The 115,343-nt window shown below is 62.0% G+C and carries 95 protein-coding genes and 1 tRNA gene (1 of these 96 cut by a window edge); 41 read left to right on the top strand and 55 right to left on the bottom strand.

Annotation, left to right across the window (positions count from 1 at the left end; translation table 11 throughout):
* From pcaR to pcaC, 9 genes are all read left to right on the top strand, one after another.
* Positions 1-551, top strand: partial view of a pca regulon transcriptional regulator PcaR gene (pcaR, locus tag IFU31_RS17745; protein WP_185794003.1) — the 3' portion only. Its footprint begins 319 nt before the window's first position; the window shows 551 of its 870 coding nt (coding positions 320-870); the start codon falls outside the window, past its left edge; it ends in the stop codon at positions 549-551.
* A 165-nt stretch (positions 552-716) separates the two neighbouring features.
* Entirely contained in the window at positions 717-2,063 is a 1,347-nt protein-coding gene (locus IFU31_RS17740) for an MFS transporter (RefSeq protein ID WP_192103992.1), read from the top strand.
* A 133-nt stretch (positions 2,064-2,196) separates the two neighbouring features.
* On the top strand, positions 2,197-3,057 hold the full coding sequence (locus IFU31_RS17735; protein ID WP_192103990.1) for a CoA transferase subunit A: 861 nt from the start codon (positions 2,197-2,199) through the stop codon (positions 3,055-3,057).
* A complete protein-coding gene (locus tag IFU31_RS17730; protein WP_192057640.1) occupies positions 3,054-3,833 on the top strand; it encodes a CoA-transferase subunit beta in 780 nt (259 codons plus the stop codon). Before IFU31_RS17735 ends, IFU31_RS17730 begins: the two co-directional genes overlap by 4 nt.
* Entirely contained in the window at positions 3,830-5,035 is a 1,206-nt protein-coding gene (gene pcaF, locus IFU31_RS17725; RefSeq protein WP_192103988.1) for a 3-oxoadipyl-CoA thiolase, read from the top strand. The genes IFU31_RS17730 and pcaF overlap by 4 nt, the downstream gene beginning before the upstream one ends.
* Before the next feature lie 236 nt (positions 5,036-5,271).
* Positions 5,272-6,561 (top strand): MFS family transporter, encoded by a 1,290-nt coding sequence (locus tag IFU31_RS17720; protein WP_122479412.1) that lies wholly within the window; start codon positions 5,272-5,274, stop codon positions 6,559-6,561.
* A 45-nt stretch (positions 6,562-6,606) separates the two neighbouring features.
* Entirely contained in the window at positions 6,607-7,971 is a 1,365-nt protein-coding gene (locus IFU31_RS17715) for a 3-carboxy-cis,cis-muconate cycloisomerase (protein ID WP_192103986.1), read from the top strand.
* Between the two features lie 10 nt (positions 7,972-7,981).
* On the top strand, positions 7,982-8,770 hold the full coding sequence (pcaD, locus tag IFU31_RS17710; protein ID WP_192103984.1) for a 3-oxoadipate enol-lactonase: 789 nt from the start codon (positions 7,982-7,984) through the stop codon (positions 8,768-8,770).
* Between the two features lie 12 nt (positions 8,771-8,782).
* Positions 8,783-9,175, top strand: a complete 393-nt coding sequence (gene pcaC / locus IFU31_RS17705; protein WP_185793997.1) for a 4-carboxymuconolactone decarboxylase — start codon at positions 8,783-8,785, stop codon at positions 9,173-9,175.
* A 48-nt stretch (positions 9,176-9,223) separates the two neighbouring features.
* On the opposite strand, the gene IFU31_RS17700 is transcribed toward pcaC, so the two are convergent.
* The 4 genes from IFU31_RS17700 to IFU31_RS17685 all read right to left on the bottom strand — a co-directional run bounded on the left by IFU31_RS17700 (position 9,224) and on the right by IFU31_RS17685 (position 16,596).
* Positions 9,224-10,489, bottom strand: coding sequence for an OprD family porin (locus tag IFU31_RS17700; protein ID WP_192103982.1), 1,266 nt, complete (start codon positions 10,487-10,489; stop codon positions 9,224-9,226).
* A 327-nt stretch (positions 10,490-10,816) separates the two neighbouring features.
* Entirely contained in the window at positions 10,817-12,271 is a 1,455-nt protein-coding gene (locus IFU31_RS17695) for an AdeC/AdeK/OprM family multidrug efflux complex outer membrane factor (protein WP_122479408.1), read from the bottom strand.
* Positions 12,268-15,444: an efflux RND transporter permease subunit gene (locus IFU31_RS17690; RefSeq protein WP_192057636.1), complete on the bottom strand. Its 3,177-nt coding sequence runs from the start codon at positions 15,442-15,444 to the stop codon at positions 12,268-12,270. Before IFU31_RS17690 ends, IFU31_RS17695 begins: the two co-directional genes overlap by 4 nt.
* A 3-nt stretch (positions 15,445-15,447) precedes the next feature.
* Positions 15,448-16,596, bottom strand: coding sequence for an efflux RND transporter periplasmic adaptor subunit (locus IFU31_RS17685; protein ID WP_122479406.1), 1,149 nt, complete (start codon positions 16,594-16,596; stop codon positions 15,448-15,450).
* Positions 16,597-16,854: 258 nt separating this feature from the next.
* Between IFU31_RS17685 and IFU31_RS17680 the strand changes: the two genes are divergently transcribed.
* A complete protein-coding gene (locus IFU31_RS17680) occupies positions 16,855-17,487 on the top strand; it encodes a TetR family transcriptional regulator (protein ID WP_122479405.1) in 633 nt (210 codons plus the stop codon).
* A gap of 137 nt (positions 17,488-17,624) precedes the next feature.
* Positions 17,625-18,521: a DMT family transporter gene (locus IFU31_RS17675; protein WP_122479404.1), complete on the top strand. Its 897-nt coding sequence runs from the start codon at positions 17,625-17,627 to the stop codon at positions 18,519-18,521.
* A gap of 210 nt (positions 18,522-18,731) precedes the next feature.
* Here IFU31_RS17675 and IFU31_RS17670 read toward each other — a convergent pair whose 3' ends face one another.
* Positions 18,732-20,240 carry an MDR family MFS transporter gene (locus tag IFU31_RS17670; protein WP_342345292.1) on the bottom strand — a complete coding sequence of 503 codons (1,509 nt, stop codon included), beginning with the start codon at positions 20,238-20,240 and terminating at the stop codon, positions 18,732-18,734.
* A gap of 124 nt (positions 20,241-20,364) precedes the next feature.
* Positions 20,365-21,294 carry an AraC family transcriptional regulator gene (locus tag IFU31_RS17665; RefSeq protein WP_122479402.1) on the bottom strand — a complete coding sequence of 310 codons (930 nt, stop codon included), beginning with the start codon at positions 21,292-21,294 and terminating at the stop codon, positions 20,365-20,367.
* Between the two features lie 311 nt (positions 21,295-21,605).
* Between IFU31_RS17665 and IFU31_RS17660 the strand changes: the two genes are divergently transcribed.
* Positions 21,606-21,929, top strand: a complete 324-nt coding sequence (locus IFU31_RS17660) for a putative quinol monooxygenase (protein ID WP_192053660.1) — start codon at positions 21,606-21,608, stop codon at positions 21,927-21,929.
* 42 nt (positions 21,930-21,971) lie between these two features.
* The gene (locus IFU31_RS17655; protein ID WP_192103980.1) at positions 21,972-22,211 is read left to right on the top strand and encodes a hypothetical protein; all 240 of its coding nucleotides are present in this window, start codon (positions 21,972-21,974) and stop codon (positions 22,209-22,211) included.
* Here the strand turns inward: IFU31_RS17655 and IFU31_RS17650 are convergent.
* From IFU31_RS17650 to bglX, 5 genes are all read right to left on the bottom strand, one after another.
* Entirely contained in the window at positions 22,204-22,830 is a 627-nt protein-coding gene (locus IFU31_RS17650) for a flavin reductase family protein (RefSeq protein WP_122479399.1), read from the bottom strand. The genes IFU31_RS17655 and IFU31_RS17650 overlap by 8 nt on opposite strands.
* Positions 22,831-22,926: 96 nt before the next feature.
* Positions 22,927-24,246, bottom strand: a complete 1,320-nt coding sequence (locus IFU31_RS17645; RefSeq protein ID WP_185793992.1) for an MFS transporter — start codon at positions 24,244-24,246, stop codon at positions 22,927-22,929.
* Positions 24,247-24,406: 160 nt separating this feature from the next.
* Entirely contained in the window at positions 24,407-25,735 is a 1,329-nt protein-coding gene (locus IFU31_RS17640) for a sigma-54-dependent transcriptional regulator (RefSeq protein WP_122479397.1), read from the bottom strand.
* Positions 25,732-27,486, bottom strand: a complete 1,755-nt coding sequence (locus IFU31_RS17635; RefSeq protein WP_342345291.1) for a sensor histidine kinase — start codon at positions 27,484-27,486, stop codon at positions 25,732-25,734. Before IFU31_RS17635 ends, IFU31_RS17640 begins: the two co-directional genes overlap by 4 nt.
* A gap of 24 nt (positions 27,487-27,510) precedes the next feature.
* On the bottom strand, positions 27,511-29,802 hold the full coding sequence (gene bglX / locus IFU31_RS17630; protein ID WP_192103978.1) for a beta-glucosidase BglX: 2,292 nt from the start codon (positions 29,800-29,802) through the stop codon (positions 27,511-27,513).
* A 223-nt stretch (positions 29,803-30,025) separates the two neighbouring features.
* Between bglX and IFU31_RS17625 the strand changes: the two genes are divergently transcribed.
* On the top strand, positions 30,026-31,231 hold the full coding sequence (locus IFU31_RS17625; RefSeq protein WP_192103976.1) for a class I SAM-dependent methyltransferase: 1,206 nt from the start codon (positions 30,026-30,028) through the stop codon (positions 31,229-31,231).
* An 86-nt stretch (positions 31,232-31,317) separates the two neighbouring features.
* Complete coding sequence (locus IFU31_RS21755; protein WP_277305613.1) at positions 31,318-31,530, top strand: response regulator transcription factor; 213 nt, start codon at positions 31,318-31,320, stop codon at positions 31,528-31,530.
* Between the two features lie 22 nt (positions 31,531-31,552).
* Here the strand turns inward: IFU31_RS21755 and IFU31_RS17615 are convergent, their stop codons facing one another.
* Complete coding sequence (locus IFU31_RS17615; protein WP_192103974.1) at positions 31,553-32,572, bottom strand: DUF4917 family protein; 1,020 nt, start codon at positions 32,570-32,572, stop codon at positions 31,553-31,555.
* 140 nt (positions 32,573-32,712) lie between these two features.
* Between IFU31_RS17615 and IFU31_RS17610 the strand changes: the two genes are divergently transcribed.
* Entirely contained in the window at positions 32,713-33,783 is a 1,071-nt protein-coding gene (locus IFU31_RS17610) for a glycerophosphodiester phosphodiesterase (RefSeq protein WP_192103973.1), read from the top strand.
* Positions 33,784-33,881: 98 nt separating this feature from the next.
* Here IFU31_RS17610 and IFU31_RS17605 read toward each other — a convergent pair whose 3' ends face one another.
* Both IFU31_RS17605 and IFU31_RS17600 read right to left on the bottom strand, forming a co-directional pair.
* Positions 33,882-34,196 carry a hypothetical protein gene (locus tag IFU31_RS17605; protein ID WP_122479390.1) on the bottom strand — a complete coding sequence of 105 codons (315 nt, stop codon included), beginning with the start codon at positions 34,194-34,196 and terminating at the stop codon, positions 33,882-33,884.
* 100 nt (positions 34,197-34,296) lie between these two features.
* On the bottom strand, positions 34,297-34,878 hold the full coding sequence (locus IFU31_RS17600; protein WP_192103972.1) for a hypothetical protein: 582 nt from the start codon (positions 34,876-34,878) through the stop codon (positions 34,297-34,299).
* Positions 34,879-35,246: 368 nt separating this feature from the next.
* Between IFU31_RS17600 and IFU31_RS17595 the strand changes: the two genes are divergently transcribed.
* Positions 35,247-35,687, top strand: a complete 441-nt coding sequence (locus IFU31_RS17595; protein ID WP_185793983.1) for a YqaA family protein — start codon at positions 35,247-35,249, stop codon at positions 35,685-35,687.
* A gap of 77 nt (positions 35,688-35,764) precedes the next feature.
* Here the strand turns inward: IFU31_RS17595 and IFU31_RS17590 are convergent, their stop codons facing one another.
* From IFU31_RS17590 to IFU31_RS17560, 7 genes are all read right to left on the bottom strand, one after another.
* Positions 35,765-35,986: a PLDc N-terminal domain-containing protein gene (locus tag IFU31_RS17590; protein ID WP_122479387.1), complete on the bottom strand. Its 222-nt coding sequence runs from the start codon at positions 35,984-35,986 to the stop codon at positions 35,765-35,767.
* Positions 35,987-36,361: 375 nt separating this feature from the next.
* Positions 36,362-36,532, bottom strand: coding sequence for a hypothetical protein (locus IFU31_RS17585; RefSeq protein ID WP_240998811.1), 171 nt, complete (start codon positions 36,530-36,532; stop codon positions 36,362-36,364).
* A 147-nt stretch (positions 36,533-36,679) separates the two neighbouring features.
* Positions 36,680-37,639: an alpha/beta hydrolase gene (locus IFU31_RS17580; RefSeq protein ID WP_192103971.1), complete on the bottom strand. Its 960-nt coding sequence runs from the start codon at positions 37,637-37,639 to the stop codon at positions 36,680-36,682.
* Between the two features lie 49 nt (positions 37,640-37,688).
* Entirely contained in the window at positions 37,689-38,711 is a 1,023-nt protein-coding gene (locus IFU31_RS17575; RefSeq protein WP_192103970.1) for a transketolase family protein, read from the bottom strand.
* Positions 38,708-39,556 carry a transketolase gene (locus IFU31_RS17570; RefSeq protein ID WP_122479385.1) on the bottom strand — a complete coding sequence of 283 codons (849 nt, stop codon included), beginning with the start codon at positions 39,554-39,556 and terminating at the stop codon, positions 38,708-38,710. Before IFU31_RS17570 ends, IFU31_RS17575 begins: the two co-directional genes overlap by 4 nt.
* 18 nt (positions 39,557-39,574) lie before the next feature.
* A complete protein-coding gene (locus IFU31_RS17565; protein ID WP_192103968.1) occupies positions 39,575-40,876 on the bottom strand; it encodes an MFS transporter in 1,302 nt (433 codons plus the stop codon).
* A 100-nt stretch (positions 40,877-40,976) separates the two neighbouring features.
* Positions 40,977-41,726 carry an SDR family NAD(P)-dependent oxidoreductase gene (locus IFU31_RS17560; RefSeq protein ID WP_122479384.1) on the bottom strand — a complete coding sequence of 250 codons (750 nt, stop codon included), beginning with the start codon at positions 41,724-41,726 and terminating at the stop codon, positions 40,977-40,979.
* Between the two features lie 189 nt (positions 41,727-41,915).
* Between IFU31_RS17560 and IFU31_RS17555 the strand changes: the two genes are divergently transcribed.
* The gene (locus IFU31_RS17555) at positions 41,916-42,833 is read left to right on the top strand and encodes a LysR substrate-binding domain-containing protein (RefSeq protein WP_122479383.1); all 918 of its coding nucleotides are present in this window, start codon (positions 41,916-41,918) and stop codon (positions 42,831-42,833) included.
* Between the two features lie 132 nt (positions 42,834-42,965).
* On the opposite strand, the gene IFU31_RS17550 is transcribed toward IFU31_RS17555, so the two are convergent.
* Both IFU31_RS17550 and IFU31_RS17545 read right to left on the bottom strand, forming a co-directional pair.
* Entirely contained in the window at positions 42,966-43,511 is a 546-nt protein-coding gene (locus tag IFU31_RS17550; RefSeq protein WP_192103966.1) for a cysteine hydrolase family protein, read from the bottom strand.
* An 81-nt stretch (positions 43,512-43,592) separates the two neighbouring features.
* Positions 43,593-44,483, bottom strand: a complete 891-nt coding sequence (locus IFU31_RS17545) for an MBL fold metallo-hydrolase (protein WP_122479381.1) — start codon at positions 44,481-44,483, stop codon at positions 43,593-43,595.
* A 145-nt stretch (positions 44,484-44,628) separates the two neighbouring features.
* Between IFU31_RS17545 and IFU31_RS17540 the strand changes: the two genes are divergently transcribed.
* Entirely contained in the window at positions 44,629-45,609 is a 981-nt protein-coding gene (locus IFU31_RS17540) for a GlxA family transcriptional regulator (protein ID WP_192103964.1), read from the top strand.
* Between the two features lie 104 nt (positions 45,610-45,713).
* On the opposite strand, the gene IFU31_RS17535 is transcribed toward IFU31_RS17540, so the two are convergent.
* From IFU31_RS17535 to IFU31_RS17505, 7 genes are all read right to left on the bottom strand, one after another.
* Positions 45,714-47,795, bottom strand: a complete 2,082-nt coding sequence (locus IFU31_RS17535; protein WP_192103962.1) for a TonB-dependent receptor — start codon at positions 47,793-47,795, stop codon at positions 45,714-45,716.
* A 109-nt stretch (positions 47,796-47,904) separates the two neighbouring features.
* Positions 47,905-48,300 (bottom strand): DUF2946 domain-containing protein, encoded by a 396-nt coding sequence (locus IFU31_RS17530; RefSeq protein ID WP_122479725.1) that lies wholly within the window; start codon positions 48,298-48,300, stop codon positions 47,905-47,907.
* Positions 48,301-48,492: 192 nt separating this feature from the next.
* Positions 48,493-49,098, bottom strand: coding sequence for a hypothetical protein (locus IFU31_RS17525; RefSeq protein WP_122479378.1), 606 nt, complete (start codon positions 49,096-49,098; stop codon positions 48,493-48,495).
* Positions 49,098-49,271: a hypothetical protein gene (locus tag IFU31_RS17520; protein WP_163007609.1), complete on the bottom strand. Its 174-nt coding sequence runs from the start codon at positions 49,269-49,271 to the stop codon at positions 49,098-49,100. The genes IFU31_RS17525 and IFU31_RS17520 overlap by 1 nt, the downstream gene beginning before the upstream one ends.
* Before the next feature lie 340 nt (positions 49,272-49,611).
* Positions 49,612-49,685: transfer RNA gene (locus IFU31_RS17515), tRNA-Gly, on the bottom strand.
* Between the two features lie 165 nt (positions 49,686-49,850).
* Positions 49,851-50,543 (bottom strand): pseudouridine synthase, encoded by a 693-nt coding sequence (locus IFU31_RS17510; RefSeq protein WP_192103959.1) that lies wholly within the window; start codon positions 50,541-50,543, stop codon positions 49,851-49,853.
* A gap of 7 nt (positions 50,544-50,550) precedes the next feature.
* Complete coding sequence (locus IFU31_RS17505; protein WP_185794202.1) at positions 50,551-50,760, bottom strand: cysteine-rich CWC family protein; 210 nt, start codon at positions 50,758-50,760, stop codon at positions 50,551-50,553.
* A 221-nt stretch (positions 50,761-50,981) separates the two neighbouring features.
* Between IFU31_RS17505 and IFU31_RS17500 the strand changes: the two genes are divergently transcribed.
* On the top strand, positions 50,982-51,377 hold the full coding sequence (locus IFU31_RS17500) for a hypothetical protein (RefSeq protein ID WP_192050790.1): 396 nt from the start codon (positions 50,982-50,984) through the stop codon (positions 51,375-51,377).
* 48 nt (positions 51,378-51,425) lie between these two features.
* On the opposite strand, the gene IFU31_RS17495 is transcribed toward IFU31_RS17500, so the two are convergent.
* Positions 51,426-52,538, bottom strand: coding sequence for an enoyl-CoA hydratase/isomerase family protein (locus IFU31_RS17495; protein ID WP_192103957.1), 1,113 nt, complete (start codon positions 52,536-52,538; stop codon positions 51,426-51,428).
* Between the two features lie 171 nt (positions 52,539-52,709).
* Here IFU31_RS17495 and ung point away from each other — a divergent pair, with 171 nt between their 5' ends.
* Positions 52,710-53,396 carry a uracil-DNA glycosylase gene (gene ung, locus IFU31_RS17490; RefSeq protein ID WP_192103955.1) on the top strand — a complete coding sequence of 229 codons (687 nt, stop codon included), beginning with the start codon at positions 52,710-52,712 and terminating at the stop codon, positions 53,394-53,396.
* Here ung and IFU31_RS17485 read toward each other — a convergent pair.
* The 4 genes from IFU31_RS17485 to IFU31_RS17470 form a co-directional block, all read right to left on the bottom strand.
* A complete protein-coding gene (locus tag IFU31_RS17485) occupies positions 53,393-54,430 on the bottom strand; it encodes an AbrB family transcriptional regulator (RefSeq protein WP_122479724.1) in 1,038 nt (345 codons plus the stop codon). The genes ung and IFU31_RS17485 overlap by 4 nt on opposite strands.
* Positions 54,423-55,937 carry a tripartite tricarboxylate transporter permease gene (locus IFU31_RS17480; protein ID WP_122479373.1) on the bottom strand — a complete coding sequence of 505 codons (1,515 nt, stop codon included), beginning with the start codon at positions 55,935-55,937 and terminating at the stop codon, positions 54,423-54,425. The genes IFU31_RS17485 and IFU31_RS17480 overlap by 8 nt, the downstream gene beginning before the upstream one ends.
* Position 55,938: 1 nt before the next feature.
* On the bottom strand, positions 55,939-56,397 hold the full coding sequence (locus IFU31_RS17475; protein ID WP_192104050.1) for a tripartite tricarboxylate transporter TctB family protein: 459 nt from the start codon (positions 56,395-56,397) through the stop codon (positions 55,939-55,941).
* A 153-nt stretch (positions 56,398-56,550) separates the two neighbouring features.
* Complete coding sequence (locus IFU31_RS17470) at positions 56,551-57,534, bottom strand: Bug family tripartite tricarboxylate transporter substrate binding protein (protein ID WP_122713340.1); 984 nt, start codon at positions 57,532-57,534, stop codon at positions 56,551-56,553.
* A gap of 281 nt (positions 57,535-57,815) precedes the next feature.
* On the opposite strand from IFU31_RS17470, the gene IFU31_RS17465 reads away from it, so the two are divergent.
* Together IFU31_RS17465 and IFU31_RS17460 are read left to right on the top strand one after the other, a co-directional pair.
* On the top strand, positions 57,816-58,487 hold the full coding sequence (locus IFU31_RS17465; RefSeq protein ID WP_049860714.1) for a response regulator: 672 nt from the start codon (positions 57,816-57,818) through the stop codon (positions 58,485-58,487).
* On the top strand, positions 58,480-59,862 hold the full coding sequence (locus tag IFU31_RS17460; RefSeq protein WP_192103953.1) for a sensor histidine kinase: 1,383 nt from the start codon (positions 58,480-58,482) through the stop codon (positions 59,860-59,862). The genes IFU31_RS17465 and IFU31_RS17460 overlap by 8 nt, the downstream gene beginning before the upstream one ends.
* Here the strand turns inward: IFU31_RS17460 and IFU31_RS17455 are convergent.
* A complete protein-coding gene (locus tag IFU31_RS17455) occupies positions 59,859-60,671 on the bottom strand; it encodes an HDOD domain-containing protein (RefSeq protein ID WP_122479370.1) in 813 nt (270 codons plus the stop codon). The genes IFU31_RS17460 and IFU31_RS17455 overlap by 4 nt on opposite strands.
* Before the next feature lie 53 nt (positions 60,672-60,724).
* Complete coding sequence (gene ygfZ / locus IFU31_RS17450; protein ID WP_192103951.1) at positions 60,725-61,666, bottom strand: CAF17-like 4Fe-4S cluster assembly/insertion protein YgfZ; 942 nt, start codon at positions 61,664-61,666, stop codon at positions 60,725-60,727.
* 126 nt (positions 61,667-61,792) lie between these two features.
* Between ygfZ and IFU31_RS17445 the strand changes: the two genes are divergently transcribed.
* Together IFU31_RS17445 and IFU31_RS17440 are read left to right on the top strand one after the other, a co-directional pair.
* A complete protein-coding gene (locus tag IFU31_RS17445) occupies positions 61,793-62,047 on the top strand; it encodes an FAD assembly factor SdhE (RefSeq protein ID WP_122479368.1) in 255 nt (84 codons plus the stop codon).
* Positions 62,031-62,483, top strand: coding sequence for a protein YgfX (locus tag IFU31_RS17440; protein ID WP_192057616.1), 453 nt, complete (start codon positions 62,031-62,033; stop codon positions 62,481-62,483). The genes IFU31_RS17445 and IFU31_RS17440 overlap by 17 nt, the downstream gene beginning before the upstream one ends.
* Here the strand turns inward: IFU31_RS17440 and nadB are convergent.
* Positions 62,452-64,068 carry an L-aspartate oxidase gene (gene nadB / locus IFU31_RS17435; protein WP_192103949.1) on the bottom strand — a complete coding sequence of 539 codons (1,617 nt, stop codon included), beginning with the start codon at positions 64,066-64,068 and terminating at the stop codon, positions 62,452-62,454. The two genes, IFU31_RS17440 and nadB, sit on opposite strands and share 32 nt — an antisense overlap.
* 579 nt (positions 64,069-64,647) lie before the next feature.
* Between nadB and rpoE the strand changes: the two genes are divergently transcribed.
* The 11 genes from rpoE (at position 64,648) to pdxJ (ending at position 74,992) form a co-directional block, all read left to right on the top strand.
* On the top strand, positions 64,648-65,229 hold the full coding sequence (gene rpoE / locus IFU31_RS17430; RefSeq protein WP_011535354.1) for an RNA polymerase sigma factor RpoE: 582 nt from the start codon (positions 64,648-64,650) through the stop codon (positions 65,227-65,229).
* Between the two features lie 30 nt (positions 65,230-65,259).
* A complete protein-coding gene (locus tag IFU31_RS17425; protein ID WP_192103947.1) occupies positions 65,260-65,853 on the top strand; it encodes a sigma-E factor negative regulatory protein in 594 nt (197 codons plus the stop codon).
* An 8-nt stretch (positions 65,854-65,861) separates the two neighbouring features.
* Entirely contained in the window at positions 65,862-66,812 is a 951-nt protein-coding gene (locus IFU31_RS17420; protein WP_192053688.1) for a MucB/RseB C-terminal domain-containing protein, read from the top strand.
* A gap of 321 nt (positions 66,813-67,133) precedes the next feature.
* Complete coding sequence (locus tag IFU31_RS17415) at positions 67,134-68,519, top strand: DegQ family serine endoprotease (protein ID WP_244647901.1); 1,386 nt, start codon at positions 67,134-67,136, stop codon at positions 68,517-68,519.
* A gap of 204 nt (positions 68,520-68,723) precedes the next feature.
* The gene (gene lepA / locus IFU31_RS17410) at positions 68,724-70,520 is read left to right on the top strand and encodes a translation elongation factor 4 (RefSeq protein WP_122479362.1); all 1,797 of its coding nucleotides are present in this window, start codon (positions 68,724-68,726) and stop codon (positions 70,518-70,520) included.
* A gap of 9 nt (positions 70,521-70,529) precedes the next feature.
* Complete coding sequence (gene lepB / locus IFU31_RS17405; protein WP_192103945.1) at positions 70,530-71,384, top strand: signal peptidase I; 855 nt, start codon at positions 70,530-70,532, stop codon at positions 71,382-71,384.
* 52 nt (positions 71,385-71,436) lie between these two features.
* Positions 71,437-71,814: a DUF4845 domain-containing protein gene (locus IFU31_RS17400; protein WP_122479722.1), complete on the top strand. Its 378-nt coding sequence runs from the start codon at positions 71,437-71,439 to the stop codon at positions 71,812-71,814.
* Positions 71,811-72,500 (top strand): ribonuclease III, encoded by a 690-nt coding sequence (gene rnc / locus IFU31_RS17395; RefSeq protein WP_122479360.1) that lies wholly within the window; start codon positions 71,811-71,813, stop codon positions 72,498-72,500. Before IFU31_RS17400 ends, rnc begins: the two co-directional genes overlap by 4 nt.
* The gene (era, locus tag IFU31_RS17390) at positions 72,493-73,395 is read left to right on the top strand and encodes a GTPase Era (RefSeq protein WP_122797209.1); all 903 of its coding nucleotides are present in this window, start codon (positions 72,493-72,495) and stop codon (positions 73,393-73,395) included. Before rnc ends, era begins: the two co-directional genes overlap by 8 nt.
* Positions 73,396-73,520: 125 nt before the next feature.
* Positions 73,521-74,207, top strand: a complete 687-nt coding sequence (recO, locus tag IFU31_RS17385; protein ID WP_192057612.1) for a DNA repair protein RecO — start codon at positions 73,521-73,523, stop codon at positions 74,205-74,207.
* A gap of 41 nt (positions 74,208-74,248) precedes the next feature.
* Positions 74,249-74,992: a pyridoxine 5'-phosphate synthase gene (pdxJ, locus tag IFU31_RS17380; RefSeq protein WP_192103943.1), complete on the top strand. Its 744-nt coding sequence runs from the start codon at positions 74,249-74,251 to the stop codon at positions 74,990-74,992.
* Here pdxJ and IFU31_RS17375 read toward each other — a convergent pair.
* The 11 genes from IFU31_RS17375 to IFU31_RS17325 all read right to left on the bottom strand — a co-directional run bounded on the left by IFU31_RS17375 (position 74,989) and on the right by IFU31_RS17325 (position 102,519).
* Positions 74,989-76,176 carry a M20 aminoacylase family protein gene (locus IFU31_RS17375; RefSeq protein ID WP_192103941.1) on the bottom strand — a complete coding sequence of 396 codons (1,188 nt, stop codon included), beginning with the start codon at positions 76,174-76,176 and terminating at the stop codon, positions 74,989-74,991. The two genes, pdxJ and IFU31_RS17375, sit on opposite strands and share 4 nt — an antisense overlap.
* Before the next feature lie 35 nt (positions 76,177-76,211).
* Positions 76,212-77,513: an MFS transporter gene (locus IFU31_RS17370; RefSeq protein ID WP_192103939.1), complete on the bottom strand. Its 1,302-nt coding sequence runs from the start codon at positions 77,511-77,513 to the stop codon at positions 76,212-76,214.
* 381 nt (positions 77,514-77,894) lie between these two features.
* The gene (locus tag IFU31_RS17365; RefSeq protein WP_122479354.1) at positions 77,895-78,797 is read right to left on the bottom strand and encodes a LysR family transcriptional regulator; all 903 of its coding nucleotides are present in this window, start codon (positions 78,795-78,797) and stop codon (positions 77,895-77,897) included.
* A gap of 54 nt (positions 78,798-78,851) precedes the next feature.
* Positions 78,852-79,679 (bottom strand): ammonia-dependent NAD(+) synthetase, encoded by an 828-nt coding sequence (nadE, locus tag IFU31_RS17360; RefSeq protein WP_192103936.1) that lies wholly within the window; start codon positions 79,677-79,679, stop codon positions 78,852-78,854.
* 50 nt (positions 79,680-79,729) lie between these two features.
* Positions 79,730-80,071, bottom strand: a complete 342-nt coding sequence (copM, locus tag IFU31_RS17355; RefSeq protein WP_122479352.1) for a CopM family metallochaperone — start codon at positions 80,069-80,071, stop codon at positions 79,730-79,732.
* A 161-nt stretch (positions 80,072-80,232) separates the two neighbouring features.
* A complete protein-coding gene (locus IFU31_RS17350; protein WP_122479351.1) occupies positions 80,233-83,118 on the bottom strand; it encodes a ribonucleoside-diphosphate reductase subunit alpha in 2,886 nt (961 codons plus the stop codon).
* 531 nt (positions 83,119-83,649) lie between these two features.
* Positions 83,650-88,086 (bottom strand): SpvB/TcaC N-terminal domain-containing protein, encoded by a 4,437-nt coding sequence (locus IFU31_RS17345; RefSeq protein ID WP_192103934.1) that lies wholly within the window; start codon positions 88,084-88,086, stop codon positions 83,650-83,652.
* 108 nt (positions 88,087-88,194) lie between these two features.
* Positions 88,195-92,958 (bottom strand): Tc toxin subunit A-related protein, encoded by a 4,764-nt coding sequence (locus IFU31_RS17340; RefSeq protein WP_192103932.1) that lies wholly within the window; start codon positions 92,956-92,958, stop codon positions 88,195-88,197.
* A 100-nt stretch (positions 92,959-93,058) separates the two neighbouring features.
* Entirely contained in the window at positions 93,059-96,559 is a 3,501-nt protein-coding gene (locus IFU31_RS17335) for a Tc toxin subunit A (RefSeq protein ID WP_192103930.1), read from the bottom strand.
* 688 nt (positions 96,560-97,247) lie between these two features.
* Positions 97,248-100,808 (bottom strand): Tc toxin subunit A, encoded by a 3,561-nt coding sequence (locus IFU31_RS17330; protein ID WP_192103928.1) that lies wholly within the window; start codon positions 100,806-100,808, stop codon positions 97,248-97,250.
* Between the two features lie 187 nt (positions 100,809-100,995).
* Positions 100,996-102,519, bottom strand: a complete 1,524-nt coding sequence (locus IFU31_RS17325; RefSeq protein ID WP_192103926.1) for a fumarate hydratase — start codon at positions 102,517-102,519, stop codon at positions 100,996-100,998.
* A gap of 329 nt (positions 102,520-102,848) precedes the next feature.
* Here IFU31_RS17325 and IFU31_RS17320 point away from each other — a divergent pair, with 329 nt between their 5' ends.
* Together IFU31_RS17320 and IFU31_RS17315 are read left to right on the top strand one after the other, a co-directional pair.
* The gene (locus IFU31_RS17320; RefSeq protein ID WP_122479346.1) at positions 102,849-103,955 is read left to right on the top strand and encodes a GGDEF domain-containing protein; all 1,107 of its coding nucleotides are present in this window, start codon (positions 102,849-102,851) and stop codon (positions 103,953-103,955) included.
* On the top strand, positions 103,948-104,877 hold the full coding sequence (locus tag IFU31_RS17315; protein ID WP_192103924.1) for an iron-sulfur-binding ferredoxin reductase: 930 nt from the start codon (positions 103,948-103,950) through the stop codon (positions 104,875-104,877). The genes IFU31_RS17320 and IFU31_RS17315 overlap by 8 nt, the downstream gene beginning before the upstream one ends.
* A 99-nt stretch (positions 104,878-104,976) precedes the next feature.
* On the opposite strand, the gene pyk is transcribed toward IFU31_RS17315, so the two are convergent.
* Positions 104,977-106,431 (bottom strand): pyruvate kinase, encoded by a 1,455-nt coding sequence (pyk, locus tag IFU31_RS17310; RefSeq protein ID WP_192103922.1) that lies wholly within the window; start codon positions 106,429-106,431, stop codon positions 104,977-104,979.
* A 190-nt stretch (positions 106,432-106,621) separates the two neighbouring features.
* Between pyk and IFU31_RS17305 the strand changes: the two genes are divergently transcribed.
* Positions 106,622-106,996: a tetratricopeptide repeat protein gene (locus IFU31_RS17305; RefSeq protein WP_056843377.1), complete on the top strand. Its 375-nt coding sequence runs from the start codon at positions 106,622-106,624 to the stop codon at positions 106,994-106,996.
* Between the two features lie 122 nt (positions 106,997-107,118).
* A complete protein-coding gene (locus IFU31_RS17300; protein WP_122479721.1) occupies positions 107,119-107,481 on the top strand; it encodes a PilZ domain-containing protein in 363 nt (120 codons plus the stop codon).
* A gap of 15 nt (positions 107,482-107,496) precedes the next feature.
* Here IFU31_RS17300 and IFU31_RS17295 read toward each other — a convergent pair whose 3' ends face one another.
* The 3 genes from IFU31_RS17295 to IFU31_RS17285 are packed head-to-tail and all read right to left on the bottom strand — an operon-like array spanning position 107,497 to position 110,635.
* The gene (locus IFU31_RS17295) at positions 107,497-109,344 is read right to left on the bottom strand and encodes a DUF4350 domain-containing protein (protein ID WP_192103920.1); all 1,848 of its coding nucleotides are present in this window, start codon (positions 109,342-109,344) and stop codon (positions 107,497-107,499) included.
* A 47-nt stretch (positions 109,345-109,391) separates the two neighbouring features.
* Positions 109,392-110,099 carry a 4'-phosphopantetheinyl transferase family protein gene (locus IFU31_RS17290; protein WP_185793959.1) on the bottom strand — a complete coding sequence of 236 codons (708 nt, stop codon included), beginning with the start codon at positions 110,097-110,099 and terminating at the stop codon, positions 109,392-109,394.
* Positions 110,100-110,140: 41 nt separating this feature from the next.
* Positions 110,141-110,635 carry a SprT family zinc-dependent metalloprotease gene (locus IFU31_RS17285; RefSeq protein WP_122479342.1) on the bottom strand — a complete coding sequence of 165 codons (495 nt, stop codon included), beginning with the start codon at positions 110,633-110,635 and terminating at the stop codon, positions 110,141-110,143.
* A 164-nt stretch (positions 110,636-110,799) separates the two neighbouring features.
* On the opposite strand from IFU31_RS17285, the gene ttcA reads away from it, so the two are divergent.
* Positions 110,800-111,624 carry a tRNA 2-thiocytidine(32) synthetase TtcA gene (ttcA, locus tag IFU31_RS17280; protein WP_185793958.1) on the top strand — a complete coding sequence of 275 codons (825 nt, stop codon included), beginning with the start codon at positions 110,800-110,802 and terminating at the stop codon, positions 111,622-111,624.
* 128 nt (positions 111,625-111,752) lie between these two features.
* Here ttcA and IFU31_RS17275 read toward each other — a convergent pair whose 3' ends face one another.
* Positions 111,753-113,891, bottom strand: a complete 2,139-nt coding sequence (locus IFU31_RS17275; RefSeq protein ID WP_192103918.1) for a mechanosensitive ion channel family protein — start codon at positions 113,889-113,891, stop codon at positions 111,753-111,755.
* Positions 113,892-114,008: 117 nt separating this feature from the next.
* On the bottom strand, positions 114,009-115,298 hold the full coding sequence (locus IFU31_RS17270; RefSeq protein ID WP_122479339.1) for a M18 family aminopeptidase: 1,290 nt from the start codon (positions 115,296-115,298) through the stop codon (positions 114,009-114,011).
* Positions 115,299-115,343 lie beyond the last annotated feature (45 nt).

Genomic DNA, 115,343 nt, shown 5'->3' with positions numbered 1-115,343 from the left:
CCCTTGGCCATGCCTACCTGTCGTCGACACCCCTGGCGGTGTCGGCACAGCCGTATCTGGATCGCATGAGCGAGCAGCTGCACGAAGCCTGCAACATGGCCACGCTCGAAGGCGACGACATTCTCTATATCGCGCGCTCGGCCACGACCCAGCGGCTGATCTCCGTGGATCTGTCGGTGGGCGGCCGGCTGCCGGCGTATTGCACCTCCATGGGCCGCATATTGCTCGCCGCGCTCGACGACGCCTCGTTGCACGAATACCTGCAGCACACCGACCTTGCGCCCAAGACCAGCCGTACCTTGACCAGCAAGGTGACATTGCTCGAATGCCTGGAGCGGGTTCGCCAGCAGGGCTGGTGCATCGTCGATCAGGAGCTGGAGCAGGGCCTGCGTTCGATTGCCGTGCCGGTGTACGACGCGTCGGGGCAGGTGCTGGCGGCGCTCAACGTCAGCACCCACGCCGGTCGAGTGACGCGGGCGGAACTGGAGCAACGCTTCCTGCCGATCATGCTGGCTGCCAGCCGCGACTTGAGTGCGCAACTGTTCGCTTGAACCATCGTGGCCAGCGTGGGCGTTGCAGTGTGCGGTGACCGCACACATCTGCAGGTGCGCGATTGACCGGGCCGGGGCGGGCTGACTAATGTCCATCGCATCGACTGCTCAGGCATGTGTCGATGTGCCCGTCTTTCCCGAATAACTACAATGACAAGAACAATAATGAACAGACCTGCCAACGCTGCAGGGGTGTGCCTGGATGTGCAGACCCTGATCAACGACCGACCGCTGTCGCGCTACCAATGGCGCGTGGTCATCCTGTGTTTCCTGATCGTCTTTCTCGATGGCCTGGACACCGCCGCCATGGGCTTCATCGCGCCCGCGTTGTCGCAGGAGTGGGGCATCGACCGGGCCAGCCTGGGGCCGGTGATGAGCGCCGCGCTGATTGGCATGGTGTTCGGCGCGCTGGGCTCCGGGCCGTTGGCCGACCGCTTCGGGCGCAAGCTGGTGCTGGTCGGGGCGGTGCTGGTGTTTGGCGGGTTCAGCCTGGCATCGGCCTACAGCAGCAACGTCGATCAACTGCTGATTCTGCGCTTTCTCACCGGCTTGGGGCTGGGCGCGGGTATGCCCAACGCCACCACGCTGTTGTCCGAATACACCCCCGAACGCTTTCGTTCGCTGTTGGTGACCAGCATGTTCTGCGGTTTCAACCTGGGCATGGCCGGTGGTGGGTTCATGTCCGCCAAGCTGATTCCTGCCTTCGGCTGGCACAGCCTGCTGTTGCTCGGCGGTGTGCTGCCGCTGCTGCTGGCGGTGGTGCTGATGGTCTGGCTGCCCGAGTCGGCGCGGTACCTGGTGGTACGCAACAAAAGCGTGGAAAAAATCCGTCGCACCCTTGCCCCGATCGACCCTGAGCAAGTGGCGCGGGCCGAGCGTTTCAGCGTTCCCGAACAGAAAACCGTCAAAGCGAGCAACGTCCTCGCCGTGATCTTTTCGGGCACCTACCGTGCCGGCACCTTGCTGCTGTGGCTGACCTACTTCATGGGTCTGGTGATCGTCTACCTGTTGACCAGCTGGCTGCCGACGCTGATGCGCGACAGCGGCGCGAGCCTCGAGCAGGCCGCCTTCATCGGCGCGCTGTTCCAGTTCGGCGGTGTACTGAGTGCCGTAGGCGTGGGTTGGGCGATGGACCGCTTCAACCCGCACAAGGTCATTGCCACGTTCTACCTGCTGGCTGGCGTATTCGCCTACGCGGTAGGGCAAAGCCTGGGCAACATCACAGTTCTGGCGACGCTGGTGCTGATCGCCGGGATGTGCGTCAACGGCGCGCAGTCGGCGATGCCGTCGCTGGCCGCGCGGTTCTACCCGACACAGGGGCGCGCTACCGGTGTGTCGTGGATGCTGGGCATCGGCCGTTTCGGTGCAATCCTGGGTGCCTGGATGGGCGCGACACTACTCGGCCTGGGCTGGGATTTCGAACAGGTGCTGACTGCGCTGGTCGTCCCCGCCGTGCTGGCTACCGTGGCCTTGTTGATCAAGGGGCGCGTCAGCCACGCCGACGCTACCTGAAGCGCGCCGCTGTACTGTTCGATAATCGAACAGATAGTCGATAATCGGATTGTTCGTGTGAGGCTGGCGCCCTAACCTGTATGCCAGCTTCATTCAAACAAGATGGCTCACAGTACCGAGGAGTCCTGCCCACATGGCTGCAATTCTGTCGCTCACCGACGCGGTGAAGCAATTCGTCAACGATGGCGACACCATCGCGCTCGAAGGCTTCACCCACCTGATTCCAACCGCCGCAGGTCACGAGATCATTCGTCAAGGCAAGAAAGACCTGACGCTGGTGCGCATGACCCCCGACCTGATCTACGATCAGTTGATCGGCTCCGGTTGCGCTCGCAAGTTGATCTTCTCGTGGGGCGGCAACCCCGGTGTCGGTTCGCTGCATCGACTGCGCGACGCCGTCGAGAAGCAGTGGCCGCAAGCGCTGGAGATCGAAGAACACAGCCATGCCGACCTGGCCAATGCCTATGTGGCCGGCGCCTCGGGCCTGCCGTTCGCGGTGTTGCGGGCCTACGCCGGTTCCGATCTGCCCAAGGTCAACCCGCTGATCAAGACGGTGACCTGCCCCTTCACCGGCGAAGTGCTGGCAGCGGTGCCGTCGGTGCGCCCCGATGTCACCGTGATCCATGCGCAGAAAGCCGACCGCAAGGGCAACGTACTGCTGTGGGGCATCCTCGGCGTGCAGAAGGAGGCCGCCTTGGCCGCCAAGCGCTGTATCGTCACGGTGGAAGAAATCGTCGACGACCTGCAGGCCCCCATGAACGCCTGCGTATTGCCGACCTGGGCACTGACTGCGGTCTGCCACGTACCGGGTGGGGCACATCCGTCCTACGCCCACGGCTACACCCAGCGCGACAACGTGTTTTACCAAGCCTGGGATTCTGTTGCGCGAGACCGGCAGACCTTTACCGCCTGGATCGACACCTACATCCATGGCACCCAGAACTTCAGCGAATACCAGGCGAAACTGGCCAGCGCAGCGCAGGTGACCCCATGACTTACTCCACCAACGAGATGATGACCGTCGCGGCTGCGCGGCGCCTGCGCAACGGCGCGGTGTGCTTCGTCGGCATCGGCCTGCCGTCCAAGGCTGCCAACCTGGCGCGCCTGACGTCTTCGCCCGACGTGGTGCTGATCTACGAGTCCGGTCCGATCGGCGCCAAGCCCAGCGTCTTGCCGCTGTCCATCGGCGACGGCGAACTGGCGGAAACCGCCGACACGGTGGTGCCGACGGGTGAGATCTTCCGCTACTGGCTGCAGGGTGGACGTATCGACGTCGGCTTCCTCGGCGCCGCCCAGGTCGACCGTTTCGGCAACATCAACACCACCGTGGTGGGCGACTATCATCAGCCCAAGGTACGCCTGCCGGGCGCTGGCGGAGCGCCTGAAATCGCCGGTTCAGCCAAGAGCGTGTTGATCATCCTCAAGCAGTCGCACCGCAGCTTCGTCGAGAAGCTCGATTTCCTCACGTCGGTGGGCCACGGTGACGGCGGCGACTCGCGCAAGCGCCTGGGCCTGCCGGGGCAAGGCCCGGTGGGGATCATCACCGACCTGTGCATCATGGAACCGGAAGCCGGCACCAACGAGTTCGTGGTCACCTCCATCCACCCCGGTGTGACCCGCGAGCAGATCAGTGCTGCCACCGGCTGGAAGGTCCGCTTCGCCGACGACGTGCAGACCACGGCCGAGCCCGACACCACCGAACTGGAGGCGTTGCGCGCCCTGGAAGCACGCACCGCGGCCGCCCATGGCCAAGCGCCGGGAGAAGCATGATGCGTGACGTATTCATTTGCGATGCGGTACGTACGCCCATCGGTCGCTTTGGCGGCAGCCTGGCCAACGTGCGTGCCGACGACCTGGCCGCCGTGCCGATCAAGGCGTTGCTCGAGCGTAACCCGGCGGTGGATTGGGCGCAGGTCGACGAAGTGTTCATGGGCTGCGCCAATCAGGCGGGCGAAGACAACCGCAACGTCGCACGCATGGCGCTGCTGCTGGCCGGCCTGCCCGAAGGCGTGCCGGGCGTGACCCTCAACCGCTTGTGTGCTTCGGGCATGGATGCGGTGGGCACGGCGTTCCGCGCCATTGCCAGTGGCGAGATGGAGCTGGCGATTGCCGGTGGTGTTGAATCGATGTCGCGCGCACCCTTCGTCATGGGCAAGGCCGACGCCGGTTTTTCCCGCAACATGAAGCTGGAAGACACCACCATCGGTTGGCGCTTCATCAACCCGCTGATGAAGGCCCGATACGGCGTTGATGCGATGCCGCAGACCGCCGACAACGTGGCCGACGATTATCGGGTCTCCCGTGAGGACCAGGACGCCTTCGCCGTGCGCAGCCAGCAACGCACCGCTGCCGCCCAGGCGGCGGGGTTCTTCGCCGAGGAAATCGTACCGGTGCGCATTCCCGGCAAGAAGGGCGACACCGTGGTCGAGCAGGACGAGCATCCACGTGCCGATACCACCCTGGAAACCCTGGCCCGGCTCAAGCCGGTCAACGGCGCCGACAAGAGCGTGACCGCAGGCAATGCTTCGGGTGTCAACGACGGCGCCGCCGCCATGATTCTCGCCAGTGCCGAGGCAGTGCAGAAGCATGGCCTGACGGCCCGTGGCCGGGTGCTGGGCATGGCCAGTGCCGGGGTGGCGCCACGGGTGATGGGCGTCGGTCCGGTACCGGCAGTGCGCAAGCTGCTGGAACGCCTGAACCTGACGGTCGAAGACTTCGACGTGATCGAGCTTAACGAAGCGTTCGCCAGCCAGGGCCTGGCCGTGCTGCGCGAGCTGGGGCTGGCGGACGACGCGGCGCAGGTCAATCCCAACGGCGGGGCGATTGCCTTGGGGCACCCATTGGGCATGAGCGGGGCGCGGCTGGTGTTGACCGCGCTGCATCAGTTGGAAAAAAGTGGCGGCAAGCGCGGGCTGGCGACGATGTGCGTGGGGGTAGGGCAGGGTCTGGCGTTGGCGATCGAGCGGGTTTGAGGGGGCTTCACTGGCCTCTTCGCGGGCAGAGGGCTCGCCGCCCGCCCCGCTCCCACAGAAAAGCCCTCTCCCACATAGATCAAATGTTCTTGTGGGAGCAGGCTCCTGTGGGGGCGGGCTCTGCCCGCGAAGAGGCCCTAAAGCCAACCCTCAACCTCCCAGACCGCCAATCACCTTGTGCCTGAGGTTGTAACAGGTTATGTCTAGCCTTTACCGACCTCAATGAGAACTAAAACATGACAACAGTTCATTACACCGGTGAGGAGCGCAAGAAGCGCATATTCGCGATCGTCGGCGCTTCATCGGGCAACCTGGTGGAGTGGTTCGACTTCTATGTCTACGCCTTCTGCGCCATTTATTTCGCCCCAGCCTTCTTTCCTTCCGACGATCCAACCGTGCAACTGGTCAACACCGCCGGAGTGTTCGCCGCAGGCTTTCTGATGCGGCCGATCGGTGGCTGGCTGTTCGGCCGCGTGGCCGACAAGCATGGCCGCAAGAACTCCATGATGATCTCGGTGCTGATGATGTGCGCTGGCTCGCTGGTGATCGCCTGCCTGCCGACCTACGCCACCATCGGTGTCTGGGCACCGATCATCCTGTTGCTGGCCCGGCTGTTCCAGGGTCTGTCGGTGGGCGGTGAATACGGCACCACGGCGACCTACATGTCCGAAGTCGCCCTGCGTGGCCAGCGTGGTTTCTTCGCGTCGTTCCAGTACGTAACGTTGATCGGCGGGCAACTGCTGGCCGTGCTGACCGTGGTCATCCTCCAGCAGTTTCTCGATGAGCAGGAACTGCGGGCCTGGGGCTGGCGCATTCCGTTTTTCGTCGGTGCCGTCGCCGCGATCATCTCGCTGTTGTTGCGCCGTACGCTGAAGGAAACCAGCACCGCCGAAACGCGCAACGACAAGGACGCCGGCAGCATCGCCGGGCTGTTCAAGAATCACAGCGCAGCCTTCATCACCGTATTGGGCTACACCGCCGGCGGCTCGCTGATTTTCTACACCTTCACCACCTACATGCAGAAGTACCTGGTCAATACCGCAGGCATGCATGCCAAGACCGCCAGCCTGATCATGACCGGCGCGCTGTTCCTGTACATGTGCATGCAGCCGCTGTTCGGCATGCTCGCCGACCGCATCGGCCGACGCACCTCCATGCTCTGGTTCGCCGGGCTCGGTACCTTGTGCACCTTGCCGATCCTCATGGCATTGAAGACCGTCACCAGCCCGTTCCTGGCGTTCGTGCTGATCACCCTGGCCCTGGCCATCGTCAGCTTCTACACCTCGATCAGTGGCCTGGTCAAAGCCGAGATGTTTCCGCCGCAGGTGCGCGCCCTGGGCGTCGGCCTGGCCTACGCGGTAGCCAACGCGGTGTTCGGCGGTTCAGCGGAGTTCGTCGCCTTGAACCTGAAGAACATGGGCAACGAAAACGCGTTCTACTGGTACGTCACGGTGATGATGGCCATCGCCTTCCTGTTCAGCCTGCGGCTGCCCAAGCAGCCCAAGTACCTGCATACCGACCATTAAACCCAGGGGCGCGCCATCGCTGGCGCGCCCTTGCAGGGGAGCTCCATGAACCAACCGCCGAACAATCAGTTGTTCGATGTCTACTTCACCGCCCCGGCCATGCGCCAGATCTTCTGCGACCATGGCCGGGTGCAGGGCATGCTCGATTTCGAAGCCGCGCTGGCTCGCGCCCAGGCGCGGGTCGGTGTGATCCCCAGCGCGGCAGTCGCTCCCATAGAGGCCGCGTGCAAGGCCCAGCTATACGACTTCCAGGCCTTGGCGCAGGCCATTGCCAGTGCTGGCAACTCAGCCATTCCCTTGGTCAAGATGCTCGGCAAGGTCATTTCCGCCACCGACGCCGAGGCCGAGCGCTACGTGCATCTGGGGGCGACCAGCCAGGATGTCATGGACACCGGGCTGGTCCTGCAGCTGCTGGCGGCAGTTGAGCTGATCGAATCCGACCTGCGCCTGCTGACCGACGCCCTGAGCCTGCAGGCTCGCCGCCATGCGGCCACGGTGATGCCCGGACGAACCTGGCTGCAACACGCCACACCCGTCACCCTGGGCATGAAGATCGCTGGCTGGCTCGGCGCCCTGACCCGCAGCCGGCAGCGCCTGCGCGAGCTCAGGCCGCGGCTGGCCTGCCTGCAGTTCGGCGGTGCCTCGGGCACCCTGGCCGCCCTCGGCGATCGAGCCATGCCGGTGGCCCAGGCCCTGGCCGAGGAACTGCACCTGAATCTGCCCGAGCAGCCTTGGCATACCCAACGCGACCGACTGGTCGAGCTGGCCTCGGTGCTGGGCCTGTTGGCCGGCAGTCTGGGCAAGCTGGGGCGTGATATCAGCCTGCTGATGCAGACCGAGGCCGCGGAAGTCTTCGAACCTTCGGCACCAGGCAAGGGCGGTTCCTCGACCATGCCGCACAAGCGCAACCCGGTCGGTGCGGCGGTGCTGATCGGCGCCGCCACCCGAGTGCCGGGCCTGCTGGCCACGCTGTTTAGCGCCATGCCGCAGGAACACGAGCGCAGCCTGGGGCTGTGGCACGCCGAATGGGAAACGCTGCCGGAGATCTGCTGCCTGGTGTCCGGCGCGCTGCAGCAGGCGCTGGCCATCGCCGACGGTATGCAGGTAGACGATGGGCGCATGCTGGCGAACCTGGAACTGACTCACGGCCTGGTGCTGGCCGAAGCTGTGAGCATCGTGCTGGCCCAGCGGATCGGTCGCGACCGCGCCCATCATGTGCTGGAGCAGTGCTGCAAACAGGCCGTCGCCCAGGGCCGGCATCTGCGCGCAGTGCTCGGCGACGAGCCGCAGGTCACCGAGCACTTGGACGCCAATGAACTGGACCGTCTGCTGGACCCTTCGCACTACCTGGGCCAGGCCCAGGTCTGGGTCGAACGGGCGGTGGCCGAACACGATCTTTTGAATGCGTGAGGAGATGAGCGTGGCACAGGTACAACTCGCCGACGGCGAACTCGATTACAGTCTGCAAGGCCCCGAAGACAAGCCGGTACTGGTGCTGTCCAACTCGCTGGGCACCGACCGGCACATGTGGGACAGCCAGATGGCCGCCTTCACCGAGCATTTTCAGGTGCTGCGCTACGACACCCGCGGCCATGGCCGATCCCTGGTGACCCCGGGCACCTATACCATCGAGCAGCTGGGTGGCGACGTGCTCGCGCTGCTCGATGCCCTGCGACTGGACAAGGTGCACTTCTGCGGCCTGTCCATGGGCGGCTTGATCGGCCAATGGCTGGGGATCAACGCCGGCGAGCGCCTGCACAAGCTGGTGATCTGCAACACGGCGGCAAAAATTGGCACCCAGGACGTCTGGAACCCCCGGATCGAAATGGTCCTTGGGCAGGGCGAGGCGGCCATGCAGTCGCTGCGCGACGCCTCCATCGCGCGCTGGTTCACCCCGGCGTTCGCCGAAGCCAACCCGGGCGAAACCCGGCGCATCACCGACATGCTCGCGGCCACTTCGCCCCAAGGCTACGCCGCCAACTGCGCGGCCGTGCGCGACGCCGATTTCCGCGAGCAGTTGGGTGCCATCCAGGTACCGCTGCTGGTGATCGCAGGCACCGAGGACGCTGTGACCACGCCCGCCGACGCGCAATTCATCGTCGAGCAGGTGGCCGGTGCGCAGTACGCCGAGTTTGCCGCGGCGCATTTGTCCAACGTTGAAGTCGGTGCGCCTTTCAGTGCCCGCGTCGTCGAATTTCTGTTGCGCTGAAGGAGCACGTCCATGGACGAAAAAGAACGCTACGAAGAAGGCCTGAAAGTCAGGCGAGCGGTGTTGGGCGATGCCCATGTGGAACGCAGCCTGAACAACCTGACCGAGTTCAATACCGAGTTCCAGGAGATGATCACCCGCCATGCGTGGGGTGATATCTGGACCCGTCCGGGCCTGCCGCGGCACACCCGCAGCCTGGTCACCATCGCCATGCTGATCGGCATGAATCGCAACGACGAGCTCAAGCTGCACTTGCGTGCGGCGGCAAGCAACGGTGTCACCCGTGAAGAGATCAAGGAAGTCTTGATGCAGAGCGCCATCTATTGTGGCATTCCAGCGGCCAACGCGACGTTTCACCTGGCCGAATCGGTATGGGATGAGCTGGGCGTCGAATCCCGCCAGTGACGCCCGAGCGGGCCGGTGCGGGCGGCGTGCCCGTCACCGGCGCGAGGGTTACAGAATGCTCAGCGGGTAGCTGACGATCACCCGGTTTTCGTCAAACTCGCTGGTGCTGTAGTCGCGGCGCATGGTCGAGTTGCGCCAGCGCATGTTCAGGCTCTTGAAGGTGCCCGACTGCACGGTGTAGGCCAGTTCGGTTTCGCGGCCCCATTCCTTGCCGTCGGTGACGGTGGTGGTGTGCACATTGTCGCCGCTGATGTAGCGGTTCATCAGGGTCAGCCCCGGTACGCCCACGCCGGCGAAGTTGAAGTCATGGCGCAACTGCCAGGATTTCTCCTTGGCGTTCTCGTAGCTGGAGTTGTAGCTGTCGTTGGCCAGGGTGCCGCCACTGGTGCCGTTGACGCGCATCCAGCCATTGTCGCCGGTGACTTTCTGCAGACCGACATAGAAGGTGTTGCTGCCGTACTTGGCCGACAGCAGCGCCGACCAGGTCTTGTTGTCCAGGTCACCGGCCCGTGCGCTGCCGTCCTCCTTGCCATGGAAGAAGCCCAGGTTGGCACCCAGGGTCCAGTCGCCCAAGGGCTGGCTGTGGAGAATCTGCAGGTACTGCTGCTGGTAGATGTCCTTGAGCTCGGCATTCCACAGGCCGACCAGGGTGTTCTTGCCGTTGAAGGTGTACTCGCCACCGACGAAATTGAAGCGGTCGGAAGTGATGCCGGCGCGGCCCTGCAGGAACATGTCCTCCATGCTGGCGTCGTTGCGCGGGCTGTTCTTGCGGAACTGGCCGCCGTATAGCGTCAGGCCGTCGATTTCCTGGGAGGTGACCTGTCCGCCCTGGAAAGTCTGCGGCAGCGAGCGCCCGTCATCCGAGCGCAGGATAGGCAGCACCGGCATCCATTCACCGACCTTGAGCACGGTCTTGGATATCTTGGCCTTGGCGGCCACACCCAGCCGACCGAAATCGTCGGCCGGGTCATTGCCGTCATGCACAGGCAACAACTGCGTGCCATAGGTACCACGGCCGCCGTCGAGCTTGACCGAGTACATGCCCAGCACGTCCACACCGAAGCCGACCATGCCTTGGGTGTAGCCGGACTTGGCATCGAGAATGAAGCTTTGGGTCCATTCCTCGGACTTGCTCTGCGGGAAGGCCGGGTTGGTGTGATTGCGGTTGAAGTAGAAGTTGCGCAGGTTCAGCCCTACCTTGGCGTCCTCCAAGAAGCCGGACTCGGCCGCAAAGGAGGGCAGGGCGGCCGTGGCAACGGTCAGCGCAATCAGGTTGGGCAACAGACGGGGTGAACGACGGAAGTGCTGGCGCATGGGGTAAACCTATTGTTATTGATTTTATGATTGACGCACGCTTGTACGAGCAGGTCATGCATGTTTCTAAGTGTTGCGCGGATGGTGCGTTGGGGTGACGCCCGATTCAACCGACCGCACGGGAATACGTGCGATAACCGAACACTAACTAACTGGTTAATAACAAGTCAGTTATCTGGTCATCAGACCACTATTGCTCAAGATTGAACTTTCGGCCAGTCCCGTGTGACATTTTCTTCAGGGGCTACCCTGTTCGTGCCGACGTCGCCGCCTGACCTGCATAAAAAAACCACCGCAGGCGGTGGTTTTTTCTTGCAACGTTGCGCTTCAGCTTTTCGGCGCCTGCGCTGGCTGTGCCAACTGGGCCTGGCCCGTACGCTCGTACCAGCCGCCACCCAGGGCCTTGTACAGATTGACCTCGCTGGTCAGCTGCGATAGCCGGTCAGTGATCAGCGATTGCTGGGCACTGAACAGCGAGCGCTGGGCATCGAGGAAGGTCAGGTTGCTGTCGATACCGATCCGATAGCGACGCTCTGCCAGGCGGTAGTAATCCTGGTTGGCCTGTACCGAGTCACGCTGGGCCTGCAACTGCTCGTTGTAGGTCTTACGTGCAGCGAGGCCGTCGGACACTTCCTGGAAGGCTGTTTGAATGACCTTCTCGTAGTTGGCGATGTTGATGTCCTTCTGGATCTTCGAGTAGTCCAGGCTTGCACGCAGCGCACCGGCGTTGAAGATCGGCAGGCTGATGCTGGGCGAGAACAACCAGCTGCCGGAACCGGCGTCGAACAGGCCGGACAACTGGCGGCTCGAGGTGCCGGCGTTGGCGGTCAGGCTGATGCTGGGGAAAAACGCTGCGCGAGCCGCGCCGATGTTGGCGTTGGCGGCCAGCAAGGCGTGCTCGGCTTCGAGGATGTCCGGGCGCCGGGTCAGCAGCTGCGACGGCATGCCTGCGGGTACTTCGCTGAGCAGGTCGGCATCCAGGCCACGGGCTTCAGGCAGGTCCACCGGAATGCGCGTGCCCAGCAGCATGGTCAGGCTGTTGCGGTCCTGGGCCACCTGGCGGTGGTAGCGGGCCAGGCTGACGCGGGCGGTTTCCACCGCGGTGCGCGCCTGGCTCAGGTCCAGGGCCGAGGACACGCCCACTTCGGTGCTGCGGCTGGTCAGCTTGAGGCTCTGCTCGAACGCGCCCAGGGTGTCCTGGGTCAGCTTCAGCAGCGCCTGGTCGGCCTGCCAGGTCAGGTAGGCATTGGCCACGTTGGCCACCAGGCTGATCTGGGTGGAACGACGTGCCTCCTCGCTGGACAGGTAGGTTTGCAGCGCCTGTTCGTTGAGGCTGCGGATGCGGCCCCACAGGTCCAGTTCATAGGCGCTGACGCCCAGGGTGACCCCGTACTGGCTGGAGATGCCCGACTCGCCAAGCTGTGACAGGTCGGCCGGTGTGCGCTGACGCGTACCGGTACCGTCGGCGTTGATCGCCGGGAACAGATCGGCGCGCTGGATGCGGTACTGCGCCCGGTAGGCCTCGATGTTCAGGGCCGCCACGCGCAGGTCGCGGTTGTTCTCCAGCGCCACCTGCACCAGGCGCTCGAGCGCCGGGTCGGTGAAGAACTGCCGCCAGCCTTGCTCGGCCGCAGCCACTTCGGCCGCATCGGCGGGCGCGTAGGCCTCGCCTTGCGGAAACTGCTCGGCCACTGGCAGGGCAGGCTGCTGGTACTCGGGGATCATCGAGCAGCCGCCGAGCACGAAAGCGGCGACAGCGATGGATATCAGTGACTTGCTCATTGGCCAGCCTCTTCATGTGTAATGGCTTTGTCGTTGCCCTTGTCCTGCTCGTGTTCCTTGTCGTATTTGCTCTTGAACATCGACGACACGGCCACGTAGAACATCGGCACCCAGAAGATTGCCAGGACGGTGGCGGTGATCATACCGCCGATCACCCCGGTACCGATGGCATGTTGGCTGCCCGAACCTGCGCCGCTGGAAATCGCCAGAGGGACAACGCCGAGGATGAAAGCCAGGGACGTCATGATGATCGGCCGCAGACGCATGCGGCACGCCTCGGCTGCTGCATCGACCAGGCTCTTGCCCTGTTCGTGCAGTTCCTTGGCGAACTCGACGATCAGAATGGCGTTCTTCGCCGCCAATCCCACCGTGACCAACAGGCCCACCTGGAAGAACACGTCGTTGGACAAGCCGCGCATGCTGGTGGCGATCAGCGCACCGATCACACCCAGCGGTACCACCAGGAGCACCGCGATCGGGATCGACCAGCTTTCGTACAGGGCTGCCAGACAGAGGAACACGAACAGCAGCGAGATCGCATAGAGCGCCGGGGCTTGCGAGCCGGACAGACGTTCTTCGTACGACAGACCGGTGAACGAATAGCCGATGCCATCAGGCAGTTTCTTCGCCAGCGCCTCGACCTCGGCCATGGCGTCACCCGAGCTGTAGCCCGGTGCCGGAGTACCCAGGATCTCCATCGCCGCCACGCCGTTGTAGCGCGACAGTTTGGGCGAACCGTAGATCCACTCACCGGTGGCGATGGCCGACAGCGGCACCATGGTCCCGGAGTCGTTGCGCACGTACCACTTGTTCAGGTCTTCGGGGGTCATCCGCGCTGCCGCTTCGCCCTGCACATAGACCTTCTTCACCCGACCGCGGTCGATGAAGTCGTTGACGTAGCTACCGCCCAAAGCGATGGACAGGGTCTGGTTGATGGTCGACAAGGTGATGCCCAGGGCACTGGCCTTCTCGTCATCCACGGTGAGCTGGTACTGCGGCTCGTCGTTCAGACCGTTGGGACGCACGCCCGCCAGGATCTTGCTCTGGGCGGCCATGCCGAGGAACTGGTTACGTGCCTCCAGCAGTTTTTCGTGGCCAACCCCGCCCTGATCCTGCAGGTAGAAGTCGAAGCCCGATGCGTTACCCAGTTCCAATACCGAAGGCGGGACCACGGCGAAGACCATGGCATCGCGGAAGCTGGCGAAATGCTTCTGCGCCCGCTCGGCGATCTTGAACACAGTCGTCTCGGCGTCGCGCTCACCCCAGGGTTTGAGCATGACGAACGCCAGGCCCGAACTCTGGCCACGACCGGCGAAGTTGAAGCCGTTGACACTGAACACCGACTTCACACCGGCGCCTTCGCCGTTTTCCCCATCGAGCAGGAAGGTGCGCATCTCGTCGATGACCTTCTGCGTCCGCTCGGCCGAGGAGCCTGCAGGCGTCTGCACCTGGGCGAAAATCACGCCCTGGTCTTCTTCAGGCAGGAACGCCGAGGGGATGCGGGTGAACAGGAAGATCATGCCAGCGAAAATGATCAGATAAACGATGAACGCCGGCAGCTTGTGCGTGACCATGCGCTTCACGCCGTTCTCGTAGCTGACCACGCTGCGGTCGAAGGTTCGGTTGAACCAGCCGAAGAACCCACGCTTGGGTTGGCCGTGTTTTTCCGGATCGATCGGCTTGAGCATGGTGGCGCACAATGCCGGGGTGAAGATCAGCGCGACCAGTACCGACAGCGCCATGGCCGAAACGATGGTGATCGAGAACTGTTTGTAGATCACACCGGTGGAGCCGCCGAAGAAGGCCATCGGCAGCAGTACCGCCGAGAGCACCATGGCGATACCGACAAGCGCGCCCTGGATCTGCTCCATGGACTTCTTGGTCGCCTCCTTGGGCGACAGGTGCTCCTCCGCCATGACCCGCTCGACGTTCTCCACCACCACGATCGCATCGTCCACCAATAGTCCGATGGCCAGGATCATGCCGAACATGGTCAGGGTATTGATGGTGAAACCGAACGCGGCGAGTATGCCGAAGGTGCCGAGCAATACCACCGGTACCGTCATGGTCGTGATGACCGTGGCGCGGAAGTTCTGCAGGAACAGGTACATCACCAGGAACACCAGCACGATCGCTTCGATCAGCGTGTGCACGACGCCGGAAATCGACTCGGTCACGGTCGGCGTGGTGTCGTACGGGTAAACCACTTTCATGCCTGGCGGAAAGAACGGCTCCAGGTTGGCCACGGTGGCACGGATCGCCTTGGCGGTGTCCAGTGCGTTGGCGCCCGAGGCCAGCTTGATCGCCATGCCCGAGGCCGGCTTGCCGTTGAACTGGGCGTCGATGCTGTAGCTCTGGCCGCCCAGGGCGATGCGTGCAACGTCCTTGAGACGTACCTGCGAACCGTCAGCGTCGACCTTGAGCAGAATGTTGCCGAACTGCTCGGCGGTCTGCAGGCGGGTCTTGCCGATGATGGTGGCGTTGAGCTGGGTGCCAGGCACGGCCGGCAGGCCGCCGAGCTGACCGGTAGCGATCTGCACGTTCTGCGCGCTGATCGCGGCGCTGATTTCCACCGGTGTCAGTTGATACTTGTTCAACTTGGCCGGGTCCAGCCAGATGCGCATGGCGTACTGCGAACCGAACACCTGGAAGTCGCCCACACCCGAGGTCCGCGAGATCGGGTCCTGGATGTTGGAGACGATGTAGTTGGACAAGTCTTCACGGGTCAGCGTGTCGTCTTCGGCCACCAGGCCGATCACCAACAGGAAGTTCTTCACCGACTTGGTCACGCGCAGGCCCTGTTGCTGCACTTCCTGCGGCAACAGTGGGGTGGCCAGGTTGAGCTTGTTCTGCACCTGCACCTGGGCGATGTCGGGGTTGGTACCCTGGTTGAAGGTCACGCTGATGGTCATGCTGCCGTCGGAGTTGCTCTCCGAGGAAACGTAACGCAGGTTGTCGATACCGTTGAGCTGCTGCTCGATGATCTGTACCACGGTGTCCTGCACGGTCTGTGCGGACGCACCTGGGTAGGTGACCTGGATGTCGATGGCGGTCGGCGCGATGGCCGGGTATTGGTTGATGGGCAGCTTGAGAATGGCCAGCCCACCCACCAGCATGATCACCAGGGCAAGTACCCAGGCGAAAATGGGTCGGTCGATAAAGAATTTAGACATCGATCACTCACCTTTGCCGTTGGCGGCAGGGGCGGACTGTTCAGGAGTCAGGTTGCCAGCATCCTTGACGGTCACATCGGCACCCGGCTTGACGTATTGCAGACCTTCGGTGATCAAGCGATCGCCGGCGTTAAGGCCCTTTTCGATCACCCAATAGGCGCCATCGGTGCGATTGGCCACCAGCTGACGCTGCTCGACCTTGTTGTCCTTGTTGACGATCAAGGCGGTCGGGGTGCCCTTCAGGTCACGCGTCACGCCTTGCTGGGGCGCCAGGATGGCTTCGCTGCGCACACCGGCCTGCAGCTTGGCGTGCACGAACATGCCGGGCAGCAGCACGTGTTCCGGGTTGGGGAACACGGCGCGCAGGGTCACCGAGCCTGTGGCTTGATCGACCGACACTTCGGAGAACTCCAGCTTGCCGGCCTGGGCGTACTCGCTGCCGTCTTCCAGGGTCAGCTTGACCGAAGCGGCGTTGTCGCCAGCCTTCTGCAGCTTGCCGCTGTCAAGGTCGCGTCGCAGCCGCAGCATTTCGGCGGACGACTGCGTCACGTCGACGTAGATCGGGTCCAGCTGCTGGATGGTCGCCAGGGCGTTGGTCTGGCCATTGGTCACCAGTGCGCCTTCGGTCACGTCGGAACGGCCGATGCGGCCCGAGATCGGCGCCATCACCTTGGTGTAGCGCAGGTCGATCTGCGCGCTCTTCACCGAGGCCTCTGCCTGCAGCTGCTGCGAGCGTGCGTTGTCGTATTCCTGGCGGCTGACGGCTTGCTCGTCGATCAGCTGCTTGTAGCGCCCGGCCAGCGACTTGGCCGACTCAAGCGTCGCCTGGGAGCTGCCCAGCGTCGCCTCGTACACCGACGGGTCGATCTGGTAGAGCTGCTGCCCGGCCTTGACCTCGGTGCCTTCCTTGAACAGACGCTTGAGGATGATCCCGTTGACCTGCGGCCGTACTTCGGCCACGCGGTACGCGGTGGTCCGGCCCGGCAGTTCGCTGGTCAATGTGTAGGGTTGGGTTTTCAGGGTAACCACGCCGACCTGAGGAGCTTGCTGAGCCTGTTGCGGGGCTGCTTCTTCCTTTTTGTCACAGCCGCTGAGCAAGGTTGCCAGGGCGACGGCGGATACCAGAGCGGTAACAACTGGCTTGAATTGCATGAAGATCCTCGGGTCGTGAGCGCGGGGGAGGGCTCAAGAATAGTGGAAAGGTAAAAAAATGTTACGACTGGATTAATAGCTTACTAACGAATATACTTACATTCGTGGTTGTTTGTAAACAACTTGATGGCCTGATGCCCGCGACGTTGCGGCGCACCCATCGATATTCCGGACAAGCCCCGCACAAAAGGGATTCCCGGCCTGAGCAGGCGCTGCGTTACGCATCGCGCGTGCATTGAAGATTGAGGTTCGACTGCCATGGTTCGCCGTACCAAAGAGGAAGCCCAGGAAACCCGCAGCCAGATTCTCGAGGCGGCCGAGCAGGCCTTCTACGAGCGCGGCGTGGCGCGCACGACCCTGGCCGACATCGCGACCCTGGCAGGGGTGACGCGCGGCGCCATCTATTGGCACTTCAGCAACAAGGCGGATCTGGTCCAGGCCATGCTCGACAGCTTGCAGGAGCCGCTCGAGGAGCTGGCCCAGGCCAGCGAGAGCGAGGATGAGCCCGACCCACTGGGTTGCATGCGTCAGTTGCTGATCCGCCTTTTCCAGCAGATCGCCGTAGACCCCAAGACCCGCCGCCTCAACGAAATTCTGCATCATAAGTGCGAGTTCACCGATGAAATGTGTGACATGCGCCGCCAGCGCCAGTCGGTCAGCATCGACTGCAATGTGCGCATCGAACGGTCGTTGCGCAACGCCGTGAACCGCGAGCAGTTGCCGCACGATCTGGACACCGTCAGGGCGGCCATCGCCTTGCACGCCTATATAGATGGCATGATCGGCCAATGGTTGCTCGTCCCCGACAGTTTCGATCTGTACCAGGAAGCGGAGCGTTGGGTGGACCTGAGCCTGCAGACGCTGAGCCTGACACCGGCGTTGCGCAAATAAAGTTCTGAATCAAGTTGTAACAGCGCCCCCGCTCGCGCCATCATCGACCCGACACCATCCAGCCGCTGCCCGAGTACCTGCGTGCGGCGGACAGGTCACGACCGGTACCCTTTCATCATCCTGTTGCGAGCGTGTGAATGAGCGTGCAAAACCCGTTGCTCACCGGGGTCAACCAGCCGCTGCGCGGTATCGCGCTGATCTGTCTGGCAACGTTGCTGTTCGCCAGCCACGACGCCTTGTCCAAGTACCTCTCCGGGCTGTTCCCCATCGTTGTGGTGGTGTGGGCGCGCTACGTGGTGCACACCTTGCTGATGCTGGTCATATTCGTGCCGCAGACCGGGCTGTCCACGGTGATCCGCACCAAGCGGCCGGGGCTGCAGCTGTTGCGCGCGCTGTGCCTGATCGCCACCAGCCTGTTCTTCACCACCAGCCTGCGCTACATACCGCTGGCCGAAGCCACGGCGGTCAACTTCCTGGCGCCGCTGTTGGTGACGGCGTTGTCGGTGCCGCTGCTCAAGGAAGTGGTGACCCGCGCGCAATGGGCGGCGGTGATCACCGGCTTCATCGGTGTGCTTATCGTGATCCGCCCTGGCGGTGCCCTGTTCACACCAGCCATTCTGCTGCCGTTGATATCGGCGTTCTTCTTCGGCCTGTACCAATTGCTGACGCGCAAGCTCAGCAGCATTGATAGCCCGACCACCAGCAATTTTCTCGCGGGTATCTTCAATACGCTGATCATGAGCGCCGCGCTGCCGTTCTTCTGGCAGGCGCCGGGGTGGATCGATGCATTGTTCATGGTCGGGCTGGGCACCTGCGGCATGCTCGGGCATCTGTTGCTGACCCAGGCCTTTCGCCATGCCGCGCCGGCGCTGCTGGCACCGTTCAGTTACGGGCAGATCCTGTTCGCCGGGATGTATGGCTACCTGATCTTCGACCACACCCCCGATATCTTCGGGGTGGTGGGCATCAGCGTGATCTGCCTCAGCGGCCTGGCCGTAGCCTGGGCCCAGCGCAAGAAGCGACCGGTTGCCTGAGCGGGCCCCTTCGCGGGTAGAACCCGCTCCCACAGTTCCCGCGAAGGGGCCAGGCCTGGCCTGCACACAAGCTACTTCTCCCGCTCCCCTGTGGGAGCAAGCTCTACCCGCGAAGAGGCCAGACCTGCCCGGCACACAAGCCATTTCCCCCTAGAACCCTGTGGGAGCGGGTTCTACCCGCGAAGAGGCCAGGCCTGCCTTGCGCCCAAGCTACTTCTCGCCATGCCCGCGGCCGCGCAATTCCAGATTGGGCAGCGCCAGTGCCACGGCCACTCCCAGCAGGGAAATGCCGGCACTGGCCCACAGCAAGTGCTGGAAGGTCTGCGCCAGTTCCATGCGCAAGGCATCGCGAGCAGGGCCGGCCGCAGCGTTGAGCCCGGTCAGCAGCACGTTGTCGGTCATTACCTCGAGCCCATGACCGCTCAAGGCACCATACGCCAACTGCACACCGTGCAGCATGGCCAACAGCAAAGCCGACAGACAAGCCACGCCAACAGCGCCGCCCAGCGAGCGAAACAACGCCAGGGTACTGGTGGCCACGCCGATGTCCCTGGCCTGCACCGAATTCTGCGCGCCGACCAGCGAGGTGGGAAACTGCAACCCGCAGGCAAACCCCGTCAACAGCATGAAGGTCACGCTGAGCAGCAGGTTGTCCGGCGCACTGAACGCCATGCCCAGAATCCCCAGCGGAGCGAGTAACGCCCCGGTCAGAATGATGGGTTTGTAGCGCCCGGTCTGCGATGTGCGACGCCCGCCCAGAAAAGCCCCGATGGGCAACCCCAATGCGAGTGGCAGCAGGTACAGAGCCGCCTGGTCCGCCCCGGCACCGGTGACGGTCTGGAAGCGCAGGGGCATCATCACGCTCAGCCCGATGGCCTGGAAGCTGGTGAAAAACACCGTGCACCAGCACAGCACCGCTGCGCGATTGGCAAACAGATGCATCGGCAGCAGCGGTTCGCGAAAACGTCGTTCATGCCAGACAAAACCCAGCAGCGCTGCCGCGGCAATCACCAGCAGCGCCCACACCTGGGTGTCATCCAGCCCATGCCCCTGGCCAACGCGGGTGATGCTCATGAGCAAGGTGCTCAGGCCGACGATCATCAGCACCGTACCCAGGTAATCGATGATCGGCGTACGCTGCGGTATGGACAGCCCCGCCAGCTTGCGGCTGGCGTACCAGCAGGCGAACGCGCCCAGCGGCAGGTTGATCAGAAACACCCAGCGCCACGACAGGTACTGCGTCATGTAGCCGCCCAGTACCGGGCCCAGCACGCTGGCGGCTGCGTACATGCTGCTGAAATAGCCCTGGTAGCGGCCACGTTCGCGCGGCGGCACGACATCGCCGATGATCGCCTGGCTCACCGAAACCATGCCGCCAGCGCCGACGCCCTGCAGCAGGCGCGCCAGCACCAGTTGCTCCATGCTCTGCGCCATGCCGCAGAACAGCGACGCCAGGGTGAACAATCCCGTGCCGATCAGAATCATGCGTCGGCGTCCGTACAGGTCGCCCAGCTTGCCGTAGATCGGCGTGGCCACGGTCATGGCCACCATATACCCGGAGATCACCCAGGCCAGGCGGTCGACGTCGTTGAACTGGGCGGAGATCGCCGGCATGGAGACCGCAACGATGGTCTGGTCCAACGCGCCCAGGAAAATGGCCAGCATCAGGGCCACCAGAATGCTCTTGATAGCCGGCGGGGAGTGGCTGAGATCGGTCACAGGTAGGCCTGCAAAGAGACGCCCCGGCAAGATGGCCACGGGCTGCGGTCTTCGAGTGTACTTGATAGCTAGCTATCGGTTCTATTGGTGATCTGCGGTTTTTTTCAACCCTGCGAGCGTAACATCAGAGGCTGATGCGCAGGCGAGCCAGGTCACGCACCGGTGGTGCGCCGAAATGCCGGCTGTATTCGCGGCTGAACTGCGAAGGACTTTCGTAGCCCACGCGATACCCGGCGGCCGACGCATCGAGATCTTCGCTGAGCATCAGTCGACGAGCCTCCTGCAAGCGCAGCTGTTTCTGGTACTGCAACGGGCTCATGGACGTCACGGCCTTGAAACGGTGATGCAGGGTGGACACGCTCAGGTTGACTTCGCGAGCCAGGTCTTCGATGCGCAGGCTGCGCTGGAAATGCCGATTGATCCAGGCGATGGCCTGGCTGACCCGATGGGTCTGGCTGTGGGCGACGGCGATTTCATACAAGCGGTGACCCTGCTGCCCGCCCAGCAGGCGATAGAGGATTTCCCGCCGCACCAGTGGCGCCAGCACGGCAATGTCCTTCGGTGTTTCCAGCAGCCGCACCAGGCGCAGCACGGCGTCGAGAAACGCCGTGTCCATCTGCTCCACGTACAGGCCGCGCTGGGTCGAACGCGAAGGCACGCCCAGCGGCCCGGCGTCGGCGATCACCGCGTTGATTTCGTCGGGGTCGATGTCCAACCGCAAGGACAGGCTAGGGTCGCCGGGGCTGGCATCCAGGATCCGTCCCGAGATCGGCATGGCCACCGACACCACCATGAAGTTCAGCGGGTCGTAGATATAGCGCTCTTCCCCCAGGCGCACCTCCTTGCTGCCGTGGGCAAGGATGCACAGCGCCGGTTGCACCAACGCCGGGAACGACTGCACGCACTCTTCATAGCGCACCAGATGCAAGCCGCTGATCGCGGTGCCATGGCAGCCGGGTGCCTGTGCGCCACGGGCAATGCGCTCGGCAAGTTCGCAGCGACTTCGTTCCAGGGCAGGGTGCAGGGGCAGGGCAGCAGGTGCGGCGGGTTTCATGCAGGCTCCATGATCTGTGCATCACATGACCACGAGGATAATCCGCGCTTAATGCCAAGGGTAGACGATAGCTGCAGGATGTTTGCCCAATTCTGCCAAGTTGTCGGAGCGTCTTGTCCGAACCCGCACGTGCACTGTGCGGATGGGCAGGAAAACCGCCACACAGGGCCGCTTGGGTTGATTGAAACTGCAACCCTGCAGGATCGGGCAAGACCTTGACAGGAAACGGCTAACCCCTGTGGTCCGGGGTTGCGTAACGTTGTCGCTGCAACCTTGTTCACCGCAGACCGTTCAATCAGGGAGAGTCGAGCATGAACTCATTATCTACCGTCAGTCACTGTGCCTTGGTCACCGCCCGGCATGGGCATTCCGAACAGGTCGGGCTGGGGTTGTCGGCACTGGTGCGGCCTGCGCTGGGCATGCCCGGCTGCCTGCATTTTGCAGTCCAGCGCAGCCACGGCGACGAGCGATTGTGGCAAGTGGCCGGCGTCTGGCGCGATCACGCCGCGATGACCGCCTGGTTCAAATCCCCCGGCATGCAGGTGTTCTCCGACCTGGTCCAGGGCCTGCTGGTCACCAGCCTCGATCTGCACACTTTCGAGGATGCCGCGATCGAACAGGCCAGCGCGGCCTGAGCTGCGTACAATCGTGGCTTTTGCATAGCTGCGAGGTACGTCATGGCACGCAAGGTATTCGAACATCACGAAGCGGTTTCAGCGGTAGTGCCCAATGAAGGCAGTTACCACGCCGCCATCGCCATCAAGGCCCTGCAGGGTGGTGGTGCGCCGCGGTTCCACAAGGTGCTCGACGGCCGGTCGTTTCGTACCGCGCACGAGGCCGATGGTGCTGCCGCCGAGGTTTTGCTGACTCTGGCCTCTGTCGACGATGAAGGCGAGCCGCGCTTCGAGCCTACTTGACCTGCGGTCGGTGCATCTTGAACAGCGCCTGCGGACCGATCTCGAAATAATCGGCCGGCCCGCCGCCGCGCAGGATCGGACCGGCTGCGGCCGTGTCGTAGATCCCGTCCTTGAGCAATGACTTGGCGATGTGCACCGCCACCACTTCACCCAGGATCAGCCAGGTGGACACTTCCTGCTGGTCGGCGCCCTTGAGCTGAATGATCTGCGTCACCTTGCACTCGAACGACACCGGCGCTTCGAGCACCCGCGGCACGCTGACGATTGTCGACGGTGCATGGTGCAGGCCACTGAGTTCGAACTCGTCGACTTCGGGGCCGACCGCGGCGCAGCTCTGGTTCATCTGCTCGGCCAGGGCACGAGTAGACAGGTTCCAGACGAATTCACCGGTCTGTTCGATGTTGTTCAGGCTGTCCTTGCGTCCCACACTGGCGAAACCGATGATCGGCGGCGTGTAGTTGAAGGCGTTGAAGAAGCTGTACGGCGCCAGGTTCAGGCGACCTTCACGGTCGTGGGAAGAGATCCAACCAATGGGCCGCGGGCCGACGATGGCGTTGAACGGGTCGTGGGGCAGACCATGGCCCTTGGCCGGCTCGTAGTAGTAGGTGTCATCCGACATCAGGGGCAATCCTCAGCGTTCAGGTGCCCCCAGTGTGCGTCGGCCATGGCGGCCAGTGCAACTGCCCCCGCCTTTGCGGCGCAGGCATGCTCAGCTTCAGTCCGTTTCGATCCGTGAGTGCGTCTTGGTGTCCTTCATGAACACGTACACCAGCAGCGAGCAGGCGATGCAGGCGGTCACGTACCAGTAGTAACCGGTTTCCATGCCGATCTGCTTGAACCACAGGGCGATCAGTTCGGCGGTTCCGCCGAAGATCGACACGGTCAGCGCATAGGGCAGGCCGACGCCCAGGGCGCGGATCTCGGTGGGGAACAGCTCCGCTTTCACCACGGCGTTGATCGAGGTGTAACCGCTGACGATGATCAGCGCCGCCATGATCAGGAAGAACGCACCCCACCAGGTTTGAATGGTGTGCAGCGTGGTCAGGATCGGAACGGTACACACCGTGCCCAGTACCCCGAACGCGATCAGGATGGGGCGGCGTCCGATCTTGTCGGAGAGGGCGCCGACCACCGGTTGCAGGCACATGAACAGGAACAGCGTGGCCGCCGAGATAGCCGTCGAGTCCGCTTTGCTGAAGCCCACCGTGTTGACCAGGTATTTCTGCATGTAGGTGGTGTAGGTGTAGAAAGCCAGGGTACCGCCCATGGTCAGGCCGACCACAGTCAACAGTTCCTTGGGGTGGCGCAGCAGGGTGCGCATCGTGCTTTCCTTGGATTCCTTTTTCTGGGTGAAGGAGTCGGTCTCTTCCATGCCACGGCGCAACCACAGCGCCACCACTGCGCACAGCGCGCCGATCACGAACGGTACACGCCAGCCCCAGCTGAGCAGCTGTTCTTCGGTGAGCGTCTGCTGCAGCACGATCAGCACCGCCAGCGCGATCAACTGGCCGGAAATCAGGGTCACGTACTGGAAGCTGGAGAAGAAGCCGCGCCGTTCCCTGGTTGCCATCTCGCTCAGGTAGGTGGCGGACGTGCCGTACTCGCCGCCCACCGAGAGGCCCTGCATCAGCCGCGCCAGCACCAGCAGCACGGGCGCCCAGATGCCGATGGTTTCGTAGCTTGGTGTCAGCGCAATGACCAGCGAGCCAAAGCACATCAGCAATACCGACGCCATCAGCGCAGCCTTGCGGCCCTTGCGGTCGGCGTACAAACCCATCAGCCAGCCACCGATGGGACGCATCAGAAAACCGACGGCGAAGATCGCGGCGGTGTTGAGCAGTTGCGCGTTGAGGCTGTCCTTGGGAAAGAACACCTGGGCGAAATACAGCGAGAATGCCGCGTAGACGTACCAGTCGTACCATTCGACCATGTTGCCGACCGAGCCACTGAAGATCGACTTGACGCGGCTGGCGGTGGTGCGAGGCGGGGCGGATGCAGCGGTTGCCCCGGCGGGCAGGGTGTTGGAGTTATCCATGATGGATCCTTCTCATTATTGTTGGTAGCGCGTTGGTTCGCGCTTGCCAAGGCAATAGCAGGAGCCGTGCCAGCCGCTGCACCCCCCGCTTTCAGAGGGTTCACGAAAAAAAGCCGGCGGATTCTTGCCGATACGAGAGGTGGAGTGAGCGGATTCTTGCCTACTCGCGAAAGTCGTCGCGGGCCAGGCCGTGACGCTGCATCTTTTCGTTGAGGGTGCGCCGAGGCAGTTGCAGTTCCTCCATCACCGACTTGATATCGCCGCGGTGCCGCGCCAGTGCCGCGCGCAGGCATTGGGCTTCGAAGGCTTCCTGTTGTGCCGCCAGGGACAGCCGGACGCTGACCGTTTCCGCCGCTGGCGCGGCCAAGCCCAGCACGTGGCGTTCGGCAGCATTGGCCAGCTCGCGGACGTTGCCAGGCCAATCATGGCTGAGCAACTGGGCCAGTTGCGCCGAATTGACCGGCGGCGCCTGTCGCGCCAGACGCTTCGCGGTTGCCGCGGTGAAGTGATCGAACAGCCGCACGATGTCTTCGCGCCGCTCGCGCAATGGCGGCAGGCGCAGTTCGGCGACATTCAGCCGATAGGCCAGGTCTTCGCGAAACAACCCAGCCCGTGCCTGCTCCAGCAGGTCGGGCTTGCTCGCTGCGACCAGCCGCAGGTCAACCGGAATGCTCTGGTTGGAGCCCAGGCGCTCGAGCTTCTGCTCCTGCAGCACACGCAGCAGCTTGGCCTGCTGAGCCATCGGCAGGCTCTCCACTTCGTCGAGAAACAGAGTCCCGCCGTGGGCGTACTCCAATTTGCCGATGCGCTTGCCCTGGGCGCCGGTGAATGCACCGCTCTCGTGGCCGAACAGTTCGGCCTCGAACAATGCCTCGGGAATCGCGGCACAGTTGAGCGCTACGAAGGGTTTGCCAGCCCGTGGGCCGAAATCGTGCAGGCAGCGCGCAACCAACTCCTTGCCACTGCCGGTTTCGCCACGAATCACCACGTTGACCGGCAACTGCGCCAGATCCAGTACCTGGCGCCGCAGCTGGGCGATGGCGGGCGCAGCGCCAAGCAGGGTCGCCTGCAATTGCTCGCTGAAATCGGCCCGACTGTGCAGGCGCCGGTTTTCCAGAACCAGTCGACGCTTGTCCTGAGCGCGCTGCAGGCTGGTCAACAGGCTTTGCGGGCTGAAAGGCTTCTCGAGAAAATCGTAGGCACCCTCGCGCATGGCCTGCACCGCCATCGGCACGTCACCGTGCCCGGTCAACAGAATCACCGGCAACTCGGGGTCGCGGGCCTGGACCTGTGCCAGCAGGGCGAGCCCGCCCATGCCCGGCATGCGCACGTCGCTGAGTATGACCCCGGCGAAATCCGCCGGCAGCTGCGCCAGGCAGTCTTCGGCCTGGCTGAAGCGCTGCACCGAAAAGCCGCTGAGGCCCAACCACTGTTCAACAGCGTCGCGAATGCTCGCTTCGTCGTCGATGACCATCACTTGATTGCTCATGCAGGCTCCGTATCGATGGGCAGGGCAAGGGTGAAACGTGCGCCGTGTGCCAGGTTTTCCGCGCTCAACTGGCCGCCGTGTTCGTGAGCGATCGCCAGGGAGACCGCCAGCCCCAAGCCGAGGCCTTCGCCGATGGGCTTGGTGGTGAAGAACGGGTCGAACAAGTGCTCGAGGTGCTCGCTGGCGATGCCGCCACCGCTGTCGGCAATGTCCAGCTGCCATTGCTCGCCCTGAAGCTGCAGGCTGATGTGCATGTCCTTGGCCGGCACCCCGGTCATGGCGTCCAGCGCGTTGCGCAACAGGTTGATCAGCACCTGTTCGAGGCGAATCACGTCGCCACGGACACAGGCCGGCCGCCGGACCTGCAAGTGCAGGCGTACACCTGCCGCATACAGGGGTGTTTCCAGCAACTGCAAGGCCTGGTCGAGCACCTGCGCCAGGTCGACTCGTTCGCGCACGCCGGCCGGGCTCTTGCGCGCGAAGGTCTTCAAATGGGTGGTCAAGGCCGCCATGCGTACCAACATCTGTTCCAGCGGCGCCAGGGCCTGGCGCGCCGCGTCGATGCGATCCTGATCGAGCAACAGCCGCAGGCTCGCCAGCTGCATGCGCTGCGCTGTCAGCGGCTGGCTGATCTCGTGGGCCAAGGCCGCCGACATCTGCCCCAATGCCGCCAGTTTGGCCGCCTGGACCAGGCCCTCCTGAGCATCGCGCAGCTCCCGGGTGCGTGCCCTGACCAGTGATTCCAATTGCTCGCGACCGCGCTGGCGCAGCGCAGCCAGGCGCCGACGCTGATTCAGCCAGAGGCCGCCGAAGACCAGGCTCAACCACAGGCCGGCCGCTGCCAGCGCGGCATTGCGGCTGTCCTCGGTACTCGCCATGGGAGGCTTGAGCAAGTGCAGGGTCCAGCCTTCGCTGGCCATCGGCAACGATGCCCACAGGTAGTCGGCCGTGCCTTGAGGGCCGTTGACGCGCACGTGTCGGGCCGCTCCATCGAGGTTGCCCAGCACCTGGTGGTCCAGCGGCTGCAAGGCTTGATCGTGATACTGACGGGTGCGCTGCAGTTCGGCGCGGTCGGCCTCGCTCAAGGGGTGCAAGGTGCGATACCGCCATCCCGGTCGGTTGGCGATGAACACCACCCCGCGCGCGTCACTGACCAGCAAGGTATCGGGCCCCTGCGCCCATTCCTGTTCCAGTTCGGGCAGCTCGAGCTTGACCACCATGGCACCGAGAAAACCGTCCCGAGCGTCCTTGATCGCACTCGACAAGAAGTAGCCGGGAATGCCGCTGGTCACGCCTACCGCATAGAAACGCCCGCTGCCCTGGCTGACCGACTGGCTGAAATAGGGACGGAAGGCGTAGTTGTGACCCACATAGCTGGTCGGCAGACGCCAGTTGCTGGCTGCCACCGCCAGGCCCTGATGGTCGAGCAGTTCCAGGGTCGACGACCGCGCCGCCGCGTTGATGCGCTCAAGCTTGCGGTTGAGCATGTTCTGGGTGGCCGGATCGATCGGCCCCTGCAGCGACTGCTGCAGCTGAGGATCCAGCGCCAGTACGGCAGGCAGGGTGCGATACCGTTCGATCAGGGTGTGCAGGCTGTTGGCGTACAGCGCCAACTGGCCATTGCTGCGTGCCGCCTCCTCGTTCTGCGCCAGCAGCTGGGCGTGACGGCCCGCCCATACGGCGGACAACGACGCGCCGGCCACGATGACCAGCACGATGACGGCCAGGCGCGGGGCGCGGGAACCGGTCACGGGCGCTATCGAGCCGTTGCCGACCTACAACAACTCGAAGGTCGCCTCTTTGACGTCCTCGGAGTCCAGCCCGATCATCACGGTGAACTGCCCGGCCTCGGCGGCCCGCACCAGTTGCTGGTTATAGAACTTCAGATCACCCTCGACGATATCGAATGTCAGGGTCTGGCTTTCGCCCGGCTTGAGCATCACCTTGCGGAAATGCTTGAGCTCCTTGACCGGTCGAGCCATCGAAGCAGCGACATCACGCAGATACAGCTGAACCACGGTCTCGCCGGCGACCTTGCCGACGTTGCGCACGTTGATGCTGGCCGTCACCTTGCCGTCGCGGCTCAGGCGCTTGCTCGACAGGCTGACGTCCGACAGGCTGAAGTCGGTGTAGCTCAAGCCGTAGCCGAAGGGGTACAGCGGGCCCTGCTCGCTGTCGAAATACTGCGAGCTGTAGTTGCCCGGATGCCCCGGCGTGAACGGTCGGCCGATGCTCAAGTGGCTGTAGTACAGCGGCACCTGGCCGACCGAGCGCGGGAAGGTGACCGGCAGTTTGCCGGACGGGTTGTAGTCGCCGAACAACACGTCGGCAATGGCATTGCCGCCTTCGGTGCCGCTGTACCAGGTTTCCAGCACCGCATCTGCCTGGCGCTGTTGTTCGCCAATGGTCAGCGGGCGGCCGTTCATCAGCACCAGCACCAGCGGTTTGCCCGTGGCGCGCAGTGCAGTGATCAAGGCTTGCTGGGTACGCGGCAGGTCGAGGGCAACACGGCTGGCCGATTCATGGGTCATGCCGCGCCATTCGCCCACCGCGGCCACGATCACGTCGGCGTCGCGTGCCGCTGCCAACGCTTCGTCGATCAAGGCCTGGCCGGAGCGTGGGTCGATGGCCTGCTTCACGTGCTCGGGGTTGAAGTGGGCGATGAAGTCCAGCGTCGCACGGTCATCGGTGAGATTCGCACCCTTGGCATAAGTGACCTTGGCGGGGTCGGCCACGGCATTGCGTAATCCGTTGAGCAACGTCACCGATTGCGTCGCCACGCCGGCTGCCGACCAGCTGCCGAGCATGTCGTCCGGCGCGTCGGCGAGGGGGCCGATGAGGGCAATGCGCGCGTCTTTTTTCAGCGGCAGCGTCTGCTTCTGGTTCTTCAGCAACACCAGCGTCCTGCGCGCGACATCACGCGCTTCGGCGCGATGCAGGCGGCTTTCCGCGTTGACATCGGCCGGGTCGTCCTGGGCCTTGCCGATGCGCAGGTACGGGTTGGCGAACAGGCCCATGTCGTATTTGGCGCCAAGCACCTCGCGCACCGCGTTATCGATGTCGGCCTGGCTGATCTGGCCGCTCTTGAGCAGCCCCGGCAGATGTTCGCCGTACGCCTGGTCGTTCATGCTCATGTCGATGCCGGCCTTGATGGCCAGCTTGGCCCCCTCACGGTCGTCGCTGGCCACGCCATGCTTTATCAATTCATGAATTGCACCGTGGTCACTGATGGTGACGCCCTTGAACCCCCATTGCTTGCGCAGCACATCCTGCATCAGCCAGGTATTGGAGGTCGCCGGCACACCGTTGATGGAGTTCAGGGCGACCATCATGCCACCTGCGCCAGCATCGACCGTGGCGCGATAAGGCGGCAGGTAGTCCTGGAACATCCGTTGCGGGCTCATGTCGACGGTGTTGTAGTCGCGCCCGCCCTCGATCGCGCCGTACAAGGCGAAGTGCTTGGCGCTCGCCATCATTCGGTCCGGGCTGGCCGGGCTGGGGCCCTGTATGTTTTCCACCATCACCCGGGCAATTTTCGACACCAGGTGGGTGTCTTCGCCAAACCCCTCGCTGATGCGGCCCCAGCGCGGATCGCGAGAGATGTCGACCATCGGCCCGAAGGTCATGTCGATACCGTCGGCCGCCGCTTCGGCGGTCGAGGTTCTGGCACTCAAGGCAATGGCGTCCATGTCCCAGCTCGCGGCCAGGCCCAGGCTGATCGGAAACTGCGTGCGGTGACCGTGGATCACGTCGTAGGCGAAGAACATGGGAATCTTCAGGCGGCTGCGCTGCGCGGCATCCTGCATGGGCCTGTTGTCGGCGCGAGTGACCGAATTGAAAGTGCCGCCGATGCGCCCTGCGGCGATCTCGGCCTCGATGCGCTGGTGAGTCATTTCCCCACCGATGGCGATCAGGCGCAACTGGCCGATCTTCTCGTCCAGGGTCATGCGTGCGAGCAGGTCGGCAACGAATGCATCCTTGTTCTGCGGACCTTGGGAAGGGCTATCGGCATACGCGGTTTGCAAGGCCAGGCCAACGACGACACCCAGCAGACACAGCTTGTTCATTGAGTTCTTCTCTCTGGCCTACCGCAGGGATGCCGCAGCCGATTACGGGTGACAGTGTTTTTATAGTTTGCCGGAGGTGTTTTAACGTATCGGCGCTCGTCAATCCAGTCGGGTGCCGGGATTGATACAAATGCATCCGCGCAAGCAGCGTCGAATCAAATCCCCCAAGTCCATTCACAGCCACTAAAATGCCTGCCTGAATAGACCCGAGATCCGTTTCGCCATGTCCGTCACCGACCCCCGCGCCGAATTCCTTGCCCTGCTCGACACCAGCCTGGCGCAGAACGCTTTCATCAAAGTGGTGCTGGCTCGCCATGTCGGCCAGGAACCGGACTTGCAGCGGCTGATCGTCAAGTTGGCCACCATCAAGGGCGAGCCTTGCCTGTCGTTCGTGTATCGCTACAAGACGCGCGACATCACCAAGAACTTCAGCCTGACCGATGGCCAGCAATTCATTGCCGACGCCTTGCCCGACACCTTCAAGAACGCGCACCTGCTGACCTTGACCGACGAGTTGCAGCTCGAATTCAGCAAGAAGAACAAGGCCAGCCTGCACCGCAACAAGCAACAGCAGGAGCGGGCCGCGCCGGAGTTGGGTCACGATCGGGAGAAAAAGCGTTACCTGGAGCTGAGCCGGCCGTTTCTGCATGACCTGGGTGTCACCGACAAGCAGCAGCAGTTGATCCCGGCGATGTCGCGCAAGTGGAAACAGATCAACAAGTTCATCGAGGTGTTTTCCCACGCCTTTGCCTCGTCCGTGCTGGCCAGGACAGATGCGCCCGTGCGTGTCGCCGATTTCGGCTCAGGCAAGGGTTACCTGACGTTCGCCATCCATGACTATGTGGCCAACTCGCTGCAGCGTCAGGCTCAGGTCACCGGCGTCGAACTGCGTCCGGATATGGTCGAGTTGTGCAATGCCGCCGCCGCATCCTTGGAACATCCGGGGCTGGTGTTCGAGTGCGGTGACGTGCGTTCGGTGGTGCCCAGCGAGATCGACGTGATGATCGCCCTGCATGCCTGCGACATCGCCACCGACTACGCCATTCACACCGGCATCCGCTGTGGCGCGGCGATCATCATGTGCTCGCCGTGCTGTCACAAGGAAATCCGCCTGCAGATCCAGAGCCCAGGCTTGCTCAAGCCCATGCTGCAATATGGCCTGCATCTGGGCCAGCAGGCCGAGATGGTCACCGACAGTTTGCGCGCCCTGCTGCTGGACGCCTGTGGCTACGAGACCAAGGTGTTCGAGTTCATTTCCCTGGAGCACACCAACAAGAACAAGATGATTCTGGCGGTCAAGCGCGACACGTCCGGCCCGTCCGCCGAAGCGCTGGCGAAGATCGAGGAACTGAAAGCCTTCTACGGCATTCGCGAGCAGCGTCTGCAGACCCTGCTGCAGGAAGATGGTCTGCTGGGCCAGGCGCTGTGAGGCATCGGGACTACAAGTCGCCGGCATTGTGACCCATCCCTGACGAGCGCCACCATGAGCGCTCAAGCCAAGGGTTGGAGTTCGCAGTGACGCTCGACATCAAGCTGACGCCGCGCGAGCAGGAAGTGCTCGTCTGGAGTGGCAGAGGCAAATCCTCGTGGGAAATCTCGCGCATACTGGCCTGCTCCGAGGCCACGGTGAATTTCCATTTCGCCAACATTCGTCGCAAATTCGCCGTGGGCTCACGCAGCGTGGCCGTGCTGCTGGCACTGGAGAAAGGGTTGATATCGCTGTGGTGAGCGCCTGGTTGCGCTCGAGTCTTCAACGTTTCTTCTTCAACACCGCAGGCACGGCCACGTTCAATTGCGCACTGCCCAGGCCATGGCTGGTCGCTTCGAAGAAATACAGTGTCTTGCCGCAGCCGGCGAACAGTTCTTCGAAGCGCTGTTTCTGGCTGATGATCCAGGCATCGCTGAGCGGGAAGATCGACACATACAGGGTCTGTGCAGGCGCCAGACGCAGCGCCTGAAGGATGTGCGCATCGTCGCTGTCCAGGTTGTGGCCGAAGATGCACAGCGTGCCGTCTTGCCGGCTCAACTTGCCGTGGCACCAGCTCAGGTAGTCCGAATCACGGATGGTACGCAGCTTCTGCGCACTGGGGCCTTCGTTGACCAGCAACGGCACATCGCCAGGCGTGTTGATCGCAAACCCGTCGAGCAAGGCTTCGCCCTCGGCGGTGCGTTGCCGGGTCGTACCGTCGCTGTTCTTGATCAGGTGCAGACCGCCGTGCAGGTACAGCACGCGGCAGCCTGTGGAGGCGGTGTGGCGAATGTCGAAACCAGTGTCCACGTCCATCAACTCGGCAAAACCCTGCGGGTCGTGCTGCACGGCCCAGGGGCAGAGCAGGTCGTAGTTGCTGCTGTACACCGTGTCGAACGCGCGCAGTGCAAGGTTGAGCGCGGCCAGGCGCTGTTCATCGAGCAGGCGAAAGGGAATGTGCACGCTGCGCACCGCATGGATCAACGCTTCCTTGATCGCATAGTAGCGATTGAGCGGGGCGGTGGAACTGATCGCCAGGGCGGCATTGACCCGAACGGTGCTGTTGAGCACCGCCAGCACCTGTTCGAAGCTGCGGGTCTGCAGCGATTTGAACAACGCCAAATCGGTCAGGCTCAAGGGTTTGTTGCGCACCTTTTGCGCGCGCTCGAACAACCCGTCGTAGGCGAAGCTGCGCCACACCGCGCGGCTGGCGCCGTTGCCCAGCAACAGGCTTTGTGCAGGCTGACGGCTGTGCAGGGTTTGCCAGTCGTCGAGGTGGGCGTCGAAGGTGTCATGTGCCATGGTGATGATTCGTTCTACTCGTGTCTTGGGCAAGGGCGCGACTCTATCACGCCATGTCCTGTCATCCGACGCCGTCTATGCTGGGTCGGTTCACCGGCATCAAACCGCGCCGTTTTCGATCATCCGTGGAAGGACTACACATGTTGGCACACCTGTACAAGACGCTTTGCCTCACTGCTGCCATGGGCGCAGCTGCCTCGGCCCAGGGGCAAACCCCCGATCAGTTGGCTCACGCCGCCAACATTCCCCACCCTGCGGTCATTGCCCATCGAGGTGCTTCGTTCGATGCACCGGAATCGACACTGCCGGCCTACCTGCTGGCCCGTGACCTGGGCGCCGACTATCTGGAGCTCGATGTGCAGCGCACTCGCGACGGGCAACTGATCGCACTGCACGACGATACCTTGCTGCGCACCACCGACATCGCCAGCAAGTTTCCCGAGCGCAAGGACAAGCCGGCCAGCGACTTCACCCTGGCGGAGCTGAAAACCCTGGATGCCGGCAGCTGGTTCAATGCAGCGCACCCCGAGCGCGCCCGTGACAGTTACAAAGGCTTGAAGATTCTCACCCTGGATGAGGTACTCGACGTGGCGCAAGGCGGTACGCACACGCCTGGGGTGTACATCGAAACCAAGGTGCCGCAGCAGTTTCCTGGTATCGAGCGTGACCTCAAGGCCAAACTCGAGCAGCGTGGCTGGCTCGATGGTCAGCACCGGGTCGTGTTGCAGACGTTCGAAAAAGGCAGCCTGGAGCTGCTGGCCAAGGAAATGCCGCAGGTGCCCAAGGTATTGCTGCTATGGGTAGGCGAGGGCAGCATCGAGCCCGAATCCAAGGTGACGTTCGCAGCGTCCGGCATGAAGGACAAAGCGGCTTACTACGCCCAGCAACGGCCCCGCGACCGTGCCGAGTTCGAGCGCTGGCTGGACATTGCCAAAGCCAACGGCGCGGTGGGTACCGGGCCTTCGGCAGCGTTGACCGAGGGGGGAGAGCAGAGCTACATGGACCTGGTTCAGCCGTGGATGAACACGCTGACCCACGACAAAGGTCTTCTGGTGCACGTGTATACCGTGGACGAGCCGGTCGATTTCAAGAAGGTCAGTGACGCAGGCGTGGATGGCATCTTCACCAACCGTACCAGCGAGCTGCTGAAGTTCTACAAGCGTCCTGCCGCTGAATCGGTGATCGAGGTTCTTCAACGCAACGGTTACTGATCTGCGGAAACGCCAACGGCGCGAATCCGGTTGACCTTGCAATTGCGCTTGGCAATTTGAAGGACGGAATTCGCGCCGCTGCAGAAGGTGCGGTGGGCTTATTTGCCAGCGCCGCTGCCGTTGCCGCCGCTGTTGCCCGAGCTGCCATCGCCTTTGGTCGCGCCCATCGGGGTAGGGCCACCGTCGGTGGTGCCGGCGTCTGCGCCCTGGCTCATGGAACCGGTCTTGCCGTCGATACCGGTGGCGTTGCCATTGTCGGGCGATTTGTCGGTGCCTGGAATGACCTGCTTGCCCGATGGTGCTTCCGGGGTGGCAGTAGGGTTGCTGTCATTGGATGCCGCAATCGCCGCGAACGACGAGGCCGACAGAAGACCGGCCAGAGCCAGCGAGGCAAGCTTTTTGCTAATCATCATGGTGCATCTCCGCAGTGATTGGGGTACAAGCATTGGGCCAGCGTCTTGCACGCAAGGTGCCGTCGAGGCGACGAGCGGCATCTCGTCGCAGCAATGCTTCTCAGCGGTATTGGCGATGAAATCCAGGTGGATGGCGTCTGGCTGTATCAATGGAGATGGGCTGCCCGCGCTTCAGCCAGGCATCAAGGGTCTGGCCAAAGGTGTGATCACTGCAGTCGCGCAGCAGCATCAGTGGAATATCCAGGTGGCGCGCAACGGCTCGCGCGCTCTCGCGCTCCTGGTGCTGGAACACCTCGACCTCGGTCGGCGAAGCGTGACTGGCCGGCAACCGCTTCAACACCGTCCACGGATCGCTCTCCAGCAACACAATCGCCCCCAGGGAAAGCCGCTCGAACGCCGTCAGATCGGTGCCCGACGAACGTGGGCGCTTACCCATCAACGCCACGTTTCCTTCCAGCAGCATCGACTTGCCACTGGCGGCGATGCTGGTCACGGCCAGTTCCAGTGCCTGGCGGTTGCGGTCTCGATTGGTCGCGTAGCGATCATCGCTCCATTTCACACAGGCCAGCACCTGCCTGACCAAACCCGAAGCGCTGCTGTGCAACACGCCCCGACGGTGCCCGTAATGCTCGCAATGCCAGGTTTTTCCCACGCCATGAATACCCGCTACCAGGATGATCATGATGGATGTCCCTATCAAGTAAGAGGATATTACTAGGCTGGATAGGTAACTGAACCGTCAACATCAGTGTCAGAAATTTCTTCGCAATGTTGGGTGGTTTTCTGATTGAGTTGGCGTAACTGGCTGTTTGATCGAGAAATGAAGGGTGCTGGGCGGGGGGGCTTTGCAAGGTTGCGAGCAACGAATCTGTGCTGATCGATGCGCTACATCTGCATCTTGTTTATCTGTATAGCTGGTGCCAATGGGACAGTTTCCACACCATGCGGTACAGCAGAGCCGGTATCAGCCCTTGAAACCTGCGAGCTGTTGCGGATAACTGCGTTTGAAACGTTCACTCCGCAGCAGGCCTTCACACGCGAGATGACAAGGTGTTCGAACTAACCAGCTATGTAAGCCTTTTCGTCGTGGCGTTCGGTGCCGCCACGCTTCTGCCTTTGCAATCCGAAGCGGTATTGGTGGGCATGCTTGTTTCGCAACACTACGCAACGGTGTTGCTCGTACTGATCGCCACGGCGGGCAACGTGCTGGGTTCTGTCGTGAACTGGTACCTGGGCCGCTCTATCGAACGTTTTCGGCACCGCCGTTGGTTTCCCATCAGTGAGCGCCACTTGGATAAAGCGCAGAATGCCTACCTGCGCTACGGATACTGGGCGCTCTTGTTCAGCTGGGTGCCGATCATCGGTGATCCCATCACTATGATCGCTGGCGTCATGCGTGAGCCGCTCTGGCGTTTTCTGGTCGTGGTTACGCTGGCCAAAGCGTTCCGCTATTTGGCACTGACCGCGATCACGCTTGGCTGGGCGATATGAACGCCCCCAGCCGAACCCCTGTGAATGGCGAATCAAACACATGCCAGCCAACGAGTATCAGATGGGTAGGATCGGCATCAGCCTTTGCTGTGTTTATCCGATGTTGGCGGAATGGCAACGCCTCTCGGCCCCGCGATGCCCCAGATGGCGAGTCCGACAAGGGGCAGTACAAAGATCAGCACCGTCCAGCCCAGCTTCGTGCCGGAGCTTTTGGTGCTTCGCCAGACGCTCGTCAGTACCCAAGCGTCCAGCAACAGAACGATCACGGCGGACGCCGCCCAGAAAATCGAGGTTTCCATGGTTTATCACTCCTGAGCAATCACCTACAGGAGAGGGATACCGGTCTGCGCAAGTTCCCGATCATTTCCAGTTGGCGATTGACCGTACGTTCCCGTGCTCGATTTGCATGATGTAGAAGGGGGGGCGAATCGGCGTCTGTGCATTGGCTGATGATATCCATGAGCTGGCGAAGCAGACGGCCTGAGAGTCGTTACGCCGGATGCAGTGTTCTGCGGAGTATGGCGAACGGCGTTCGGCGGCTAAGAGGCTGAGCGGGGAGGGTGGAAAAAATCAAAATACTGATCTGCTTCGCTACCCGACTCAGGGCTGAACGAAAAAACCGGCATCCCGCGAGAAATGCCGGTTTTCTTGTTTCCAGCGGATCACCTGAATAGTCAGACGATGAAGTTCACCAACCGGTTAGGTACTACGATCATCCTTCCAGCCCCTTCCAGATGTTTGCTTAACACCGCATGGGACAGCGCCTGGGCACGTATCGTGTCATGGTCGGCGTCGGCCTGGATCAGAATTTCCCCACGCAGCCTGCCATTGACCTGCACCATCATCTTCACTTCGTCCCGCTTCAGGGCGTCGCTGTCCGGGGTCGCAGATCGCTCAAAGGGGCGCGAGGGGGCCGCCGCTTGGTCCCTAGTTGCGAAATCAAGATGGAGCTGTAGACAGCGCACTAGAGAAGATTGGCGTCTGACTATGCTTCAGTTTGCCACTGCAACGTGCACCATCTTCCCGAGTGCCCTCCTCACATCGCTGTTGCTTTGCTCTGTAACGGCCCCCGGGTACTGATCGAACATATGAGGTACGCCGGGGTAGACGTGCATCTCCACCGGAACGCCGGATCGTGACAATTTCAGACCAAACTCTACGTCTTCTTCCAAAAACAGATCCAGCGCGCCAACACCGATGAAGCTTGGTGGAAGGCCCTCAAGATGCGGAGCGAGCGAGGGAGACAATAAATACGCTCGTTCATCATTGGCGTCGTATTCACCTTGCATGCACTGCCAACAGAAATGATTCGCTGCTCGCGACCAACTCAGCCTGCCCGTCGCCGGGTTATTCATGAGCGATGATGCAGACCCCGTTCGATGATCAAGCATGGGGTAAATCATGACCAGACCTGCAGCCTTGCGTTGCTCCCTGTCTCTTGCCAACAGCGCCAAAGCGGCAGCGAGCCCGCCCCCTGCGCTGTGGCCCATGATGACTACTTTATGCTCGTCTATCCCTTGAGAAAGTGAGTTGAGATAGATCCAGGTCAGTGCCCTGTAGCAGTCCTCGAGGGGCGCCGGAAAAGGATGTTCCGGCGCCAGGCGATAGTCGACTGCAACCACGACGACCTGAAGATCGGCGGCAAGGTCGGCCAGATAGCCGTCCGCCATCTCCGGACAACCCAGAACAAAGCCACCCCCGTGGATGTACAGGATGGCCGGCAATGGTAGGTTCTGAGTCGTTTCGGATCTTGGTCGATGAATGCGCAAACGTACAGGTGGACAGTCGGCATCACTCTCAGTCCATTGTTGCTGACCGTGGGCCGTGTCGGCTGAGCGATAGTCGTTGTGGATATCATCCCGGATGCTTGCAAGGGTTTCTCGAGTCCACTGCCTGGAGGGCTCGGTCAGGAAGAATTCATAGGACGGATCAAGGAGCCTATCTGTGTCCATCGGGCTGTTCCTTCTCTGAATCGGGGGCATACAGCCCCCGAGAAATGAGTCAAAGCCAGCTCTTGATCCGAGCGCATACGGCTTGAGTGGAAATGCCATAACGGTCGTGCAGTGTAGGCAGAGCGCCAGCGTCGAGAAAGGCGTCGGGCAGTGCAATTTGCCGGAATGCGGGCGTCACGCCATTGCGCAGCAGGACAGTCGCCACTGCTTCACCCAGACCACCGATGATCGAATGGTTCTCTGCCGACACGACCAGCCTGCCTGGCTTTCGAGCTTCCGCCAGAATGGTTTGTTCGTCCAACGGCTTGATGGTGGGTACGTGAAGTACCGCAACATCAATGCCATCGGCTTGAAGCGCCTTGGCTGCCTCCAGGGCTCGCATGGTCATCAAGCCGGTCGAGACGATCAGAACGTCATTGCCTGTGCGCAGGGTCTTGGCTTTTCCGATCTCGAAGGTGTAGCCATATTCATCCAGCACCAGTGGAACGTTACCGCGCAGCAAACGCATGTACACCGGGCCGTTGTGAGCGGCGATGGCGGGAACGGCTTGCTCGATTTCAAGCGCATCGCAGGGGTCGACAATCATCAGGTTCGGCATCGCGCGGAAGATGGCCAGATCGTCGGTGGCTTGATGGCTGGGGCCATAACCGGTCGTTAAACCTGGCAGCCCGCAGACGATCTTGACGTTGAGATTCTCTTCGGCGATTGCCATGCAGATGAAATCATAGGCACGGCGCGAGGCAAACACGGCATAGGTAGTGGCAAAGGGAACAAAGCCTTCGCGCGCCATGCCTGCAGCGGCACTCATCAGCAGCTGCTCAGCCATGCCCATCTGATAGAACCGGTCAGGATGTGCCTGCGCGAAGATATGCAGATCGGTGTATTTGGCCAGGTCGGCGGAGAGCCCAACGATATCAGGTCGGTCTGCAGCCAGGGCCGCCAGGGCGAGGCCAAAAGGGGCCGATCGGGTTGCCTGACCTTCAGAAGCAATCGACGCAATCATTGCAGAGGTGGTGAGTTTCTTCTTGGCGGCCACTGGAGCCTGGGCAGTGTCGTTCTTCAAGTCGTTCATACAGTGTCTCCTTCTTCGAGGTGGTTCAAGGCCAGGTTCCACTCATGCTCATCCACGCGAATGAAATGGGCCTTCTCCCGAGTTTCCAGAAACGGCACGCCTCTACCCATTTTGGTATCGCAGATGATCACTCGCGGTTGAGCTTGCGAATGACTGCGTGCGGCATCGAAAGCCTCGACCAACGCGTCCAGATCATTGCCATCCACTCGCTGCGTGAACCAACCGAACGCCTGCCAACGGTCAACGATGGGCTCGAATGCCAGAACTTCGCTGGAGCGGCCGTCCGCTTGTTGGTTGTTTACGTCCACAATGGCGATCAGATTATCGAGCTTCCAGTGAGAGGCTGACATCACCGCTTCCCAGGTCGACCCTTCGTTCAGTTCACCGTCGGACAGCAGGTTGTAGACGAACGAGTCAGAACCTTTACGCTTGAGCCCCAGGCACGCACCGACGGCAATGCCCAGACCCTGGCCCAGCGAGCCGCCTGTGATCTCCATGCCAGGGGTGTAGGTTGCCATCCCGGACATCGGCAGGCGGCTGTCATCGGAGCCATAGGTTTCGAGCTCGTCCAACGGGATGATTTCCGCTTCGATCAGTGCCGCATACAGCGCAATGGCATAGTGGCCGATGGAGAGATAGAAGCGGTCACGTTGTTCCCATTCGGGGTCGTGGGGCTTGTAGTTCAACGCGTGAAAGTAGGCCACAGCGAGCAAGTCAGCCGCTCCCAATGCCTGACCGACGTAGCCTTGACCTTGAACCTGGCCCATGCGCAGCGCATGACGACGGATATTGAGGGCGCGTTGTGCCAGTGATGTTTCAGAAACCTTGGATGAAATAGCAGTCATTGCATGTACTCCGTTGACTCAACGATTGACCGAAGCGGCGGGGATTCGCAGTACCAGGCAAGCACCCATGCACAGCACGCCGGTGATGAGGTACATCCCTATCGCGCTTGATCCGGTCGTGGTGGTGATCCAGCCAATCAGGTAGGGCGAGCAGAAGCCGGCGAGGTTGGCAAAGCTGTTGATGCCGGCGATTCCCGCAGCGGCAGAAACCCCGCCCAGCAGTGTGGTCGGTAGCATCCAGAACAGGGAGGAGGCAGACAGAACCCCTGCCGCCGCCAGGCAGAGACTCAGGACAGAGATGACCAGGTTTCCACCGAAGATGGCTGCCAACGTAAGGCCCAAGGCCCCTGCGATCATGGGTGCAATCAAGTGCCACCGACGTTCGCGGTGCTTGTCGCCACTTCGGCCCATCAACAGCATTGCCACGATTGCGCACATGTAAGGCAAGCTGGTGACCAAGCCGATGTGCAGGGGGTCGGAAACCCCGGCATTGCGGATCAAGGTAGGTAGCCAGAAGGTGATCGCGTACTGACCCATCACGACACAAAAGTAGATGCACGCCAGCATCCACAGGCGACGGTCGCGCAAAAAATCACGTACCGAACCGTGAGTGACCTTACGACTGTTGTCCTCCGCCAGTTCCTTGTTCACAAGCTCCTTTTCTTCATCGGTGAGCCAAGTGGCCTGGTGTACGCCATCCTTCAGATACGCCAGTACGAAAAAGCCAACAATGACCGTAGGTATCGCTTCGATGACGAACATCCACTGCCAGCCGGCCCATCCATGAAAGCCTGCAAACTTGGCCATGATCAAGCCGGAAAGAGGCCCGCCGATCATTCCTGAAAGTGGAATCGCAATGAACCAGAGCACGGTCATCTTGGCTCGGCGATACGAGGGAAACCAGTAGGTGAGGTAAAGCAGCAACCCCGGCGCCAGGCCTGCTTCAGCAATGCCCAGGAGGAAGCGCAGCACATAGAATTGCCAGGCCGTTTCCACAAAGGCGAAGAGGGCAGAGATGATGCCCCACGAGATCATGATGCGGGCGATCCATCGACGCGCCCCAACTTTGTGAAGAATCAGATTGCTGGGAACTTCGCAGAGAAAGTAGCCAAGAAAGAACATGCCGGCACCGAGGCCGTACACAGTTTCACTGAGCGACAAGTCGCTCATCATTTGCAGTTTGGCGAAGCCAACGTTCACACGATCCAAATACGCACACAGATAACAGAGCATCAAGAAAGGCATCAGCCGCCAGGCGGTTTTGCGATAAGCATTCGAGCGCACGGTCGAAACCGCTTCGAGCGTCATGGAAGTCATCATGATTGTCCGATCTCTTGTTTTTATAGACGGCCAGGCGCAGTTGCCCAGCGTGCCATTGATCTAGAACAACACGGGTCAGTGTCGACCCGGTTACCTGTCCTCAGTGGATCAGCATGCCGCCATTGACATCTAGCGTGATGCCAGTGAGGTACGAAGACAGATCGCTTCCAAGAAACAGCGCAGCGTTGGCGACATCCTGAGCCGCGCCGAGGCGACCTAGCGGGATGCCATCGATAATCGCGTGACGACGCTCGTCCTGCATCAAGCCGCCAGTAATATCGGTATGAATCAAACCGGGAGCAATGGAATTGACGCGAATGTTGTCCGGCCCGAATTCCCTGGCCATCGCCTTGCCAAGGCCCAATACGCCCGCCTTGGCCGCGCTGTAGTGCGGTCCGCCGAATATGCCGCCGCCGCGTTGAGCCGATACCGACGACATGCAGACGATGCTTCCGCAGGCCTGACTCTTCATGAACGGAATGACGGCTTGAGACATGAGCAAAGTGCCGCGCAGACTTACATCCAGCACTCTGTCGTAGTCGGCAGGGCTGATGTCAAGGGTCTTGATCGGCTGGGTGATGCCCGCGTTGTTGACCAGAATGTCTATTCGACCGAAGCGCGCTATGACCTTGTCGACCGCTTGTTTGACTTGATGTTGGTCTGCGACGTTGGCGGCCACTCCCAGATGGCCTTCACCCAACGCCGAAGCGGCGTCGCGCGCGGCGGATTCATCGAGGTCCAGGATGACGACATGGGCACCCTGCTGGGCGAACGTGATGGCAGTGGCTCGACCGATTCCGCGTTCAGATGCAGCACCGGTGATGATTGCAACTTTGCCTTGAAGAAGCATGGGGAATTCCTGTGATTGTTTTTATGATTCGATTCGAAAATCGATGGCTCAGGGTGTTCCTCGCACGCGCATCCAGCAATATTGCAAGCCTCACTGCTAGCTGAGGAAAATTCACTTCTCGTCACCAGACACGCAGGATGATTGAATAAGACTCGCCCAGAAAATCTCAACAATAAGAGCCGAGTACTTATGCGCCTTCACGACAGTGCGCCCCGGGACCTGCCACCGCTGAGGGCCATTCAAGCCTTCGAGCAAACGGCCCGCTTTGGCAATCTCGCCAGGGCGGCCGAAGTATTGAATCTGACACCCTCAGCTGTCAGCCATCAGTTGGCGAATCTGGAAGCGATGATAGGTAGACAGCTTTTCGTGCGCGCTGCCCGTGGCGTCACCCTCACCCCGGTGGGCGAGCAGTACCTCAAGGATATTTCCGGTTTGCTGCACAGCCTCGAGGTGGCGACCGAAAGAGCCGCCAGTGACGTGAGTCTCGACTGCCTGCGACTGCACTCCTCTCCAAGCTTCGGCCTGCTTTGGCTGATGCCGCGCCTGGAAGCATTCCGCGTGAGTCATCCCGATATCCAGATCAACCTGTCGTGTTCCTATGAGTCCTTGCACTTCAGTCGGGACAAGATTGATGTCGATATACGCCATGGCCTTCCCAACTGGCCCAGCTATGAAGTGCGAACGGTGCGCAACGAAGCCTTTGCGGTGCTGGCTTCTCCACAGTTGTTGGCAAAGCGTCCAGTCGTCAGCGCCGGTGACTTGTTGAACAAGGAGTTGATCCTCTCGGAAGCGACGCTGCTCCAGTGGCCCGAATGGTTCGCACAGCACGGCCTGGCCCGCCCCGAACATCCCTATGCGTTGAGCTTCGATCGTTCCTACATGACATTGGAGGCTGCAAGCCACGGCCTTGGTTTTGCACTGGAAAGTACGCTGCTGGCGCAGAAATATCTCTCGTCGGGCGCACTTGTGGAAGTTGCACCTGAATCGTTGAGTGCCGCTGTTGCTGCTCACCACTTGGTGTTCCCAAAAGCCCATTCGTCCTTTCCCAGGGTCAGGCGGTTTCTGACGTGGATGGAGGGGGAGATGGGGCACCGGTTTGTGTTCTGAAACGGCGTTCCCGGGTGGCAGATTGACCTTGAATTTTGATCACCGCTTGATCTTGAACGAGACAACTCCGTTATCGGGCCGCTCCCCTAGAGAGAGCCCTTACGGGCTCCGACTGACCGAGTTACTACGCTTTCAAGCCGACAAGTACTCGTCGACGGATTGGACGCTGGCGTAGCCGAACTCGAATGCTGCCATCACTGCCGCATGGGCCTGCGCTGCGGGCACAGTCACACCACGAAAAGTCAGATCCAAGGTGGCACACGCATCATGCAGTACCGTGACCGGGTAACCCATATCTACAGCGGCGCGTACAACGGCGTCGATGCACATATGGCTCATCGCCCCTATCACTACGATTTCCTCTACACCTTCAGCATCCAGGCGCTGTTTCAGATCGGTTTCCCTGAAGGCATTGATGTGCTTTTTGACAATCACAGGGTCGCGGTCCTCGGGCGTTACCGCGGATTGAATTTGCGCACCGGCACTTCCCTTGACGAAGATCGTGGCGCCTTCATTGTCCGTCTCATGCCGTATGTGAAACACCGGAATGCCGGCATCGCGTGCATCACGGATCACCCGCACTGCATTCGCGACGGCCTCTTCAATCCTGGTCAACGGCAGGTTGCCAGTGGGCAAGTATTCGTTTTGCAAATCAACTACTACAAGACCTCGTTTCATGAGTCATCTCCAGTCGTATTATCAATGTGTTGGCTCTGTAAGGACCGAACTGTTCACGGGGCATCAAGCTGGCGTCCGCGATCAGAACTTCAGTGAAACACCGTCCTCCGGAATGTCGACGTGACGCTCGATACCTTGCTGCTTGACGTAGGTACGCAGCTCTTCACGCGTAAGTGACATGTGGTTGACAGCGTCCATGTGCACAGCAACGATCTTCGCGTTTTCCGCGGCCTTCGTTGCACGCAGAACATCTTCCTCGCCCATGATGATTGCGCCTTCGTAACCGGTCATCTTGGCTTTGCCGGCATTCAGCACAATGACCTCGGGGTGATACTTCGCGATAGCTTCGTCCACTCCTTTACGCCAGATGGTGTCCCCCGCGAGGTATAGGGTCTTGTAGCCCGGCGCTTGAAAAACGACGCCCATTGCTTCACCCAGAGGTTTCGCGAGAGCGGGCACGGCATACATTTCGTCAGTGCCATGCTGGCCACCTGTCTTGGTGAGTTTGACGCCGCTGAATTCGGCATCACCCTGAAGAACGCGGACGTTCTTGAAACCTTGGGAACGAATCAACTTCGCATCTTCTTCATGCTGCGTGAACAACGGAATGTCTTTGGGCAACGCTTTTTGTGCGGCATCGTCCCAGTGGTCAAGATGCGTGTGAGTGACGATGACCGCGTCGACGCCGGAGATCACTTTTTCAGCTGATTCAGGCAGGTCGACCAACGGGTTACGCAGGTTGCTGCGATAAGTGTTCTCGAATCCTGGGTAGGTTCCTTTTTTGGACAGCATCGGATCGATCAAGAAGGTCGTAGCGCCATAGGTGATTTTCACCGTCGCGTTGCGAACCTGCTGCAGGCTGACTGCATGAGCCGCATCGGGTGTCTCGGATAGGTTCGAGCCTGCCAATACCGGCATGGCGACTGCAGTGCAGGCCATGCTGAGCGCAAAGGGGAGGTTTCTGATATTCATGGAGATACATCCTGTTGATATGTGGATGATTCCATTCTTGCGTAATGGGAAAGTAGGCAACAGTGGCCTGAATGACATAGTTCGATATAATCGGGCCAATCTGTTGCTTTGTTTGGCGACGTCGATAATCTGGAGAGGCTCCTCCATGCAATCCATCCGTGTAGCGGTTCTGGCGTTCAACGGCGTGAGCCTCTTCCACCTTTCGGTACCGGGAATGGTGCTGGGTACGGCGCAATCAGCGCCTGGCGCACCCCGATACGAGGTCAGTTACTGCGCAGAGCTGCCAGGTATGGTGACCAGTGATCAAGGCATCGGCTTGGCAGTCGCGCACGGCCTTGAGCTGATGGAGGCAGCGGACGTCATCGTCATCCCTGCGTGGGGCGATCAATCGGTTATTGCGTCCGCCGAACTCGTGAAAGCGCTGCAGCTCGCCGATGAGCAGGGCAAGCTCATAGTCGGATTGTGTCTGGGTGCATTCGTCCTGGGCGACGCCGGGTTACTGGACGGTAAAGAAGCGACTACTCACTGGGCTGTAAGGGACGAGTTCGCCAGGCGTTTCCCGAAAGCGTGTTTCAGGCCTGAAGTGCTCTATGTCAGTGCCGGCAACATCGTGACCTCTGCAGGAACGGTAGCGGCCATTGACTGCTGCCTTCACCTCGTTCGGCAGCGACTTGGCGCCGACGTGGCGAATCGCACGGCGAAGATGCTGGTGACGCCGCCTCACCGGCAGGGCGGTCAAGCGCAATACGTCGAGCATCCTCTGTCGCAGCTTTCCAGCGAGACCCATTTATCCGAAGTACTGGCGTGGGCCAGAATGAACCTGGCCAGCGAGTTGCCGTTGGACGTGCTCGCGGACAAGGCAAAAATGAGCAGACGCACATTCACTCGGCGTTTCAGGGAGGCCACTGGCGGTACCGTATCCAGATGGTTGAATGCCGAGCGAGTGGCTCGGGCGCAACAGCTGCTCGAAACCACGGATCTACCCATTGAATGCATTGCCGGGGAGGCCGGCTTTGGAACGCCGTTATCCTTGAGGCAGCAATTCGGCGCGCAACTCGGCACCTCGCCATCCGAGTATCGGCGGATGTTTTCTCGCGCAATGGAAGTGGAAGGCAAAACCCGGTGAATCACACTTTCTTCAGGTCGCGTGCTTGATACCCAACTCGGTATGGGTATTGGTTCGGTCTTCCGTGTTGCTGGGGCCAAACAGGCCCCAGCGATCTTGCTCGATCAAAAGTCCACGGTCACTCCGGCGTAAATCGCACGACCATCGCCTGGTGAGTGCAGGGATGCCCTAGCGCCGTCCGGGTCGTACCAAACGTATTCATAGTATTGGTCGGCAAGGTTCTTCAATTGCAAGTCTACGCTGACTGACTGAGTCACTTGATACGTCGCGCCTAAGTTCATGAGAACGTAGCCGCCATAACGTCTTTTCGTGTTCTCACGCTCCAGGTAATAGTCGGTCTGCCCGTTCATCCATGCAGTCAGTTGCAATGCAGGTGTCGCGTCATAGCTGATGCCGGCGCTGTATAGATGATGGGGGATATGGTCGATTTCCTGGCCTTTGCTGTCAGGCAGCGAGCTGCTCGGCTGAAGAATCTTCGAGTACTGCCAAGAGTAGGCCAACCAGATGTCGGTGCGCTCGTTGGGGTACAGGTTCATCTGCAAATCGTAGCCCCAGCGCCGGGTTTCTCCGACGTTGTCGGACTCGCCACTAGGGTCGTTCAGTCTGCGACTGACCTCTCCTGAAGCTTCCTGCTGCCAATAAGCTAAACGTCCGTCCATCCAGTCGGCCGGAGTGAACTTGACCCCGGTTTCCCAACCTTCGTTGATCGAGGGCGCCAGATCGGTGTCCCTGGGCGGAATCTTGTAAGCCGCAGCCCCTGTGCCCACCTGAAAGGTACGCCCCCAGTTTGCATAGACGCTGGCAACGTCCCACGGTGAATAGACAACGCTGATCTTTGGCTGCTTGATCAGCCCGTAGTCGTTGATGTCGTAATCCTTGCCGATCATTTCGTTGGTGAAGGTGCCCTGGATCTTGTCGACCCGGTAGGCCGGCACGATCTTCAGTGACTCGAAAGGTTTGATCTCAGCCTGGACATAAGCGCCGTAAATGTCGAAGTCGAATCGTTGATCGCGGGTAGTTGCCAGACGAGCGCGGTCCCTGGTGCGATAGCGTTCGCTTTCGTTTTGCTGCTGCTGCACGTCTGCACCGCTTTCCAGAGCGAAGTCGTGGAGCCAGCTGACTTCAGGGCGCCAGGTCAGCGAGGTGAGCGCGCCATATTGCGTCTCGTAGGCGTCACGCTCTTGCTGTGAGCTCGTGCGCCAATATTGCGTCCAGCGCCTGTCATCAAAGGTATTGACGTAGGTTTTCGCTGACCAGGCCAGCGTATCGGTCAAGTCGGTATCCAAATTCAAGCTGATCTGGTTCATGCGCCGAGTGCCCTTGTCCGTCGCATTGAAGCTGTTGGTCATTTCCGGATGATGACGTGCATCGGCTTCGGCCAGATAGCCCGGCTCCTGTGCTTCGGTTTCGTAGTGACGAGCGATCAGTCCGATGCGATAGCTGTCGTCATCCGGTGTGTAGAACCACTTGCCCGACATTGAAAACTTGTCTGCTTCGGCGTGATCCCGGTAGCCACTGGATTTCTGATAGGCAAAGAAATAGTTCTGCGACCAGTTGCTGCTTTCAATGCCCTTGGCAAGTTGCGCTTCCTGAGTATTGAAGCTGCCATAACGCAGCCGTACCTTGCTGTAGTCGCCTCCGGTGCGGGTCAGCATATTGACGTTGCCGGCAATGTTGTTCAGGCCATAGCGCGCATCGCTGGTGCCACGCACCACCTCGATGCTGTCCAACTCCATGGGGAAAATCATGTCCATGTACGGCATGTTGCCGTCGTTGCTGTTGCTGGGGATGCCGTCGATCAATAATTTGACCGCGTTCACTTCACCTTCACCATTGAAGCCGCGGAACGAGATTTTTCCCGAAGTGGTGCCTTGATTGAACTCGGTCAGCATCACCCCCGGGGCGCGGCGGAAAAGCTCCCAACTGTAGTTGACCGGCATTTTTTCAAGGATGTCAGCGCCCAGAATATCCACTGAGCTGAGCACACTGCGGGTGGCCAAAGGGCCGCTGGTCGAGCCTTGAACGCTCACGGCGCCCAAGGTGAGCGTTGGGTTTTCCAGCCTGCCGGCTTCAGCCAGTGCCAAGGACAGCGGGCTGGATGCCAGTACGCCTATCGACAATACGGGCCATATGGAACGGGACACAGACAAACGCTTTGCATGGCGCAAAGAAAATGGAGCAGGCATGGGACGCACTTCCTGATCATCAAGAAACTTCAAGGGCGTTCGGCAACCGTCGCGGATCGCGGAACGAATTCAAAGCGAGCAGCACCGCACGCAGTGGGCGGTGTTGCGATCAGGCGAAAGGGGAGGCGCGTGGACTCAGGCTGGGCCAGCGGATCCTTGGGTGCAAGGTTGGCAGTTCAGGATCATCAAGAATGACCCTGGGGGTGTACTGCGGCAGGAAATGGCGGTAGTAATCCGAGGGCAGGGCCGCCAGCCCGGCATGGCCGCAACAGCAGTCCACATGGTGCATGGCGCGTTCGGGTTCGGATTGAGGTATCTGAAGCGCCTCGATCGCCTGGCGAAACTCAGCTGAAACGACGCTCGAGTTTCCCCCGGAACAGAATCCGCCCCACATCATGAGATTTACATCGGGCGCTTGCATCGCACGGCTGAGCGGCATGGCCAGAATGTTCATCAAGATCGCCAAGCAGGCAATCCAGGGTCGGATACGTCTCAACGAACTCATCAATGAAGTCGCCGCGAAGGGGCGGTCATTTAGCGCGGTTTGCTGAACGATGTACATTTTCATACGTGCGCTATTTTGTCGCACGTATAGTGCGGGCAAGTTCGTTCACCGGCATTGACGCGGTTTAGGCTGGTGGTCGATGAGGCTGCGGAGAAGATCGGACTGAAAGTCCCGGAAACTACATTTAGTTAGTCAGGGCTGGAAGAGTGATCCGTCGCTGTTCCTGGGGAGGAAATAGCCTTTGATGCAAGACGCGTCGCGGATGCAGAGTTGAACATGGGTTTGCTTGCGAAAAAAAGTGCCTGGGTAAAGCTGCGGCCCTTCCAAAAATGGAGAACGCACCGATGCATACTCAGGAAGACCCACCGAATCTCTGGCTTCATGAAGGGTCATGAACACGGCGCAATCCAGGTGTCTGAGCAGGTTGTCCTGGTCTGCGTTGAATCCAGGTCGGTTTATCGGGATTTCGTCCGAGGTGGCGACAAGGATCTCGTAAGCGCCGCGTAGCTCTTCCAGTGCGCCCTCATCAGTGAGGTTGAGACACAGCTTCAAGTCGATGACCGCGCCAATGACATAGGGATGCTTGATCCACCCCTTACCGCGCTTGGTGTACTTACTGATATGTTCGGCGTAGCTAAACGCGCGTTCGGGACTGTTCTCCCAGAAGTAGGCACCTCTACCCAACCAGTCATAGTCATTGACGCTTGCCGCGATGTGGTCGCCTGCAAGAACAGCTTCCCCGATCTCGCGATCGCAGCCATGGAAGCCAAGAACGAACGAAGGAAGCTGCTGGTACATCAGCGATAAGAGGCCTTGAGCTGACCTTTACTGTTGTAGATCCCGGTCTTGAGGCGAAAAGCCTTGGCCTCTGCTGGATCGCTTGCAAGGATCTGAGCCAACTGACGAAATCGCTCGGCAGCTTCGATATGCGGGTTTTCAGCCTTGACAGTTCTTTTAGCGTGTATGGGCATGTCGACCTCCTGTGGCAGATATACGCTGGCTCTATGCACAAATAGTGGATTGTCAGGTGAGCACGCTGGTTTGCAAACGTCTTGGCGTACGTGTTGCTTCCCCAAACCATATCCAGCACACCCGTGCGGGCCACCTGCAGTGAGACGTCAATCCGTGTGGGACACGGTGTCGCTGGTCGTTCCGCTCGCGGTATTGGCTGATGATATCCAAGAGCTGTCAAAGCAGATAGCCGCAAATTCGTTACGTCGGAGGCAATGTTCTACGGAGTATGTCGAACGGCATTCGGCGGATACGAAGCTGAGCGGGAATGGTAGGGAAATGAAAATACTGCCTGAAACATGGAGCGGGTAGAGGGAATCGAACCCTCAACTAAAGCTTGGGAAGCTTTCGTTTTACCACTAAACTATACCCGCATGACGCGTTGTTTCCGTGCCGCTGGCAGTTCATTGCGAACTCGAGTGCCAGCTTGGCGACCTCGGTGCACTGCGTCTTTCGACACCTGCTCCGGGCGGCTGACTTTGTACCAGAAGCGCCTGGCAATTTGAAGCGCTAATTTTCGTTTCTCTGCTCGATTCCCCTCAAGCCAGACCGATCTCCTCTGCGCTCAAGCTGCGGTACTGGCCGGGTTGCAGGCTGTCATCGAGTACCAGCGCGCCCATGCGCTCTCGGTGCAGCGTGAGCACCTTGTTCTGGAAGTAGCCGAACATCCGCTTCACCTGGTGGTAACGCCCTTCGACGATGCTCAGGCGCGCCAGGCGCGGGCCGAGGATGTCGAGGTGGGCGGGCAGGGTGGTGAGGTCTTCGAAAGCGAAGTAGATGCCCTTGGCGAACGTCTCGACGTAATGGGGTTCGATGACCTGCTCGGTCTCGACCAGGTACACCTTGGGCAGCTTGGTTGCCGGTTGGGTCAGGCGGCGTGACCATTGCCCATCGTTGGTCAGGATCATCAGCCCGGTGGTGTTGAAATCCAGTCGCCCGGCGATGTGCAACTGGTGCTTGTCGGGCACCTCGAGCAGGTCAAGAACGGTCCGATGCTGCGGATCCTGCGTGGCGCTGACGCAACCAGGTGGTTTGTGCAGCATCAGGTAGCGAGCAGGATAGCCGGCCTGCAACAACGTCTGGTCAAGCCGTACTTCGCTGAACTCAGAGACAGCATGCAGCGGGTCGCGGACCACGCTGCCATCCACCTGGACCCGTCCTGCGATCAAGGCCAGGCGCACCTGCTGCCGGTTGAAGCGTTCGAAATTGGAAAGAAATCTGTCCAGACGCATTGCTGCGCTATGCCTCCGACTCAGGCAGTTGCTCATTCACTCGCGCGCAGCGCGGACACAAGCAGGCGGCGTTGCGCAAATGCTCGGGCAAAGCTCGCAGCACAGCGGGGTCGATGCTGACCGTGTAGCACCAGCACGGCTGTGCAGCCGTCTTGGCATCGGCCAATGTGCAGTCGTTGCGGCCGCCGCAGGCTGGGCAAAGGCGGCTGTCGGTCAGCGCGAGCGTGGTCATGAGCGATCCGTGAAGGTATGAACGTGGCATTCTACTTCAGCGCCCTGCAGGTCGGCGAAAAGCGTCAATGCAGAACGCTTTGTATCAATTTATTGCCGTGTGAAATGCAGTATCTTTTCCGCTGTCTGAGTTATGCCCAGAACCATCGTTCCGGGTAACGACCAGTCGTGCTGGTTCGATCCCTCTCGCGGTCCAGGAGGCCGCTTATGTCCCCTAGAGCTCTTTTGATCGTGGTATTGGGCTTGTTGACAAGTGCCTGTGTGCCCTATGGAGGGGGAGGTTACTACCGCACCGAAGTCTATTCCGTGGACAGTTCGCCCAGAGGCGGCTACTACCCCTACAGCCAGCCCTACGGCAGTGGTTACTACGTGACGCCGGCACCGCGCTACTACGAGGGGCCGCGCTACTTTTCTTCGCCTCGGTATTACGCGGTGCCGCCGCCGCGCTACTACGGTCCGCCTGCTCCGCACTACCGGCCGGGGTTCAGGCCAGGGCGCGGCCCCGATCCACGCTGGCGCGACGGGCCGGCGCGGCATTACGGCCAGGATTGGAACCGGGGCCGAGGCTCCGACCGTGGCCCGGGCCGCGGCGGTCGACACTAGCCAGCAACGGCGCCCTCAGGGGCGCCGTTTTCGTTTTTCACCTGCCATTCAGTAATCACAAAGATCCGCCAGCGGATGACGGCCTTCCCAGGCCTTGCCGAAATGCGCCTCGACCACTGCCTGCGGTACATGGTCGACATCGGGCCAGTGCCAGTGCGGCTGGTTGTCCTTGTCGATCAGGCGCGCACGCACGCCTTCGCTGAATTCGGGATGACGGCAGCAGTTCAGGCTCAAGCTGTATTCCATCTGGAACACCTGGGCCAGCGACAAGTGGCGGGCACGGGCCAATTGCGCCCAGATCAAATGCGCGGTCAGCGGGCAGCCCTTGGCGAGGTTGCTGGCGGCCTTGGCCAGCAAGGGGTCCTCGTGTCGTTGCCATTGCACCAGTGCATGCCAGGCGCCCGGCGCATCGCTGACGTCCAGCTGGGCGTCGATGGCGGCCCGGCGCGGCAGCCACTGCGCCGCTGGGGCACTGTCGCGCGCATCGTGTTCGAGGGCCTTGAGCAGGCTGTTCAGCTGCATGGCTGTCTGCTCCTGCCAGTTCAGCTGCAGCAGGCCGTCGAGCAGATCTTCGTATTGATCGTCGCGCAGGCAACGGTCGGCCAGGCCCAGGTCAAGGGCGTCACGGGCGTTGATCTGCGCGCCGGTCAGGCCCAGGAACAGACCGAGCTTGCCGGGCATGCGCGAGAGGAATCCGCTGGCGCCGACATCCGGGTACAGGCCGATGGTGATCTCGGGCATGGCCAGGCGGCTGCTCGGCGTGACGATGCGAATGCTCGACGCCTGCAGCAAGCCCATGCCACCGCCCAGTACGTAGCCGTGGCCCCAGCAGATCACCGGCTTGGGGTAGGTGTGCAGGCGGTAGTCGAAGCGGTATTCGGCAGCGAAGAAACGCGCTGCCAGCGGCGGCACTTCGCCTGGATGAGCGCGGCAGGCCTGCACCAGGCTGCGCACATCGCCCCCGGCGCAGAAGGCTTTTTCGCCTTCGCCGCGCAAGACGACGCAGACCACACGTTCATCCTGCGCCCACTCATCGAATTTTCCGGCGAGCGCTTCGAGCATCGGCAAGGTCAAAGCGTTGAGACTTTTCTCTGCAGCAAGCGAGACGATACCGATACGTGCGCCATTGCCGGCACTGAGTTCTTCGAAATTCAAATCCATCGTGACCTCGCATCAAAGGGGCGGTAGCCGCGGAACAGCCATAGCGAATGGCCGGCGTAGGGTGGCAGCGATCCTGTCTGCATTTGACTTTCCGTGTCCGCTTTCCTACCGTCCGCCCACTGATTTCCGGTGCCTTCTGTTTTTTGGTGCCTGCTTCTTTTTGGTGAACATATGAGCACAGACGACCGCATCAAACTCGAGCCTAGCTGGAAAGCTGCACTGCGTGAGGAATTCGACAAGCCCTACATGGCCCAGTTGCGCGAATTCCTGCGCCAGGAGCATGCGTTGGGGAAAGAAATCTATCCGCCCGGGCCGATGATCTTCAACGCGCTCAATACCACGCCGCTGGAACAGGTAAAAGTCGTGATTCTTGGCCAGGATCCCTACCACGGTCCGGGCCAGGCGCATGGTCTGTGTTTTTCGGTGCAGCCAGGCATCCCCACGCCGCCCTCGCTGGTGAACATCTACAAGGAGCTCAAGCGCGATCTGAACATCGACATCCCCAAGCATGGCTATCTGCAAAGCTGGGCGGAGCAGGGGGTGTTGCTGCTGAATACCACCATGACGGTGGAAAGGGCGAATGCCGCCGCCCACGCGAAAAAAGGCTGGCAGCCGTTCACCGACCGCATCATCGAAGTGGTCAGCGAGCAGCAGTCCAGCGTGGTGTTCATGCTCTGGGGCGCCCATGCGCAGAGCAAGCAGAAGCTGATCGACAACAGCAAGCACCTGGTGCTGACCTCTGTGCACCCCTCGCCGTTGTCGGCGCACAAGGGCTTCATCGGCAACGGGCATTTCAGTCGTGCCAACAAGTTTCTCGAACAGAACGGGCTGACCGCCATCGACTGGCGCCTGCCCTAAGGCACCGGTCGGCGCTTCTGCCACTGGCGAAACAGCGGCTCGGCCAGAAACAGCACGAACAGCAGGCGCATCACCTGCATCGCTGTCACCAGCGGTACCGACAGCTGCAGCACCTCGGCGGTCAGGCTCATCTCGGCAATGCCCCCGGGCATCATGCCCAGGGTCAGCGAGCGCAGGTCGAGGTTGGTCAGGGCGCTCAGGGCCAGCGCGCAGCCGCCGGCAATGGCCATGGTCAGGGCGGTGCTGACCAGCGTGCGAGCGAGAAACGACGGTGCGCGGCGAAAGAACGCGCGATTGAAGTGACAGCCCAGGCCGCTGCCGATCAGCCACTGGCCGATCTGGCTGCCACCGTCCGGCAGGCCGATGTGCAGATCGAAGCTTACGCTCATGGCAGCGCTGACCAGCAGGGGGCCGAACAGCCAGGGGTTGGGCTGGTCCAGTCGCTGCCAGATCCAGGCCGCCACCCCGGCGAGGGGGAAGATCAACGCCAGCCAGGCCCAGTCGACGCCGCCTTCATGGCTGATGGGTGTGCCGTCGCCCATCAGGAATTTGAACAGCGCCGGCACGCACAGCACCACCGCCAGCACCCGCAGACTCTGCCCTGCGGCGACGCGGCTGAGGTCGGCGCCGTTGCGCGCGCCCAGGTTGACCATTTCGCCGGAACCGCCCGGCATGCTGGAAAAAAAAGCCGTGGCCCGGTCTTCACCGGTGCGCAGCATCAGCCACACGCCCACGGCACTGGAAACGCTGGTGATCAGCGCTCCGAAAAAAATCAGGCCGAAATGGCCGCCCACCTGCTCCATCACCAAGGGGGTGAAGTGCAGGCCGATGCCTATGCCGACGATCCACTGGCCCAGCTTGCGGCCATTGGGTATTTCCGCCAATTGCCAAGGTGTCAGGCAGCGCACCAGGATGATCGCCAGCAACGAGCCGATCATCCAGGGCAGCGGCCAGCCGATCAGGCTGGCGACATAGCCGCCAGCCAGACCTACGAACGGTGTACCCCACCAGTTGTGCAGGAACCGATCAAACATCGGCAGCGGCACGACGCATGGCAGCGCGCTTGCGCCAGATACGAACCACCGGCAGCAGCAGCATCAGAATGGTCAGGATCCAGACACCTGCGGTGATCGGGCTGCCCCAGAGGATCTGCAGTTCGCCGTTGGAAATCGACAGCGCGCGACGCAGGTTCTGCTCCATCAGGCCGCCCAGGATGAAACCGAGCAGGACAGGCGACAGCGGGAAATCCAGCTTCCGCAGGATGTAGCCGAAGATGCCGATACCGATCATCAGGAACAGGTCGAAGGTGGTCGCGTGGACCGCGTAGACGCCGATGCCGGTGATGATGGCGATGACCGGTACCAGTGCCCAGTTCGGCACGGCGAGGATCTTGGTGAAGATGCGGATCATCGGGATGTTCAGGATCACCAGCATGATGTTGGCGATGAACAGCGAGGCGATCAGGCCCCAGACGATGTCCGGTTGCTGTTGGAACAGCAGCGGGCCTGGAGTGATGTTGTACAGCGACAGGGCGCCGATCATCACTGCGGTGGTGCCCGAACCCGGTACGCCCAGGGTCAGCATCGGCACCAGGGCGCCGCAGGCAGTGGCGCCGATGGCGGTTTCCGGTGCGGCCAGGCCACGCTTGTCACCTTGGCCGAACTTGCCGCTGGCACCTGCCAGGCGCTTCTCGGTGGTGTAGGCCACCGCGCTGGCCAGGGTGGCGCCGGCGCCGGGCAGGACGCCCATGATGAAGCCCAGCACGCCGCAGCGAATGTTCACCCAGAACACCGAAGCGGCTTCCTTGAGGTTGAACATCATGCGCCCGGTGGCCGTGACGGCCACGCTGCCGTGGTGAGTCTTTTCCAGCAGCAGGAGGATTTCACTGATCGAGAACAGGCCCAGCACCAGCACGACGAACTGGATGCCGTCGGCCAGGTGGATGTTGTCGCCAGTGAACCGGTACACGCCGCTGTTGGCGTCGATGCCGACACTGGACAGGAACAGGCCGATCAGCGCGGCGATGAACGTCTTCAACGGCCTGTCACCGGCCATGCCGCCCAGGCAGACGATGGCGAACACCATCAACACGAAGTATTCCGCAGGGCCGAAGGCAATCGCCCATTTGGCCAGGATCGGGGCAAACATGACCATGCCGCAGGTGGCGATGAATGCACCGATGAACGAGCTCCAGGCGGACAACGACAGCGCAACGCCAGCCAGGCCCTGACGGGCCATCGGGTAGCCGTCCAGAGTGGTCATCACGGTCGATGCTTCGCCGGGAATGTTGAGCAGGATCGAGCTGATGCGACCGCCGTATTCGCAGCCCAGGTACACCGCTGCCAGCAGGATCAGCGCCGACTCCGGCGGCAGGCCCAGGGCGAAGGCGATCGGGATGAGCAGTGCCACGCCATTGATCGGCCCCAGGCCCGGCAGCAGGCCGACCACGGTGCCGATCAGGGTGCCCGACAGGGCGGTGATCAGATTGTAGGGGGTCAGGGCAACGCCGAAGCCCTGACCCAGGTAGCCAAGAGTATCCATGTCAGTTCTCCAGAACGCTGAGCAGGCCCAAGGGCAGCGGCACGTCCATGACTTTATCGAAGAGCACGTACAGGCCGATGCTCATCAAGGTGATGATGATCACGCTGGGCACTGCCCGGCCGCCGTACAGCAGGGCCATCGGAATGCCGATCAGGATGCTGCTGAGAATGAAGCCCAGGGGTTCGAACAGCCCGGCGAACACCAGCAGCAAACCGATGCACATGGCGATCTTCTTCAAGGTCGGGCGGTCCAGCGGCGGCTCTTCCTCGCTGTGCACGATCGGAGTGGGACGAAACACCAGATACAGCAGGGCCAGGCTCATCAGGCCCAGCATCAGCAACGGGTAGGCGCGCGGGCCTACCGGCTCATAGGAAAAGGGTGCCTGGTAGGGCCAGGCCATCAGTGCCAGACCGGCACAGACAAGCAGCAACAGCAGGGCGAAAAGCCGTTGAACGATCATGATCATGGTCATGTTCCTTCGTGAAGGAGGACGATGGTGGTGTCGGCAGGGAAGCCTTCGCGGGCAGAGATCCGCTCTCACAGTGGACGTGTACATCCAACCCTGTGGGAGCGGGTCTCTGCCCGCGAATGGCTACCCGCAGTCCCAAGCCGATTACTGAACCAGGCCGAATTCCTTGGCCAGGGTCTTGTACTCGGCGACCTGTTTCTTCACGTAGGTGTCCAGCTCCTGCCCGGTCATGGCGAACGGGAACAGCTCGCGCTGGTCACGCAGCTTGGCGAACTCCTCGGATGCCAGCAGCTTGTCGAACGCCGCTTTCCACCAGTCGTATTCGGCGTCGGTCACCTTCGGCCCCAGGTAGAAGCCGCGCACCACAGGCCAGACGATGTCGTAGCCCTGCTCCTTGGCAGTGGGGATGTCCTTCATTTCCGGCTCGTCCAGACGCTTGTCGGAGAACACCGCGAGCAGGCGCATGTCGCCGCTGAGGATGTGCGGCATGGAGTCGGAGATGTCGGTGCTGCCGACCTGGATGTGGCCGCCGAGCAGGGCCGTGGCGATTTCACCGCCACCTTCCAGGGCAACGTAGCGCAAGTCGCGCGGGTTGATCCCGGCGGCCTTGGCGATCAGCGCGGTCTGCATCCAGTCCTGGCTGCCGACGGTGCCGCCTGAGCCGATCACCACTTTGCTCGGGTCAGCCTTGAGCGCCTTGACCAGGTCATCCAGGGTCTTGTAGGGCGAGTCGCTCTTGACCGCGATGGCACCATAGCTGGTGCCTACCGCGGCCAGCCAGCGTACGGCGCTTTCGTCGAAACGGCCGAACTTACCCTGCGCCAGGTTGAGCAGCGAGCCGCTGGACCATGCCACCAGGGTGCCTGCGTCGGCTGGGCGCTGGGCGACCACCGCGTTGTACGCTACCGCGCCGACACCGCCGGGCATGTAGGTGACGCGCATGGGTTTGGACAGCAGTTTCTCGTTGACCAGTGCGCTTTGGGCAAGTTTGCAGGTCAGGTCGAAGCCACCGCCCGGCGAGGCTGGGGCAATGCATTCAGGACGTTTGGGTTCTTCCTGGGCAAGCAGCGGGGCACTGATGAACAGGCAGCTGACAGCCAGGGCAAGCGGACGCATGGCGCGGATCATGGGTATTTCTCCATTGTTGTTCTTGTTATCGAAAACGTATCGTGACGTTTGCGTGGCAGGTCTCTACGGACTCGCCTTGCTGAAACCTTATGTTGCGAACCTTTCACCAAGCTTTCAGTGGCGGTCAATCTGCCAAGACTGCTTCACAGTCCGGCGCGGGCCTGTAAACTCGGGCACATAAAGCGGTTGATGAGCCTTTCGCAGCTGGCGCTGACATCAGCGAATACCGTACTACGGCAACATCATTCCGATATAGAAAAGATTGGCCGTGAGGAATACCGATGCGTGTCCTGCTTGTAGAAGATCACCTGCAGTTGGCCGAAAGTGTCGCCCAGGCGCTGAAGGCCACCGGCTTGACCGTCGATGTGCTGCACGACGGCGTCGCGGCAGACCTGGCCCTGGCCAGCGAGGAGTACGCCGCCGCGATACTCGACGTCGGCCTGCCCAGGCTCGACGGTTTTGAAGTGCTGGCGCGCCTGCGGGCGCGGGGCAAGAATTTGCCGGTGCTGATGCTCACGGCGCGCAGCGACGTCAAGGACCGCGTCCATGGCCTGAACCTGGGCGCCGACGACTACCTGGCCAAGCCGTTCGAGCTCACCGAGCTGGAAGCCCGGGTCAAGGCCCTGCTGCGGCGCACCGTGCTTGGAGGAGAGCGGCAGCAGCGCTGCGGTCCGCTGGCCTATGACCTGGATACGCGGCGCTTCACCCTGGGCAAGGAGCTGCTGACCCTGACCTCCCGGGAGCAGGCCGTGCTCGAGGCGCTGATTGCCCGTCCGGGACGGGTGATGAGCAAGGAGCAGTTGGCGGCGCAGGTGTTCGGCCTGGACGAGGAAGCCAGCGCCGACGCCATCGAGATCTATGTGCACCGCCTGCGCAAGAAGCTCGACAAGCAACCGATCGCCATCGTCACCTTCCGCGGTCTGGGCTACCTGCTGGAAAGCCGCGATGCGTGAAGTCAGCAGCCTGCGTTGGCGGCTGCTGTGGAACCTCGCCATGCTGCTGGTCTTCCTGATGCTGGCCAGCGGTCTGAGTGCCTACTGGAATGGCCGCGAAGCGGCCGACACGGCTTATGACCGGACCCTGCTGGCCTCGGCGCGCACCATTGCCGCCGGGCTGTCCCAGCGCGACGGCACGCTCAGTGCCGACGTGCCCTACGTGGCCCTGGATACTTTCGCCTACGACAGCGCCGGGCGCATCTACTACCAGGTCAACGACATCGACCACAAGCTGATCTCCGGCTACGAAAACCTGCCGGCGCCGCCGCGCGGCACTCCGCGCACGGACGACTACCCGGCCCTGGCCACGTTCTACAGCGGCCGTTATCTGGGGCAGGACGTACGCGTGGTGAGCCTGCTCAAGGCGGTCAGCGAACCGAACATGATTGGCATGGCCGAGATTCGCGTGGCCGAGACCGAAGAAGCGCGCGTGTCGATGGCCCGTAGCCTGATGGCCGACACCCTGCTGCGCCTGGGCATGCTCGGCGGCGGCGCCTTGTTGCTGGTATGGGTCACGGTCAGCGCCGCCCTGCGCCCACTGGAGCGTCTGCGCGACGAAGTCGAAGACCGTCAGCCGGATGACCTGCGCCCCCTGCCGCTGGTCGAGGTCCAGCGCGAACTGTGGCCGCTGGTGCAGGCCCTCAACCATTTCACCGAGCGCCTGCGCGTCCAGTTCGAGCGTCAGGCGCAGTTCATTGCCGATGCTGCCCACGAGTTGCGCACGCCGCTGGCAGCGCTCAAGGCGAGGGTGGAGTTGGGCTTGCGCGCCGAACAGCCGGAAGTCTGGCGCACCACCCTGCAGCAGGCGGTGGAAGGCACCGATAAACTGACCCACCTGGCCAATCAGTTGCTGTCGCTGGCCAGGGTCGAGAACGGCGCACGGGCCATTGCCGAAGGCGGCGCCCAGCGCCTGGACCTGAGCCAATTGGCCCGCGAACTGGGCATGGCCATGGCGCCCCTGGCCCACGGCCGAGGCGTGGCGCTGGCATTGGAGGCCGACGAGCCCATCTGGCTGCGCGGCGAGCCGACGTTGCTCAACGAACTGCTCAGCAACCTGGTGGACAACGCCCTGGCGCATACCCCGGCCGGCGGTAACGTCATTTTGCGCGTGCTGGCCCCCGGCATCCTCGAAGTCGAGGACGACGGGCCAGGCATTCCGGCGGACGAACGCGATCGCGTGTTCGAGCGCTTCTACCGGCGCAATGCGCAGAGCAGCGGAACCGGACTGGGGCTGGCCATCGTCGGGGAAATCTGCCGCGCACACATGGCGCGCATCAGCCTGCACGATGGCGCCAGGGGCGGTTTGAAAGTGCGTGTCGACTTCGCGCTCTAGTTCAGCAGCGACTGGGCCTGCAGCAGATCGCTGGCCAGCAGCACCGGGCTTTGCTTGATCTCCAGGCGCTGGTACGCCGGATGCTCGACCAGGATCGGCAGGCCTGTGTTGTGCGGCAAGCGCAACAGCGTGGCGATCATCACCAGATCGCCATAATCGGTTTCGGTGTTGTGCCGGTTCAGGTCCAGGAACTGGCCGGGCACCTGCGCAAGCATGGCCGGAAAATCCCATTTGTGCAGGATGTGGTCGCCTATCCGCGGATGGATATGCTCGACCACATGGGTGAGGCTCACCGGGTCGGCCAGCAGCTCGTTGTGCTCCTGGGCATAAGTCAGGATCGGCAACACGCCGATCTGGTGCACCAGGCCGGCGAGGGCGGCGCGGTCGGGCTTGAGGGTGGTGAAGCGTCGAGCCAGTTCGGTGCACATGCCGGCCACCTCCAGGCTGGTCCGCCAGGCCTCGCGCATGCGGCTTTGCACAGCAGGCGCGCGGGCGTGGAAGATCTGTTCGATGACCAGGCCGATGGCCAGATTGCTGCTGTAGTTGACGCCCAGCCGATTGATCGCCGTACGCACGTCGGTGACCTCGAAACTGGCGCGCAGCAGTGGGCTGTTGACCACCTTGAGCAGGCGCGCCGACAGCGCTGCGTCCTGAGCGATGACCTGGCTCAGGCGATTGACGCTGACGTTGTCGTCCTCGGCCGCTTCACGAATTTTCAGGGCCACTTCCGGCATGGTCGGCAACACCAGCTCGTCACGGTCGATGGCGGCCAGCAAATCCCTTTGTACTGTATCGGCCAGCTGATTCATTCGACGCCTCGGCATAGCGGGAGAGGGGTGCGCAGGCCTTGCAGCGGGCCATGCTAGCGCTGTATTTCACGGTCTCGATCAAGTGTATAGGGCAAGGTCAGAAGTGCCAGCGCAGGGCCTTCGAGACTGCCCAGATGAATGCGGCCATCCTCGACGGCGTTGTCCTGCAGTACGGCCAGGGCCTCGTAGCCCTCGGCCGTCGGTGCGGCCAGGGCAATCTCGCCGATGGCACTGCCATGCACCGGCGAGAACAGCGCAGCACCCGGTTCCGGACGCGTCGGGCCGGCCAGTTGCACGTGGTAGAGACGTCGCTTGAGTTTGCCCAGGTACTGCATGCGCGCCACGATTTCCTGGCCGGTGTAGCAACCCTTCTTGAAGCTCACGCCGCCCACGGCCTGCAGATTCAGCATCTGTGGGATGAACAGCTCGCGAGTCGGCTCCAGCACCTGGCCGATACCGGCGCGGATCTGCCCCAGCAGCCAATCGTCGAGCGAGCCCTGGGCCAATTGTTCGGCCAGCCGCGTGGCGAGGTTCTCGGCCTGCTCGGCAGGCGCCCACAGTTCGGCCCGAGCCGGCGAGACGCGCACCGCGATCAGCGCGCCGTGACGTACCACGGCATCGGTTTCCAGGGGCAGGTCCAGGCCCAGCGCGTTCAGCGCGCCATCGCCGTGCTGCACGCCGAAGCGCACCCAGGCGTCGCTCTCGTCGGTGAGCTTGGACTTGGAGAACACCGCGTACTTCTTCAGGTCGGCCAATTGTGCTTCGAGCAGGCCGCGGGCCATGGCCAGAACACAGCCATCGCCCTGCAAAAGAATGCGAAAGCTGGACTGCATGCGGCCTTTCTGCGTGCAGCGCGCGCCGAGACTGGCCGTGTGCTCGTCCAGGTAGTTGAGGTTGCAGGTGAGCTGGCCCTGCAGGAACTTGCCGGCGTCCGAGCCGCGAACGGCGAGGACGCCCTCGTGGGTCAGGGTGCAGAACATAGCGCTATCGGACATGGGTCATCGCTGAGTTGAAAAGACTGGACGTCATCATAGAGCCCCGCGCCGGGGGAATGCTATCCCCGCCGCCCTGACACCCCACCGACGCCTCTGTATACTGCGCGCCTATTCAAGGAGCCCCCCATGGTCGAAAACGTTGAACTCAACCGGCTTTACTGGCACAGCCGCCGCGGCATGCTGGAGCTGGACGTGTTGCTGGTGCCTTTCGTCAAGGAAGTCTATCCCCACTTGAATCAGGTGGATCGCGATGTCTACGTACGCCTGCTCGAATGTGAAGATCAAGACATGTTCGGCTGGTTCATGGAGCGTAACGAGTCCGATGACCCCGAGTTGCAGCGCATGGTTCGGATGATCCTGGATCGTGTCCAGCCCAAGTAACCGCTTCGAGTGCCACTGGCAGCCCTCGCGGCGGCTGCTGGCCTTCTACGTGCTGGCGCAGGCCTCGGCGTGGCTGGCCAACCTGCTGATGGATGCGCCCGTACTCGTGCACCTGGCCGCCGCGGCGCTATGCATCGCGCACGCACTGTACGTATTGCCGCGGCAAGTGTTGCTCGGTAGCCCCCACGCCGTGACCGGCCTGCGCCGTGATCGTAGCGGCTGGTCCGTGTGGACCGCGGCCGCTGGCTGGCAAGCGGTGCAGCTGCGCCCCGACAGCATGGCGCTGCCCCATGTGGTTGTGCTGCGCTTCCGCCTGGCCGGTCAGCGACAGGTGCGCAGCGCTTGTGTCCTGCCTGACTGCCTGGATGCAGACACCCATCGACGCCTGCGCCTGCGGCTCAAGTTCAGTCGGCAAAGGTGGGCGGTTCCAGAATAGTGTCATGTGCCTCGGACAGCAGATCTGGATAGTCGAGCGTGTAGTGCAGGCCTCGGCTTTCCTTGCGCTGCATGGCCGACGCAATCATCAGCTCGGCCACTTGCGCCAGGTTGCGCAGTTCGATCAGGTCACGGCTGACCTTATAGTTGCTGTAGAACTCGTCGATCTCGTCGAGCAGCAGGCGCACTCGGTGCTGCGCGCGCTGCAGACGTTTGGTGGTGCGCACGATGCCCACGTAGTCCCACATGAAGCGCCGCAACTCGTCCCAGTTGTGGGCAATGATCACGTCTTCGTCCGAATCGGTCACCTGGCTGGCGTCCCACTGCGGCAACGGTCCGGGCGGTGCGACTTCGGCCAGGCAGGAAACGATGTGCTCGGCGGCGGAGCGGGCGTAGACGATGCATTCGAGCAGGGAATTGCTGGCCATGCGGTTGGCGCCGTGCAGGCCGGTGCAACTGGTTTCGCCAATGGCATACAAATGGGGGACGTCGGTGCGTCCGTGCCGGTCCACCTGCACGCCGCCACAGGTGTAGTGGGCGGCTGGCACGACAGGAATGGGCTGGCGGGTGATGTCGATGCCGAACGTCAGGCAGCGTTGGTACACCGTCGGGAAATGGCTGCGGATGAAGTCTGCCGGTTTGTGGCTGATGTCCAGGTACACACACTCGGCGCCCAGGCGCTTCATTTCGTGGTCGATGGCGCGGGCCACGATATCGCGCGGGGCAAGCTCGGCACGCGAGTCGAAGCGAGGCATGAAACGCTCGCCGTTGGCCAGCTTGAGCAGGGCGCCCTCGCCACGCAGCGCTTCGGTGATGAGAAAACTCTTGGCCTGGGGGTGATACAGGCAGGTCGGGTGGAACTGGTTGAATTCCAGATTGGCGACCCGGCAGCCCGCGCGCCACGCCATGGCAATGCCATCGCCGCAGGCACCGTCGGGGTTGCTGGTGTACAGGTAGACCTTGGCGGCGCCACCGGTTGCCAGCACGGTGAAGCGCGCCGCGTGAGTGTTCACCGCGCCGCTGCGATGATCCAGCACGTAGGCGCCGAGACAGCGGTCCTCAGCGCGGCCCAGGCGCCGTTCGGTAATCAGGTCGATGGCCGCGCACTGCTCCATGAGTTCGATGTTGGGCCGCAGGCGCGCCGCTGCCAACAGCGTGTCGAACATCGCCGCGCCGGTGGCATCCGCCGCATGAATGATCCGGCGCTGGCTGTGGCCGCCTTCACGGGTCAGGTGAAAGGGGAAGCCGGTGTGCGCGGGATCCGATTCGTGTTCACGGGTAAACGGCACGCCCAACTCGACCAGCCACTGAATCGCCGCCCGGCTGTGCTCTACGGTGAAGCGCACGGCCTCTTCATCGCACAGGCCGGCGCCCGCTTCGAGCGTGTCCTGAACGTGAGCCTCGACGGTATCGGTATCGGCCAGTACGGCCGCCACGCCGCCCTGTGCCCAGGGCGTCGAGCCATCGCCCAGCCCACTTTTGCTGATGACCGCGATGCGCAGCGTGGCGGGCAACGCCAGCGCGAGGCTCAAGCCTGCGGCTCCGCTACCGATCACCAGAACATCGTGTTGCAGTTGCTTGCCCATTCGAAGGTCATCCGCAGGTCGAAAGTAAGGTTGCGTGAAGCGCCATCCAGCGTGCCGTTCGCGCCTGTTGTGCACGTCCCGCTGGCATATCCAAGGGGGTAGCGGCACAATAGCGGCACCTTCGACGCACGGAGTCCAGGGTTTCCCGCTGGCGTGGCGCGGCATTTATAGCAGCCGCATCGACGCTTGCGCTACGCGAACAGGCGCTCGACCTGGGCTGCGCGAGCTGAATCACTTCAGTTATAGGAACGGTTGTAGGACCGAGTAAGCCGTGCGTATAGGCCTAAACCTTCGTTTTTGTGGGAACTTTCCAAGAAAGCCTGCAATCAATAGAAGGTTGCCTATAGGAAGGAAACAGCGTCGAACAGTGGTTGCATTGGCAATGCCAGGTTGCAGCGCTCGACGGAAAGATTATCGGCGCAGCCCGGCACGTTCGAGCTGCGCTTTCCGTGCAGGCTTGATCCAGGCCTGCGGGAAACTTGCCTGGAGGGGAGAACTTTTGCGAATAGCCCGAGTCTATGGTTGCAAGCCTGAACGATGGCCTGAGCAGCGCTCCTTCCGGACCCATGAGGAGTGTTCATGCTAACCCAGGAAGAGGATCAGCAGCTGGTCGAGCGTGTACAACGCGGTGATCGGCGAGCGTTTGATCTGTTGGTGCTGAAATACCAGCACAAGATTCTCGGGTTGATCGTGCGGTTCGTGCACGACACCCATGAAGCCCAGGACGTGGCGCAGGAAGCTTTCATCAAGGCTTACCGCGCGTTGGGCAATTTTCGCGGAGACAGCGCGTTCTACACGTGGCTGTACCGTATCGCCATCAACACGGCGAAAAACTATCTGGTGTCCCGCGGACGCAGGCCACCGGACAGTGACGTAAGTTCCGAGGACGCGGAGTTCTATGACGGCGATCATGGCCTCAAGGACCTCGAGTCACCGGAACGTTCACTGCTGCGCGATGAGATCGAGGGTACCGTCCATCGAACCATTCAGCAGCTGCCTGAAGACCTGCGCACGGCATTGACCCTGCGCGAGTTCGACGGTTTGAGTTACGAAGACATTGCCAGTGTCATGCAGTGTCCGGTGGGGACCGTGCGGTCGCGGATTTTCCGGGCCCGGGAAGCCATCGACAAAGCCCTGCAGCCGTTGTTGCAGGAATCCTGAGACAGCGGCGATAGCCAAGAGAGGAACGCCATGAGTCGTGAAGCCCTGCAGGAATCGCTGTCCGCAGTGATGGATAACGAAGCGGACGAATTGGAACTGCGTCGGGTACTGACCGCGCTGGACGATGCCGAAACCCGTGCCACATGGGCACGTTTTCAGGTCGCTCGTGCTGTCATGCACAAGGACCTTCTGGATCCGCGCCTGGACCTGTCGGCTGCAGTGTCGGCAGCCATTGCCGAAGACGTTGCGCCGGCACCGGCTGCTCGCGGCCCATGGCGCAGCCTCGGTCGTCTGGCCGTGGCTGCTTCGGTGACCGTCGCCGTGCTGGCAGGCGTGCGCCTGTACAACCAGGACGACATTACCGGCGCCGAGCTGGCGCAACAGCAGCCTGCGCAGCAAGCGCCGTCGACGCCGATGGTGCAAGGTCCGGCCGTTCTGGCGGGCTACACGCCCGACAGCTCCGACGCACCAGGGCCGATGGCCAACGGTGTGCTTAAAGGTGAGGAAGGTTTGAACGACCAGCGCCTGCCGGGTTATCTGCGTCAACATTCGCAGGAAGCTGCCGCCAAAGGTTCGGAAAGCGCTCTGCCCTATGCCCGTTCCGCGAGCATGGAAAACCGTTAATCCCGATCATGCGTGCGGCACTGCTCCTGCCATTTCTCCTTGGCCTGGCCGCACCGGCCGCTGCTGCACCCGATGCAGCTCAGTGGCTTGAAAGCATGACGCGCGCCGAGCGCACGCAGAGTTTCGAAGGCACGTTCGTCTACGAACGTGACGGTGATTTCTCCACTTATCAGGTTTGGCACCGTGCTGGCGACGGCGGGGTGCGTGAGCGTGTGCTCAAATTGGATGGTATCGCGTCCGAGCGTGTCCAGGCCGGTGGCCGTACGGCCTGCGCAACGGGCAACCCAGTGCTCGGCGTGGTGCAAGGTCCTGTTGGCTCCGATGGCGTTGTCGATCCGCTCAAGTTGATGTCGTGGTACGACCTGCGCGTTGCCGGAGCTTCCAGGGTCGCCGGCCGCGAGGCGGTGGTGGTGACTCTGGTTCCCAGGGATCGCGACCGCTATGCCTTCGAGATGCATCTGGACGCACGTACCGGCCTGTTGCTCAAGTCTTTGTTGATCGACGCGCAAGGGCGACTGCTCGAACGCTTGCAGTACACGCGTCTGGCAGTGGGAACCCCTGCGTCCGCTGACTTGAAGGCGACACCAAATTGTAAGCCTGTATTGCACGCGCTCGCTGCCACTGCACCGCGCGATGTCTCCGCGTGGCGCTCCAAATGGATCCCGGCTGGCTTCGAACTGGCTCAGACAGGCCTGCGCAAATCTTCGGCCAGCAATGCCAGTGTGACCAGTCTGCTGTACGCCGATGGGCTTGCGCATTTTTCTGTATTTGTTGAACCGCTCAATGGTGCATCTGCGCGCGATACCCGCGTCCAGCTTGGCCCGACGGCGGCAGTGTCGCGACGGTTGAAGACCTCGGAAGGTGAAATGATGATCACGGTAGTGGGTGAAATCCCGTTGGGTACCGCAGAGCGAATAGCCCTGTCGATGCAACGCCAGGATGTTCAGGCTCGGCGTTGAACTGTGCGCGCCCAAAGGCGCCGTCCATGCGTCGCGACAGGCCTTCATGCTGGTTTAATCATCGCGACGTAACGTGAAAGCTGTTTCATGCAGGTTGCAAACCGCCGGTTTTTTTCTTATAGGTCTGTGCTTCGGGGGCGAACCGTTATGCAGTTGCTGGTTCGCTGCCGTGCGCCGCGCCGGAACACGGGATTGCCAGAGGGCCGAATTCCGGTTTTGCCGACCGCACAACCCTATTGCTCAACCATGCTCGTTACGAACGGGAGCCGTATGTCGATAACACGTTTCAACCCCTTTCTTTCACTGTTCGCGGCAGTGCTGATGCTGGGCAACGTTGCCAGCGTGCAGGCTGAAGCGTTGCCTGATTTCACCACGCTGGTCGAACAGGCTTCGCCCGCCGTGGTGAACATCAGTACCACGCAGAAGCTGCCGGATCGCGGTGTGGCTGCCAGCCAGATGCCAGATCTGGAAGGCCTGCCGCCGATGTTTCGCGAGTTCTTCGAGCGCAACATGCCGCGCGGTGGACCGCGTTCCCCGCAGCGCGGCGATCGTCAGCGCGAAGCGCAGTCGTTGGGTTCGGGTTTCATCGTGTCGGCCGACGGCTATGTACTCACCAACAACCACGTGATCGCCGACGCCGACGAAATCATCGTGCGCCTGTCCGATCGCAGTGAGCTGAAGGCCAAGCTGGTCGGCACCGATCCGCGCACCGACGTGGCGCTGTTGAAAATCGACGGCAAGAACCTGCCTACGGTCAAGCTGGGCGATTCGGCCAAGTTGAAAGTAGGCGAGTGGGTATTGGCCATCGGTTCGCCGTTCGGCTTCGACCATTCGGTCACCAAGGGCATCGTCAGCGCCAAGGGCCGTACACTGCCCAATGACGCCTACGTGCCGTTCATCCAGACCGACGTGGCGATCAATCCGGGCAACTCGGGTGGCCCGCTGTTCAACATGAACGGTGAAGTGGTGGGTATCAACTCGCAGATCTTCACCCGTTCCGGCGGCTTCATGGGCTTGTCATTCGCCATTCCGATCGACGTTGCCCTGGACGTTTCGGACCAGCTCAAGAAGGACGGCAAGGTCAGCCGCGGCTGGCTGGGCGTGGTCATTCAAGAGGTCAACAAGGACCTGGCCGAGTCGTTCGGCCTGGACAAGCCGGCCGGTGCACTGGTTGCCCAGGTGCTCGAAGAAGGCCCGGCAGCCAAGGGCGGCTTGCAGGTAGGTGATGTGATCCTGAGCATGAATGGCCAGCCGATCGATATGTCGGCCGACCTGCCGCACCTGGTCGGAGGGCTCAAGGCCGGTGCCAAGGCCAGCCTGGAAGTGATCCGGGAAGGCAAGCGCCGCACGATCGACGTAACCGTTGGTGCGATGCCGGATGACGATCAGGACCTGGATACAGGCGCCAAGGCCCAGACCGAGCGCAGCAGCAATCGTTTGGGTGTGTCGGTGGCAGAGCTGACCACCGAACAGAAAAAGGCACTCGAGCTCAAGGGCGGCGTGGTCATCAAGGAGGTGCAGGACGGTCCGGCTGCGCTGATCGGCCTGCAGCCCGGCGACGTCATCACGCACTTGAACAACCAGGCCATCGAGTCGTCGAAGCAGTTCGCCGATATCGCCAAGGGCCTGCCGAAGAATCGTTCGGTGTCCATGCGCGTGCTGCGTCAGGGCAGGGCGAGCTTCATCACCTTCAAGCTGGCTGAGTAAGCAGGTTGGGTGTATGAACGAAAGGCGGCCTTCGGGTCGCCTTTTTTGTGAGCGGTGGTGTGGCCTTCGCGGGCCCTGTGCCCGCGAAGACGTCCGTACAACCACCCCTCGACCCACCGCTCCCACACCCGAACGTTATTCAGGTACAATTCCCGGCTATTTTTCGTTGGGCGTTCGGCCCGCAGCCTTTTTGAGTGTTGACCCGTGAGTGATTTGAGTCATATCCGCAATTTCTCCATCATCGCCCACATCGATCACGGCAAGTCGACCCTCGCCGATCGGTTCATCCAGATGTGCGGCGGCCTGGCCGACCGCGAAATGGAGGCCCAGGTCCTGGACTCCATGGACCTGGAGCGTGAGCGCGGGATCACCATCAAGGCGCACAGCGTCACCCTGCACTACAAGGCGCAGGACGGCAAAACCTACCAGCTGAATTTCATCGATACCCCTGGGCACGTCGACTTCACCTACGAAGTCAGCCGCTCGCTGGCGGCCTGCGAAGGCGCGCTGCTGGTGGTGGATGCGGGGCAGGGCGTCGAAGCCCAGTCCGTGGCCAACTGCTACACGGCCATCGAGCAAGGCCTGGAAGTGATGCCGGTGCTGAACAAGATGGACCTGCCCCAGGCCGACCCGGACAAGGTCAAGGACGAGATCGAGAAGATCATCGGCATCGACGCCACCGACGCCGTGGCCTGCAGCGCCAAGAGCGGCATGGGCGTGATCGACGTGCTCGAGCGCCTGGTGCAGACCATTCCAGCCCCTACCGGCGATATCGAAGCACCGTTGCAGGCGTTGATCATCGACTCCTGGTTCGACAACTACCTGGGCGTTGTCTCGCTGGTGCGCGTGCGCCATGGCCGGGTGAAGAAGGGCGACAAGATTCTGGTCAAGTCCACCGGCAAGGTGCACCTGGTCGACAGCGTCGGCGTCTTCACGCCCAAGCACACCGCCACGGCCGACCTCAAGGCGGGCGAGGTGGGCTTCATCATCGGCAGCATCAAAGACATTCACGGCGCGCCGGTCGGCGACACCCTGACCTTGAGCAGCACGCCCGATGTTGCCGTGCTGCCCGGCTTCAAGCGCATTCAGCCGCAGGTCTACGCCGGGCTGTTCCCGGTCAGCTCGGAAGACTTCGAAGATTTCCGCGACGCTTTGCAGAAACTGACCCTCAACGATTCCTCGCTGCAGTACCTGCCGGAAAGCTCCGATGCCCTGGGCTTCGGTTTCCGCTGCGGGTTCCTGGGCATGCTGCACATGGAGATCATCCAGGAGCGCCTGGAGCGCGAGTACGACCTGGACCTGATCACCACGGCGCCGAGCGTGATCTTCGAAGTGGTCATGAAGACCGGTGAAACCATTTATGTGGACAACCCGTCGAAGCTTCCGGACGCCTCGTCCGTCGAGGACTTCCGCGAGCCGATCGTGTCGGCGACGATTCTTGTGCCTCAAGAGCACCTGGGCAACGTCATTACCCTGTGCATCGAGAAGCGCGGCGTGCAGCGCGACATGCAATTCCTCGGCAGCCAGGTTCAGGTTCGCTACGACCTGCCGATGAATGAAGTGGTGCTGGACTTCTTCGACCGACTGAAATCCACCAGCCGTGGCTATGCCTCGCTGGACTACCATTTCGAGCGTTACCAGTCGGCCAACCTGGTCAAGCTGGATGTGTTGATCAACGGCGACAAGGTCGATGCCCTGGCGCTGATCGTGCACCGCGACAATGCGGCCTACAAGGGCCGTGCGTTGACCGAGAAAATGAAGGAGCTGATCCCTCGGCAGATGTTCGATGTGGCAATCCAGGCCGCCATTGGCGGACAGGTCATTGCCCGGACCACTGTCAAGGCGCTCAGAAAGAACGTACTGGCCAAGTGTTACGGTGGCGACGTGAGCCGTAAGCGCAAGCTGTTGGAGAAGCAGAAGGCCGGTAAGAAACGCATGAAGCAGGTCGGCAACGTGGAAATTCCACAGGAAGCCTTCCTTGCTGTGCTCAGGTTGGAATAGTCGAGTCCTATGTCACTAAATTTCCCGCTGTTGCTGGTCATCGCCGTAGCCGTTTGTGGTCTGCTGGCCTTGCTTGATCTGGTCGTCCTGGCGCCACGACGACGGGCTGCGATCGCCACCTACGAGGGCAGCGTCACCCAGCCCGAGCCGGCGGTGGTCGAGCGCCTGGACAAGGAACCGCTGCTGGTCGAGTACGGCAAGTCGTTCTTCCCGGTGCTGTTCATCGTGCTGGTGCTGCGCTCGTTTCTGGTCGAGCCGTTCCAGATTCCTTCGGGCTCGATGATCCCGACCCTGGAAGTGGGTGATTTCATCCTCGTGAACAAGTTCTCCTACGGCATTCGCCTGCCGGTGGTGGACAAGAAGATCATCGAGGTCAACGATCCCAAGCGCGGCGACGTCATGGTGTTCCGCTACCCCAGCGACCCCAACGTCAACTACATCAAGCGCGTGATCGGCTTGCCGGGCGACCAGATTCGCTACACCTCGGACAAGCAGCTGTACGTCAACGGCGAATTGATCGCGCGGCAACTGGTCGGCAGCGAGCCGGGCAGCCTGGGCAGCGCCGAGTTGTACAAGGAAAAGCTGGGCGAAGTCGAGCACGTCATCCGCCAGGAAATGTCGCGCTATCGCGCGCCGCCCGACAGCCAGTGGACGGTGCCCGCCGGGCACTACTTCATGATGGGCGACAACCGCGACAACTCGAACGACAGCCGCTACTGGGACGATCCGTCGATTCCCAAGGAACTGCTGGGCATGGTCCCCGACCAGAATATCGTCGGCAAGGCCTTTGCCATCTGGATGAGCTGGCCCGAGCCCAAGCTCAGCCACTTGCCCCACTTCTCGCGAGTCGGGCTGATCAAGTAGCGCCGCCGGCGCCGTCCACGGACGGCGCCGAATGTTTTCAGAGGTGTCCAGCATGAACGCAGTGAAGTCCCAGCAAGGCATGTCCATCGTTGGCTGGTTGCTCACCCTGGCGGTGATCGCGTTCGTGGCCAGTACGGCTTTCAAGCTGGTGCCGCACTACATGGACTACCGGACGCTGACCCAGGCCATCGAGTCGGCGGGTGCCGACAAGTCCACCCGGGTCGATACGGTGGGTGAATTCTATGGCCACGTCAGCCGGGCCATGCAGGTCAACAATATTCAGGATCTGGATTTGAACAAGGTTTTAAGCATCACCGAGGCGGGTAACACGTTCAAGGCCCACCTCAAGTACGAAAAGCGTGAGCCACTGATCCAGAATCTGGATGTGGTGGTGAAGTTCGATCGTGAGTTCAGCGTGGTCAAGCCGTGACCGCTTCCCTGGGCCGCCTCGAACGCCAGCTGGGCTACACTTTCAAGGACCAGGACCTGATGGTGCTGGCACTGACCCATCGCAGCTTCGCCGGGCGCAACAACGAGCGCCTCGAGTTTCTCGGCGATGCCATCCTCAATTTCGTCGCTGGCGAAGCGCTTTTCGAGCGCTTTCCGCAAGCCCGCGAAGGCCAGCTTTCACGCCTGCGCGCGCGTCTGGTCAAGGGTGAAACCTTGGCCATACTGGCCCGCGGCTTCGATCTGGGCGATTACCTGCGCCTGGGCTCGGGCGAATTGAAGAGTGGTGGCTTTCGCCGCGAATCGATCCTGGCCGATGCCCTCGAAGCACTGATCGGGGCCATCTACCTGGACACCGGTATGGATGCAGCGCGTGATCGCGTGCTGGCCTGGCTGGAAGGGCAGTTCGAAGGACTGACGCTGGTCGACACCAACAAAGATCCCAAGACCCGCCTGCAGGAGTTCCTGCAGTCGCGCGGTGCTGAACTGCCGCGCTATGAAGTGGTGGATATCCAGGGCGACCCGCACTGCCGACAGTTCTTCGTCGAGTGTGAAGTCGTCCTTCTGAATGAGAAAAGCCGGGGCCAGGGCGTCAGCCGTCGCATCGCCGAACAGGTGGCCGCCGCGTCTGCCCTGATCGCCCTGGGCGTGGAGAATGGCAATGACTGATGCACCCGTTACCCGTTGTGGCTATGTAGCCATCGTCGGCCGTCCGAATGTCGGCAAATCGACGTTGCTCAACCACATTCTGGGGCAGAAGCTGGCGATCACGTCGCGCAAGCCGCAGACCACCCGCCACAACATGCTGGGCATCAAGACCGAGGGCGAGATCCAGGCCGTCTATGTCGACACCCCGGGCATGCACAAGGGCAATGAAAAGGCCCTGAACCGCTACATGAACAAGACCGCCTCGGCAGCGTTGAAAGACGTCGACGTGGTGATCTTCGTGGTCGACCGCACCAAGTGGACGGACGAAGACCAACTGGTTCTGGAGCGGGTGCAGTACGTGCAGGGGCCGGTGATCCTGGCGATCAACAAGACCGATCGCATCGAGGACAAGGCTGAGCTGATGCCGCACCTGGCCTGGCTGCAGGAGCAGCTGCCGAACGCCGAGATCGTGCCGATTTCCGCGCAGCACGGGCATAACCTCGAAGCGCTGGAAAAAGTGATTGCCGGGCATCTGCCGGAGAACGAGCATTTCTTCCCGGAAGACCAGATCACCGACCGCAGCAGCCGGTTTCTCGCTGCCGAACTGGTGCGCGAGAAGATCATGCGCCAGCTGGGCGCCGAGCTGCCGTACCAGATCACCGTCGAGATCGAGGAATTCAAGCAGCAGGGCAAGACGCTGCACATCCATGCCTTGATTCTCGTCGAGCGTGATGGTCAGAAGAAAATCATCATTGGTGACAAGGGCGAGCGTATCAAGCGCATCGGCATGGAAGCGCGCAAGGACATGGAGGTGCTGTTCGACTCCAAGGTCATGCTCAATCTGTGGGTGAAGGTGAAGGGCGGCTGGTCCGACGACGAGCGAGCGCTGCGTTCGCTGGGCTACAACGACCAGTAATTTCACATCGCGGACGACACCCTGTAGCAGCGGCGCAAGCCGCGTCACAGGGTGCAGCAGATATTCTGTTCGTTCGCGTGGGTTCGTGACGCGGCTTGCGCCGCTGCTACAGGTTTGCGTAAGTCATGTCCAATGCCCCGACGCCACAACCTGCCTACGTCCTGCACTCGCGCGCCTATCGCGAAACCAGTGCTCTCGTCGATTTCCTCACCCCCCAGGGCCGCCTGCGCGCTGTGCTGCGCAATGCGCGCGGCAAGGCGGGCACCCTGGCGCGTCCGTTCGTACCGCTCGAGGTCGAGTTTCGCGGCAAGGGCGAACTCAAGAACGTTTCGCGTATGGAGTCCGCCGGGGTGGCGGTGTGGATGCTCGGCGACGCGCTGTTCAGCGGCCTGTATCTGAACGAGCTGCTCATTCGCCTGTTGCCCAGTGAAGACCCCCACCCCCAGCTGTTCGAGCATTATGCCGCCACCCTTCAGGCACTTGGCGCAGGGCGTGCGCTGGAACCTTTGCTGCGCTCTTTCGAGTGGCGCCTGTTGGACCAGCTCGGTTATGGCTTCGCCTTGGACATCGACGTCAACGGTGAACCTGTAGCGACCGACGGCTTGTACCGCTTGCTGGTGGATGCTGGCCTGGAACGGGTCGAGCTGTTGCAGCCAGGGTTGTTCCAGGGCGCCGAGTTGCTGGCCATGGCCCAGGCCAGCTGGGAAACGCCAGGTGCGCTGGCCGCGGCCAAGCGCCTCATGCGCCAGGCCCTGGCGGTGCACCTGGGCGGTCGGCCGCTGGTCAGTCGCGAGCTGTTTCGCAAGCCCTGACCAACACGTATGCTGTGGCTTGGATTTTTCGGAGAGTTCTCGTGAATACCTGTAACCGCATTCTGCTGGGCGTCAACATCGACCACGTGGCGACGCTGCGCCAGGCCCGTGGCACGCGCTACCCCGATCCGGTCAAGGCCGCGCTCGACGCCGAGGAAGCCGGAGCCGATGGCATCACCGTGCATCTGCGTGAAGACCGTCGGCACATCCAGCCGCGCGATGTGCTGCTGCTCAAGGACGTGTTGCAGACGCGAATGAATTTCGAAATGGGCGTCACCGAGGCCATGCTGACCTTTGCCGAGCAGATTCGCCCGGCTCACGTCTGCCTGGTGCCTGAAACCCGCGAAGAACTGACCACCGAGGGCGGCCTGGACGTCGCCGGTCAGGAGGCCAAGATCAAGGCCGCCGTCGAGCGTCTGGGCAAGCTGGGGTGCGAGGTGTCGCTGTTCATCGATGCCGACGAGCGCCAGATCGAAGCCTCGAAGCGGGTGGGTGCGCCGGCTATCGAACTGCACACCGGCCGCTATGCCGACGCCCAGACCCCGACCGATGTCGCCGATGAGCTGCAACGAATCGTCGACGGCGTGGGTTTCGGTCTGGGCCACGGGCTGATCGTCAACGCCGGCCATGGTCTGCACTATCACAACGTCGAGCCGGTGGCCGCGATTCGCGGGATCAACGAGCTGAACATCGGTCACGCGCTGGTGGCCCATGCGTTGTTCGTGGGCTTCAAGGCCGCGGTGGCCGAGATGAAGGCGTTGATTCAGGCGGCAAGCAAGCGCTAGTCGCCCAGTGGTTGCAGATAGTCTTCCACCAGCCGCGTCCAGCACGCAGCGCCTAAGGGAATCACGGCGTCGTTGAAGTCATAGTGGTCGTTGTGCACCGAGCAGCCATTGAACGACCCGGTGCCGTTCCCCAGGACGAAATAGCAGCCTGGACGCTCGTTCAGCATCCAGGCGAAGTCCTCGCTGCCCATCAAGCGCACCGGCATCTGCTCCAACACATTGTCCGCACCCAACACCGCGCAGGCTGCGGCATGCATACGTGCGGTTTCTTCGGGCGCATTGACCAGCACGGGTGCCAGCAACCGGTATTCGATGGCTGCGGTGACGCCGAAGCTGGCTGCCTGCCCCTGCACGATTTCGCGGATCCGTTGCTCCACCTTTTCGCGTACGGCAGGCGTTGCGGTACGCACACCGAGCATCAGGGTGGCGCTCTCTGGAATGATGTTGTAGACGGTACCGGCGCGGACCTTGCCCACACTCACCACCGCAGCGTCGCTGGTCGAAAGGTTGCGCGAAACCACCGTTTGCAACGCAGTGATGATGCCTGCCAGGGCTGGTATAGGGTCAATGGCGCGTTCCGGCATGGCGCCATGGCCACCTCGGCCTGTCAGGGTAATCTGCACTTCTTCCGAAGACGCCATGAAGGCGCCGGACTGAACCACGGCCACCCCGACCGGCAAGCCGGGCATGTTGTGGAAGGCATAGACCGCATCGCAGGGAAACCTGGCGAACAGGTCGGCTTGCAGCATCGAGCGCGCCCCCGTCAAACCTTCCTCGTCCGGCTGGAAAATCAAATTCAAGGTGCCGTCGAATCGAGCGTCTGCCGCCAGATGCTCCGCCGCCGCCAACAAGGTTGCAGTATGCCCATCGTGGCCACAGGCATGCATGCAGCCTGGACGCTCGCTTGCCCAGGGCAGCCCGTTGCGCTCCAGGATGGGCAATGCATCCATGTCCGCTCGGATGCCCAGCGTACGTGTGGATTGCCCGCGCCTGAGTACTCCCACAACGCCTTTGCCCACGTCGGCATGGACGTCATAACCCCATGCAGCGAGCCTTTCGGCCACGATTGCCGCGGTGCGAAAAGTGTCGATCCCCAGTTCGGGGTGGCGGTGGATGTCTTGGCGCAGTGTCGCAAATCGTGTTGCAGTGCTGAGCAGGTGCGGGTGAACCATGGGCTCGCTCATGGGCATCTTCCTCTGTGTTGCAGTGTATTGAACGATCAGTCGCGGCCGGGATGCTCTGGCAGCAGGCGCAGGGCACACAGACTGAGCGCCACGGTGGCCACCAGGTACAGCGCCGGGGTCAATGGGTTGCCGGTGACGTTGATCAGCCATGTCACCAGCAGCGGTGAGAATCCACCGAACAGCGTCACACTGACGCTGTAGATGATCGACATGCCGGTCACCCGCTGTTCCCGGGGGAATGCTTCGAGCAGCATGGCCATGCTCGGCGCCAGTCCGATCGCCATCGGTAGAATCAGCAGGATGATGGCCACGATGCACAGCAGAACGTTCTCGTGGCTCAAGAGCATGAATGCCGGGTAGACCGTCAGCAGCGCCAGCCCGGTAACCCCATAGAGCAACGGCTTGCGGCGAATGAAACCGTCCGCATAACGGCCGGCGATGGGCGTAATGACGACGAGCAGGGCGCTGGCCAGGCCGACCAGGGCAAACCCCAGGCTCTGCGGGCGGCCAAGTGTCTGGGTCAGGTAGGTGGGCATGTAATAGACCACCATGTACATGGTCACGGTGGTTGCCGACATCCAGGCGATGCCCAGCACCAGGGTGCGGCTTTGCGTCTTGAGCAACTGTCCCAGCGAGGGTGCAGTGGCGGTGGCCGTGTGCGTTTCATCCAGATGCTGGCGGATGAACCAGCCGACCGGGCCGATCAGCAGGCCGATCACGAATGGCACCCGCCATCCCCACTCCAGCAACGATGCCTCGCTGAGACTGCTGGTCAGCAGCAAGCCCGTGCCCGCACCCAGCAATGCGGCAGCGCCTTGACTGGCGCCCTGCCAGCTGACCACGAAGCAACGGTTGTCGGTGCGTCCCGACTCCATCATGAACGCCGACGCGCAACCCACTTCGCCACCGACCGAAAGCCCCTGCAGCAGCCGGGCGATCACCAGCAGGACACTGGCACTGATGCCGATACTGGCGTAGGTGGGTGTGAAGGCGATGATTCCGGTACCCACCGTCATCAGGGCAATGGTCAGCGACAGTGCAGCCTTGCGCCCTCGGCGGTCGGCGACTCGACCGATGAGCAACGCACCCAAGGGCCGCATGACGAAGCCGACGGCAAATGTCGCCAGAGACATGAGCAGCGAGGCCATGGGCGAGGACCCGGGAAAGAACAACTGACCGATGATGACTGCGAAAAAGCTGTACACGGTGAAGTCGTAGATCTCCAGGCCGTTGCCCAGGGAAGAAGCGATGATGACCCGACGCATCTTGTTGGGCTGCGGTGCGGGCGGTGCATCGGCGACAGGAAGAGGTGAATCGCTGGCAAGAGTGCTTTTCATAGGTAAGGCCTGTACCCGGAATCGTGGTGCGGGCCAGTGTCGGGGATGGGTTCGGTCACTGCACATCACATTTAATCAAGGGCTTATGGCTTGGTTTCGATTCAGGCGATGACTGATACCGGATGGCGCTGCTGGGGGGAATGAGCGACCCAAAACCATCCAGATGAGTAGCGGAAAATGGGAAGGTTGGTAACCGTGGGAGGCGTTGCCTCTGAGCTGAAGCCGTTTCATTCACTGACCGTAGGCTCTAGCCTGGGGATTCGGCGATGTGGAGCGTCTGAAATTGCGGTCCGTGCAAGGGCTTGAGTATTGCTCAACTCGGAATGTCTTAATCCGCTGTTTTGAAGGGGTCGCCGTCAGGGCGTTGGTCCAGGTGGCCGTTTACGCAAAGCTGGCCTGCAGTTGACCGAACAACAGGCTCGCGGTCCGGGTCAGGTAGGCCTGGTTCACGCACACCACATTGACCGAAAAATCGGGAACCGCCTCTTGCAACCCAAGCGTATGCAGGTAGTTGGCCATATCGGTCATGCCCGCCCAGCAGGGCCCGAGGGCACTCTCACTGACCACCATCACGGCATCGCTCTCGATCAGCATCTTCAGCGCCAGATTCATTGCGGTGCATTCGAACACCTTGGACGGGCGGCCCAGCGCGCTGCCGGCGAACAGTTGATTGAACTGGGATTGGCTGTCTGCAACAGGATCGACGCTGATCCACTGGGCGTGCTGCAGTAACCGCAGCGATCTCACGTGGCGCAGCGGATGATCCTTGCGCACCGCCACGCTGCCGGGAATGCGGCACAGCGGCTGCCAGTCCAGGCCTACGGCATGGCTTGGCACTTGCGACGTCAGGGCAAAGTCCAGCAGGCCATCGCGCAGATGCTGCAGCAACTGGGCAGGGCGCATCTCCAGTACCTTCAGCGCGGCGTTTGGGTAGGTCTGCTGGAAACGCAGAAGGGTCTGTTGCAGTGGCGGCAGCAGCGCGGTGACGGGCGTCACTCCCAGGGTGACCTCGCTCACGGTCAGCCCCTTCATGTCTTCGATTTCCTGACGCGCTCGCCGCACGCTTTCCAGCGCCTGGCGAGCGTGGGTCAGCATGCGCTGGCCATGCTCGGTCAGGCTCATGCCTTTGTTGGAACGAACCAGAAGGGTAACCCCCAATTCGTTTTCCAGTTCCTTCATCGCCCGGCTCAATGCCGACTGCGTCAGGTGCAGCACGTGCGAGGCGTCTTGCAGGCTCCCGGTTTCATGAATACAGACAAGTGCGCGCAGTTGATGCAATTTCATTGTGGGTTGATCTCCCTGACCTGTTCAGATGATCAACCGCACATCGAAGGGAAATCAAGGCGAAAACGGCAACACACGTTTGTGATGCGTCTGGTCGTACGCCTTCACGATAATCCCATAGGCTTCGTCGCCCACCGGCTCACCGTGGAGGAACGCGTCGATCTGCTGGTAGCTCACGCCATGGGCGTCTTCGTCCGGCTTGCCGGGTCGCAGTTCTTCGAGGTCGGCCGTTGGCACTTTCATCACCAGATTGTCCGGTGCCCCAAGCCGGCGGGCGATGGCACGAACCTGGTTTTTCACCAGCCCGCTGAGCGGCGCCAGGTCGCACGCCCCATCACCGAACTTGGTGAAGAACCCCATGACGGCCTCGGCGGCATGGTCCGTGCCGATCACCAGGCCATTGTTGGCATTGGCGATGGTGTACTGCGCGACCATGCGGATCCGTGCCTTGACGTTGCCCATGACGAAGTCGCGACGGGCATCGCTCAGACCGTGCAGTTGTGCTGTCTGCTGGGCAAGGCCTTGCACGGCATCGGCGATGTTCACCGTTTCTTCGACATCCGCCTTGATGAAGCGCAACGAGGCGGCAGCGTCGTCCTCGTCGTGCTGGACGTTGTAGGGCAGACGCACTGCGATGAATCGGTAGTCAGGGTCGCCGCTGCTCTCGCGCAGTTCCTCGATGGCCACCTGTGCCAGGCGCCCGGCCGTGAGCGAATCGACGCCTCCGCTGATGCCCAGTACCAGAACCTTCAAGCCGGCCGTGGTCAGACACTGCTTGATGAACGCCTTTCGGCGTTCCATTTCCTGGTCGATGGCGTGGTCATCGGCAAACGGCGGGATCACGGCCAGGGCGGCTGCGATTTCGCTTTGGCGGTTGCTCATGGGCGGACTCCTTGAAGTGGGGGGCGAGCGCGATAGGGCGAAAGCTTACATCACTTCTGATGCTTCTTGACCCACGTCTCCATCTGATCGATTTCCGCCTGCTGGGCTTTGATGATGTCCTCGGCCAGCTTGCGCATCTCAGCGTCCTTGCCGTATTTCAACTCGATCCTGGCCATGTCCAATGCGGCCTTGTGGTGGGCCAGCATGCCTTTGGCGAAGGCGACGTCGGCGTCGGTTTCCATGCCGCCTTCGTGCATGGATTTCTGCATGGTCTCCATGCTCATCATGTACTCGTGCTGCATCGGGGTCATGTCGCTGTTGCTGTGCGACATTTCGGCGGCAAAGGCTGGGGCGGCCATACAGGCCAGGAGCAGGGCAGCGGTGGTTTTCATGGTAGTGACCAATCCGAGGTGGGTTCGAGGGGTTGACGGGTAACCGGGGGGAAGGTTCCACGTGCGGTGTTTCGGGATGTGCGAGAACAGCGTCCGCGCGCCGAGCACAAAAAAGCCCGCTTCACGTTACCGTGAGGCGGGCTTCAGGGTCTAGCCGCCGCTTACTGACAAGCTTCGCAATCCGGCTCGTCGATTGCACAGGCCTTTGGCACGGGTGCCGGGCCGGCTGGCGCGGCCTGCATCGGGGCGCTGTTGCCGCCACTCGACACTGCATTGAGGTTGCTGGTGCTGATGGTCGACTTCTCGGTGCTGGTCGCGGCCAGGGCACGGAGGTAGTAGGTGGTCTTCAGGCCACGGTACCAGGCCATGCGGTAGGTCACGTCGAGCTTCTTGCCCGAAGCGCCGGCGATGTACAGGTTCAGCGACTGGGCCTGGTCGATCCACTTCTGGCGACGGCTGGCTGCGTCGACGATCCACTTGGTGTCCACTTCGAACGCGGTCGCATAGAGGTCTTTCAATTCCTGCGGGATGCGTTCGATCTGCTGTACCGAGCCGTCGTAGTACTTCAGGTCGTTGATCATGACCGAGTCCCACAGGCCGCGCTCTTTCAGGTCGCGAACCAGGTAGGGGTTGATCACGGTGAACTCGCCCGACAGGTTCGATTTCACGTACAGGTTCTGGTAGGTCGGCTCGATCGACTGCGACACGCCGGTGATGTTGGCGATGGTCGCGGTCGGCGCGATGGCCATGATGTTCGAGTTGCGAATGCCTTTCTGCACGCGGGCACGGACCGGCGCCCAGTCCAGCGATTCGTTGAGGTCGACATCGATGTACTTCTGGCCACGGGCCTCGATCAGGATCTGTTGCGAATCCAGCGGCAGGATGCCCTTGGACCACAGCGAGCCCTGGAACGTCTCGTAGGCGCCACGCTCGTCGGCCAGGTCGCAGGACGCCTGGATGGCGTAGTAGCTGACCGCTTCCATCGACTTGTCGGCGAACTCGACGGCGGCATCGGAACCGTACGGGATGTGCTGTTTGTACAGCGCATCCTGGAAGCCCATGATGCCCAGGCCGACCGGGCGGTGCTTGAAGTTGGAGTTGCGCGCCTGCGGCACCGAGTAGTAGTTGATGTCGATCACGTTGTCGAGCATGCGCACGGCGGTGTTGATGGTGCGCTCGAGCTTGGCGGTGTCCAGCTTGCCGTCGGCAATGTGGTTCGGCAGGTTGATCGAGCCCAGGTTGCAGACCGCGATCTCGTCCTTGTTGGTGTTCAGGGTGATCTCGGTGCACAGGTTCGAGCTGTGGACCACGCCCACGTGCTGCTGCGGCGAGCGCAGGTTGCACGGGTCCTTGAAGGTCAGCCATGGGTGGCCGGTTTCGAACAGCATCGACAGCATCTTGCGCCACAGGTCCTTGGCCTGGACGGTCTTGAATACCTTGATCTTGTTGTACTCGGTCAGCGCTTCGTAGTACTCGTAGCGCTCCTCGAAGGCCTTGCCGGTCAGGTCGTGCAGGTCCGGCACTTCGTTGGGCGAGAACAGGGTCCACTTGCCGTCGTCGAAGACGCGCTTCATGAACAGGTCGGGGATCCAGTTGGCGGTGTTCATGTCGTGGGTACGACGACGGTCATCACCGGTGTTCTTGCGCAGCTCGATGAACTCTTCGATGTCCAGGTGCCAGGTTTCCAGGTACGCGCAGACCGCGCCCTTGCGCTTGCCGCCCTGGTTCACTGCCACGGCGGTGTCGTTGACGACCTTCAGGAAAGGTACGACGCCTTGGGATTTACCGTTGGTGCCCTTGATGTATGAGCCCAGCGCGCGCACTGGCGTCCAGTCGTTGCCCAGGCCGCCGGCGAATTTGGACAGCATGGCGTTGTCGTGGATCGCGCCGTAGATGCCCGACAGGTCGTCCGGTACGGTGGTCAGGTAGCAGCTCGACAGCTGCGGACGCAGGGTGCCGGCGTTGAACAGGGTCGGGGTCGAGGCCATGTAGTCGAAGGACGACAACAGGTTGTAGAACTCGATCGCACGGTCTTCCTTGTTCTTCTCTTCGATCGCCAGGCCCATGGCCACGCGCATGAAGAAGATCTGCGGCAGTTCGAAACGCACGCCATCCTTGTGGATGAAGTAGCGGTCGTACAGGGTCTGCAGGCCCAGGTAGGTGAATTGCTGGTCGCGCTCATGGTTGATCGCCCGGCCCAGTTTTTCCAGGTCGAAGGTGGCCAGCACGGGGTTCAGCAGTTCGAACTCGATACCCTTGGCGATGTAGGAAGGCAGTGCCTTCGCGTACAGGTCGACCATCTCGTGGTGAGTGGCGCTTTCGGCCACTTCCAGGAAGCTCAGGCCTTCGGCGCGCAGGGTGTCCATCAGCAGGCGGGCGGTGACGAACGAGTAGTTCGGCTCGCGCTCGACCAGGGTACGCGAGGTCATCACCAGGGCGGTGTTGACGTCGGTGAGGGCTACGCCGTCGTACAGGTTCTTCAGGGTTTCTTTCTGGATCAGGCCGCCGTCGACTTCGGCCAGGCCTTCGCAGGCTTCGTTGATGATGGTGTTCAGGCGGCCCATGTCCAGCGGCGCCAGGCTGCCGTCGGCCTTGGTGATGCGGATGCTGGGGTGCGCTTCGACCGGTGCATCGGCCGGAGTGCGGGTGGCGCGCTCCTTGGAGCGCTCGTTGCGGTAGATCACGTAGTCGCGCGCGACCTTCTGCTCGCCGGCGCGCATCAGGGCCAGTTCGACCTGGTCCTGGATCTCTTCGATGTGGATGGTGCCACCCGATGGCATGCGCCGCTTGAAGGTGGCGGTGACCTGTTCGGTCAGGCGCGCGACGGTGTCGTGGATGCGCGACGAGGCGGCGGCGTTGCCGCCTTCAACTGCAAGGAACGCCTTGGTGATGGCCACGGTGATCTTGTCGTCGGTGTAGCCGACCACGGTACCGTTGCGCTTGATCACGCGCAGTTGGCCTGGAGCGGTCGCGGCCAGATCCAGATTGGCATCGTTGGCCTGCGGCGCCTTGGCCGGCGAGTTCTCGCGAGTTGTGTCGGTTTGCATGGGGTGAGTATCTCCACGTTCAAAAATTTGAGCGGACGCCAATCGTTGGGTCCGTCACCGAAAAGCTGTCCGCGGAAGGCCGAGGCCTTCAGCCGGGTGTAGGAAAGAGCGGAAAATGCGGCCGTCCGCAGGTAGCGGCAGGCGGAGAATTCGTGGGCGAAAAAACTCGGGGAAAGCACGCTGCAAGGGCTTGAGTTCTTGCTTTGACTTGTGCTTGGTTTTTCAGGCGAAACCCTACATGTAGTGGTTTTGCGCGCCGGGGATACAAGATAATGCGGTCTGGGGGTCATTGCAAGGTGCCAGACTGTGGATAACATGTGGGTATTGTGTGGGTGACGGCGCTAGCCCGCGCCGTGTCTGGACTGGAGGCAAATGACCGTTTGTCCCCAGACTTTTGGTGAACCTCGCCACAGGCCCACTAGACAACTGACGCTCACCGGGCTTGGCAAGCGACGCTGTCACTTCATGGCTCGACAGGGCGGCGACATGCCGCCCTGCGAGCAGTGTCCGCCGGGCTAGCGGCGGCAGGGATCAAGCCTCGGCAGCGCGCATCGCCAGCACCTCCTCGGCCGTGTCGTTCTCGTCTTCGCTGATGCTGTACCAAGGGGTATGGCGCTGGCGGCGCAACCAGCCGGCTGCAGTCCAGGTCTCCGTCGGCCGTCCCAGAGCGTCATAGCGCTGCAGGTCATGGTAGCTGTGCTCGGCATCGCGATGGCTGGCGTCATCGATATAGCGATCACTGTTGGCGAAGTACGGACGGTACACACGAATCACCTGTCCCTTGGTGTCGTACTCCACGCGCTGGCTGACCCGCCAGCGTGGATCGGCATGGGCATCCTCGGCCAGCAGCATGCCGTCACCGTCCACCTGGTGGGCCATGCCGGGCTCGACCCGCTGCTTGCTTTGCAGGTTGCGCCCGAAGCCGTCGAAGCTCTCGATGCTCATGCGTACCTGGCGCTCGGGGTCGCCGGGGTAGCGATCGGCCTGGAACGCCGCCACGCGAACCGGCTGGCGAGGATAGCTGGCCAGTGGCGCCAGAGTCTCGGCGACCGCGTCGGCCAACAGGCCTTGCTGCCATCCCTTGCGAGCGGAGGCACGCAACTGCCCACTCAGGGTCACGCGACCGGCCATTACCTGCTCGCCCAGCGCGTAGCTGTCGGTCACACCAACGGCGGGCACCTCGCCCATCCAGGCATCGCCTTCATGGATATAGGCCATGGCCCAGTCACCCAGGCCAGCGGCGTCGTCGGCAATCGCTTCGGCAATACTGCCGGCCATGGTCTGGCCCTGCAACGGTGCAAAGCCCACCGGCTCGCCCATCTCGGTGCCGAAGAAGCTGCTCAGCGACAAGCGTCCGAAGGCGTCATAGCTGGCTTGCTGGCGATTGTTGTTGGGGTCGACCACGTCCACCGGCTGCAAGTGCCGGTAGTCATACCGTGCCTGGGTAGTGCAGCCATCGGCGGCGATTACCTTCACTGGCAGCAACTGGTAGGCATCGTACTGCACGCGTGTTTCACCCATCGCGGGGCTCTGCCGGTAGGCCTGGACCTTGTAGAACGCCTGGGCGTCGCCGTAGGTGGCATACCCCTGGCGCACCGACCACAGCACGCGGTCCGGCTCCTCGGGCAGGAATGCCGGCATGGGTTGATAACCCAGTTCCACCAGCTTGGCGTCCAGCGCCTGCGGTTCCAATACCTCTGCATAGGCTTGCAGCGCTGCTTCATCCAGCTCGGCCGCCTCGGCGAAGTCGGCCAGGGCGAGGAAACTGGCGCTGCCGTCGCTGCACCCTTGATAGCGTTGCATGCTCAAGGCGGTCAGGGTCCTGGGCGCGGTGTTGCCCAACAGCCCATCGTCACGCAACAGCGCTTCGTAGCCGAGCTGGTCCAGTGTCACCTCGGCCTTGGGCAGCGACCAGGCGTTGCCCCGTGCACGGTAGGGCAGGTGCAAGCGCCAGTACTGTGGGTCATCGGCCAGATGGATGGATTGGGTACGGCTTTCGCTGAAGTAATAGCGATGCTGGGCCGGGTCGAACGCATCTCGCCACCAGGTCTGCTCGTGTTCGTCGCTGTAGGGCGGGGTGTCGATCTCATGCTTGCGCCGGGCATAGGCGATGCTGACCGCGTGGGTCACTGCGCCGAACGCATCGGCGCGCAATTGCACGCTGTGGCTGCATTGCGGGTCGTCGGCGATGCGCTCGTACTGGTAGCTCAGGGTTTCCAGGGTCATGGGCAGCAGGGTGGCGTAACGCTGCCCGGCGCTGCGCGGTTGCAGCAGGCGCAGGGCAGGGCGTTGTACCTGCACCGAATAAGGCACCGCCGCACAGGCTTGACCGTCCAGGCCGAACACTTCGGTGCGCAGCACCTGACCGCTGAGCGCACAGGCCATGTCGTGGCGCAAGCCTTCGTCCTGCTCGGTGACGATGCTGTCATTGCCGGTCTGGGCATCGTGGCGCAGCAGCAGAATCGGGCCCAGTGTCCGTGCCTGCGGATCATGCTCGACGGTGCCATGCAGGACTTCATCCACTGCTCGGCCGGTGTGGTACCAGGTCTTGGTCAGCAGCACTGGCGAGGTTGGCTCGGCACTCGCCGACGGCGCTTCGGAGTCCGTGGCGATTACCAGGCCGAAGCCACGCATCTCGCGCTCGCGGCCATCGTAATGACCTCGGCGATACTGCACGCGCTGGCTCAAGGTATTGCCGGTGATCTCGTCGTGCTGGGTCTGGCCCATCACCACGTGCACCGGAAACGGCAGTTCGGCAACCGGTGTGAGCCCTGCGGCCAGCTGTTCGGCTTTTTCATCCAGCCATTCCTGAGCCGAACTGCGGTAGCAGGCCTGGGTGTCCGCGCCCATGTTGTTGTTCGACCCCACCAGCAGGTAGGGCTTGCGACCTGAATTGAAGTCCAGCTGCCAATGCTGCCCCGGCAGGTGCGGTACGCTGAGCACCAGGCTCGAACAGCCCAGCCCCTGCAAGTCGGCAACACTCACCTGCCAAGTGTTGTCGTAGCGCAGGCCTTGGGGCCAGGCCTGCAGCACCGGTTCGGCAAAGCCATTGCCGCTCTGGTTCAGGAATACCTGCGCATGCTCGCTGTTCAGGTAGATCAGGTCGGCGGCGCCGGAGCCATCCAGGTCAGCCAGGCGTACCCGCGACGCATCGAACTCACCGAAGGCAAACGGCAGGCTGGCCATCTTGAAGCTTTTGCCGAACATGCCGCGGCCCAGGTTCGGCCAGCAGCGCAGCTCGTCATGGCGGATGCGGATCAAGTGCTGCTGGCCACTGCCCAGCACGTCGCTGAACGCCACCAACTCATGCTGGCTGTTGCTGGCCAATGGCAGCGCGTCGTCGGCGTGGGCAACGTCACGGGGCAAGGCAAAGCCTTTGTCGCGCGCGCTGGGGTACAGCCGCACGCTGCGGCTGCCGATCATCGCGAAATCACGCAGGCCATCGCCGACAAGGTCGGTCATTTGCCCCTCGGCGCTGAAGAACTCCAGTGGAAAGGCATCGAACGGGTGGAAACCGGACCACGCTCGATCGTTGCCCAAGGTGAAGAAACCGCTATACCCGGGCTGGGCGACGATCCAATCCAGACGGCCGTCGCCGGTCAGGTCGCTGAGGAACTGGCGAGCGGGCTTGCGCGCGTCCGCGACCGGTTGCCTGGGCAATTGCTGCCAAGGTGCGTAGGCCACGGCATCAGGGTCGGCCGAGTCATCGCCGCGCACCGGTTCGCGGTAGCGCCAACTGTCGTCCTGGCGGTAGAGCACGCCAGGCAGGCCTTCGCCGTACAGGTCAACCAACTGATAGGTCTGGCCATCGTCGAGGCCCGGCATCGCTTCGAACTCGCGGTAACGCGCGTCTTCGAAGCGGAAATGCTCGTAGCGAAATTCCAGCGGCGGCTGTTCGACCATCTCGGTGCCTTCACAGGCCTGAGCGATGGCGGCCGTGAGCAGGCTGTAACCGTGACACTGGCGATATTCCAGCCACAAGCGGTTGACCAGCACGGGCGCGCTGCCCAGTTCGTCGAACCGATGGAACATCAGCACCTGATGGCACCGCCGCAAGCTGCGCAGTTCGAAACCGTAGGCAAAGTTGGCGATGGGGTCGGGCCGCAGCGGCCAGGGCTGGCTGGCGGCGTAGGTCGGTACGCTGCCCTGCTCGATGGCGCGTTCGCCATAGTCCAGCACCAGGTCGAAATGCCAATGCTCGGGCAGGCTCGCTTCATCCCACAAATACAGCGGTGCATGGGCGGTGAAGTTGCCATAGCGCACGCGGCTCAGGTAGCGCTGGGCGCTGTGGTCGCGTTCATCGCCTTCAGGCAGGCCAACGCCGTCTTCGGCGCGGTACTCGTAGACGACGTGATCGCCGGTGGGCGTTACCGATTCCTCCAGCAGCCATTCGCCCACCTGCTGCGGCGCGTGGGCTGGGAAGACGCGCGCACTGGCGCGCTTGCCGTACAGGTGCAGGCCGCCATCGCTGCCATGGACCAGCCAGAACCCGGCGTCGGCATCGTCCAGCTGCCAATGCTCGATGCGCGCGAAGCTGCCTTCCACTCTGGGGCAGTGGCGAGTCACTCGGTAACTGGCCCCCAGCGCCTGGCCGCGAAAGGTATGGACGGTGGTGCTGACGATGACGCCTTGGGCGTCGCGCTGTGGCAGCAGGACATCGCCGCCCGGGCCGACCATTTCGTCGTCGACGGTGTACGCCGGTACGCCTTTTTGCGTGCGCCGGGCGATGCTCTGGCGGCTCAGCCCCCAGCCCATGCCGCAGGGGCCGTTACCGGCGCCGCTGCTGTAGCTCAAGCCAAGTTGTGGGGTGGCGCCGCGGCCAGGTGAGAATGGCAGCGCGATGCTGAACGAGGCAGCGCCGCTGGCGCCCACCGAGCCCCAGCCCTTGCCGATGCTCTGGATGGCGCCGCCGCCTTTGGGAAGTGAAGGCGTGTTGATCGCCAGTGGAGTGTCGTGGTGTGTATTCATGAGTAGGTATCACTGAAGATGGGATAGAGACCGAGCGCGTGGCCCGGTCCTTTGAATGATGAGTCGCCTTGTTTGCGAGCCTTCTGCCCGCGAAAGCGACCGCCCGAACTACGCGGACTTCGCCGTGTAGCTAACCCGCACGATCACATCGCTTAACGCCGCCAACAGCTCAGGCGTGGAGCGGGTGAAACGCAGGTTCCAGGTCGACACCGCCCCTGTGCCCTCGAACGGCAGGTAGCGCTCGTCGTCGAAGTTCAGGGTGAACATGCCGTCGTCGTCGACGCCGCTGGACAGGGCGATCTGTTGGCTGGCGCGCATGTTTTCCCAAACGTTGGCACCCACCGTGTCGGCCATTTCCACCTTGCTGTAGGTTTGCGTAAGGACGGCCGCCAGGTCCTCGTAAGGGCCCAGCACCGCTGGCAAGGTCACGCTGACGCGCTTGATGCGGCGCAGGTACTGGCCGGGGTAGTCGTTGTCGAAGAGGCCCTGTTCCAGCTTGATTTCCAGCCCACCGGTCTTGCCCAGGTCCTCGACGATGGTCGCCCACGGCTTGGCCTCGGTTTCCTGCAGACGGCGCACCGACACGGTCTTGGTGATCTCCAGCGAGCGCGCATTGCGTTGCAGATAGGCCGCTTCCATCTTCATCAGGTTGAGCTTGAGCGACTCACCGGCGGTAAGGCCGCGATAGCTGTCTTTCCAGGCACCTGGCTGAACGAAGCGGGTCTTCAAGTCGGCGATCTCGTACTGCCAGCACGCTTCGGCGGCCAGGCACAGCGACAACGTGGTGTCGTAGGCCTGGTAGTAGAAGGTGGCGAACTGGCCGTTGAGCCATTGGTAGAGCTGGGCATTGGTGAAGCGCTTGTTGAGGAACTGATAGGTGGTGGCCGCTTGGTCAACCATCAGCTCGGTCTGCCGCAACTGCTCGGCGGTGACCTTGGCCTGCTCGTCGTGCACCGCCAGCTGCGCATCGATCTGCTCGATCTCGCGTTTGGCCTGGTCTTCGGCGTGCATCCATTCCTGATGGCGACGACGGTATTGCTCGGTGCGGTCCAGTGCTTCGGCTGCACCATGGAACGCGGTGGCCATGCCCTGCGCCACGGCGGTGGCAATACCGGTGACGCCTTCCAGGCGCCAGCCGCCAGTGGTGGCGCCGACGATTGCGCCACCGGCCATGCCGGCGATTACGCCGCCCACTGCACCGACCTGGTTGGGCGCTACCTTGAGGCCCTCGCCGATGGCCTGGGAGACGAAACCCACCCCTTCGGCGACTCGACCTTGCAGGTGCAAGGCGCCGGCAGATACTTCGCCGGCGCTCACGACTTCAGAAGCCAGGGTGGCGTAATGGCTCAAGCGGTTTTCAGCGATCGCACGGCTGGCCAACAGCGCCTTGCGGCCTTCGGCCTCCACACCCTGAACCAGCTGCTGCAGGACGATGGCCTGCTTGGCCATGTCCCAGGCTTGCTGCTGTTGCATTTCCTGCAGTTGAGCGTTGTCCTTGCGTTCGAGCAGCGACAGCAGCGTACTGCCGAACTGGATCAGGTTTTCCACTGCAGCACTGGCACGGTTGTGCATGACGCTGAAACGGTAGTGCGGGATTTCCTGGCCGAGCAATCGACCGCTACCGCCCCCGGCGGCTGCAGAGCCGAACGCCGACATCAGCGCGCGTGGATCCAGCGGTGCGGCGAACAGTGGCAACTGCAGCGGCTTGCCGTCCAGGGTGCGGTTATGCCGCAGGTTGCGCAGCCGCGCTTCGGCGGTGTCCCAGTTCTGCACCAGTTCGCGGTTCAGGGCCACGCGGAAATGCGGGCTGTCGAGTTCGGCCAGCGAAGGGTCGACCGCAAAAGGCATGAGCGCCAGCGGCGGCTGCTGGAAGATGATGAGTGACCGACCGTCGTTCTCGGCGGCACTCTCGGCGACCAGGCGCTCCTGCTCGATCAGACGTTGCTCGAACGCGCGCAGCCCGCCACTGACCGAATCCGACAGCTTTTTCAGCGTCAGCGGCTTCCAGCCACTGACCAGGCGCTTGTCCGGACGCGGGCCCAACAGGTCCAGCACGCGCACATACCAAAGCTTGGCTTCGTTCAACGCATCCGGCGTCAACTGGCGATACGCCGCATCGCCGCGGTCCAGCAGGTTGCGAACGAAGTGGCTGTACACCGCCTTGCGGTAGTGCACCGGGTTGTCGCTGGCGATGCCGTCCGGGTCGATCGGCGCACGGGTGGCACGCTCGCGGCTCAGGTCGTCCACCAGCGGGCGCACGTTCCAGTAGTCGGGACGGCCGCTGCTGTCGGCGCGTCGGCTCGGGTCGAAGATGAAGCTGAGCCAGTGCTCGGCTTCGCTGAACTGTTGCTCGGTGTTCAGGCGGTGGCTGATAAGGAACGGCAGGTGGAAGAACAGCTCCCAGAAGTACAGGCCGTTGGCGCCTTTGAAGTCCATGAAGGGGTCTGCCGTGCCGTTGCCTAGCCCAGGCTCGGGCAGGCATTGGGTTTCCCAGGACAACAGGTTTTCCAAGGCAACGTTGGCGCGCTCGATCAGGTTGCGGGCGAACAGGGTGTTCATGCGGATGGGTTGTCGGTTGGCGTTGTTGTTGTCGTTCTTGGCAATTGTTGAGTTGGCGAAGTCTATGTACTCAACGGTGCCCAACGTTGGGTTGGTATGCCGAGAAATCTTTGGAGCGCGCAGGCTGTCTCCGGAACCAATCGCCTGAAGTTCGATTTTTGTAGCTTTGCAGCAGTGCCCCAGGCTTCTGGTAACGCCAACACCACGCTGGGTTACATAGACGCCGTGAATGACGGTGAAGGTTGTGTCCGGGAAGTTGGCTGACCAATCAGGCCGCAGTGTCTCCGGATTGATGGCGATATCGATGCTCTGGTTATGCTGGCCGGGTAACAACTCGGAAGTCGCTGTCGGCGCAACTTTCAGATTAGTCTTTTGCGTCATGCTGGGCGGTGTTGGCGTAGTAACCGACGTTGCTCGGGCGAGAAATTGCTGATAGTTCTGAGTGAGGGTGTTGGGTAAAGCGTTGAGAAGACCCTGATGGAAAAAAACGCCACTGCTCGTATGCGTGATAGTCAGGCCGAGCCCTGGTGGAATGGCTGGATCTGAACCGGTGAGGCGGTCAAAGGCTGCCCGCGTCAACCGCTTGCCTGCTAGGCTGGCGGTACCGGACGAAGCGTTCAGCGTCAGGTTTGAGCCTGTACTATTTTTCAGGAATGGAGTAAATGTACCCTCACGACTTTTGTAAAATGTGTAATCGAAATTCTGCTTGAAAGCGTCATATGTAGCTCGAAATGTGGACCTTGCGTCCAGGATAATGTCGCTCGTTGCATCTGTCGGTTTGAGTCCGATCAACGATAAACTAAAGCCAGTGTTTGTACACTCGATATTGAACTCTTGTTCGGATGTGAACGCGGTGGCCACGTGTGATGAAAAGCTGAGCCTGTTGGTCGTGGCGTTGAACGTCACCTGGCGGTTTACCGAACTATTCCCCACCCTGTCCTGCCACCCAAGATAGTTCCAGCCTTGAACTTCAGAACTATTGGGATGGGGGGAAGTGGTGCTTACAGACTTGATGGATATGACGCCCGCTGTTACCGGAAACTGAAAACGCCCGGCATTGGCGTTGGCGAACAATCGTCCCGCTCGCAGTACCATCAACCTGTAGATGCCGGTGTCGGAGGTGTCGTCATCAACCATCCCGCGCTCAGGAAATAGCGCCGTGGTCACGAAGTTTTTGTCTAGCTTCAGACTCTTCAGGCACTTGTAGGTGTCGCGGGTACCGTCGTTGTTTGCGCCGGTCGAATAACCTTTGTGCATCAGCATCAATAGGCCTTCAGGATTTGTCGACTTATCCACTACCGCAACTGTGTGTACGTCCAGCATAGCGGCTGATCCCGGGTCAACGTCAACATCCATGTAGCACTGCGGTGCGCTCCAACTGTCATCGTATTTCTTGTAGGTGAGGTTCAGGCGCAGCTTCGCCGACATTTTTGGTTTGCTGCTGGTTAATGAGCGATGGGGATACTTGCCATCTTCGGGCGGCGTGGCCTCAAGGTCACCGCTGCCGCCGGGCTCTACACTTTCAACGTACTCAACCCACACCACGAACAACCGGTTATTGAAGTAAACCGGGCGAATGGTGTGTTCGATGGCAGTATCGGAGATGGGCAGGTTGGCCCGTTTCCAGTCCGACCAAGCCCCTGGGTTCGGATTGTCCACCTTCGGCCCTTGAGTACCACTGACGTAGGTACGTTCGGCCATGTTCACCGAGCGCCAGTAGTAGGCGCCCTCGGCGCGGGACTTGCCGATGAAGTAGTAGGTGGACTCCTTGAAGTCGGTGCCGGCGATGTAACCGTTGATGATGCTCAGATTGGCCACTTCCTCGAAGCTGGCCAAGTAGTTCTGCACCGCCTCCTGAGTAGTGTCCAAACTGATGCGGTTCTGATTGATGTCGTTCTCGAACTGCTGGAAATAGCTGGATTTCTTCATCCGCAGCGACGGATCGATGTACAGCGAGGGGTACCAGGCCAACTGCTGGTTGGCGGCCCACAACGGGTACTGGCTGCGCTGGTCGCGCCATTCGCCGAGCAGCGCTTCGCTGAAGCGTACGTCGTCGTAACCCGGCTCCATACCCAGCAGCGCGCCGTTGATGTACTGCTGCAGACTGGCGATGGCACTGGCTACGGGGCTGGTTTCCACGGCCTGGGTGACCTGGGTGTCCAGCAGCAGGTATTCGTACAGGTCGTTTTCGGTTTTCAGTTTATTGGCCAGGCCAAGGTCGGCCAGAGTGGCGTCGTTGGGCACGACTTCGCCCAGGTAGTAGGCGACGAGGGCGTCGCGAAAGCTTTCGTTGAGTGTGGCTGCGATGGTCATGCAGGTATTCCTTTGGATGAGTAATGGAGGGGCGCCAGTGCTGACCCCTTCGCGGGCTGAGCCCTCTGCCCGCGAAGGGGCCAACCTGAACACCTGTGAATCAGCGGCTTACGGCCGCCATGGCCGCCTGGCCCACCGCTTGCCAGTCAGCTTCGGGGCTGTCGGGATGCAGGGAGCAGGCTTTGAGCAGGGTCGCGGCGTTGAGGCCGGTTTCCAGCGAAAGGGCCTGTGCGCGGCGCACCCAGTCGATATGGGCAACAGTTTTGGCGGTTTGCTGAGGCAGCAGCGCGGTGAGTACCGCCACCTCGCTTTCGCTCCAGCCCAGCAAGCTCGCCAGTGCGGCATTGCAGGTTTGCGACTGGACCGCCAGTTGGCGTTTGCCGGGCCGTCTGGATACCAATGCATTGGCTTGCTGCAAGTAACCGAGCAGGCGCTCTTCCGGCTGGCCCAAGGTGTTGAACAGGCTGTCGTAGGCCTTGAGCAGGTGCAGGGTGTTCAAGGACAACGGCCACAGGCTTTCGCACCCCAGCCACGCCGGGTTGACGACGAAGCTGCGCAATGCGGCGGCGCCGACATTGGCCCAGCTGACAGCGCGTGCGCAGGTGCCGATCTGGCGCAGGTCGGCCAGAACCGTACTCACTTTGGCGGCATCGGGCTCGGCGTCCATCGGCCAGGCCTGGAGGGTGCGCTCGAGCAGGCGGTAAGGTGAAACATCGGCGCAGTGAGCGACCCATACCGCCAATTCCGGCAGGAGCGTGGTGTGTTCCTGCAGCAGGCCTTCGACCAAGCGCTGTTGGCGGGCCCAGGCGTCGAGCAAGAAAGCAGTAAGCCGGGTTTCAGCGGCAGCCACGTCGTCACTCCCCAGACCCAGGGTTGCGATCAAGGCGCGGACCTGCGCGGCCAGTTGCGCGTGATCACTGCCTGCCACGTTTGCGTTCGGTGGCTTGATCAACCCTGCACTGTCGATGAGCGCGTTGGCGCCCTTGCCCAGTTCGCTGAACCAGTCGATGGTCGCCCCTGTGGCCTTGCCGGGCAAAGCCAAGGCGGCCACTGCCACCGGTGTCACGGCAGTGCTGCGACCGTCGCTTGCCAGCTGTTGCAGACGTTCGAGCACGCCTGTGGTCGGGCTGGCCTCGGCATCCACCGCAAGTAGCGTCCTCATCTTGGCAACGCTCAACTTGTGGCGCCCCAACCAGTCGACCACGCCATCCAGATGAATGAGGATATCCAGCACGTCCGTTTGCGTTTCATTACCTTGCAGGAGCGTGCCCACAGTGCAATGGCGCAGGTAGGTGCGGCCGCCCAGGCACTCGATCAGGTAAAGACAGTCTTCTACCTCGAGCCTGAACAGGCGTGCGATTCGGGTCAGTCGGTACAAAGCCGACACCGTGAGCAGTGAGCGGTTGAGAGGACCGACATGCTCGATGGTCTGAAGCGCGACCGCGGCGAATGCCTCAGGTGTCAAGCCAAGCCCTGCGCACAGCTGATTGACAGTGGCTTGGTGGGCAGGGTCGTCACTGGTGTGGCTGAATGAGCCGTGGTCCAGAACCAGGGGTGTGCCGAACAGTACCGGGTTGTTGAATACCTGGTCGAACAGCGGTGTGCGGGTGCCGCTGGCGAACGCAGACACATCATGAACGAACGCGGCGAACTCTTCAGCGCCAATGCCATGGCGGCCATTGAGATAGCGATAAGCGCCCAGCATACGCAACGTATTAGGATTGAGGGTCAAGTCAGGGTTGGCATCGCCTTCCGCGCGCATGGCCGAGACGATCAGGGTATCCAACTCGGCGAATGGCAGTTTGGTCCAACGTTGCAGGCGGATCATGCGCTGCATTCGGTCGAACCTATCCAGTGAGGTATAGGCCAGATAGACAGTACGCTCGCTGCCCAGCGTTTCTTCCACAAGGGAAACAGCGTTGTTGTACTGATAGCTGTTGTCGCGGGGTTTGAAGCGATCAATGGCCCCGTTGCCGTTGATGAAAACAGCGCCATAGTTCATCGGTGTAGGCGAGCGTCGCAACGGATTGCTGGCACCGGTCTTGTTGCGGATGGGGCAATTGGGCGAGACGTGAGGGCTATGGTCTTTTTGCGAGAGCAGTGCCGTCAGCTGTTCGGCATCGACGCCGGTCTTGTCGCAGAAGACCTTGGCCCGGTTCAACAGCGACTCGCCGAGGTTACGTTGGTCAATTGCCAGGTGGGCCTGGAGATAGTCGCGCTCGGCAACGTTCAAATCACGGCCCAGAACAGGATCGCCAAGCGTACTGACATCGAACACCATCTGGCGACCGATGCGCGATTGGCCGGCAACAGTCACCATGACGTTCAATACCAAGGGGGCATCATAGTGAAGTGCCAACTCCACTCCGGGATTATCTTCGGCTTTGTAATAGAGAACAAAACAAATGCCCAAGTTACCATCCGCATGCTGATGGCTCATTTTCCAACTGCCGCCAGCACCTTCCTGAAGCACTCGACCACGCAGTTTGACTGTCTGGGATCGGCCATTGTTGATCAGGCGCATTTCTATCAGCGTATCGCTGTCAGTGTGTAAAACGCTTATGACCGACTCTTGCTCAGGTATCTCGATATGAGTGGTGTTGCTGTCCCACAGGTGGATGTTTGAAATGATTGGTGTGTACCAGCTAGGGCCTTGCAGCGACAAGTTGAAGGCTGGAAAGCGCCTTTCGGCCATTAACAGATGTTGCTGCGCAGGGCTCAAACCGGACAACAGCGCCAAGGCGTTACGTTGATCCACAGGATGGGCGGATGCTTGCAGACCCGTCCTCAGCGCCAGGTTCAGCGCACCCAGTACTGGCTTGTCACCTTCCAGCGCCAAACTCACCTGCTGATGGGCAAAGTGATAGGGAAAGACGAACGGGTGTTTCTTCTCGGCCAGCAGTTGATGCACCGGCCGTGGGTCTTCTTTTTCTACCTGGTACTTCTCGATGCCCTGGGTGAGCACCGTGTTCACCAGGTCCAGCATCGGGCGGCTCTGATAGGTGCTCTGCTCGTCGATCACCAGGCTGTCCAGGTCCGGCCGGCGCACCGCCAGCGGTATCCGCAGTGGCGACGTGGACGCGCCTTCGATCTTCTGCTCGGCAAAACGGCGCAGCGAGCCCAGGTAGGCCACCGGGCCGTCCATGGCTTCGATGGCGCCGACCTTGCAGAACTGGTCCCAGTTTTCCTTGAACAGGTTGGGGTAGCTCGGGCCGATGTCGACCAGTGCACGCACGCCGGTCTGCGGAGCGATCAGTGGCAGGTTGCGGCCTGAGGACACGATGTCTTCACGATAGGAACGGGCGATCTGGGTGGCGTAGCACAGGGCATTGTCGTAGGCCAGCTCGCCATCGGCATCGCTGAGGGTGCGTAGCTGACGGGTGAATTCGGCCTTGGGTTGACGAATGATGTCGAACACCGAGCTCATGCCCATTTCCGGCATCGCGTCGGCGAAGCTCATTCTGCCCAGCAGGCGGTTTTCCGGAGTGCGCGGAACCAGGTTGTCGAACAGCGGGTTGGGTGTTGGATCGGGCAGCTCGACCTCTGGAAGCAGGTGGTCGCCGTCGTCGAAAACTGGGTCGGGGCGTTCAGGTGTGGTCATGCGGGGGCTCGCTCATCAGGCTGATCAAGGCCAATGTTTTAGCGGGCGAGCGAAGGGTGGGGTATCCATAGAACTGATAGGTAGCCAGGGCTGTTCAATGGCGTTATGAGATGCCTTGTTGCTACCTCGAAAGCCCTGAAAACCGGGGCGTCCGTGCAATGCGAAGGTGTGCGCGCCGAGTTGTTGCAAGAACTGGGGCGTTTTGTAGCCGACCACGCTACTGCGGAGAAATAACATCATCGCGGCCAAGCAAATGCTGATGCTGGCAGGCGACCAGGTTGAATGCTGAGGTGATGGTGCCGTTTCAGGCGCTGTCGATGGTGGGCTGTCGGGTAGGCTGGATGCCTGGACGAGAAGGTGCTGTAACGGGTGCGAGGTTTCGACGGGGCGAGCTGCGGTGTGGCATGACGCGCAGTTGCTGGCGGCTGTAGGTGAGCTGGGGAGGGCGTGGATGCAGGGGCATGCCTGGACTGCGCACCTGAGATAAAGCAGGCAGGTGGGCATGTCGTTGATATCGAGCTAAACGAAGCGTCCGGGCAGGACAACAGGGCAGCGGCACTGGCGTGACCGGCCGACCTGGGCTGGTTTCCCAGGGCTGTTGGGTAAGCGAATCACCTTGCAAAAGCGGCGCGGCCTTCGCGGGCAGAGGGCTCTACCCGCGAAGAGGCCGGCCTGAACATCTGGTGAATCAACGGCCCGCGGCCGCCATGGCCGCCTGGCCCACCGCTTGCCAGTCAGCTTCGGGGCTGTCGGCATGCAGGGAGCAGGCTTTGAGCAGGGTCGCGGCGTTGAGGCCGGTTTCCAGCGAAAGGGCCTGTGCGCGGCGCACCCAGTCGATATGGGCAACGCTCTTGGCGGTTTGCTGAGGCAGCAGCGCGGTGAGCACCGCCACCTCGCTTTCGCTCCAGCCCAGCAAGCTCGCCAGGGCGGCATTGCAGGTTTGCGACTGGACCGCCAGTTGGCGTTTGCCGGGCCGTCTGGATACCAATGCATTGGCTTGCTGCACGTAACCAAGCAGGCGCTCTTCCGTCTGCCCCAAGGTGTTGAACAGGCTGTCGTAGGCCTTGAGCAGGTGCAGGGTGTTCAAGGACAACGGCCACAGGCTGTCGCACCCCAGCCACGCCGGGTTGACGACGAAGCTGCGCAATGCGGCGGCGCCGACATTGGCCCAGCTGACAGCGCGTGTGCAGGTGTCGATCTGGCGCAGGTCGGCCAGCACCGTACTCACTTTGGCGGCATCGGGCTCGGCGTCCATCGGCCAGGCCTGGAAGGTGCGCTCGAGCAGGCGGTAAGGTGAAACATCGGCGCAGTGAGCGACCCATACCGCCAATTCCGGCAGGAGCGTGGTGTGTTCCTGCAGCAGGCCTTCCACAAGCCTCTGCTGGCGGCACAGGGCGTTGGCCAGATACGTATTCAGTGTGTCTTCGGCGATCTGGACGTCATTGGCGGCCAGCCCCAGCGAGGCGACCAGCGAGCGAACCTTTTCTGCCAGCTGCTGCTGATCGGTGTCGGTCAGCGTTGGTTGAAGCGGCTTGACCAGCCCGGCCGCATCAATGATGGCTGAGGTCCCTTTGCCCAGTTCCGTGTGCCAGTCGATGGCTGCGCCGGTGGCTTTGTTGGGTAGACCGAGGGCGGATATCGTGGCGGCGTTCACGGCCAAGGTACGGCCCTCATCGGCCATCTGCTGCAGGCGCTCGAGCAGGGCGTTGCCTGGCTCCTGTGCAGCGTCCGTGCTCAACAAGGCGAGCAGCCCGGTGACCGTGAGTTTATTGGCCTTGAGCCAGCGCACGGCCCAGTCCAGTTCCATCAGGATGTCGAGGATGTCCTTGCCAGCAGAGTCCAGCGCTTTCAAGCGACCGCTGGCAATCGACCCGCGATAGGCGCTGCCACCCAGCAAGGTCGTCAGCTCCCAGAAGTCGCTGGCCGAGAGACCGAACATCTGCGCGATACGGGCTTGGCGGTAAAGCGAGGACACCACTGCCAGCGAGCGTTTCAATGGCGTCACGGCAGTCAGGGTGTCGGCGACCAAGCGTTCGAACTCTCGGCCTGGTTGAACGCCCAGGCTTGCGCAGAGTTGCGCGACGGTTTTCTGGTGCAGTGGATCAGAGGAGTTCAGGTTGAAACCACCGTCATCAATCACCAAAGGCCTATCGAAGAGCACGGGTGTATTGAACGCTTTGTCGAGCATGGAAACCTGACCCGTCGCGGCGTAGGGCGAGACATGGTGTACGAATGCGGCAAACTCATCAGCCGCAATCGAGTACTCGCGGCTGAAGTAGCGGTACATCCCGAGTGTCCTGAGCGTATTGCCGTTGATTAGCAGTCCAGCATTGGCATCACTTTCAGAACGCATGGCGCCGATCATGAGAATGTCCAACTGAGCGAACGAGAGGCCGGTAGCCTTCTGCAGCCGGATCATGCGTTGCAGCCGGTCGTATCGCTCGAGGCTGGTATTGGTCAGCTGCCATTTATCGCCAGAGGTGGCTTTGGCCAGGCCGATAGTGTTGTCGTAGTTGTCATAGGATTTTGTGCCTGAGTCCTTCCCACCAATGCCGTTTATGTAGCTGGCTCCGTAGTGATTGGAGCGGGGGAAAGGTCTGGAACCGCGAATGCCGGTGGCCATGCGGTTGAGGGAGATGAAGTTAGGCGACTGTATGGGGGCGAATGCCTTGACTGCGAGCAGGTTTTCCGTGGCCTTACTGTCAAGGTCTGTGGAGTGAAGAAAACGGTCCAGGCCAACCAGTGGATTCATCGAGCCATGGGTAAAATCCACTCCGTAGTGCGTGACAAAAAACGCGCGCTCTTGGTCATTCAGAGCACAGTCGTCGTCAGGCGTGAAGGTGAATTTCCAAGGTGCAACCCGCTTCGAAGGTGCCCAGTCCTCGAGCTGCGACCAGGATTGTGCCGTGATCAACACATCACAGCGGCGGCCAGCGGCGTCGCTCAACGCAGCATCGGTGCCCGAATAGGTAATTATTAGTGTCTTGGTATTCAGCGTGCTGCCGTAGACAGCGTTGTGCATGTGCCATTTTTTGGCGGCTGGATAATCCTGACTGGCAAACTTGACGGGCAGCTCTCTAATAGACTGCTCGGCCCCTGTGAACACTAGATGAGCAAGTGTGTCATCCCTCGATGAAGACCACTCCAACTGCAAAGCCGGAGGCTCGACCGACTTAACGGAGGTTTGTGACGGCATCAGAAAGCCACTAGTGAAGTGCTTGTGTGACTTGAATTGTTCGGCGCCTGGCGTCAGGAATTGTTTATTACCCAGTAGATCGCGCAGTGATACATAGAAATGGCTGAACGGGGAGGCCGATGTCACCAGCGTCTCGATAGTTCGACTCAAACCTGCCAATCCAATTTGGGCGACGGTAGCGCTTATTCCTACGGATCCATAAGCAGACTCCTCGCCGAGCGGCGAGATACTCATCCGGTAGTTCAACTCCCCCAGCGTCGGCTTTTCACCGCTCAACGCCAAGCTCACCTGCTGATGCGCAAAGTGATAGGGAAACACGAACGGATGCTTTTTCTCCGCCAGCAACTCATGAATCGGCCGCGCGTCGCCTTTCTCCGTCTGGTATTTGGCAATGCCCTGGCTCAACACGTTGTTCACCAGGTCCAGCATTGGCACGCTCTGGTAGGTGCTCTGCTCGTCGATCAACAGGCTGTCCAGGTCCGGCCGGCGCACCGCCAGCGGTATCCGCAGTGGCGACGTGGACGCGCCTTCGATCTTCTGCTCGGCAAAACGGCGCAGCGAGCCCAGGTAGGCCACCGGGCCGTCCATGGCTTCGATGGCGCCGACCTTGCAGAACTGGTCCCAGTTTTCCTTGAACAGGTTGGGGTAGCTCGGGCCGATGTCGACCAGTGCACGCACGCCGGTCTGCGGGGCGATCAGTGGCAGGTTGCGGCCTGAGGACACGACGTCTTCACGATAGGAACGGGCGATCTGGGTGGCGTAGCACAGGGCATTGTCGTAGGCCAGTTCGCCATCGGCATCGCTGAGGGTACGTAGCTGACGGGTGAATTCGGCCTTGGGTTGGCGAATGATGTCGAATACCGAGCTCATGCCCATTTCCGGCATCGCGTCGGCAAAGCTCATTCTGCCCAGCAGGCGATTTTCCGGGGTGAGCGGAACCAGGTTGTCGAACAGCGGGTTAGGTGTTGGATCCGCCAACTCGGGCAGCTCGACCTCGGGAAGCAGATGGTCGCCGTCGTCGAAAATTGGGTCGGGGAGTTCAGGTGTGTTCATGGTGTGCCTCGCTCATGGGGGTAATCAGGCCGACTTTTTAGCGGGCCTGCCGAGAGCGGGGTATCCACAGAACTGATAGGTAGGCAAAGCCTGGCCACGCGGTTAGGGTCGCCTGTCCAGCTGAATCCGACTCATGAACGCAAAAAGCCCGGCACAGAGCCGGGCTTCTCGGTTCAGCACAAAACGCTTACTGCACTTCCACCGCGAGGCTTTCGGCGATCCTGGCTTGCCAGATGGCTGGCCCGGTGATGTGGACCGACTCACCCTTGCTGTCGACGGCCACGGTGACCGGCATGTCCTTGACGTCGAACTCGTAGATCGCTTCCATGCCCAGTTCTTCGAAGGCCACTACGTGCGACTTCTTGATCGCCTGGGCCACCAGGTAGGCGGCGCCACCCACGGCCATCAGGTACACGGCCTTGTGGTCCTTGATCGCCTCGATGGCGGTTGGGCCGCGCTCGGACTTGCCGATCATGCCCAGCAGGCCGGTCTGGTCGAGGATCTGCCGGGTGAACTTGTCCATCCGCGTGGCGGTGGTCGGGCCGGCAGGGCCTACCACTTCTTCGCGGACCGGATCGACCGGGCCGACGTAGTAGATGAAACGGCCCTTGAGGTCGACCGGCAGGGTTTCACCCCTGTTCAGCATCTCGACCATGCGCTTGTGCGCCGCATCGCGGCCGGTGAGCATCTTGCCATTGAGCAGGATGGTCTCGCCGGGCTGCCAGCTTTGCACCTCTTCGGGCGTCAGCGTGTCGAGATTGACCCGGCGCGCCGACGGGCCGGCTTCCCAGACGATTTCCGGGTAAGCGTCCAGGTCCGGCGCTTCGAGTTCAGCCGGGCCGGAGCCGTCGAGCACGAAGTGGGCGTGGCGAGTGGCGGCGCAGTTGGGGATCATGCACACCGGCAGGGAGGCAGCGTGGGTCGGGTAGTCCATGATCTTGACGTCGAGCACGGTGGTCAGGCCGCCGAGGCCCTGGGCGCCGATGCCCAGCTGGTTGACTTTCTCGAACAGCTCCAGGCGGATCTCCTCGATGCGGTTCTGTGGGCCACGTGCCTTGAGCTCATGGATGTCGATGGACTCCATCAGCACTTCCTTGGCCATCACCGCAGCCTTTTCGGCCGTGCCGCCGATACCGATGCCGAGCATGCCGGGCGGGCACCAGCCGGCGCCCATGGTTGGCACGGTCTTGAGGACCCAGTCGACGATCGAGTCGGACGGGTTGAGCATGGCCATCTTCGACTTGTTCTCGGAGCCACCGCCCTTGGCGGCCACATCCACTTCCACGGTGTTGCCGGGAACGATGGAGTAGTGGATCACGGCCGGCGTGTTGTCCTTGGTGTTGCGGCGAGCGCCAGCCGGGTCGGCCAGGATGGACGCGCGCAGGACGTTCTCCGGCAGGTTGTAGGCGCGGCGCACGCCCTCGTTGATCATGTCGTCCAGGCTCATGGTGGCGCCGTCCCAGCGCACATCCATGCCTACCCGCACGAACACGGTGACGATGCCGGTGTCCTGGCAGATCGGCCGATGGCCGGTGGCGCACATGCGCGAGTTGATCAGGATCTGGGCGATGGAGTCGCGCGCCGCCGGGGATTCTTCACGCAGGTAGGCCTGGTGCATGGCCTGAATGAAATCCACGGGGTGGTAATAGGAAATGAATTGCAGGGCGTCGGCGACGCTCTGAATCAGGTCGTCTTGTTTGATCACGGTCATGGGGCGCGCTCCTCTTGTGGGGAACATTCGTTGAAAAAGCCGGTCAGGTCTTGCCTGGCGCATGGCTTTCGAGGTGCGTCAACTTGTAGCAGGTCGGCGCGAAAAAGGCGCGGCAGTATAGCGCGGCTGGATCGAGCTGACACTCCGCAATGGCGGGTAGGCGTGGTGTCGAGGCGGATACGCCGTTGGTCCGGTAGCCAGTAGACTTCGTCGAGCAATCCAAATTTGAATAGTTATTTCACCCCTTGGCCATTACTATGGCATCACGCCTTTGCACTATTACGGTGCAATCAGGGGAGGGATTCCCATTCAGCACAGCGAGCCTGCGAGTGACCGAGTCCACCCTGCAACATCTACTGATCAAGCGTTTCTCACTGGCCGCCGGCACTTACGCTTTGGTAGTGGCGCTGGTGTGGGTGGCGGTTCTGACGCAGTATTGCCGCGTGTCTCTGGTGACGGCGGTAGGCACCACCTGCCTGGTCGCGATCAGCCAGGGCGCGCTGTATTGGGTATTTCGCAGCGGTGCCAATCAACGTTTCAGCGATCCCAGCCTCACCGAGTTTCAAGTGCTGCTGGCAGTGGCCTGGCACACCTGGTTGATCGGCAATCTGGAAGTGGCACGCGGCACTTTCATGGTGATGTATGTGTTGATCCTGCTGTTCGGCGTTTTCCACCTGCCACGTCGCGCCTTCGTACGCTGTGCGCTGGTGGTGTTCGTTGCCTTCGTCGGGGTCAATCTGTGGGAGGCTTACCGCATGGCCCTGCCGGACCCGGGCCTGGCCACCCTGCAGATCTGCGCCATGCTGGTGGTGCTGTTGTGGTTGTGCATGTATGCAAGCTATGTACAAACCTCGCGCCAACGCATGCGCCAACGCCGTTATGCCTTGCAGGCCCATCAGGACACCCTGCGGGGCATGATGCGCCAGCTTGAAGACCTGGTCGCTACCGATGAGCTGACAGGTTTGTTCAATCGTCGACACTTCCTGCGCCTGGCCTCGCGCGAGCTGGCCACGCTCAAGCCCGATGTCGAGCATGGCCTGGCGCTGATCGACCTCGATCACTTCAAACGCATCAACGATATCCACGGCCATGCGGCCGGTGACCAGGTGCTGCAAGCCTTCGCGGCCTTGACCCAGGATTGCCTGCGCGACGGCGACGTGCTGGCCCGGTACGGCGGTGAAGAATTCGTGCTGCTCATGCCCGAAGTCGACGCAGACCAGCTGGTGCGGTGCTGCGAGCGGCTGCGCAGCGCCTTTGCCGACGCCGATCCGCAAGGGCTGGGCGCAGCCAATCTGAGTCTGTCGGTGGGCATGACCATGCTCAAGCAGGGCGATGATCTGGATGATGCGCTGCAGCGTGCCGACCAGGCGCTGTATCGCGCCAAAGGTGAAGGCCGCAACCGCTGCGCGGCGGCCTGGGACATGGCCGATGCCTGAGCTGGACGTCGGTGGCAGGCGCTGGACGGTGGCGGCGGGCAGCAACCTGCTCGACGCCCTCAACCAGGCCGGCTTGCAGGTGCCCTTCAGCTGTCGCGCCGGCAGTTGCCACGCCTGCCTGGTGCGCTGTGTTGGCGGTGAGCCACAGGACCGCAAGCCCGATGCGTTGAATGCCACAAAGCGTGAGCAGGGCTGGCGCCTGGCCTGTCAGTGTCAAGTCGTCGAGGATCTGCAGGTGGCGGTCTTCGATCCACAGGGCGACGGTGTGACGGCGCATGTGATCGGCTGTGACTGGCCTTCGGCAAACGTGCTGCGCCTGCGACTAGAGGCGCAGCGCCCGCTGCGCTATCAAGCCGGTCAGCACATGCTGCTGTGGACGGTTGCACCCGACGGCGTGCAAATCGCGCGGCCCTATTCCATCGCCAGCCTCGCCCAGGCCGATGACTTTCTGGAGTTTCATCTGGACTGTCGGCGCCCCGGTGCTTTCATCGACCAGGCTCGTCGCCTGAAGGTTGGCGATACTCTGCAGCTGGGCGAAGTGCGCGGTGGAGCCTTGCACTACGATCCTGAATGGCAGGCTCGGCCATTGTGGTTGTTCGCTGCCGGCACGGGTCTGGCTCCGTTGTGGGGTGTGCTGCGAGAAGCGTTGCGACAAGGTCATCACGGCCCGATCCGGTTGTTGCACATGGCCAACGAGCACTACCTGCATGAACCGTTGCGCGCGCTTGCCCAGCTTCATGCCAACCTTGCGGTAGAGCAGTTTCCGGCAGGCGAGCCGCCGCCGTTGCGCCTCCTGTCGCGCCAGACCATCGCCCTGGTGTGCGGCTCGCCGATCAGCGTGGAAGAGTTTTCCCGAAGGCTGTTCCTGGCCGGCCTGCCCCGAAGTCAGCTGTACAGCGATGTCTTCGTCGGCCGCGGCTGAGTCGCAACACGCATTCGCGGGCCACAGAGCGCTCCTACAGAAATGCAAAAGGCCCCGAGGTTTCAACCCCGGGGCCTTCGGTCTTGCAGCCAACGGCTATCAGTCGACCAGCGGGTCACCCACGTGCAGGATTTTCATCCCGTTCGTGCCACCCGTCTGTGCGTAGCTGTCGCCCTTGGTCAGGATGACCCAGTCGCCCTGTTGCACGATGCCCATCTCGAGCAGCTTGTCGATGGCAGCCTTGCTCACTTCGCTCGGCGGCAGAACGGCCGGATCGAAGTCCACCGGGTAGACCCCGCGGAACATCGCGGCACGGGCCTGGGTCGCTCGCTGTGGCGAGAAGGCGAAGATCGGCACCGAAGAACGCAGGCGCGACATGATCAGCGAGGTGTAGCCGGTTTCCGTGAGCGCGATGATTGCCTTCACACCCGGGAAGTGGTTCGCCGTGTACATGGCAGCCAGCGCGATGCTTTCGTCGCAACGCTGGAACTGCGTGTACAGGCGATGGCTGGACTTCTTGCTGGTCGGATGCTTCTCCGCGCCGACGATGATCCGCGCCATGGCCTGCACGGCTTCGATCGGGTAGGAGCCGGCAGCGCTTTCGGCCGAAAGCATCACGGCGTCGGTGTAGTCGAGCACGGCGTTGGCCACGTCGGACACTTCAGCGCGGGTCGGCATCGGGTTCTGGATCATCGACTCCATCATCTGGGTCGCCACGATCACCGCCTTGTTGTTGCGGCGAGCATGCTGGATGATCTTTTTCTGGATGCCGATCAGCTCGGCGTCGCCGATTTCCACTCCCAGGTCGCCGCGCGCCACCATGACCGCGTCACTGGCACGCATCAGGCCGTCGAGGGTTTCGTCGTCGGCGACTGCTTCGGCGCGTTCGATCTTGGCCACCAGCCAGGCGGTACCGCCCGACTCGTCGCGCAACTGACGCGCGTATTCCATGTCCGACGCATCACGCGGGAAAGACACGGCCAGGTAGTCCAGGTCCATCTCGGCGGCAAGCTTGATGTCCGCCTTGTCTTTCTCGGTCAGGGCCGGTGCGGTCAGGCCACCACCGCGGCGGTTGATGCCCTTGTGGTCGGACAGCGGACCGCCGATCAGTACCGAGCAGTGCAGCGAGTCGGCGGTGGCGGTTTCCACGCGCATGACCACGCGGCCATCGTCGAGCAACAGTTCGTCGCCCACGCCGCAATCCTTGACCAGGTCCGGGTAGTCGATACCCACGACCTCCTGGTTGCCGTCGGTGAGCGGATGGCTGGTGGAGAAGGTGAAGCGGTCGCCGACCTTCAGTTCGATGCGTTTGTTGGTGAACTTGGCGATGCGGATCTTCGGACCTTGCAGGTCGCCGAGCAGGGCGACGTGACGCCCCAGGCGCGCGGCGATCTCGCGGATCAGACGGGCGCGAGCCTTGTGCTCATCCGGTGTACCGTGGGAAAAGTTCAGGCGAGCGACATCCAGACCAGCCTTGATCAGTTGTTCGATCACTTCCGGCGAGTTGGAGGCGGGGCCCAGGGTGGCAACGATTTTGGTACGGCGAACGGTCATGCACTGACTCCTTTATTGAAGCGCTGCCAAAGGCTACTCCTCAATTGCGCTGTAGTCATCGTTCCTCTGCACAACATGTCCAGGAATTGGCCGGGAGGATTTGCACGCACCGGCATCCAATGCCTGGGTATTGAAGATTCCCGGCAATGGGTCGATAAACCCTGATACCCCCCTGCGGCAGGAGAATCCCATGCGCGCGCTTGTATTGATTGCCCTGGCCATCGCCGTGTCAGGCTGCACCCGCTGGTCGATGGACCAGCACTTGAACAGCGCCTATCGCGCCTACGACGACGGCAATTGCGAGAAAGTCGTGCTGGAACTGTCCCAGGTCGACCGCAAGAGCCGGTCGCGGCCCTATGTGCAACCGGAGGTCTCGATGCTGCGTGGCCAGTGCCTGGAGCGCCAGAAGTTGTACGTCGACGCCGCCCAGACCTACCAGTACATCATCAACCGCTATCCCTCCAGCGAGTACGCCTACCGCGCCCAGGCGCGCCTGCAGACGCTCGATCAACTGGGCCATGTGCGTCCGGGTGTGCCCGCGCAGCCACGGCCGGCGGCATTCTGAGGTAAATTTCCTGTACTCTGAAACAGCCTTGAAGAAGGCCTGGGCTACGCTGGACGAGTGGAGCTACGAAACGACAGAGGATGAACACGACACATATGCCGGATATCTACAGCAGGCCCATCATGTACACCGAGCGTCGGATCGAGCGGCATCAACTGCCGTACTACCTCAAGGTCTACAACCGCCACACCGGTCGTGCCATGGGCTACATGGGCAACGTGTCGGATGTCGGGCTGATGCTGATCAGCGAGCTGCCGTTGCTGGTCGGGCCGGTGTTCGAACTGCAGGTGAAAATCCCTTCGGTCGAAGGCGAGCCCAAGCTCATCGACCTCTCGGCGCAGTGCCTGTGGTGCCATGAAGACGCCACGCCGGGGCACTACGATTCGGGCTTCGAGCTGCAGGGCCAGGTGCCCACCGAGTTCCTCAAGCTGGTCGACGCGCTGCGTCAGTATTTCACGTTCCATCCCCATGGCACGTCGGCCTGACGGGTCATCCAGGGTTCAGGTACGCGGCTGCCGCAGGCTTCGATAGCGCATCAGCGATTCTGCGGCGATCTCGCCAGGCCATGCGTCCACGACATTCACGCCGCCTGCGGCCAGCCGATCATGCAGGCGCTGGCGCAGCAGCAGGCGCTGCATCACTCCGCAGTAGAGCAGTGCTTCGCGGCGGGTTCGGACCGGCTGTTGACGCAGGCGCTCGAGTGCTTCATCGCGCAGGCTGGCCAGCAATACCGGCCAGCGCTGCGCGGCCCTGCTCAACGCCAGGGGCAAGGTCGATTCGATGCCGGCATGAAAGCCGGTCACCATCACCAGCAATGCGTAGTCGTGTTCGTCGCGGTGCAGGGCATCCAGGACCGTGGCGGGATCGCCGTCTATCTGGCAGGGCTCGAGCTGCGCGAGCGCTTCAACCAGGCGCTGCAACTGTTCGGCGCCGGGTTGCGGTTTCAAGTGTACGGGCGACGTGCTGGAAGACACGTGCAGGCCGACGGCGAATCCGTCAGCCAGTACCGTTTCGGCCAGTTGCAGGCAAGCGTGTACGGCGTGTTTCAGGTCGTTTGAGTGGGCACCTGGGTGACTGGACCAGGCGCCACACTCGAGCAGGATCATCACCGCCCGCTCGGCCGGGATGGCGGACGGCCCGACCGTCCCCACTGCAGCAGAGACGGGGTGGCCGATCCGGGCAGCGGCCGACATCGGCCCCAGGCTGTCCCGCAAGCGTTGCAATTGCGCAACGGTGCGGGTGAACACTCGAGCGGGCATCCGCCGACCGCGCACGGGCATCAGTGCGGCACCGATGCTGCGGGTCGATTGCTGCGAGAGTTGGGCCAGCACCTGCCACTGCTCGGCCACTGCAAGCGCGTCGAAGCCCGGATGGTGCAGGCAGGCACGCTGCAGCAGGTCTTTCTGCAGGGCGGCCAACACTTCTCCCGGCCCCAGCTCGCGCAGGGATCGACGTCCTTGCTCACGAATGCCCTGCAACTGACCTCGGTCCAGCAGGTTCGGCGCACGCTGTGGCCGCTGTCGCGTCCTCATCCACCACAGGCCCGGCACGGCTGCCAGAAGCAGCGCGGCAAACACCCACAACGCGTATCGCCCAGGCGGCTCAGGCACCGGCTGGAACACCCAGGTCACTTCGCTGCCCTGATTCAGGTACCACAGCAGCCAGGCATTGTCGTAGCGCTGGATCTGATCGTCGGTCCACAGGCGGGCATCGCTGACCAGGGTGATGAGGCCCTCGCCGTAGGCCATCTGCATCAGATGCGTGGCGCCGTTGCTGTTGGCCCAGGACTGGACCTTGCCGGTCGGGTCATCCAGATGGCGTTGCGTGTCGAAACCCATATAGGCCGGCGCCGATTCGTCTTCCAGATAGAGCTTGGTCAGCGAAGGGTAGTCGTCGCCCGCCGCAGGCGGCAGTTGCGGCAACTGCGAGCTCGACTGCACGCGAATCTGCAGGCGATCGAGCAAAGCGTCCCCACTGCTGGCGCGGGCCTCGTCCCACAAGGCGTCGGCGACCGCCAGCAGGCGTCCGCCACGCTGTACCCAGCCCAGCAGACGGTCGACTTGCTGGGCCGACAGCGGTGTTTGCCGGTGCAGCAGCATCAGGCTGTGGCCGCGTGCGGGCAGCGTGTCCAGTTCGTCGCAAGTGGTTGTCGCCTGGTTGGCCAGCCCTTGTGCCTGGAGAAAGTCCCGGGCACCTCGATAGGGCGTACTCACCGACGGCTGTGAAGCGAGGATTCGCGCGATGGATTGCCGTGCAGCCTGGCTGTTCAGCGTCTGATCGAGCAGACGCGGGCTGTCGAGATCGGCGGCGCCGGAGAGGCCGGCCCACAGCGCCAGTGCAACCAGCAAAGCCGCTGCACGCCGAGCACGCCGAGCACGCTGCCGTCGGGGTGGTCTCAACGGACCGCCACCAGGCTCAACAGCTGCCCATCGAGCCAGGCGAACTGCCCGTCGATTTCGAATCCGCTGGCGAACTGCGGTGACAGGTCGATCAACAGGCGCAGGCGTGCCTGCCCTTGGGCAGACCAATGCAGCACTTCGGCATGTTCGAAATAGAAGCGCTTGCCGACCAGCGGATACAGCGCCTTGAACAGGCTTTCCTTGAGGGAGAACGTCAGGGTCACCACCATGGCCACCTGGTTGGGGTCCATCCGGGCCTGCTCGTCCAGGGTCAGTATTTCCGCGCGCAGCCGTTCGGCGCGCGCCAGCGGCAGCAGGCTCTCGATATCCAGGCCCAGTCCCTGGCAGTCATCACGGCTGGCGACCACGGCTGCGGCCCGACCGCTGCCATGGGTAATCGACCCTACGGTCTGTTCAGGCCAGATCGGCGCGCGGTCGGTGCCGATGACCGGCACCTGCGCTTCGCCGGTGAGGGCCAGCAGTGCCTCGCGTGCGCAGACACGCCCAGCCAGGTACTCGGCCTGGCGCTTGGCCACCGAACGCTGGATCGACGCAGGCGCGACGATGCCGCACCGCGAGAAATCCTCGGTCGTGAACGCGCTGTGCTCGAAACGGTTGCTGAACAACCTTGCGCCGGGCACCGATTCAGGCAGTGGCCAGTGCTGGCGCAGATCGCTCAGGCAAGCGGGGAGGGCTGTATTCATGTGCGCATTCTGCCCAGCCTCGTCGTGCAAGGGAATGACGATCATTGCACGCGCGTTTCACCGCTGAACACCAGGGTCTGGCGGCACCGCCGGCACAGGTAGCGGCGGCCTTTGCCAACCATGCCGTGGCGCTGGGCCGAAAAGGCGAAGTCGCCGTCGGCGCAGGGGCATTTGTAGAGGTAACGGATAACCTGGCGACGTTTCACCGCATAGCTGTGGCAACGGTGGGGTGTCAGCTCGTAGACACCGCGCATGATCAGTTGCCATTCCTCGCCATGGGGCGCAATGCGGTCGCCGAACAACTGGTGGGCTACCAGGTGCGCGACTTCGTGGGGCACGGTCTGCCTGAGGAAGTCCTCGGTGTTCTCGCGGTAGAGCTGTGGATTGAAGCGCAGCAGGTTTTCATGCAGGTGCGCGACACCGGCTTTCTGCCCGCGCAGCTTGGTGCTGACCACCGGGCGCCGGAAAGGCCGCTTGAAAAACAGTTCGGCCTGGCAGAAACAGGCTTCGACGCGTTGATTGAGTTGCTCGGGCATTCTTTGACACACTCCAGATGCGCCGATTATGCCGCAACGTCCAGGCATTGCCGAGCCACCCGTCGGTGCCACGCGCAGGTATCGCTTGCCGCGGCGCTACACCCAATACATCAAAGCGCGTAAAATGCCCGGCTTTTGTCACACACCTCGCGGATCCTGTCGCCATGGGCACTCTTTCGGTCAACCAGAACAAATTGCAGAAACGCCTTCGCCGGCTGGCCGGTGAAGCCGTAGCCGACTACAACATGATCGAAGACGGCGACAAGGTTATGGTCTGTCTTTCGGGTGGCAAGGACAGCTACACGATGCTCGATGTGCTCCTGCACCTGCAGAAGGTGGCGCCCATCGCTTTCAGCATCGTCGCCGTGAACATGGACCAGAAGCAGCCGGGCTTCCCCGAGCAGGTGCTGCCGGCCTACCTGGAACAGCTGGGCGTGGAGTACCACATCGTGGAGAAGGACACCTATTCGGTGGTCAAGGAGCTGATCCCCGAAGGCAAGACCACCTGCTCGCTGTGCTCGCGCCTGCGTCGCGGCACCCTGTACAACTTCGCCGACCAGATCGGCGCGACCAAGATGGCCCTGGGGCACCACCGCGACGACATCGTCGAGACGTTCTTCCTCAACATGTTCTTCAATGGCTCGCTCAAGGCCATGCCGCCCAAGCTGCTTGCCGACGACGGGCGCAACGTGGTGATCCGGCCGTTGGCTTACTGCCACGAGAAGGATATCCAGGCCTACTCCAACTTCAAGCAGTTCCCGATCATTCCCTGCAACCTGTGCGGTTCCCAGGAAAACCTGCAACGCCAGGTGGTCAAGGACATGCTGGTTGACTGGGAGCGCAAGACGCCCGGCCGCACCGACAGCATCTTCCGCAGCCTGCAGAACGTGATGCCATCGCAGTTGGCCGACCGCAACCTGTTCGACTTTCACAACCTACGCATTGATGACAGCGCGCCGGTGCGGATCGCCAACGTGGTGAACCTGTAACACCGCGGCGCCCCGTTCGCGGCCGATGGCCGCTCCTACGGGAGATCTGGATCGCCGTAGGAGCGGCCATCGGCCGCGAAAGCCTAGACCCCCTGTAGGAGCGGTCAGTGGCCGCGAAGGGCGCCCCGCTATTTCTCGCCAACCGCCCCTGCCGTGATCACCTGCACACTCAGGCGCGGCGTCGCCAGGTCCAGCCCGGCCTCGTCCATCTGCCGCTTGAGTGCCAGGTTGAAGGCCCGCGACACCTCCCACTGCTTGATCGGGCCGGTCTTGAACCGCGCCCGCAGGATCGCCGTACCCGATTCGAAGCTCTCCACGCCCTGAAACTCCAGCGGCGACCAGATATCGCGCCGATGCAACGGATCGCTGCGCATCTTCTGGCCCACTTCGCGCATCATCTTGATGGCGTCGTCGATGCCCATGCTGTAGGGCACCGCCACGCGGAAGATGGCATAGCCGAATTCCCGCGAGTAGTTCTTGATGCTCTTGATTTCGCTGAACGGAATGGTGTGCACGATGCCGTCGATATCGCGCAGGCGCACGGTACGGATGGTCAGGCCTTCCACAGTGCCCAGGTGCCCACCTACATCCACGTAGTCATCGATGGCCAGGGAATCCTCGATGATGATGAACAGCCCGGTGATCAGATCCGCCACCAGCGACTGCGCGCCAAAACCGATGGCCAGGCCGATCACACCCGCACCCGCCAGCAGTGGCGTCACGTTCATGCCCATGTTGGCCAGGGCAATGATCGCCGCAATGATGAAAATGGTCACGAACAGCACGTTGCGAATCAGCGGCATCATGGTCTGCGCGCGCGCATTGGCCATGCCCTTGCGCGAGCGCGTGAGGGCATGGTGGATGCCTGTGTCAGCCAGGATCCACACCAGCCAGGCGAAGATCAGCGTGCCCACCAGGCTGGCCAGGCGCACCGAGATCTCGTGGCCATCGCCTTCGGTGAAGCCGATCAGCGACATGCCCCACACGCGCAGACCCAGATCGATGAAAACCACCCAGATCAGCAGGTGCATCAAGGTGTAGGCAAAGTGACTCAAGCGCTCTGAATACAAGGCATGACGCCGCGGGCCCTTGGGCGGGCGCAGGGCGTGACGCCGGATCAGGCCATTGATGACCATGCACAGGATCAACAGCACCGCACACATCAGCGACTGGCGCAGGGCCGTGCTGGTGTCGCCGGCCGAGAAGAACGTGGCGAACAGCGAGATGCCGACCAGCACCAGCGCCGGCAGGTACCAGAAACTGCCGAGGATCTCGATGGTGTCGCTCAAGGCTCGCCGGGTCAGGCGTCGCGACAGCGGCTGGTTGCGGATCAGGTGGGCGATGGGCCGGCGAAAGCGCAGGATGAACAGCCCGGTCGACAGTGCCGCCAGCACATTGGCAAGGGTCGCGGCGCTGTGTGCCAGGTGCTGGCCGAGCGCAGCGACCATCCGTGGGTCGCTCAACGCCTCGCCGAAGGCGGCGAAACTGCCGATCAGCCACAGGGGGCGAAACGCACGGTGACGCAGGATGTTCAGCGCGCGGTGTCGATGGGGTCCGTCGAGCAGGGAAAACGCGATCACGCAAATCGCGGAAAACAGTGTGCCGACCACCAGCGCGTAGGCCATAACCATCGCCAGGCTCTTGCCCAATGAAGAGGGCAGGGCGTAGCCCACATAAACGGTAATGACCAGCGCCACCAGCCAGGGCCCGAGCTTGCGCAAGGCAAAGCGCAGCAGGTCGAGGGTACGCGGATGCTGCGGCAACTCTTCCGACAGACCAAAGCGCACACGCACGCGATGACCGATCCAGATCAAACTGTAGGCAAGCAGGCTCCACACCAGAATGATCAACAGAAATGCGCCGATGATCGGCGGCCATTCGGCCATCGGCAGGGCCAGCGCCTCTAGCTCTTCATGGGCCAGGGCGACTTCCGCGCCCCAGCGCTGAAACGGACTGTTATCGCCGGAAAACTGCTGGTCGACGTGCGCCAGGGCACTGCCGATCATGCCCAGCACGCCCTGCTCGGCCGCAGGTTGGGCTTGCCGGGTGCTGTCCCGCAGTTTTTTCAGGTCGCTCAGCAGGCGCGTGCGCTGCTGTTCGTTTTCCAGGGTCTGGATCACCTGATCCAGGGACTGACCCAGGGGTTGGGCAGGTTGCTCGGCGGGTTTCTCCGAACTTCCCCCCAGCAATCCAGGCAAGGCAACGGCCTGGGCGGTGATCGGCAGTAGCATCAGGACTGCAAGCGCCAGGCGCAGGAAAAGGGCCATCAGTGGAATCACCTGTAGATCGGTGTTTGCGTGGTCCGCCCTGTGCCCGCCGAGGGCCGACCACGAAGAGTGTAAACGTGAGCGTCACCTGCGTGCCGGCCGCTCACGTGCGTGCTGCTAGGGCAGCTCGTTGCTGGCATAGAACGCGCCCAGTACCTTCACCAGATGCGCCAGGTCATGGCTGCCGGCAAGCTCGCGAATCGAATGCATGGCAAACGTCGGCAAGCCGATGTCGACGGTCCTGATGCCCAGGTGGCTGGCGGTGATCGGGCCGATGGTCGAACCGCAACCCATGTCGCTGCGTACCACGAAGCTTTGCACCGGTACTTCCACGGCCATGCACAGGTGGCGGAAGAACCCCGCCGTTTCGCTGTTGGTGGCGTAGCGCTGGTTGCTGTTGACCTTGATCACCGGCCCGGCATTGAGTTTGGGCCCGTGGTTGGCGTCGTGCTTGTCGGCGTAGTTGGGGTGAACACCGTGGGCATTGTCGGCCGACACCAGCAGCGAACGCTGGATGCTGCGTACATACTCGTCGCCCTCGGGCAGCAGGCGCTGCAGGACCTGTTCGAGCATCGGCCCGTCGGCGCCACAGGCCGAACTGGAACCGATCTCTTCATGGTCGGTACACACCAGCACGCAGCTTTCATCGCCCTGAGCATCGAGCAGGGCCTGCAGGCCTGCATAACAGGACAGCAGGTTGTCGAGCCGCGCGCCGGCGATGAAATCACCGTGCAGGCCAATCACCGCAGCACTTTGCGTGTCGTAGAAGCTGAGCTCGTAATCCAGCACCACGTCGGCATTGAGCCCGTGTTCGCGTGCCAATTGCTCGGTCAGCAGCGCACGGAAATCGACCCGCTCGTCACCGGCCACCTGAGCCAGCACGGGTGGTAGTTCGTTCTGTGCGTTGATCGCCCAGCCCAGGTTGGCCTCGCGGTTGAGATGAATGGCCAGGTTGGGCACCACGGCAATCGGCAGGCGGAAATCGATCAGCTGGCTTTCGACCTTGCCGTCACGGCGAAAGGTGACCCGCCCGGCCAGCGACAGATCGCGGTCGAACCAGGGCGCCAGCAACGCACCGCCATAGACTTCGACGCCCAGCTGGAAGAAGCCCTGGCGCTGCAACTCGGGTTGCGGCTTCACGCGCAGGCAGGGGCTGTCGGTGTGAGCGCCAACCAGGCGCAAGCCGCTCAGCAGCGGCGAATGCTTGCCCAGCCTGACGGCAATGATCGAGGAATCGTTGCGCGTTACGTAGTAGCGCCCACCGGGCACCGTGTTCCAGCTCTCGCGCTCGTCCAGCCGCTGGTAACCGGCTGCTTCGAGGCGGCGAGCCAGCGTCGCGGTGGCGTGGAATGGGGTAGGGGAGGCCTTGAGAAAATCGATCAGGCCTTGGTTCAAAGCTTCACGCATAGAAAACTCCAGACAGCAATGCCACCGAGTTTACCCGATTGCCCA

The sequence above is a fragment of the Pseudomonas sp. CFBP 13602 genome (assembly GCF_014842725.1).
Lineage (GTDB): Bacteria > Pseudomonadota > Gammaproteobacteria > Pseudomonadales > Pseudomonadaceae > Aquipseudomonas > Aquipseudomonas baltica.
The sequence above is the reverse complement of the archived record's forward strand: the minus strand, read 5'-3'. Positions and strand labels throughout refer to the sequence as shown.

Bases quoted from the DNA above. Each gene is read 5' to 3' on its own strand.
- IFU31_RS17555 (WP_122479383.1), top strand. From the start codon at position 41,916: ATGCGCCTTCACGACAGTGCGCCCCGGGACCTGCCACCGCTGAGGGCC.
- IFU31_RS17445 (WP_122479368.1), top strand. From the start codon at position 61,793: ATGGTCGAAAACGTTGAACTCAACCGGCTTTACTGGCACAGCCGCCGC.
- IFU31_RS17520 (WP_163007609.1), bottom strand. From the start codon at position 49,271: ATGCCCATACACGCTAAAAGAACTGTCAAGGCTGAAAACCCGCATATC.
- IFU31_RS17470 (WP_122713340.1), bottom strand. From the start codon at position 57,534: ATGATCCGCGCCATGCGTCCGCTTGCCCTGGCTGTCAGCTGCCTGTTC.
- IFU31_RS17715 (WP_192103986.1), top strand. From the start codon at position 6,607: ATGAACCAACCGCCGAACAATCAGTTGTTCGATGTCTACTTCACCGCC.
- ung (WP_192103955.1), top strand. From the start codon at position 52,710: ATGAGCACAGACGACCGCATCAAACTCGAGCCTAGCTGGAAAGCTGCA.
- IFU31_RS17675 (WP_122479404.1), top strand. From the start codon at position 17,625: ATGAGCGTGCAAAACCCGTTGCTCACCGGGGTCAACCAGCCGCTGCGC.
- IFU31_RS17480 (WP_122479373.1), bottom strand. From the start codon at position 55,937: ATGGATACTCTTGGCTACCTGGGTCAGGGCTTCGGCGTTGCCCTGACC.
- IFU31_RS17460 (WP_192103953.1), top strand. From the start codon at position 58,480: ATGCGTGAAGTCAGCAGCCTGCGTTGGCGGCTGCTGTGGAACCTCGCC.
- IFU31_RS17565 (WP_192103968.1), bottom strand. From the start codon at position 40,876: ATGATGACTTCCATGACGCTCGAAGCGGTTTCGACCGTGCGCTCGAAT.
- pcaF (WP_192103988.1), top strand. From the start codon at position 3,830: ATGATGCGTGACGTATTCATTTGCGATGCGGTACGTACGCCCATCGGT.
- recO (WP_192057612.1), top strand. From the start codon at position 73,521: ATGTCCAATGCCCCGACGCCACAACCTGCCTACGTCCTGCACTCGCGC.
- IFU31_RS17535 (WP_192103962.1), bottom strand. From the start codon at position 47,795: ATGCCTGCTCCATTTTCTTTGCGCCATGCAAAGCGTTTGTCTGTGTCC.
- IFU31_RS17540 (WP_192103964.1), top strand. From the start codon at position 44,629: ATGCAATCCATCCGTGTAGCGGTTCTGGCGTTCAACGGCGTGAGCCTC.
- IFU31_RS17545 (WP_122479381.1), bottom strand. From the start codon at position 44,483: ATGAATATCAGAAACCTCCCCTTTGCGCTCAGCATGGCCTGCACTGCA.
- IFU31_RS17345 (WP_192103934.1), bottom strand. From the start codon at position 88,086: ATGAATACACACCACGACACTCCACTGGCGATCAACACGCCTTCACTT.
- IFU31_RS17640 (WP_122479397.1), bottom strand. From the start codon at position 25,735: ATGAGCAATCAAGTGATGGTCATCGACGACGAAGCGAGCATTCGCGAC.
- pcaC (WP_185793997.1), top strand. From the start codon at position 8,783: ATGGACGAAAAAGAACGCTACGAAGAAGGCCTGAAAGTCAGGCGAGCG.
- IFU31_RS17665 (WP_122479402.1), bottom strand. From the start codon at position 21,294: ATGAAACCCGCCGCACCTGCTGCCCTGCCCCTGCACCCTGCCCTGGAA.
- IFU31_RS17650 (WP_122479399.1), bottom strand. From the start codon at position 22,830: ATGTCGGATGACACCTACTACTACGAGCCGGCCAAGGGCCATGGTCTG.
- IFU31_RS17365 (WP_122479354.1), bottom strand. From the start codon at position 78,797: ATGAAATTGCATCAACTGCGCGCACTTGTCTGTATTCATGAAACCGGG.
- IFU31_RS17420 (WP_192053688.1), top strand. From the start codon at position 65,862: ATGCGTGCGGCACTGCTCCTGCCATTTCTCCTTGGCCTGGCCGCACCG.
- IFU31_RS17550 (WP_192103966.1), bottom strand. From the start codon at position 43,511: ATGAAACGAGGTCTTGTAGTAGTTGATTTGCAAAACGAATACTTGCCC.
- IFU31_RS17610 (WP_192103973.1), top strand. From the start codon at position 32,713: ATGTTGGCACACCTGTACAAGACGCTTTGCCTCACTGCTGCCATGGGC.
- IFU31_RS17690 (WP_192057636.1), bottom strand. From the start codon at position 15,444: ATGTCTAAATTCTTTATCGACCGACCCATTTTCGCCTGGGTACTTGCC.
- IFU31_RS17590 (WP_122479387.1), bottom strand. From the start codon at position 35,986: ATGGAAACCTCGATTTTCTGGGCGGCGTCCGCCGTGATCGTTCTGTTG.
- IFU31_RS17530 (WP_122479725.1), bottom strand. From the start codon at position 48,300: ATGAGTTCGTTGAGACGTATCCGACCCTGGATTGCCTGCTTGGCGATC.
- rpoE (WP_011535354.1), top strand. From the start codon at position 64,648: ATGCTAACCCAGGAAGAGGATCAGCAGCTGGTCGAGCGTGTACAACGC.
- IFU31_RS17580 (WP_192103971.1), bottom strand. From the start codon at position 37,639: ATGGACACAGATAGGCTCCTTGATCCGTCCTATGAATTCTTCCTGACC.
- copM (WP_122479352.1), bottom strand. From the start codon at position 80,071: ATGAAAACCACCGCTGCCCTGCTCCTGGCCTGTATGGCCGCCCCAGCC.
- IFU31_RS17625 (WP_192103976.1), top strand. From the start codon at position 30,026: ATGTCCGTCACCGACCCCCGCGCCGAATTCCTTGCCCTGCTCGACACC.
- IFU31_RS17270 (WP_122479339.1), bottom strand. From the start codon at position 115,298: ATGCGTGAAGCTTTGAACCAAGGCCTGATCGATTTTCTCAAGGCCTCC.
- nadB (WP_192103949.1), bottom strand. From the start codon at position 64,068: ATGGGCAAGCAACTGCAACACGATGTTCTGGTGATCGGTAGCGGAGCC.
- IFU31_RS17485 (WP_122479724.1), bottom strand. From the start codon at position 54,430: ATGTTTGATCGGTTCCTGCACAACTGGTGGGGTACACCGTTCGTAGGT.
- IFU31_RS17350 (WP_122479351.1), bottom strand. From the start codon at position 83,118: ATGCAAACCGACACAACTCGCGAGAACTCGCCGGCCAAGGCGCCGCAG.
- ygfZ (WP_192103951.1), bottom strand. From the start codon at position 61,666: ATGTCCGATAGCGCTATGTTCTGCACCCTGACCCACGAGGGCGTCCTC.
- IFU31_RS17500 (WP_192050790.1), top strand. From the start codon at position 50,982: ATGTCCCCTAGAGCTCTTTTGATCGTGGTATTGGGCTTGTTGACAAGT.
- IFU31_RS17330 (WP_192103928.1), bottom strand. From the start codon at position 100,808: ATGAACACACCTGAACTCCCCGACCCAATTTTCGACGACGGCGACCAT.
- IFU31_RS17685 (WP_122479406.1), bottom strand. From the start codon at position 16,596: ATGCAATTCAAGCCAGTTGTTACCGCTCTGGTATCCGCCGTCGCCCTG.
- IFU31_RS17645 (WP_185793992.1), bottom strand. From the start codon at position 24,246: ATGGATAACTCCAACACCCTGCCCGCCGGGGCAACCGCTGCATCCGCC.
- IFU31_RS17305 (WP_056843377.1), top strand. From the start codon at position 106,622: ATGCGCGCGCTTGTATTGATTGCCCTGGCCATCGCCGTGTCAGGCTGC.
- IFU31_RS17740 (WP_192103992.1), top strand. From the start codon at position 717: ATGAACAGACCTGCCAACGCTGCAGGGGTGTGCCTGGATGTGCAGACC.
- IFU31_RS17695 (WP_122479408.1), bottom strand. From the start codon at position 12,271: ATGAGCAAGTCACTGATATCCATCGCTGTCGCCGCTTTCGTGCTCGGC.
- IFU31_RS17300 (WP_122479721.1), top strand. From the start codon at position 107,119: ATGTACACCGAGCGTCGGATCGAGCGGCATCAACTGCCGTACTACCTC.
- IFU31_RS17655 (WP_192103980.1), top strand. From the start codon at position 21,972: ATGGCACGCAAGGTATTCGAACATCACGAAGCGGTTTCAGCGGTAGTG.
- IFU31_RS17605 (WP_122479390.1), bottom strand. From the start codon at position 34,196: ATGATGATTAGCAAAAAGCTTGCCTCGCTGGCTCTGGCCGGTCTTCTG.
- IFU31_RS17315 (WP_192103924.1), top strand. From the start codon at position 103,948: ATGCCTGAGCTGGACGTCGGTGGCAGGCGCTGGACGGTGGCGGCGGGC.
- ttcA (WP_185793958.1), top strand. From the start codon at position 110,800: ATGGGCACTCTTTCGGTCAACCAGAACAAATTGCAGAAACGCCTTCGC.
- era (WP_122797209.1), top strand. From the start codon at position 72,493: ATGACTGATGCACCCGTTACCCGTTGTGGCTATGTAGCCATCGTCGGC.
- IFU31_RS17495 (WP_192103957.1), bottom strand. From the start codon at position 52,538: ATGGATTTGAATTTCGAAGAACTCAGTGCCGGCAATGGCGCACGTATC.
- IFU31_RS17340 (WP_192103932.1), bottom strand. From the start codon at position 92,958: ATGACCATCGCAGCCACACTCAACGAAAGCTTTCGCGACGCCCTCGTC.
- IFU31_RS17400 (WP_122479722.1), top strand. From the start codon at position 71,437: ATGAACGCAGTGAAGTCCCAGCAAGGCATGTCCATCGTTGGCTGGTTG.
- lepB (WP_192103945.1), top strand. From the start codon at position 70,530: ATGTCACTAAATTTCCCGCTGTTGCTGGTCATCGCCGTAGCCGTTTGT.
- pyk (WP_192103922.1), bottom strand. From the start codon at position 106,431: ATGACCGTTCGCCGTACCAAAATCGTTGCCACCCTGGGCCCCGCCTCC.
- IFU31_RS17735 (WP_192103990.1), top strand. From the start codon at position 2,197: ATGGCTGCAATTCTGTCGCTCACCGACGCGGTGAAGCAATTCGTCAAC.
- IFU31_RS17475 (WP_192104050.1), bottom strand. From the start codon at position 56,397: ATGATCGTTCAACGGCTTTTCGCCCTGCTGTTGCTGCTTGTCTGTGCC.
- IFU31_RS17375 (WP_192103941.1), bottom strand. From the start codon at position 76,176: ATGAGCGAGCCCATGGTTCACCCGCACCTGCTCAGCACTGCAACACGA.
- IFU31_RS17425 (WP_192103947.1), top strand. From the start codon at position 65,260: ATGAGTCGTGAAGCCCTGCAGGAATCGCTGTCCGCAGTGATGGATAAC.
- IFU31_RS17335 (WP_192103930.1), bottom strand. From the start codon at position 96,559: ATGACCACACCTGAACGCCCCGACCCAGTTTTCGACGACGGCGACCAC.
- IFU31_RS17275 (WP_192103918.1), bottom strand. From the start codon at position 113,891: ATGGCCCTTTTCCTGCGCCTGGCGCTTGCAGTCCTGATGCTACTGCCG.
- bglX (WP_192103978.1), bottom strand. From the start codon at position 29,802: ATGAACAAGCTGTGTCTGCTGGGTGTCGTCGTTGGCCTGGCCTTGCAA.
- IFU31_RS17730 (WP_192057640.1), top strand. From the start codon at position 3,054: ATGACTTACTCCACCAACGAGATGATGACCGTCGCGGCTGCGCGGCGC.
- IFU31_RS17720 (WP_122479412.1), top strand. From the start codon at position 5,272: ATGACAACAGTTCATTACACCGGTGAGGAGCGCAAGAAGCGCATATTC.
- IFU31_RS17575 (WP_192103970.1), bottom strand. From the start codon at position 38,711: ATGAACGACTTGAAGAACGACACTGCCCAGGCTCCAGTGGCCGCCAAG.
- IFU31_RS17325 (WP_192103926.1), bottom strand. From the start codon at position 102,519: ATGACCGTGATCAAACAAGACGACCTGATTCAGAGCGTCGCCGACGCC.
- IFU31_RS17585 (WP_240998811.1), bottom strand. From the start codon at position 36,532: ATGATGGTGCAGGTCAATGGCAGGCTGCGTGGGGAAATTCTGATCCAG.
- IFU31_RS17700 (WP_192103982.1), bottom strand. From the start codon at position 10,489: ATGCGCCAGCACTTCCGTCGTTCACCCCGTCTGTTGCCCAACCTGATT.
- IFU31_RS17290 (WP_185793959.1), bottom strand. From the start codon at position 110,099: ATGAATACAGCCCTCCCCGCTTGCCTGAGCGATCTGCGCCAGCACTGG.
- IFU31_RS17510 (WP_192103959.1), bottom strand. From the start codon at position 50,543: ATGCGTCTGGACAGATTTCTTTCCAATTTCGAACGCTTCAACCGGCAG.
- IFU31_RS17455 (WP_122479370.1), bottom strand. From the start codon at position 60,671: ATGAATCAGCTGGCCGATACAGTACAAAGGGATTTGCTGGCCGCCATC.
- IFU31_RS17680 (WP_122479405.1), top strand. From the start codon at position 16,855: ATGGTTCGCCGTACCAAAGAGGAAGCCCAGGAAACCCGCAGCCAGATT.
- IFU31_RS17570 (WP_122479385.1), bottom strand. From the start codon at position 39,556: ATGACTGCTATTTCATCCAAGGTTTCTGAAACATCACTGGCACAACGC.
- IFU31_RS17600 (WP_192103972.1), bottom strand. From the start codon at position 34,878: ATGATCATCCTGGTAGCGGGTATTCATGGCGTGGGAAAAACCTGGCAT.
- IFU31_RS17415 (WP_244647901.1), top strand. From the start codon at position 67,134: ATGCTGGGCAACGTTGCCAGCGTGCAGGCTGAAGCGTTGCCTGATTTC.
- nadE (WP_192103936.1), bottom strand. From the start codon at position 79,679: ATGAGCAACCGCCAAAGCGAAATCGCAGCCGCCCTGGCCGTGATCCCG.
- IFU31_RS17370 (WP_192103939.1), bottom strand. From the start codon at position 77,513: ATGAAAAGCACTCTTGCCAGCGATTCACCTCTTCCTGTCGCCGATGCA.
- IFU31_RS17660 (WP_192053660.1), top strand. From the start codon at position 21,606: ATGAACTCATTATCTACCGTCAGTCACTGTGCCTTGGTCACCGCCCGG.
- IFU31_RS17560 (WP_122479384.1), bottom strand. From the start codon at position 41,726: ATGCTTCTTCAAGGCAAAGTTGCAATCATCACCGGTGCTGCATCTGAA.
- IFU31_RS17615 (WP_192103974.1), bottom strand. From the start codon at position 32,572: ATGGCACATGACACCTTCGACGCCCACCTCGACGACTGGCAAACCCTG.
- IFU31_RS17525 (WP_122479378.1), bottom strand. From the start codon at position 49,098: ATGTACCAGCAGCTTCCTTCGTTCGTTCTTGGCTTCCATGGCTGCGAT.
- IFU31_RS17465 (WP_049860714.1), top strand. From the start codon at position 57,816: ATGCGTGTCCTGCTTGTAGAAGATCACCTGCAGTTGGCCGAAAGTGTC.
- IFU31_RS17285 (WP_122479342.1), bottom strand. From the start codon at position 110,635: ATGCCCGAGCAACTCAATCAACGCGTCGAAGCCTGTTTCTGCCAGGCC.